At 50.6% G+C, this 84,417-nt stretch carries 81 protein-coding genes and 2 pseudogenes; 29 read left to right on the forward strand and 54 right to left on the reverse strand.

Translation table 11 applies throughout. The features are described 5' to 3' along the window. On the forward strand, positions 1-588 hold a 588-nt coding region (locus tag LBW88_RS24585; RefSeq protein ID WP_224934454.1), incomplete at its 5' end, for an IS3 family transposase. A gap of 465 nt (positions 589-1,053) precedes the next feature. Here the strand turns inward: LBW88_RS24585 and LBW88_RS24590 are convergent. Beyond that, entirely contained in the window at positions 1,054-1,263 is a 210-nt protein-coding gene (locus tag LBW88_RS24590; protein ID WP_224934455.1) for a hypothetical protein, read from the reverse strand. 770 nt (positions 1,264-2,033) lie between these two features. Between LBW88_RS24590 and LBW88_RS24595 the strand changes: the two genes are divergently transcribed. The 3 genes from LBW88_RS24595 (at position 2,034) to LBW88_RS24605 (ending at position 4,959) form a co-directional block, all read left to right on the forward strand. Next, a complete protein-coding gene (locus LBW88_RS24595) occupies positions 2,034-3,065 on the forward strand; it encodes a tyrosine-type recombinase/integrase (RefSeq protein ID WP_224934457.1) in 1,032 nt (343 codons plus the stop codon). Between the two features lie 138 nt (positions 3,066-3,203). Next, positions 3,204-3,977, forward strand: a complete 774-nt coding sequence (locus tag LBW88_RS24600) for a nucleotidyltransferase domain-containing protein (RefSeq protein WP_224934459.1) — start codon at positions 3,204-3,206, stop codon at positions 3,975-3,977. Positions 3,978-4,056: 79 nt separating this feature from the next. After that, positions 4,057-4,959 (forward strand): Rpn family recombination-promoting nuclease/putative transposase, encoded by a 903-nt coding sequence (locus tag LBW88_RS24605; protein ID WP_224934461.1) that lies wholly within the window; start codon positions 4,057-4,059, stop codon positions 4,957-4,959. Positions 4,960-5,114: 155 nt separating this feature from the next. On the opposite strand, the gene LBW88_RS24610 is transcribed toward LBW88_RS24605, so the two are convergent. Next, complete coding sequence (locus LBW88_RS24610) at positions 5,115-5,705, reverse strand: DUF2913 family protein (RefSeq protein ID WP_224934463.1); 591 nt, start codon at positions 5,703-5,705, stop codon at positions 5,115-5,117. 498 nt (positions 5,706-6,203) lie between these two features. On the opposite strand from LBW88_RS24610, the gene LBW88_RS24615 reads away from it, so the two are divergent. Further along, a complete protein-coding gene (locus LBW88_RS24615) occupies positions 6,204-6,374 on the forward strand; it encodes a hypothetical protein (RefSeq protein ID WP_224934465.1) in 171 nt (56 codons plus the stop codon). A 73-nt stretch (positions 6,375-6,447) separates the two neighbouring features. On the opposite strand, the gene LBW88_RS24620 is transcribed toward LBW88_RS24615, so the two are convergent. From LBW88_RS24620 to LBW88_RS24640, 5 genes are all read right to left on the reverse strand, one after another. Then, a complete protein-coding gene (locus tag LBW88_RS24620) occupies positions 6,448-7,728 on the reverse strand; it encodes a histidine-type phosphatase (RefSeq protein WP_224934467.1) in 1,281 nt (426 codons plus the stop codon). A 22-nt stretch (positions 7,729-7,750) separates the two neighbouring features. Next, positions 7,751-9,109, reverse strand: coding sequence for an MFS transporter (locus LBW88_RS24625; RefSeq protein WP_224934701.1), 1,359 nt, complete (start codon positions 9,107-9,109; stop codon positions 7,751-7,753). Between the two features lie 106 nt (positions 9,110-9,215). Further along, the gene (locus LBW88_RS24630) at positions 9,216-10,025 is read right to left on the reverse strand and encodes an inositol monophosphatase family protein (protein WP_224934469.1); all 810 of its coding nucleotides are present in this window, start codon (positions 10,023-10,025) and stop codon (positions 9,216-9,218) included. Positions 10,026-10,151: 126 nt separating this feature from the next. Beyond that, a complete protein-coding gene (locus LBW88_RS24635) occupies positions 10,152-11,132 on the reverse strand; it encodes a LacI family DNA-binding transcriptional regulator (protein WP_224934471.1) in 981 nt (326 codons plus the stop codon). A gap of 96 nt (positions 11,133-11,228) precedes the next feature. Continuing rightward, positions 11,229-11,486: a hypothetical protein gene (locus LBW88_RS24640; protein ID WP_224934473.1), complete on the reverse strand. Its 258-nt coding sequence runs from the start codon at positions 11,484-11,486 to the stop codon at positions 11,229-11,231. 419 nt (positions 11,487-11,905) lie between these two features. Between LBW88_RS24640 and LBW88_RS24645 the strand changes: the two genes are divergently transcribed. Continuing rightward, entirely contained in the window at positions 11,906-13,168 is a 1,263-nt protein-coding gene (locus tag LBW88_RS24645) for a sensor domain-containing diguanylate cyclase (protein WP_224934475.1), read from the forward strand. A 281-nt stretch (positions 13,169-13,449) separates the two neighbouring features. Here LBW88_RS24645 and LBW88_RS24650 read toward each other — a convergent pair whose 3' ends face one another. The 9 genes from LBW88_RS24650 to LBW88_RS24690 all read right to left on the reverse strand — a co-directional run bounded on the left by LBW88_RS24650 (position 13,450) and on the right by LBW88_RS24690 (position 21,502). Continuing rightward, positions 13,450-13,659: a CsbD family protein gene (locus LBW88_RS24650; RefSeq protein WP_017345754.1), complete on the reverse strand. Its 210-nt coding sequence runs from the start codon at positions 13,657-13,659 to the stop codon at positions 13,450-13,452. 270 nt (positions 13,660-13,929) lie between these two features. Continuing rightward, positions 13,930-15,024: an SMP-30/gluconolactonase/LRE family protein gene (locus LBW88_RS24655; RefSeq protein WP_224934477.1), complete on the reverse strand. Its 1,095-nt coding sequence runs from the start codon at positions 15,022-15,024 to the stop codon at positions 13,930-13,932. A gap of 23 nt (positions 15,025-15,047) precedes the next feature. Then, positions 15,048-15,569: a VOC family protein gene (locus tag LBW88_RS24660; protein ID WP_224934479.1), complete on the reverse strand. Its 522-nt coding sequence runs from the start codon at positions 15,567-15,569 to the stop codon at positions 15,048-15,050. 91 nt (positions 15,570-15,660) lie between these two features. Further along, positions 15,661-17,475 carry a glycoside hydrolase family 15 protein gene (locus LBW88_RS24665; protein ID WP_224934481.1) on the reverse strand — a complete coding sequence of 605 codons (1,815 nt, stop codon included), beginning with the start codon at positions 17,473-17,475 and terminating at the stop codon, positions 15,661-15,663. Positions 17,476-17,546: 71 nt separating this feature from the next. Further along, positions 17,547-18,440, reverse strand: coding sequence for an SDR family oxidoreductase (locus LBW88_RS24670; RefSeq protein WP_224934483.1), 894 nt, complete (start codon positions 18,438-18,440; stop codon positions 17,547-17,549). A 404-nt stretch (positions 18,441-18,844) separates the two neighbouring features. Beyond that, complete coding sequence (locus LBW88_RS24675; RefSeq protein ID WP_224934485.1) at positions 18,845-19,207, reverse strand: hypothetical protein; 363 nt, start codon at positions 19,205-19,207, stop codon at positions 18,845-18,847. A gap of 376 nt (positions 19,208-19,583) precedes the next feature. Beyond that, positions 19,584-19,850 (reverse strand): biofilm development regulator YmgB/AriR family protein, encoded by a 267-nt coding sequence (locus LBW88_RS24680; protein WP_224934486.1) that lies wholly within the window; start codon positions 19,848-19,850, stop codon positions 19,584-19,586. A gap of 764 nt (positions 19,851-20,614) precedes the next feature. After that, complete coding sequence (locus LBW88_RS24685) at positions 20,615-21,121, reverse strand: hypothetical protein (RefSeq protein ID WP_224934488.1); 507 nt, start codon at positions 21,119-21,121, stop codon at positions 20,615-20,617. A gap of 138 nt (positions 21,122-21,259) precedes the next feature. Next, positions 21,260-21,502, reverse strand: a complete 243-nt coding sequence (locus LBW88_RS24690) for a hypothetical protein (RefSeq protein WP_224934490.1) — start codon at positions 21,500-21,502, stop codon at positions 21,260-21,262. 382 nt (positions 21,503-21,884) lie between these two features. Here LBW88_RS24690 and LBW88_RS24695 point away from each other — a divergent pair, with 382 nt between their 5' ends. After that, positions 21,885-22,130: a biofilm development regulator YmgB/AriR family protein gene (locus LBW88_RS24695; protein WP_224934492.1), complete on the forward strand. Its 246-nt coding sequence runs from the start codon at positions 21,885-21,887 to the stop codon at positions 22,128-22,130. A 190-nt stretch (positions 22,131-22,320) separates the two neighbouring features. On the opposite strand, the gene LBW88_RS24700 is transcribed toward LBW88_RS24695, so the two are convergent. After that, a complete protein-coding gene (locus LBW88_RS24700; RefSeq protein ID WP_224934494.1) occupies positions 22,321-22,581 on the reverse strand; it encodes a hypothetical protein in 261 nt (86 codons plus the stop codon). Positions 22,582-23,425: 844 nt separating this feature from the next. On the opposite strand from LBW88_RS24700, the gene LBW88_RS24705 reads away from it, so the two are divergent. Next, positions 23,426-24,589: a diguanylate phosphodiesterase gene (locus LBW88_RS24705; protein ID WP_224934496.1), complete on the forward strand. Its 1,164-nt coding sequence runs from the start codon at positions 23,426-23,428 to the stop codon at positions 24,587-24,589. A 101-nt stretch (positions 24,590-24,690) separates the two neighbouring features. Here LBW88_RS24705 and LBW88_RS24710 read toward each other — a convergent pair whose 3' ends face one another. Beyond that, positions 24,691-25,020, reverse strand: coding sequence for a hypothetical protein (locus LBW88_RS24710; RefSeq protein ID WP_224934498.1), 330 nt, complete (start codon positions 25,018-25,020; stop codon positions 24,691-24,693). A gap of 186 nt (positions 25,021-25,206) precedes the next feature. Here LBW88_RS24710 and LBW88_RS24715 point away from each other — a divergent pair, with 186 nt between their 5' ends. The 3 genes from LBW88_RS24715 (at position 25,207) to LBW88_RS24725 (ending at position 26,227) form a co-directional block, all read left to right on the forward strand. Continuing rightward, entirely contained in the window at positions 25,207-25,488 is a 282-nt protein-coding gene (locus LBW88_RS24715; RefSeq protein WP_224934500.1) for a hypothetical protein, read from the forward strand. A 188-nt stretch (positions 25,489-25,676) separates the two neighbouring features. Further along, on the forward strand, positions 25,677-25,943 hold the full coding sequence (locus LBW88_RS24720; RefSeq protein WP_224934502.1) for a hypothetical protein: 267 nt from the start codon (positions 25,677-25,679) through the stop codon (positions 25,941-25,943). An 86-nt stretch (positions 25,944-26,029) separates the two neighbouring features. Next, on the forward strand, positions 26,030-26,227 hold the full coding sequence (locus tag LBW88_RS24725) for a hypothetical protein (RefSeq protein ID WP_058962403.1): 198 nt from the start codon (positions 26,030-26,032) through the stop codon (positions 26,225-26,227). A 139-nt stretch (positions 26,228-26,366) separates the two neighbouring features. Here the strand turns inward: LBW88_RS24725 and LBW88_RS26565 are convergent, their stop codons facing one another. The 10 genes and pseudogenes from LBW88_RS26565 to LBW88_RS24770 form a co-directional block, all read right to left on the reverse strand. Further along, complete coding sequence (locus LBW88_RS26565; protein ID WP_320442545.1) at positions 26,367-26,486, reverse strand: biofilm development regulator YmgB/AriR family protein; 120 nt, start codon at positions 26,484-26,486, stop codon at positions 26,367-26,369. Then, entirely contained in the window at positions 26,487-26,633 is a 147-nt protein-coding gene (locus tag LBW88_RS26570; protein ID WP_320442546.1) for a hypothetical protein, read from the reverse strand. A 170-nt stretch (positions 26,634-26,803) separates the two neighbouring features. Beyond that, complete coding sequence (locus LBW88_RS24735; RefSeq protein ID WP_224934503.1) at positions 26,804-27,007, reverse strand: hypothetical protein; 204 nt, start codon at positions 27,005-27,007, stop codon at positions 26,804-26,806. A gap of 105 nt (positions 27,008-27,112) precedes the next feature. Further along, on the reverse strand, positions 27,113-27,349 hold the full coding sequence (gene ycgZ, locus LBW88_RS24740; RefSeq protein ID WP_224934505.1) for a regulatory protein YcgZ: 237 nt from the start codon (positions 27,347-27,349) through the stop codon (positions 27,113-27,115). A 1,366-nt stretch (positions 27,350-28,715) separates the two neighbouring features. Next, positions 28,716-28,955 carry a DUF2442 domain-containing protein gene (locus LBW88_RS24745; RefSeq protein ID WP_224934507.1) on the reverse strand — a complete coding sequence of 80 codons (240 nt, stop codon included), beginning with the start codon at positions 28,953-28,955 and terminating at the stop codon, positions 28,716-28,718. Between the two features lie 107 nt (positions 28,956-29,062). Next, the gene (locus LBW88_RS26680) at positions 29,063-29,185 is read right to left on the reverse strand and encodes a DUF4160 domain-containing protein (protein ID WP_414004111.1); all 123 of its coding nucleotides are present in this window, start codon (positions 29,183-29,185) and stop codon (positions 29,063-29,065) included. 325 nt (positions 29,186-29,510) lie between these two features. Continuing rightward, positions 29,511-29,753 (reverse strand): single-stranded DNA-binding protein, encoded by a 243-nt coding sequence (locus tag LBW88_RS26685; RefSeq protein WP_414004112.1) that lies wholly within the window; start codon positions 29,751-29,753, stop codon positions 29,511-29,513. 429 nt (positions 29,754-30,182) lie between these two features. Beyond that, complete coding sequence (locus LBW88_RS24760) at positions 30,183-30,626, reverse strand: hypothetical protein (RefSeq protein ID WP_224934509.1); 444 nt, start codon at positions 30,624-30,626, stop codon at positions 30,183-30,185. Positions 30,627-30,930: 304 nt separating this feature from the next. After that, on the reverse strand, positions 30,931-31,251 hold the full coding sequence (locus LBW88_RS24765) for a hypothetical protein (RefSeq protein WP_224934511.1): 321 nt from the start codon (positions 31,249-31,251) through the stop codon (positions 30,931-30,933). A 348-nt stretch (positions 31,252-31,599) separates the two neighbouring features. Next, positions 31,600-32,452: pseudogene (locus LBW88_RS24770) on the reverse strand (integrase domain-containing protein). A gap of 2,179 nt (positions 32,453-34,631) precedes the next feature. Between LBW88_RS24770 and LBW88_RS24780 the strand changes: the two are divergent. Both LBW88_RS24780 and LBW88_RS24785 read left to right on the forward strand, forming a co-directional pair. Further along, the gene (locus tag LBW88_RS24780; protein ID WP_224934514.1) at positions 34,632-35,291 is read left to right on the forward strand and encodes a TetR/AcrR family transcriptional regulator; all 660 of its coding nucleotides are present in this window, start codon (positions 34,632-34,634) and stop codon (positions 35,289-35,291) included. Between the two features lie 125 nt (positions 35,292-35,416). After that, positions 35,417-36,808 carry an efflux transporter outer membrane subunit gene (locus tag LBW88_RS24785; RefSeq protein ID WP_224934516.1) on the forward strand — a complete coding sequence of 464 codons (1,392 nt, stop codon included), beginning with the start codon at positions 35,417-35,419 and terminating at the stop codon, positions 36,806-36,808. Positions 36,809-37,053: 245 nt separating this feature from the next. Here LBW88_RS24785 and LBW88_RS24790 read toward each other — a convergent pair whose 3' ends face one another. Beyond that, positions 37,054-37,650, reverse strand: coding sequence for an XRE family transcriptional regulator (locus LBW88_RS24790; RefSeq protein WP_224934518.1), 597 nt, complete (start codon positions 37,648-37,650; stop codon positions 37,054-37,056). Between the two features lie 43 nt (positions 37,651-37,693). Here LBW88_RS24790 and LBW88_RS24795 point away from each other — a divergent pair, with 43 nt between their 5' ends. Together LBW88_RS24795 and LBW88_RS24800 are read left to right on the forward strand one after the other, a co-directional pair. Further along, positions 37,694-38,383 (forward strand): B3/4 domain-containing protein, encoded by a 690-nt coding sequence (locus tag LBW88_RS24795; RefSeq protein WP_224934520.1) that lies wholly within the window; start codon positions 37,694-37,696, stop codon positions 38,381-38,383. Positions 38,384-38,497: 114 nt separating this feature from the next. Further along, a complete protein-coding gene (locus tag LBW88_RS24800) occupies positions 38,498-39,658 on the forward strand; it encodes an IS30 family transposase (RefSeq protein ID WP_224934523.1) in 1,161 nt (386 codons plus the stop codon). A gap of 713 nt (positions 39,659-40,371) precedes the next feature. Here the strand turns inward: LBW88_RS24800 and LBW88_RS24805 are convergent. From LBW88_RS24805 to LBW88_RS24830, 6 genes are all read right to left on the reverse strand, one after another. After that, the gene (locus LBW88_RS24805) at positions 40,372-41,769 is read right to left on the reverse strand and encodes a purine-cytosine permease family protein (protein ID WP_224934525.1); all 1,398 of its coding nucleotides are present in this window, start codon (positions 41,767-41,769) and stop codon (positions 40,372-40,374) included. 275 nt (positions 41,770-42,044) lie between these two features. Next, positions 42,045-43,511: an aldehyde dehydrogenase gene (locus tag LBW88_RS24810; protein ID WP_224934527.1), complete on the reverse strand. Its 1,467-nt coding sequence runs from the start codon at positions 43,509-43,511 to the stop codon at positions 42,045-42,047. Positions 43,512-43,522: 11 nt separating this feature from the next. Beyond that, positions 43,523-44,560 (reverse strand): LLM class flavin-dependent oxidoreductase, encoded by a 1,038-nt coding sequence (locus LBW88_RS24815; protein WP_224934529.1) that lies wholly within the window; start codon positions 44,558-44,560, stop codon positions 43,523-43,525. Then, positions 44,557-45,498, reverse strand: a complete 942-nt coding sequence (locus LBW88_RS24820) for a flavin reductase family protein (protein WP_224934531.1) — start codon at positions 45,496-45,498, stop codon at positions 44,557-44,559. The genes LBW88_RS24815 and LBW88_RS24820 overlap by 4 nt, the downstream gene beginning before the upstream one ends. A gap of 3 nt (positions 45,499-45,501) precedes the next feature. Beyond that, on the reverse strand, positions 45,502-46,329 hold the full coding sequence (locus LBW88_RS24825) for an alpha/beta fold hydrolase (RefSeq protein ID WP_224934532.1): 828 nt from the start codon (positions 46,327-46,329) through the stop codon (positions 45,502-45,504). After that, a complete protein-coding gene (locus tag LBW88_RS24830; protein ID WP_224934534.1) occupies positions 46,301-46,903 on the reverse strand; it encodes an amino acid synthesis family protein in 603 nt (200 codons plus the stop codon). The genes LBW88_RS24825 and LBW88_RS24830 overlap by 29 nt, the downstream gene beginning before the upstream one ends. 518 nt (positions 46,904-47,421) lie before the next feature. Here LBW88_RS24830 and LBW88_RS24835 point away from each other — a divergent pair. Both LBW88_RS24835 and LBW88_RS24840 read left to right on the forward strand, forming a co-directional pair. Next, complete coding sequence (locus tag LBW88_RS24835; protein ID WP_224934536.1) at positions 47,422-48,102, forward strand: GntR family transcriptional regulator; 681 nt, start codon at positions 47,422-47,424, stop codon at positions 48,100-48,102. After that, positions 48,102-48,389: a DUF1330 domain-containing protein gene (locus LBW88_RS24840; protein ID WP_224934538.1), complete on the forward strand. Its 288-nt coding sequence runs from the start codon at positions 48,102-48,104 to the stop codon at positions 48,387-48,389. The genes LBW88_RS24835 and LBW88_RS24840 overlap by 1 nt, the downstream gene beginning before the upstream one ends. A gap of 92 nt (positions 48,390-48,481) precedes the next feature. On the opposite strand, the gene LBW88_RS24845 is transcribed toward LBW88_RS24840, so the two are convergent. Next, positions 48,482-49,324, reverse strand: coding sequence for a helix-turn-helix domain-containing protein (locus tag LBW88_RS24845; RefSeq protein WP_224934540.1), 843 nt, complete (start codon positions 49,322-49,324; stop codon positions 48,482-48,484). Positions 49,325-49,667: 343 nt separating this feature from the next. On the opposite strand from LBW88_RS24845, the gene LBW88_RS24850 reads away from it, so the two are divergent. The 5 genes from LBW88_RS24850 (at position 49,668) to LBW88_RS24870 (ending at position 57,467) form a co-directional block, all read left to right on the forward strand. Continuing rightward, positions 49,668-51,794 (forward strand): TonB-dependent siderophore receptor, encoded by a 2,127-nt coding sequence (locus tag LBW88_RS24850; RefSeq protein WP_224934542.1) that lies wholly within the window; start codon positions 49,668-49,670, stop codon positions 51,792-51,794. 17 nt (positions 51,795-51,811) lie between these two features. Further along, positions 51,812-52,906, forward strand: a complete 1,095-nt coding sequence (locus tag LBW88_RS24855) for an ABC transporter substrate-binding protein (protein ID WP_224934544.1) — start codon at positions 51,812-51,814, stop codon at positions 52,904-52,906. A gap of 46 nt (positions 52,907-52,952) precedes the next feature. After that, positions 52,953-54,668, forward strand: coding sequence for an ABC transporter ATP-binding protein/permease (locus tag LBW88_RS24860; protein WP_224934546.1), 1,716 nt, complete (start codon positions 52,953-52,955; stop codon positions 54,666-54,668). Positions 54,669-54,769: 101 nt separating this feature from the next. Continuing rightward, positions 54,770-56,410, forward strand: a complete 1,641-nt coding sequence (locus LBW88_RS24865) for an ABC transporter ATP-binding protein (RefSeq protein WP_224934548.1) — start codon at positions 54,770-54,772, stop codon at positions 56,408-56,410. Between the two features lie 211 nt (positions 56,411-56,621). Then, on the forward strand, positions 56,622-57,467 hold the full coding sequence (locus LBW88_RS24870; protein ID WP_224934550.1) for a sugar phosphate isomerase/epimerase family protein: 846 nt from the start codon (positions 56,622-56,624) through the stop codon (positions 57,465-57,467). A gap of 4 nt (positions 57,468-57,471) precedes the next feature. Here the strand turns inward: LBW88_RS24870 and LBW88_RS24875 are convergent, their stop codons facing one another. From LBW88_RS24875 to LBW88_RS24895, 5 genes are all read right to left on the reverse strand, one after another. Continuing rightward, positions 57,472-58,452 (reverse strand): LacI family DNA-binding transcriptional regulator, encoded by a 981-nt coding sequence (locus LBW88_RS24875; RefSeq protein WP_224934551.1) that lies wholly within the window; start codon positions 58,450-58,452, stop codon positions 57,472-57,474. Positions 58,453-58,571: 119 nt separating this feature from the next. Next, positions 58,572-59,723, reverse strand: a complete 1,152-nt coding sequence (locus LBW88_RS24880) for a Gfo/Idh/MocA family protein (protein ID WP_224934553.1) — start codon at positions 59,721-59,723, stop codon at positions 58,572-58,574. Further along, complete coding sequence (locus LBW88_RS24885) at positions 59,724-60,785, reverse strand: sugar phosphate isomerase/epimerase family protein (protein WP_224934555.1); 1,062 nt, start codon at positions 60,783-60,785, stop codon at positions 59,724-59,726. A 26-nt stretch (positions 60,786-60,811) separates the two neighbouring features. Further along, positions 60,812-62,041: an MFS transporter gene (locus tag LBW88_RS24890; protein WP_224934558.1), complete on the reverse strand. Its 1,230-nt coding sequence runs from the start codon at positions 62,039-62,041 to the stop codon at positions 60,812-60,814. A 223-nt stretch (positions 62,042-62,264) separates the two neighbouring features. Next, positions 62,265-62,552 carry a damage-inducible protein J gene (locus tag LBW88_RS24895; RefSeq protein ID WP_224934559.1) on the reverse strand — a complete coding sequence of 96 codons (288 nt, stop codon included), beginning with the start codon at positions 62,550-62,552 and terminating at the stop codon, positions 62,265-62,267. Between the two features lie 804 nt (positions 62,553-63,356). On the opposite strand from LBW88_RS24895, the gene LBW88_RS24900 reads away from it, so the two are divergent. Together LBW88_RS24900 and LBW88_RS24905 are read left to right on the forward strand one after the other, a co-directional pair. Beyond that, positions 63,357-63,755, forward strand: a complete 399-nt coding sequence (locus tag LBW88_RS24900; RefSeq protein WP_224934561.1) for an H-NS family nucleoid-associated regulatory protein — start codon at positions 63,357-63,359, stop codon at positions 63,753-63,755. Between the two features lie 215 nt (positions 63,756-63,970). Then, the gene (locus tag LBW88_RS24905) at positions 63,971-64,756 is read left to right on the forward strand and encodes a TraX family protein (RefSeq protein ID WP_225031566.1); all 786 of its coding nucleotides are present in this window, start codon (positions 63,971-63,973) and stop codon (positions 64,754-64,756) included. An 86-nt stretch (positions 64,757-64,842) separates the two neighbouring features. Here the strand turns inward: LBW88_RS24905 and LBW88_RS24910 are convergent, their stop codons facing one another. Further along, complete coding sequence (locus LBW88_RS24910; protein WP_224934565.1) at positions 64,843-65,919, reverse strand: methyltransferase domain-containing protein; 1,077 nt, start codon at positions 65,917-65,919, stop codon at positions 64,843-64,845. A 474-nt stretch (positions 65,920-66,393) separates the two neighbouring features. Between LBW88_RS24910 and LBW88_RS24915 the strand changes: the two genes are divergently transcribed. Beyond that, the gene (locus tag LBW88_RS24915; RefSeq protein WP_224934567.1) at positions 66,394-66,594 is read left to right on the forward strand and encodes a hypothetical protein; all 201 of its coding nucleotides are present in this window, start codon (positions 66,394-66,396) and stop codon (positions 66,592-66,594) included. A gap of 28 nt (positions 66,595-66,622) precedes the next feature. On the opposite strand, the gene LBW88_RS24920 is transcribed toward LBW88_RS24915, so the two are convergent. From LBW88_RS24920 to LBW88_RS24945, 6 genes are all read right to left on the reverse strand, one after another. Further along, entirely contained in the window at positions 66,623-66,886 is a 264-nt protein-coding gene (locus tag LBW88_RS24920; RefSeq protein ID WP_224934568.1) for a biofilm development regulator YmgB/AriR family protein, read from the reverse strand. Between the two features lie 497 nt (positions 66,887-67,383). Continuing rightward, entirely contained in the window at positions 67,384-67,629 is a 246-nt protein-coding gene (gene ycgZ / locus LBW88_RS24925; RefSeq protein WP_058962457.1) for a regulatory protein YcgZ, read from the reverse strand. A 213-nt stretch (positions 67,630-67,842) separates the two neighbouring features. Beyond that, positions 67,843-68,118 carry a hypothetical protein gene (locus LBW88_RS24930; RefSeq protein ID WP_224934570.1) on the reverse strand — a complete coding sequence of 92 codons (276 nt, stop codon included), beginning with the start codon at positions 68,116-68,118 and terminating at the stop codon, positions 67,843-67,845. 412 nt (positions 68,119-68,530) lie between these two features. Then, positions 68,531-68,929, reverse strand: a complete 399-nt coding sequence (gene fos / locus LBW88_RS24935; protein WP_224934572.1) for a fosfomycin resistance glutathione transferase — start codon at positions 68,927-68,929, stop codon at positions 68,531-68,533. A gap of 76 nt (positions 68,930-69,005) precedes the next feature. Then, complete coding sequence (locus LBW88_RS24940) at positions 69,006-69,215, reverse strand: hypothetical protein (RefSeq protein ID WP_058962480.1); 210 nt, start codon at positions 69,213-69,215, stop codon at positions 69,006-69,008. A 97-nt stretch (positions 69,216-69,312) separates the two neighbouring features. Next, a complete protein-coding gene (locus LBW88_RS24945; RefSeq protein WP_224934703.1) occupies positions 69,313-70,101 on the reverse strand; it encodes a sulfite exporter TauE/SafE family protein in 789 nt (262 codons plus the stop codon). Positions 70,102-70,207: 106 nt separating this feature from the next. Here LBW88_RS24945 and LBW88_RS24950 point away from each other — a divergent pair, with 106 nt between their 5' ends. Beyond that, positions 70,208-70,975 (forward strand): AraC family transcriptional regulator, encoded by a 768-nt coding sequence (locus tag LBW88_RS24950; protein WP_224934574.1) that lies wholly within the window; start codon positions 70,208-70,210, stop codon positions 70,973-70,975. A 138-nt stretch (positions 70,976-71,113) separates the two neighbouring features. On the opposite strand, the gene LBW88_RS24955 is transcribed toward LBW88_RS24950, so the two are convergent. After that, positions 71,114-71,704: a TetR/AcrR family transcriptional regulator gene (locus tag LBW88_RS24955; protein ID WP_224934576.1), complete on the reverse strand. Its 591-nt coding sequence runs from the start codon at positions 71,702-71,704 to the stop codon at positions 71,114-71,116. A gap of 77 nt (positions 71,705-71,781) precedes the next feature. Between LBW88_RS24955 and bdcA the strand changes: the two genes are divergently transcribed. Further along, positions 71,782-72,495: an SDR family oxidoreductase gene (gene bdcA / locus LBW88_RS24960; protein ID WP_224934578.1), complete on the forward strand. Its 714-nt coding sequence runs from the start codon at positions 71,782-71,784 to the stop codon at positions 72,493-72,495. A gap of 62 nt (positions 72,496-72,557) precedes the next feature. Here the strand turns inward: bdcA and LBW88_RS24965 are convergent, their stop codons facing one another. Together LBW88_RS24965 and LBW88_RS24970 are read right to left on the reverse strand one after the other, a co-directional pair. After that, positions 72,558-74,123 carry a sensor domain-containing diguanylate cyclase gene (locus tag LBW88_RS24965; protein WP_224934580.1) on the reverse strand — a complete coding sequence of 522 codons (1,566 nt, stop codon included), beginning with the start codon at positions 74,121-74,123 and terminating at the stop codon, positions 72,558-72,560. A gap of 421 nt (positions 74,124-74,544) precedes the next feature. After that, on the reverse strand, positions 74,545-76,278 hold the full coding sequence (locus LBW88_RS24970) for an ABC transporter ATP-binding protein (protein ID WP_224934582.1): 1,734 nt from the start codon (positions 76,276-76,278) through the stop codon (positions 74,545-74,547). Between the two features lie 233 nt (positions 76,279-76,511). On the opposite strand from LBW88_RS24970, the pseudogene LBW88_RS24975 reads away from it, so the two are divergent. Next, positions 76,512-76,935, forward strand: a pseudogene (locus tag LBW88_RS24975) (NUDIX hydrolase). 72 nt (positions 76,936-77,007) lie between these two features. Continuing rightward, a complete protein-coding gene (locus LBW88_RS24980; RefSeq protein ID WP_224934584.1) occupies positions 77,008-77,433 on the forward strand; it encodes a colicin E1 immunity protein in 426 nt (141 codons plus the stop codon). A gap of 1,173 nt (positions 77,434-78,606) precedes the next feature. Here LBW88_RS24980 and LBW88_RS24985 read toward each other — a convergent pair. The 3 genes from LBW88_RS24985 to LBW88_RS24995 form a co-directional block, all read right to left on the reverse strand. After that, complete coding sequence (locus LBW88_RS24985) at positions 78,607-79,659, reverse strand: RepB family plasmid replication initiator protein (RefSeq protein WP_058962421.1); 1,053 nt, start codon at positions 79,657-79,659, stop codon at positions 78,607-78,609. A 951-nt stretch (positions 79,660-80,610) separates the two neighbouring features. Further along, complete coding sequence (locus tag LBW88_RS24990) at positions 80,611-81,546, reverse strand: ParB/RepB/Spo0J family partition protein (RefSeq protein WP_224934705.1); 936 nt, start codon at positions 81,544-81,546, stop codon at positions 80,611-80,613. 35 nt (positions 81,547-81,581) lie between these two features. Next, positions 81,582-82,784 (reverse strand): AAA family ATPase, encoded by a 1,203-nt coding sequence (locus tag LBW88_RS24995; RefSeq protein WP_200575183.1) that lies wholly within the window; start codon positions 82,782-82,784, stop codon positions 81,582-81,584. Positions 82,785-84,417 lie beyond the last annotated feature (1,633 nt).

Consider the following 84,417-nt stretch of genomic DNA (forward strand, 5'->3'; position numbering starts at 1 on the left):
CTGGGTGTAAAACGCAGGCGACGCCGTAAGGGTCTGGCGACTGAGCGGCTTCCGCTTCTCCGCCCGGATGCGCCGAACCTGACATGGTCGATGGATTTTGTCATGGATGCACTTGCCAGCGGCCGCCGGATTAAGTGCCTGACCTGCGTGGATGATTTCACGAAGGAGTGTCTGACGATCACCGCTGCTTTCGGTATTTCAGGCGTTCAGGTCGCGCGTATTCTGGACGGCATCGCGCTGTTTCGTGGCTATCCGGCAACGATAAGAACCGATCAGGGCCCGGAATTTACCTGCCGTGCGCTCGACCAGTGGGCTTTTGAGCATGGCGTGGAACTGCGACTCATCCAGCCGGGTAAGCCAACACAGAACGGGTTTATTGAGAGTTTTAACGGACGCTTTCGGGATGAATGTCTGAATGAGCACTGGTTCAGCGATATTCTTCATGCCCGGAAAATCATTAGTGACTGGCGGCAGGACTATAATGAGTCCAGACCTCATTCATCACTGAATTACCAGACGCCGTCTGAATTTGCAGCATGCTGGCGAAACGGGAAACATGAAGAAAAACCAACCGACATTACTAACTGAAGGTTGTATCTAATACTGGGGGCAGGTCAATTAATCTCTTAAGAGATTAGCAATGCACACTATTTATACTTTCACGCTAATTAATAATAATAAAATAAGGTAACTGCATAGTTAAAGGGATTTAAAAGCCAATCTGGAATTGCACTACCTTGGCAGGCTTAGTGTAATAATTTACTTCTAAAACTATTGTCATTAATCCTTACAGAAATAAGGTGGAGAATTTAAATATGATACCCATAGCTATTGGATTCAGAGATAGTTACTAAACCAGTTATAACATGAAGGTTTCAAACAATGAGCACAGCGGGCTGGGTCGGATGCGTTATAGTGATTGCATTGTTGGGCGCTGGCATTGTCGCTCTTTTAAGATTGTCTGCTCGGGTATCAAATAATAGTGATGACAAAGAATCTTAGTCATCACTTTCTCTCTCACCTGAAACCCGCGGAAAGCGGGTTAATCATCTTTCATTCAGTCAGGACTCTTATCACCATTTCGTAATATTTATCTTCTTTAATATCATGTCGCTCCCTTCTTTCCTGAGCAAGACGCTCAGATATTGACTTCTGGGTAATAGCAATATTCTCCCGATGCAGATTAAAGACTGCATCGCCAAGAATTGTACATAAGTGACCATAATCTCTGTCAACATTAAATGCATCAAACTTGTCCGTCATATACCCTCCGCTCATGAAACATTACGCTTGGCACGAAAAAGCCGTTGTAATGAAATTTCGACCCTTAAAAGATTTAAAATCGTATTGACTTTACCAGCAGTATTTAAACCAGACACTCTAATAGCAGGCGCCGGACAATATTTAGGAAAGATCCTGGTTTGAAATGAAAGATTTTAAAGAATTTAAAAAGAATTTCATCAACCATCAATTGGATTGCGGATTCAGAAGAATGCATCATCAAAAAACGCGCTCTACTACAGGTAACAAAGTGGCACGTTTTTTAATCGGAGCATCATATCAAATGACTCGCAACTAATTATAATCTTGTGCTCAACAATTTCCAGCATGGCTTCGCCTATTACCCCCGGTGACCGGAGGTAGCTACAACTCATTAACTGTAATAACCTTGTCCGAAATGGATTATTAACTGGATTCTAGCTTCATATAATGGGTATTTTATGAAGTGGGATAGGGGCGCACTCACCTACAGATCTTAAGTTCATCCAAAAATCTAACCTAATATAATTAAGTTTATATAAGGTCAGACAAACGACCAAAACCCCTGTATCATGCGGATCCGGGCCGGATCCTGAGCTTAACGGCCATTTATACAAAACGGCGGGACCTGAACGCTGCCCTGCTAAACGGGGCGGGCGCAGTCGGTTAAAATTCCGGCAGCGCTACGTAAAATCTGACGGGCATCTGCCCTGCTCTTTCTTCAGAATTCACGTAGCGATGCTGTCAGCTAAACGGGCAAATACTGAGCAAATATGAACGACATTTCCGGTTTTACCGGTGTGGCCCTCAGCGGCAGCGCCGATGACGATCTCACCGCGAAACTGGCCGCGTTCGTCCGGCACCGGGAGGCCTTCTCGCCTAACACGTGGCGCCAGCTGCTGAGCGTAATGCGGATCTGCTGGCGCTGGTCGCAGGAAAACCGGCGGTCATTTCTGCCGATGTCGCCCGAGGACATGCAGGACTACCTGTTTCACCTGCAGGCGATTGGCCGATCAACATCGACCATCTCGGTGCACGGTGCTCTTCTGGCAATGTTACACCGTAACGCCGGCCTGGTGCCTCCGACGGTTTCACCGGACGTTATTCGTGCTAAAAAGAAAATTAACCGTACGGCCGTCGTTTCCGGCGAGCGCACCGGGCAGGCGGTGCCCTTCTGCCGGCCGGACCTGAATCGTCTCGATGCGGCATGGAAGCATTCTTCCCGTCTTCAGCACCTGCGGGACCTCGCTTTCATGCACGTGGCTTACGGTACGTTGCTGCGTATGAGTGAGTTGTCCCGCCTGCGGGTATGTGACATTACCCGGTCGGCTGACGGGCGCATTATCCTCGATGTGGGCTGGACCAAGACCATTCTTCAGTCCGGTGGCATCGTCAAGGCGCTCAGTTCACGCTCATCTGAGCGGCTGATGGAATGGATTAACGCCGCCGGCCTGGCGGGTGAACCCGATGCGGTAATCTTCTGCCCCGTACACCGGTCTAACAAAATTACGTCAGTATCTGAAGTGCCCATGAGTGCACCCTGCCTGGAAGATATCTGGCGCCGCGCAAGACATCAGGCGGGTGCGAAAACTCCCCTGAAAACGAACAAGGGACGCTATTCCAGCTGGAGTGGCCACAGCGCGCGCGTCGGTGCCGCGCAGGATATGGCCAGAAAGGGCATCTCGATCGCTCAGATCATGCAGGAAGGTACCTGGACACAGACTCAGACGGTGATGCGGTATATTCGTATGGTCGAAGCTCACCGGGGCGCAATGGTAGCGCTGATGGAAAGCGATGATGATTAGCAGGATGCCTTCAGCTTAGTTTCAGCCTGAACCTATTTGTCGCATGCGCTCTATGAAATCTTTCGATGCGGCTGGTAATATTCTTCTTCCGCTGCTGGCTTCAGCTGAGGATGTCGTTAACAGCACGAAGGAGAAAGAATGGCGGTTGATAAAAATGGATTCATCACCGAACCTGTCTTCAGTGGCTTTCAGCATGCTTTCGCCCCAGTGGTTTCTGACGTGGTGCAGAAGCTGAGTTCAGACGTGCCTGACAAGATCCACAGCATATATGTGTATGGCAGCCTGGCTGAGGGCAAAGGCAGGGAAGCGTTATCCGACCTGGATCTGACGGTGATATTCACGCGGGAACTCAATGACCTTACAGCAGCCAAAATGCAGGTTGTTAAGGCAGAGCTGGAACAGCAATATTCAGTCATCAGTAAAATTGATATCGACCCGGGCGTGCTGGATGAGGTGATCTTGCCTGCCAGTGCGAATCGCTGGGGCTACTGGCTGAAACATCACTGCGTCTGCGTGTATGGTGAAGACCTGCGAGAACGCTTTAAACCTTTCAGACCTTCCAGGGACATTGCCGTCGCCGTTAACGGTGATTTTCTCACCGTGCTGAATGGCTATATTTCTCTTATGAAGCCCTCTCTGGAGCCTTTGCAACGGCATTCGCTGCAGCGTGCGGCAGCACGTAAGGCCATTCGTTCGACGAGCATTCTGAGAGACGAAAATGACCCGGACTGGCCGGCATCGCTTGAAGAGCATTGCGCAAAGTTTAATGACCGGTATCCGGCTCTCTCAGAAGAAATGGACTACCTGCTGAGCATCAGTAAACGGCCCCGTGGCGATATCATGACTTTCGCCAGCAGGCTCTCGACATTTGCCTACTGGCTGAATGCCGAATTCAGCACGCGCATGCGGTAATAACCAAAAGCCGGCAATGCTTTAACACCCACTTAACCTTCGGAAGTGGAAGATCATCTGGCTGACGGATATCAGTGACATGAGTAAAACAACAACACCGACACCCCACGATGCGACATTCAAAGCATTTCTGACGCACCCGGATACCGCGCGCGACTTTATCGAATTACACGTGCCGGCAGAGTTTCGCGCGATCTGTGACCTCAGCACATTAAAACTTGAGTCCGGCAGTTTTGTGGAAGAAAACCTTCGCGCCTATTACAGCGACGTGCTTTACAGCCTTAAAACCACCCGTGGTGACGGCTATATCCACGTGCTGATTGAGCATCAGTCTACGCCCGATCGGCATATGGCGTTTCGTCTTATGCGTTACGCTATAGCGGCAATGCAGCGGCATCTTGATGCGGGGCATAAGCAGCTTCCACTGGTGATCCCTGTCCTGTTTTACACCGGTCGGCGAAGCCCATACCCTTATTCGACAGACTGGCTTCAGGAGTTCAGCGATCCGGATTTGGCTGCCAGGTTATACGGCACGGCATTTCCATTTGTAGACGTCACTGCTATACCCGATGATGATATTATGAATCACCGCAGCATGGCAGCGCTGACGTTGCTTCAGAAGCACATCCATCGCCGGGATCTGGCGGAGCTTCTCGATCGGCTGACGACAACGCTGTTGACCGGACATCTGACGGGACAGCAACTAATATCACTGATAAACTACCTTATACAGGCAGGCGAAACTGAAGACGCTGAAGCCTTTGTACGTAATCTGGCACAAAGAATGCCGCAGCATGAGGAGGCTCTGATGACCATCGCACAGCAGCTGGAACAGAAAGGTATCGAAAAAGGTATGCAACTGGGAGAGCATAAAAGCAGGGTCGATATTGCTGAAAAGCTCCTCAAAAGTGGCATGGCTTTGAAATCCGTGAAAGAAATGACAGGTCTTTCAGAAGAAGAGCTTTCTAAAATACGTCACTAAGGCATTTACTCCCTGCCAGGATGTTCTGGCTTTGGCCAGGGGCATCTTCTGACTGGCCATAATAATACCCTGACATTGGCTGATGTAATTTCAAGCTAGTGTCAGGGCTGTACGCTGATTCTTTATCTCATAACCATCATACAGTTTGGCTGACCTTACTTTACATCAGCAATCAGAAGATGTAGTAAGGGATCCCCCACCTCTGCTTTGCGTTTCCACCCGGCACGTGACAGTAGAGCATCAACCGCAGAGAGTTCGGCGGTGATACGGGCGGCAAGCGGTTTAACCAGACTTCCCTGTTCATCAAATCCCGTTTCCAGATCGCTTTTCCGCAGGAAAACCGCCGGGATTCTAGGGTTCATTTTTACTGCCTGGCGCCCTTCCCAGTCGGACTCCGTGAGAATGCCATAATTAATACCCGTCAGCGTAACAGCGTGCATCACGTGCTGGAGGCGGATTAAATCATTTTGCGCAAGCAAATCACCGCTGCTTGCCCGCCAGAGATATTCCAGCTTGCCCGGCAGATCCGCCCGAAGCCCTTTCTCCCGTCCTTCCCTGAGCAGCCAGCGAATGTCATGGGCCAGTTCACGCCTGAACAGACGCTTCTTCTCTGCCGTCGCCAGCCATCTGCATAAAAAGAGATTTTTCTGCGCAGCGGAACTGACGGTTCCGGCCTGACGCGCCATGTTCAGTGCGATAAGCCCGCACCAGGCAAGATGATCGACGTAGAGGTTTGAGGTATCCATACTTTGATTTATTTTTTCGTTGATATATCGATTTAATTGCCGATCCTAACCTGCGCGGGCTTCAATTTCATCCCTGTTTATCAGAGAGCCTCTCTGCCCCTCAGGTGGCGAGGGGGTGACGGCGTAAACGGAAGCTCGGGTTATAGAAAACTCCTATGACCAGTAACAAAAGGTAAATATAAATTCCACCCTGAGCAGAGTAATATCGTGGTGCACACACAGCTACGCTGTTGCAAACGAGAATTTCTGTACTGATTTATTTAACCCGTGTTCAGACGGGTTTTTTCAGTATTCACGCCGGCATTTTCCGGATGTGAAAAACGCAGACCTTCACGCCTCAGACGGCAGCTGTGTTCGGGCATAAAGGCAAGCTGTATTCAGGACAGCGCATAAGGAAATCTGAGCATAAATACCGTGAGAGGTGTCTTGTGTTGCCTGCCGTACAGCTCATGGACAATCAGCTGCCTGCCACTCTGGATCCTGACTTCCAGGACCGTCGTGACGCTGGCTGCGGCATTGTTTTTAGCTGATGCGAAACGACTGCCTACCAGTCTGGCCAGCTCCGCTTCCGTTAACCTCATGATCATGCCGTTCTTTTCCAAAAAGACTTTCAACATAACCAAGATAGCTGAAATGCGGGCACTGGTGACGTTTGCGCGCTTTTCCTGAAAATGTCAGACCTGACATTCGTAGCGGATAATACGGGCACGCAGATATCTGTGTACCCGTGTACGTTAGTGACTTACTGATAGCTCACCGGCGTGATGGAAGCGGAGTCCAGATTCCGGTTAAGCGCTTTCAGCGCCGTTTTCATCGGACACAACGTGCCCACTTCGGTGATTCGGCAATCTGACTGGCGCCATTCTTCCCGCAGCAACGGATGTTGGTCATCAACCGTCTGCAGGCGTCGCAGGTCATCCAGGCTCTGCCCCTGGAAATAGACGTGCAGGAACCGTTCGCCGCTTTTCGTATCGCGCCAGCGCTCAAACACCAGGCTGCTTCCCGGCGGAATGTTGCCACGCGTGTAGCCTGGCAGTGTCCACGTGAAGTTCATCAGGGTGCGCACCATGGCGATATTGGTATCATGGGCAACCAGCAGCAGCCAGCGGGTGTCCGGCAGCCTGTCAGTCGTCCCTGAAACACCCTGTCCGACGCCCTGCAACATAGTGTTGAGCAGGATCGACCCGCGTTTTTGCGCGGTATACATCACATCGTTGCCCAGATCGTAATTCGCCGTGAGCAGCGGCAGCACCGCCGTGATCTGCACGGATGAGGTGATGTTACCCCACGCCAGCTGGCTCAGCGGCAGGTTTTCATTCCATCCAAGCCGCAGGGTTTCAACCATATTGGCCAGCACGCTCAGGCCGTCGATGGACGCTTTGCCGCTTTTGCCCTGCTTAATTTGCCATGGCTTATCGAAGTACGAGCAGTCAGCATCCGGGCTGCACACCGCATGTTTGAGTGCCTGCACCGCCGGCTGCAACGCCTGCTGACGTGCGGCTAAATCCCCTGCCTTCGCTCTGACTGCCGCCAGCTGTTTTGCCGGGTCAGTATTGGTGGCAGGAAACGCTTCCGTCTGGAACAGCGGATCGTCCTCTCCCTCAACCCGATGGACCTCGACGCCGCAGCCTGGAAACGCCCCATCAACCAGCGCCTGTGCCGTGGCGCGGGTGCGCTGAAGTGGGCTGGCCCGCACGTATACATCCTGCGGTTGCGGGCAGCCCGCGGTCAGCAGGCCAAGCCGGCGGTAATGTTCCCCTTCCCAGCGGCCCTTGTTCTCCACGGCGGCATAGCCGTGACCGGTGAGCTCCCCGTCGCGCGTGGTCCAGGTCGTCCAGGCACGATGCGTGGCCGCTTCAATATCCTTACGGTTGCCCGGCGTGGGCGGGCGAATGCCGTGACGGTTGAGCTCGACGACTTTCTCCAGCTGATACTGTGCTTCTGCCTGCGCCTGAGAGGCGCAAAGCCACAGTGCACCGGCAATGAACAGGCGTGCGGCGGCCTGATGTCTGCGTGGCATCATAATGTCTTCCTTACTGAGCTGATTAAGAGGTAGAAAGGGTGCGGTGTTCGCTGGCGTTACGTTTTGCCACCATTACGGCGGTGACAAAGCACAACAGCGCTGAAACGAGACCGGCTGCCACCCAGAACAGGGACAACGTGTGAAAATCGTAGATTTTTTTGCCATTCTCAATCACCGAGGTTCTGTCGATGATGATGCCGGTGAGAAACTCACCAAACCCGGCGCCGGCGTAGCTGACGATGCCGATGGTACCCAGCGCTGCACCCGCTGCTTTACGGGATGAAATGTCCACGGCGAGCAGGCCGCCAAGGAAGCAGGTCAGCGCACCGATGGTGGCACCAAAAATGACCATGGAGATGATGTCGGTGTAGTAGCTGTGCGGTGACCACAGCATCAGCGCAAAGCCACCGGTGTTAATCAGGCTGATGAAACCGGCCATGATGCTGCGATTTTTCGCAAAGAACCGGTCCGACAGCACGCCCGCCAGGATGGTGCCGACAATGCCCGCGATGGCATTGACGCCGATGATGGCTGAGGCCTCCACGGTGGTGTAACCCTTGCCCTGCTGCAGGAAGAATATGCCCCAGGAGTTCACGCCGTAGCGATCGATGTACATAAAGGCGGAGGCCAGCGCCAGCGTCCACAGTGCCGGGTTGCGCAGCGCAGACAGCTGGTTTTTCAGGATGGAGCTTTTTGCCTCGTGTTCTTCCAGGGGCTCGTTGCTGATTTCATGAATGGACGGGAAACCACTACTCTGCGGCGAGTCACGCATAAACAGCAGCATGATTACCACGCCTGCTGCGCCCAGTGCGGCAGTGGAGATATAGCCCATGTGCCAGCCGTATCCGGCAATCACCGCGGCGATCACCATATAGGTCATGGCCTCACCAATGTTATGCGCGGTCGACCAGATCGAATAGAAGGTGCCGCGCTCTTTCGTGCCGTACCAGCGCGCGAGCGACACCGCACACGGTCCCACGCCCATCGACTGTGCCCAGCCGTTGATGCCCCAGAAGATGGCCAGCAGCATGGCGTTAGTGGTCATGCCCATCATCAGGTTCATGCCTGCGCTGAGCAGCAGGCCCAGGCTCATAAAGCGCACCACGTTCGCGTGGTCGGCAATAAATCCGTTTACCAGCTTGCCGATGGCGTAGCTGAAAAACAGCGCAGAGCCGATCATGCCCAGCTCGGAAGGCGAAATGCCCAGGTCGACCAGGGCGCTTTTGGCCACGGTAAACGACAGCCGGCACACGTAGAACGTCACGTAAGCGAGCGTCATCGCCAGAAACGTCTGCCACCGGACGAAGCGAAAGCGCTGTTCATTAAAGGCGCCGGCGTGTTTCTCCGGGCTGGCGCGGAAATAGCTGAGTAATCCTGACATCATATTGTCTCCGAAAGGCGGAGGCGTTGCTGATTGCTGTGTATCATCCCTGACGGCCGGATCCATTTTATGTAGAGTACAGAATCAGAAGCCCTGCCCGTGCAGGTTAGCGTAAGGGTTGTTTAACCCATTGTTTTAATTGTGGGTAAAGCGTTTCACTTGCCAGAAGTACCGGGTTTCCGCGCGCGATGCCCTCGTCAGCCAGGTAGTCATTGGTGGAGCCGCCAGCCTCGCGCATCAGCACGATGCCCGGCAGGCCGTCCCACGGGTTCATATGCGGTTCGTAATAACCAATCAGTCGCCCGGCGGCAGCCCAGGCGCTCATCAGCGCGCCCGAACCGTTGCGGACGAACATGCCGCCGTGCTGCAGCAGTTCATCCAGAAACGGCAGGAAATCTGCGGAGGACACGCGGTGCGAGGTACCGACGCCCATCACGCCGCCTGCCACGCTGGTTGCCGCATGCGGTGTAATCCTCTGGTCATTGAGCCATGCGCCCTGTCCCTGCAAAGCATGAAAGAGTTCGTGGTGATTCGGGTCGTACACCACGCCAATTAGCGGTTCACCATCTACCACAATCGCCAGCGACAGGCACCAGGTGTGCAGTCCGTTGAGAAAACAGCTGGTGCCGTCAATCGGGTCAACGACCCACAGCACGCGCTGCTGTGTATCCACGGTGCCGCTCTCTTCACCGAGAAATCCATCTTCCGGGAAGGCGTCTGCAATGCGTGATTTGACGTAAGACTCCACCTCGCAGTCGGCGCGGCTGACCACGTCCTGCAGGTCATCCCCCTTGTGTTCGGTGAGCAGGCTGTCGCGCTGCTGATAAAACTCATAGGCCAGCTTTCCCCCGGACTCAGCAAGACTGCAGGCGAAACGGTAACGCGCCAGAAGCGAATCAACTTCATGGGTAGCCATAACTTCTCCTCGATAATGCACACGTGTGCATTTTGTGGCAAAAAATTAGCCCCGCAGGGCAGAAAGGAGTCTGGCTGGATTGCGAAGATTAATCTGTGAGCAAATCCACATAAAACTAATTTTCCATTATGCGCTTTGACGAACGATTAATTTCACCGGCACGGCACGCTGGCGGGACGGAAGGTCAAACTGTTCAATACGGGTGACCAGCAGGTCGACCGCCTGCTGCGCCAGACCGTCCGTATCCTGCTGCACAGTGGTGAGGTGGTAGGGATCCCAGCTTGCCTGCGGAATGTCATCAAAACCGATGACCGCAGGAAGAGGGCCGCTGCTGTTCAGCGCCCGAAGGCCGTCCATCGCGCCCAGTGCCAGCATGTCCGTGGCGCACAGCAGCACCTGACATCCGCTGAGCTCCTGTGCTTCCGCCCGGCCTGCCGCATAGCCGCCGCCGGCAATAAAACGGGCAGTAATGGTGAGGTCTGGCACACAGACCCGCAGGGCCTCGTAGCGTTGTTCCGTACTGAAATTGCTGCTGTGTTCGCCGATAAACCCAATATTCTGCCAGCCCTGCTTTCGGCAGTAGTCGGCCATCAGCTGCATGCCCTGCGCGTTGTCACTGGTCACGCGGTCGCAGCCCGGGAGGTCCGCGTGGCGGTTAATCAGCGTGACCGGTATTTTGCGCGCCAGATACTCTTCGGCGAGCGACAGCGGCGGCGCCCCGGAGGTGATGATGACGCCCGCAACGTGATAGCTGAGCAGCTGTCGCAGCGAAGGCGCCAGCTGTTCCGGGTCGTCGGCATTCATCAACAGCGGCATAAAGCCGTGCAACGCCAGCTGGTGGACCAGAGGGGCGAGAAGCTTGCTGCGGAAAGGGTTATCGAATCCGGCGGTGACGATGCCGATAAAGTTGCTGCTCCCAGTGTTCATGGTGCGGGCAATGATATTGACCTGATAGCCCAGCTGCTCGGCGGCACGCATTACCTTCGCGCGGGTTTTTTCTGCAACGGACGCGCCGGGCGTGAAAGTTCTGGAGACGGCCGAACGGGAAACACCCGCCAGCCGCGCCACGTCTTCAGCTTTTACCCAGCTTTTCCCTTTTTCAGTCATCCGTTGTCCACCCTGCCGATTCGCCTGCACTGATTACACAGGGAAAACTCAGCTCAGGGCTACAACTTTTTTCAGAAATGCTGATGGTGCCCCTGGTCAGGCAGGTTGCATGACCTTTTTCTGACGTATGAGTCTGTTGTGTTTTTCAGTGGCCAGACTGAGTTCGTTCTGCAGCTGAAGGTACTCTCTCCGGGCTTCGCTCATACGCTTCGCGTGCAGCAACGTTTCCCTTGCCGTGGTTTGCTTTTCTTCCAGCGCACGCAGAATAATTTCTGATTCGCGCAGGTAGCACTTCAGCTGTTCGATGTGAGCTTCCTGAGCAATCACTGCTTTTTTTACATTTTTACAAGTCATAACCACCTCAAAATTTCCTTATTCCTAAAGCATAAAGCGTAATAACGAAAACTATAACTCGCTAATGGCTTAGTGAACTTTCGGTTGGTTATGGAGCACAGTGTTAGACAGCCTACATAATAGCGCTACTAAAGCCTATTTCGGGGGGATGTGACACTTAAGTTAGCGGACTGATCAGCCGATAAACATTGATTCGTAATTGCCGATAGTGTCTGACTGATCCCTAACTCCAGAAATAATCCGCAGTTTGATTTCTGCAGGTTTATCTACAACGCTAAGCATGGTTGCCATACCTAAAATGAAACGCTTTTATCTCTTAAATGATGAACTCCAGGAACGGCAGTGACTGATAAAAGGTATCTATCACGATCATTGTTGAGGTTATCCAGCATCGACAGTCTAAAACGGAGTTCAAAATAATGAGCAATGCGATCAAACCTACCCTTTCCGCCGTTTGGTCCACCGACGCCAGTGGCTTCTGTGTTAACAGTCAGGAAAGCCCTGAAGGCCTGATCCCCGCACTTAAAGGCGTTACGCTGAGTGCATGGCTGGAGTTCGCACAGGCTGATGATGATGCAACGATTGCGCAGCAACTTACTGCTGCGCTGGAAATGTTAACCCCTTTCAATATCGAAGTACCGATTAACTGCCTAGACGGGACCAGGCGCCGGGTGATTCTGTCTGGTTTGCCGGAATGTACTACCAGTAACTCTCTCTACCATTTCAATGGATTTATCCTTGATATAACCGTTCAGCGTAAAGCACTTGAGGATGCTTTGCGCACGGCGACCGAATACCGGTTGTTGATTGAAAACAGCACCGACTTAATCGCGCATTGTGACAAGGACGGCAGGTACGTATCGATTTCGCCTTCTTACAGCGAAATGATTGGATGGTCAGTGGACGAGATAGTTGGCCAGCGCGTGGTTGATTTCCTTCACCCTGACGATCGCGTATCCGCCGGGGATGCGTTAATGCATATATTTGAGGGTGGCGTGCTGCCGGACGTTGTAGAGGTCCGCAAAAGGCACCGGGATGGCCACTACATCACGCTCGGTACTAAGGCGTGCGGGGTAGATGATCCCTCTACTGGCGATAATATCGGAGCCGTGCTTGTCTCACGCGATATCACGCGTGACAAGGAAAAAATGAGAAGGCTTGAGAAGCTTGCTACCCGGGACACGTTGACCGGATTGCCTAACCGGGCCTGGGTTTACGATAAAGTCAGAGGGATGCTGTCTGAGGGAGAAGATCTCACTTTCACAACAGTTCTTTTTATCGATCTTAATGGATTCAAACCCGTTAACGATGCCCTGGGGCATGCGGCAGGTGACGTTTTGCTACAGCAGGTGAGTGAGCGATTAAAACACTGCATGTGCCCTGGGGACTCAGTGGCGCGCCTGGGAGGAGATGAGTTCGTCATAGCCGCTAAATGCATTAATCGCGAGGCGGCTTCAGCGATCGCACAGCGTCTTATAGACAGCCTCCGGGAGCCATTCGTTATTCATAAAATGGAAGTGCGTATCGGGGCATCCATAGGTATCAGCCTTGCAGGCTTCGGATCAGTAACCGTCGATCAGTTATTTGATCGCGCTGACAAAGCGATGTATCAGGCGAAAGCTAAAAGAACGGGCTCTTATCAGTTTTATGGTGGCTGTATAAAGGCTACAAAGGAGAGTTGAAAAAAACCGGCACATTGTGTGCCGGTTAAAAATTCAAGTTTCCAAGAGATTGGGTTTCACCCGGCACTAACTATAGATTAATTCAGAAAAAAATCGCTATCTTAAATTTAAAGTGGCTCCGCACAGGGCAGTTTTCAGAATTCCCCTTTGAAGTGAAAATCTTTAGGGTGAAATAGACGTACGGCACGCGGGCAGATTATTGGCCAGCCCTGTATAACGTACTTATGCCATGCAATAAAAAAACCGGCATGGGAGCCGGTTTCAGTATCAAGTCCAGGGGTTTACCACTTATAGTGGTTAGAATCTTCCCAGTCCTTCAGCTCTTTTTCAGCCTGCTCCTTGCCGTAACCGTAACGTTCCTGGATACGGCCGACCAGCTGGTCGCGTTTACCTTCCGCGACATCCATATCGTCGTCGGTAAGTTTGCCCCACTGTTCTTTCACTTTGCCTTTAAACTGCTTCCAGTTACCGCTGATGCGATCTTCGTTCATGTCGGTCTCCTTCGTTAATTCACGGGCTGCCGCCTGGCAGTCCCTATGCAGAACTTCATGCTAATCAATATGGCTCATGCAGGGCATTTTTCCAGTCTTACATCACATTCTCGGAACTTTCCTGACCTGAAGTCACCCTGTCCGGTATCCAGACACTCCCCCTGATGGCTTCTATTCAGGAGCGACTTCCGTTCTATGCCTGCAATTCCTTCTGTCCTGCCCTGTGACTTTGTTATGCATCGCATAGAATTGATTAACACAATCGTTTTCTTAAGTGCTCAAGGAAAAACGGTAAACCGACCAGGGGCCATGCGTTGCATCTTTACCCGGATTGTTATCTGCCAGATACTCAATCTGAGGTACGGGTACATAGATCCAGCCGCCTGAGATAACGAGAGCGTCAGGCGTTATGAGCCTCTCATCCTGTATCAGCGTCTTCAGCGTACCGTCAGGCTGAAGTTTATCGACAGAGCGTATCTCCACGTTGGAAAGATAAATATTTCCTGCCGCATCGATGGCGGACCCACCTATTGACGGAATATCCGCAACTTTCTCAACTTGCCCCGCCAGTGCTTTATCGCTTAACCGCTGATCTTTTAATGAAGCCGTAGGAATACGATAAAGCGGGCCGGTCGGGGGCGCATAGTAAAGCCATTGTCCGTCAGGGCTGACCTCGATAACGTCACTGTGCACGGCGGGGCGTTTTCCGCGGTTATCTTCAAGAATCCGGCCCTGGTAGCCTTTCTGAACGAGCCCCTCAGGTTTACGCAGCAATGCATTTCCGGAGAGCCGCCTTATCGTTTTGCCCGTCTCAAGGTCGTGAATGATGACGCCGCCAAGCCCGGAATCAGTCACATACACGGAGTTACCCTGTATGCGTAGGTCGTTAGGCGCACCACCCGGCGGTAAAGCTTTTTCATCAAACCGGATAACTGAAGCCGCTTCGCCTGTTGCGATGTTGAATGCGACGAGTTTTGCCGCTCCCTTTGAAGGTTGCTCACCCTGAGGAGCACCTTGATCAACCGCCCACAGCAGGCCGTCTCCGAAGTGATGGCAGGCATTAACGTTGACAAGGCTGTTGAGACCTTCATCACCCGGCGTCCATTCATTCCAGTGATTACCCGGGAAGGGGGCCAGGCCAGATTCGGTCACGCGTGCAAGCGCCGGCGACTTCTCATGCCCTTTAAAGCGGGGGAAGTTGAGGAACATGGCGCCACCGGCTGAGACAGCAATGCCGTTGGCAAGCCAGGGGGAAGTGGCGGCAACCTGCAGTTGCGGATTAATCATCGACTCTGCCACAGCGAAGGCTGCCCGCGGCAGGCATAATGTTGCGAGCCCGCCCGCAATAAATTCACGTCTTTGCATCGTCTGGCCTCCGGTTAAAAGATTCAGGCTTCCGGTATCCAGCGCTGCTGAGTGGCTTCAGCGTCATAGCGAATGCCTGAAGGCAGCGTGATGAGCTCGATGAGGACGCCAAAAGGTGTCATGCCGAACCACGTCTGATTGCCTGCCCCCTCCTCCTGAGCAAAGCAGTCGGAAGGGCCTTCAAGCATTTCTGCGCCATGTACCCGCATTCTTTCCGCTGCCTGGTGAATGTCATCCACATACACTGAGAAGTGGTTAATTCCCGGGAGCCCCGGGTGAGCGGAACGATCCTTTGCGGGAGGGTCTGTCTGGAACAGCTCCACATTGCAGCCATTCTTCAGCCGCAGCATGGACAGGCCGGTCAGCTTGAGTTCAGCAGGGAATCCATTGAGAGGAGCCATTTTTTTACCCGGAACAAATTTATCTTCTTCAGCGGGCGGAACGATACGATAGAGCACAGATGCATCCAGCGCACCGGTGAAGAAATGCTCGGCCTGCTTTAAATCAGAAACGGTAATGCCAATGTGTTCAATTCCTCGGATCATTGGTTATATCCTTTTTAAAGTGATGTAAGAGGGCCAGCCGGGCTGTATCTGTAAAGCTGGCACCCTGCCCTCAGAAAAAAATGGTTGAGGTTTAAGCGTGATCGGTCAGCGCCTGCGCCGCACAGATGAGAGCCAGGTGGCTCAACCCCTGTGGCATGTTGCCGCGCCACTCGCCGCTGCGGACATCAAACATTTCATTGAAGGTTTCGACGTTACCGCGCTGGCAAAGCTTATCCATAATCTCTTCCATTGCCTCTTCGGCTACCCGGGTGTCACCCGTGGCCGCCAGCGCTTCGACCATCCAGAAAGAGCAGGCAATAAACGTGCTTTCTTCCTGCTCAACGCCGCTGTAACGGTATAGCATCGCGCTGCCGTGGCCCAAGTCCTCCCGGATGGCACGATAGGTGGCACGCATGCGTTCCGGGTTAACCGTGTTGCCATAGTGGTGTACCAGCGCCAGAGCAGCATCGAGCTTACCGTCAGCGTGGGGATAGAAGAGGTAAGCCTGCTTTTCCTCTGACCAGCAGTACTCCTCAATCCATCCACTGATGCGATCCCGCTCCCGCTCCCAGCGCTGAACCCAGGTGGGTTCGATGTGTTTAGCTTTTGCCAGTGATACTGCGCTGTCGAGCGCCAGCCAGCAGGCCATTTTGGAGTGGGTATAATGCTGTTCGACCGGCAACTCCCAGATCCCGCTGTCTTTCTGACGCCACTGATCGGCACAGTAGTTCGCCAGCTCTCCCAGCATGCGTGAAGTTTCAAGATCCAGGATGTGGCCGGCACGGATGAAGAGTTCTGCCGTGGCCAGCATGTCGCCGTACATGCTGAGCTGAACCTGATCGCGTGCGTTGTTGCCGATACGAACAGGAAGAGAATGCTGATAACCGCGTAAGGAGGGGTAACTTTCTGCAGGCACCACACCGCCTTCCAGCGTGTAACAGGCGCGCAGCCGGGTGCCGTGGCGTATGATGGTTTTCGATAACCAGGAATAAGCGGCTTTACAGTCTTCCAGCGCGCCCAGGAAAACGAACGATTTGATAATCAGGCAGGCGTCGCGCACCCATGCATAGCGATAATCATAATTCTTCTCTCCGCCAATGCCCTCGGGCAGTGAGGTGGTTGCCGCAGCGGCCAGTGCACCGGTTGGCGAATACCAGAGGAATTTGAGAGACAGCGCCGAGCGTCTGACGTGATCTGCATAACGGCCTGCGTAGCTCAGGCTGTGCGTCCAGTCGCGCCACGCCGTATGGCTGGTTTCAATACGGGCATCAATGGCTTTCAAATCAGGCACTGCCAGCGGCTCGCGCTCCGTCACCAGCAGGGCGACCAGCGAGTGGCTTTCAGGCCGGGAGCGAAGCGTTGCGCGTATTATCCCGTCGCCGCGCTCAGCGATCAGCCAGTCTTCAGTCGTGCGCAGCATCGCCATCAGGTCGGCAAGATGATAAACGTCCCCCTGTTCGGTGTTATCCCACCACGGTGAGCGTGTTTCGGCTGCGGTACCGAAGCGTAACGTCAGGCACAGTTCAACTTCGCCTTTAATCCCTTCAATACGTCTTGCCAGTTCGCTCCAGGGAAGACGACCGGCAAGCGTACTGTTAATCGACTCAGTAATGAGTACGCTGCCATCCTGCGTGATAAACCGTGTTTCCAGGACGTTGCTGTCAGGGCGGTAGGCCCGTTCCGTACGATAATCCTCAATGGGTTCAATCTGGAAGAAACCGCCGATCTCGGGGTCCAGCAGGCGGTCAAACAAGGGGGATGAATCAAGGTTTGGCGCACACCACCAGTCAATAGCCCCATCCGGGGCAATAAGTGCCACAGACCGACCTTCACCAATGGCCGCATAGTCCCCAAGACGGGCAAACCCCTCCTCGCGCATCGGCGATCGTAGTATCTGATTATTCATTGCTCTTCCCTGCATGCTGAGACGACAACGTGGCCGCTTTAGGCCACGTTCTTCAATAATCCTGCTGACACTCAGACCGTGCCGGTGCCGCCATCGGAGCACCAGACCTGGCCGGAGGTGAAGCTGTTGGTGGTTTCAGCGAAGGTGATATAGAGAGGCGCAATTTCTGCCGGCTGGCCAGGACGGCCCAGCGGTGCGGTGGCACCAAACTGCTCAACTTTTTCCTGTGGCTGGCCGCCGCAGACCTGCAGAGGCGTCCAGTAAGGTCCGGGTGCGACAGCGTTAACGCGGATTTGCTGTTCGCCCAGCTGCTTCGCGAGGGCTTTGGTGAAAGCGGCTATCGACGCTTTTGTCTGAGCGTAGTCCAGTAAAATGGAGCTCGGTTCGTAGGCCTGTACTGAGGTAGTATTGATGATGGATGAACCGGAAGGCAGGTATTCCAGCGCCGCTTTGGTTATCCAGAACATCGCATAAACGTTGGTCTTAAATGTAGCGTCAAAATCTTCCGTAGAGAGCGTACGGATGGATTCATTAAACTGCTGACGGCCGGCATTATTAACCAGAATATCCAGACCATCTAATTGACTGGCAGCTTCGTTAACCAGTTTCTGACAAAATTCTTCTGAGCGAATATCGCCTGGGATAGCAACGGCTTTTCGTCCTTCGGCTTCGATTAATTTTACGACTTCTGCAGCATCCTGCTCTTCATCCGGCAGGTAATTAATTGCGACATCGGCGCCTTCACGCGCATAAGCGATAGCAACGGCACGACCAATGCCGGAATCGCCACCTGTAATCAGTGCCTTACGGCCGGTAAGCCGTCCTGTTCCCCGGTAGCTGGTTTCACCGTGGTCGGGGCGTGGTTCCATTTTACTCGCCAGGCCAGGAACAGGCTGATGCTGTTTTTTAAACGGCGGCTTCGGATATTCCTGTGTGATGAGCGTTTTATTAGTGAATGAGTTCATCTGTGTCTCCTTTTTGGTGAGTAAATTAAGCCTGGCAAAAATGTGATGTTTGTCACGCTGACAGACATCAAAATTATATTTATTTATGAGCGCAGCGTAATTCCGCTGGGATATTGAGCATCTCTAATGAATAAGGCAGAGCGTATTGAAAACCAGAAGAGAGATGAGAAGATTCTTAATGAGGGTGTCAGACTTATAAATCAGATAATCAGTGTTTAGGAATCTGCCCGTTAATCTGTTCTCTTTAAATGAATGCATTACCATTCAAATTAATGTCTGGTTCTGAATGATTTTTAATCGAAAAATAAACACGCTGTGACTGCAGCCAGGCGCGACGGATGCCCGAATTGTACCGGGCCCCCGAATGGCCCGTAATCATGCGTTTCTCTCAAACAGGGGACTGATTAGAATCGTATAGAAGGTGTTCTGATCAGTTTATCCGTCGGATAATAGTTCTCATCACCATCTTTATCCGGTCGCAGGTATCCGCTTTCCGCCATCCAGCGGATCATGTCGGATAAATCAGAAAACAGCGCTTCTCTGTTGTTATCATTAATAATATATCTGTCCAGTTCAGTGATCACATCATCTGTGCGATGACTGAAGTTAATCCCGGGAGCAGGTGCGTGGAGTAATGAACCGCAGGCTTTGAGATGCCAGTTCAGCGTTAACTGTGGCCGGCATTCTGCGTGTTGCGGAAATTTACTGAGACAGTGTCCCCGAACGATCTTGTAGACCTCATCAAAACTGATTAACTGGTTTTTCACTTACCCTCCGGACAATCCATGACAACGTGCAATTTTAACCGCTGGCTGTCAGCTCATATTTAACTCACTGACAAATTCACATTGATTTAAAAACTTTACGCTGCGTTTACTACTCCTTCGAATATAGCAGAGTATTCAGGCTGCTAAGGAATACCCGTATCGGGAGTTATAACGGGTCATTACTGTCTCATTCCTGCCTTGATAACATTCAGGGTAAACCAACCTGTCTGCTGATATTTTTTTGTGTGGAGATGGCGGTAACGATTAAGGCGGTGGCGTGACTTTTTTGCGCATCCTGCTGACGTATATCAGCGGAAGCGTTCGATCAGGAACAGGAGGTCTGTCAGAACGCTTCCGCTGCTTTCATCAACGGGAATCAGTCATCAGGTGTGTGTCCGACAACGATTTCAAGCGTCCTGCGAAGTGTGTCTGCCTGCCTGTCGCTGCACGCTGACTCAAGTTCCCTGATGAGATGGAGGATGAGGGATTTATTGGTCACGCGACCCTCTGCGGGCAGTACGCTGCATATCACCTCATTCAGCAAAGCGGCTTCGTCTTTGGCCTCAGGTCCAGCGCTGCGCATGAAACTGGCCAATCTGGTGTCAGTCAGTGCTGAAAGGATGTCGTCATTGTTCTGCATCATCTTGTTCCGGTTAAGGTTTAATCCAGAAAAATTATAACCAAGACGGCAGAATATGCGCGGTGCCCTCCTCCTGTGAGGGTCACGTTCAGAGTTTCGCCAGAGTCGCACGGGTGGCACATTAATGGGTACCTGTATTTGTTTTAATGATGGCAGATAAGGAAGCTGTGTCTGACGTCAGTCAGAATGAATCCTCAACTTCGTGTTCCGGTCATTAACCTGTAATACCGACTGTGACTGACCACGTTTCAGGAAGGCCTGCTTCCGGAAGTCAGCCGCTGAGTATAAAACTGCAGATATCGGTATATCTGATTTTATAAGGTGATTAGCACCTGCCTGAGTCGTGACCGGTCCTGCGACGCTTACAGGGCTCTGCCTGCCAGGTTAGCTATCCGCCGAAGTCATGAGGCATGTATATAGGAGATGTTAGGGCACAGTGATTGGCTGATACAACACCTGCGACGCTGTGAAGCGTAGTAATGATCGCTGCCCCGCCAGACAGCGGGTATAAGTCATTTCATATCATCTGTCACGAGGTCAGCCAGGAGCGACTGATCCGGGCCACACAGCATGGCGGGAAGGTCTTCACGACATTTTTGCCTGAAATTCCACTTTATCAGCGGACTGAACCCGCTCCACACCACATCAAATGGTGCTTATGATGTTCTGATGCACTGGCGGGGTAGCCTGTCACGTCAGGGCATATCTCGACCCGGCAACCCTGTCCGGTGAGGCGGATCGCTTCCATCAATATCTCCGTGGCGTCATCAACGCTGACGGCTTCCAGGAAAAACCGGTACGGCATGACGACGGTATGATGCGTTGATCATGGTGTGCGCAAGCTGCACGACTGCATTGTGAAAGCGCGACTGTCGCAACGGAGCGTCCGGTCTGCGGGCACTGCGTAACGTTAAATTTAGCGGTCTGAGATAGCAGTTTACAAAGTCATCGCTGCAGTAGTCGCTCCCTGTCTGTCGGATGCGATCCTGCAGATGCTCACTGGAAGGATTGTCCAACTGAACATGCAGTTCCTTCCGGCGCTGCTCCCAGCCGCTGGCAGGCGCAGGATACCCGTTCAGTCGCAGGCGTACTTCGCTCAGCGCATCGCCGGAGGCTGTCAGATTAAGAATCTGATAAATGTGGGTCAGCTGCGCATCGGAATACCCGTCAGGCAGGGCGGGTGCGCCAACAAGGCCTGCACGCCGCCAGTTGCGAAGTATTCCCGGAAGTAAACCTGTCATTCCGCAGACGGTTTTGGTGGTGGGAGAGTTCACAGATGCCCCTTGTGGGGTGAATGGCCGCGGGCATTACTGCCGGGGGAGAGAACAGTCTGCGATCTTTTATACAAAGTTAAACCCTACACACCTGAAAACCGCGCTATGCCAATATCGGGGATATCAGTAATTAACTTTTCATGGCAATACGCAGTAGGTGGTGCGCATATTTTTTTCACGCACCACCATATCCAGAGCCTGCCTGTCTTCTGCCAGAACATCGATACGTGCGTTAATGAGCGCAGAGAATCGCTCAGCATTAACAGCGTGAGGCGCATTCTGTTCAAGAACGGCCAGGTTAAATTCACCTTCGCCTATAAACCGCTTCAGTAGAGCGATGTGAATATCGAGCTCTGCGTTACAATACCAGACCATTTTCATTCGAACCTCACTTCAGGAGGCTAAACGAGCCCTGTCGACCTGACGTTATTAAACCAGAATGCAGATAATTATTCAGGATGAGTATTTCATTTTTTATAAAAAGTAACGAGCTATTTTAATTTATGAGTTTTTGTCCTTTATATAACGTGCATAATAACTAAGCGAGACGGAAAGGCAACAACACAACCCATTGAAATATAGTGCAAAAAATAGTAATCCCCCTAGAGCTAGGCTTAACAATTTAAACTTAGAAGGCCCATATCTGTCATACGACATATAAGGTATTCTGAAAGCATGTTTTGAAACGAGAATCTTATCTGTACATTATTTATGAGTTAAATTACGTTTCGCACTGTGAAATGACTATTACGCAGGAATGATGATGCGACAGGACGGCTTACCCCCCGGAAAAGATACGGGGCTGCCTGGCTATTTAAACCAAATTACCGATCCGGTTCAGATGGAATTGCTGGGGAATATTACCGTCGAAATTCTCAGGCAGGAAAGGCGCCTGACCCGTAACGCTATCTGCCTTAAGCTTGTAGGGCGAATCGATGAAGCTCACGATCCAGAAGAAGAAAGGCATTTACGCGCGCTTCTGGGCATGTTGTTTAAAAAGGAATGGTGACATGCTCTACTTCTGAAATGGCATCTCAGCATGCAGATGCCTGACCTTGAAGACCGGAGTGATAAGATGCTGATACGATGAAGAAAGTGTCGTCCCTGACAGTTTCTCCGGCCGGTTCACGCGATGGCGCAACCGATGAGGTCATTCACGTTGTCGTTTTCCGGCCAGAGCCGGACTACGTCTCCTGGCGTCAGTTCTTCTCGTCGTTCAGGCCTGCAAGCGTTTGCAGGTATGGCACATGGCGGAAGGCCTGCTCCGGCTCATGAAAACTTCTCAGCCAGCTGGTGGCCTCCGAAATTTCAGTGAGCCTCGCATTGCTGCCGCCTGCTCTGGACATGAAACCCAGTTCCGCAATGAGAGACTCAATGCTAATCTCCCGCTCGCTGAGTGCAAGGCTTAGTGCCGCTTCGCCAATGATGACGTGCCCTTTCCCGTCGTGTTGAATAGACAAATTAATTCCTCCATTAACGTTAATAACAACCTCACCACCAACTGTAGGCAATACAGTAGATTTTGCCGGGATAAAATTCCTAAACAGAATAATTGATTAATTTTCAGAAAATTTGAGTTAAGTCGAGTGGTTAGTCGATCCGCTGCTACACTCCCTGCGCTAGTTGTGAAATCTTTTTGTATGAATTGAGTTATTGACCCCGTGGTGAAAGCCCGGGGGCTCTTTTATCAGGATTATGTGCCCTGGTTTCTGCCCCCTTTCTGGTCCCGCCTCCCTCCGTCTTCACCTTTCAATGACGGCGGCGAATCGTAAACAATCAGCAGTTTTGAGTATCGTTATTCTTTATGTACTGGCTAACTTAAAAAGACTGCTAAATCCTGATTATCCTGTAACTAACTTAAATTAATTGTCGAGACACATTGCGGTGAACTGACGCACTGCAAAAAAGTTGTTAATAAATTCATCTGATCGATACAGTGAGATTTTATTATTTTTTTTTGATTAAGTTAATAACGGCAGCAACGATCTTTTGTCATGGCTTATTATTGGAAATATATGTCCGTAAAGAAAATTTATGAATTCCTAATCGAAAAGCGTTCTTGTTCATCTTCAACAAGGTGTAAGTGTTATTTCTGTCCGATTTTAAGGGAAATTATGGTTGGTTTTCAGGTGTCGTTGTCACGCGTTCCGAAGTGTTTCAATTGTGCATTCTTTTGGAGAACTCAACAGCATTGCTGCATAAATAAATAATTTTTTAGCTTGCGCTCCGCTAATAATAAGGTGTCCGTAAAGCATACAGACTGCTATGGTGTGCGTGGACAATCATAATTAAGCGGAGCAGAGCATGCTGACAACTATAATATACAGAAGCCATATTTTAGACGATGTACCCGTCAAAATTCTGCCGGGTATGGTAAGCCAGGCGAGCGGTTTCAACGCGAGCCGGAACGTCACGGGTATTCTGCTGTTTAATGGCACGCATTTCTTTCAGATCCTTGAAGGGCCTGAAGCAGGTGTACAGGAAGTTTATGCGCGGATCTGCTCAGACAGGCGCCATCATAACGTCGTGGAACTGATGCGGGATTATTCCCCCTCACGCCGGTTCGGTAATGCAGGTATGGAGCTCTTTGATTTGAGAACCCATGCTCAGGAGACCGTGTTGCAGGCGGTACTGGACAGAGGCACCTCCCGCTACCGGCTGACTTATGACGATCGCGGACTCCAGTTCCTGAGAACCTTCGTCGAATCGCGCGAGAAAGAAAACTATTTCGAAGTGCTTCCCCCTGACTACTGGGAGTTTGTTCCGGCGGACAACGATCCCGTTACTTACGGGGATACGGGCATCAGCTTCAGACCGGTAGTGGATCCGCTGGGTCGTGAAGTGACGGCTATTGAAGCTATTCCTGACAGATTACAGGACGGCCTTAATGATGATGAGCGCTATGAATATGACCTTGGTGCAGTATGCCTTGCGCTGAAAAAAGCCGGTAAAGCCTGCCCCGACGGGATCCCACTTTATGTCACCATTCTGCCCATGACGCTGGTAGCGATTCCGGGCGCTGTTGGCCAGATAGTCAGTGCGATTGAATCCGCAGGGCTTGTGCCTGAGCAGGTTATCTTTGGGGTCAGTGAAAGAGAAGTCATATCGCAACTGGACGAATTTACGCGCGCCATCCGCTATCTCAGACAGGCGGGCATAAGCATTTCAATCGATAACTTTGGCGACGGTTCTGCAGGACTTTCTCTGCTGGCAACCGTTCAGCCTGACAGGGTTCGCATTGACGCCGGTATCATCCGCCATATTCACCGCAGCGGTCCTAAGCAGGCGGTTGTCCATGCCGTTATCAGATGCTGTTCAGCGCTTGAAATCAATATCATAGCCGCCGGCATTGAGCATCCGGAAGAGTGGATGTGGCTGGAAGCCGCAGGGATAATCGATTTTCAGGGGAGTCTGTTTTCCCCTGGCGGTGCTGCTGTTGCCTGGCCCGAGTCCAGAGAAGCGATGTAATCGTCATCAGATATCAGGGACTCTTCCGGGTAATTTCCCGGAAGACGTCCGGTTACTGCCTGCTCTCGGCTGCTGGCTTGTCTATATCACACTTAAAAGAGTTAAACGGATCTTGCCGCAGTACTTTGCTGAGGCGTTCTCCCTCTTACCCTTGCAAGCGCTGCAGAGGATTTATCCAGAATGCTGTTGCCCGCTAGCTTCGGCTGAACCTGTGTCCTTTTTCTGTTGAACTTATCAAGCCAGCTCCGAAAATGCCCCGTCATCGCGCTGGCATGTTGCTGATCGGGAGTACGGTAAATCAGTAACCGGCTGACCGTCTGATGGCTCTGATCGAGAAGATAAATTTCATATCCCCCATCCCGATTTTCGCATTCAATTGCTGTGAAATGCATAGCTGGCCAGCGGTTAACCCGCTCCAGAAACTCGCTCATTATCATAATTATTCCTATTCTAATTATTCGCAGGCTTTTACTTTTTTCACTGGTCCGCCCAGATTAGTCGCAGTCAGCGGCTTTGCAAGTTTGAGGGCCATTTAAAATTGTAAAGATGTGGGGGCTGAGGCAGCTCAGGATTTGAAAAGCCTTTTGGGTCTACTGAAAATTTGCAGGAGCAAATGTATGATCAGTAACGAACGTATGCAGAGCATCGCTGAAAATGAAATTGATGATGTCCCCGAAATCAGGGAAATGGCCCGGGAAATTCTGGATTACAGGCGCGCGTTGTCTAAACCTTGGGCCATCATAGAGCCACTGGGTTCAAAATATGTTGAAGATGGTAAAGGCGCTATGGTCTGGGCCGCCCGTTACAGCGGCCGTCATGACATCCCTCTTTACCGGCTGGATGATGATGCACTTCCGGCTGGTGTAAAAAGCAGTAAACCCGCAAAAAAGGTCAGGTAAAACATAAAATTAACGTGGTACTTTTTCAGCTTAACCAGATTGTGAAATCAGAGACGTGCAGAATAAACCTGATGTGGAGATGTAGTTTCTTCGCGGGTATTACACTCCAATAATCTCTGAATCAGGTTGTGTTACGGGAGGTTGGACCTGTGGTAAAATGTTCTGAAGTGACACCTGCCGGAAAATTTATGAAAAATACACCTGAAGATGATATGACGGAAATTCTCATCGGTGAAGCCGTGACCGAGCTTCTGGAAACCCGGGCAGCCATTTCATGGCACGCCCTGCTGCAAAAATTGCAGTCGGCGATGAACAAAGAAACCAGTGAAGTCCGGAGCCAGGCCATTCAGCGTGCGATTGATGAGGTCAGGCAGGAAATGCAGTCAAAATCCGGAGGGAAGGAAACCAGGCCGGGATCCGGGCAGCACGAGCCATCACGTCCCAAACTGCATTAATACACCTTCAGGCCTGGCCGCTACGGTTTCTGTAAGCGGGGTATTTTGATAGACTGTACATCTATCCACATACGGACGGAGGTCATGTGAATAATGACGACGCCGCCGAAGATATCTACGCCGTCATCGGGACGGTAGTAGCACGCCTTCTAAAGCCGGGTGAACACCTCACACTTCACGAAATTACCACGGCTCTTCATGCGATGGGCGAAACAGATGCTGGTCAGGATGTGCGTAATGCCTGTCGGGCTGCTATCAGAATGCTGGCCCGCCAGATGCACTGACGTTAGTTTTCAGTGTGTCGCCAGACCAATACGTCAAGGCTGGCGGGCGCGATACTCTCTTGTTTCATGAACAGAATCTTTGTACCTGCAGCTGTGAATCGCTAATCAATATCCTTTACTTAATTTCACGCCGTTAATGCTACGCCCTTTCACTTTCGGGCGTACGGCCCAGCACAATTTCCAGTGTCTTGCGCAGCACATCGAGATGAACAACGCCAGTTTCATTCTCGATTTCGGCAACGAGGCACAGGATAAGCATTTAAGTTGTTACCTTTCTGCCTTCAATGACTATGGTCCTGATAGCCGCATCCAGCACCTTCGTTTCGGCAGACAAGTCGTCTCCCGCATCGCGGAAGTGATGAATGATCGCTGCTTCGGTGGTCTGGATGTGGGTAGATTGCTGCATTTTAATTCCATATTCCTTTCGGAAGTTAATGAGTTTTTGAGATAACGGTTTACGAGCCGCTTTCTCTGAAGTCCCTGTGGTTTGCAAAATACTGCTTTACAGTTAAGTGTTAATCGTTGTCACCGGCACCGCTGGGGTCAAAACCGGCTAAAAGAGACTGAGCGGCATCTTCATTCTGTGAAAGCTTTGGGGGCTATTTCTTCAAGAGCCAGCTTCAGGGCTGATGTCCGTGTCGGAACCGCCTCATCTGCCATCATCTTTTCCAGGTGCTCTCTGAGCGACTGTGCGCTGATTCTGCTACCCGCGCAAAGCAGCTGGACGCTCGCCTCACCAAGAACAATATCTTTGAGTTTGCTGTTTTCGTAGTTGCTCATTTCCGCCTCTACGGTATTGACCACCCAGGGTAAAAAAATAAGACACCACGGCGGGTGTCTTGTCTGAAGTACAGGTTCAGACCGGTATTACAGGCACGCCCGGCATCAGAAGAGCATGGCAATCAGTGACTGGTAGTGTCGCTCTTCATGCGCGCTCGCCGCATTCTCAAGACGCTTCAGTAAAACTGAGCAGATCGCTTTGCGATTTAGGGTTTTACCGGCCTGAAAAATTTCAACCACGACTTGCCCCATTGTCTCCTGCTGGTTAGCGTGTGCTGAAATGTTATGAAAATGAGCAATGTCGCTGGCAGTATCCGGGTGTGTATTAACGTTCTGACGCATGGGCAACCTCTCAGATGGTTAAAATTTATCGGCTCTGTCTGAGCGTAAAGTTATACAGTTACTTCAAACTTGTACACGGATTGTGTTTTGGTACAGGTGTGTTTTTGTTGCAAAAAGTGCTATTGTTTTATTTTCATAAAGTTGCGTGCCATCACTTTTGTTTTTATTCTGAGTTTATTTCTTGAGCTTAGTTGTACAGAATTAAATGCCCATGTAAGAAAATGTAATTCACCAAGATTTGACAGTTTTACCTCCACCGGCCGTGTTGCCCGCCCTCCTGACGGCCTCAATCTGTCTGCCGACCCAATGATATAAAAAGCTTCTTCCCCTCATGATATGCGCGCCCGTCAGCCATACGGACACTTCCCTGCCCGACCGCCTTTGAAGCAGCGACCTCTCAGGCGCTCTGAAGTCAGACGGTCGGAGACGAAAGAAAGAACCCGCGGCAACACTCATAGCAACGAAGAACCCAGTAGTTACAGCATTCAACTAAAAGCATTAAACGACTTACCGGCCCTGCGGGCCGGGCGGCGGCGGCTGGTCAGTGAGGGCAACCGGGGTGCAGGTACGGCTCGGGTCCTGGCTGAGAGGGGCGCGGGGTTCAGGTTCAGCTCGGTGTGTGGGGTTAACAGGAGTGTTATTGTGTGTTGTAACTACAAGTGTATGTTGTGCCGCCGATCGCAGCTACGCTGCGCATCAGAGTTATAAAGTGTAAAATCGGCGTTTCCTCCACAACCGGCGGATAATGGCCTCCTTATAGTTAGCCGCATTGCCACCGATCATGGTCATAGCGGCCTACAGACGGATCCATAATCCCGGGGTAGCCTAATCGACGACGCAAGACTGCAGCCTGTATCAGCTTTGTTCCACCACTCGGTGCTGGTTGGGTAAATTTCTCTTCCAGAGTGTCCTGTGACCTGGAACAACCGTCAAGCACAGCATGGTGCCTTCGGGGATAGTGGCCATCAGCGCGTTTATTTTCTTTAACCCCGACTGTTTAGACGGTGAGCGTGCCGGCCTCAGGTGGTTTATGAAGGCGCTGCACGGCCTGCTGAACTGTGCTGGCCAGCAGGTAGCGGTCGTAGCGAACCACTTAGGAGGTTCGCTCATAAACATTATCAGCTGATGCCTGAATTTTGAGTGAATGTCTTACCGGGGGAACTGGTGCTGCTGGGGCTGCTGAACGCATTCCACCACCAGCGCAAGCGGCAAAGATGGCGTTAAATTTGATCTGAAAAGTTCCGGTATAGATAAAACAGGCTTCACTGTGCTCAACTCTGCAGCATGCTTGTATCAACATCTCTTTTTGCGTTTTAACAAAACGCCGACCAAAGTCAGCGTTTTGTTATCTGCACCTTCAGGTGACCTAATGCGGCGGGTGCGTTATATCACCGCGTCCCTGTAGCAGGCCATCGATTGAGATATTTTCGTCCAGTGCGTCCCAGTGAATACCATGGGGAGACATTTCGTAATCTTTAAGCTGTTCGGCAGAGGCGTTGCGAAGCCGGGGAAACCATGAAAGTGGTACGCCGATTATCCGCTCGTCTGAGAGTTCGACCCACATCATGTGATTATCGAACCGAACGTTCTTAGTTGAAATAATCATTCCAGGCCTCCAAAAGCATGAGTTGGTGTTGCCTTATAACTTACGTCAGCTCTTTTACAGTTCTGTAATAAAACCCAATAAATTTGCAAGTTTTCAACCGTCGACAGTCAGAATTTTACTTCTGTACCGGCCTTTCTCACATAAATATGAGCAGGTTCGCGTGGATTACCTTCGTTAAAGTAGTAAAAGAAACGAAAACTGTTTAGCCGTAGTGTTGCAGACATCGTCATAACCTATAAAGGATTATGGTGAAAATTACTGAAGCGGTCTAAACGCAGCGAGGGGTCAGAGAGAGGACGATGCATGTTTCGCCATCGAGGTCATCGCATTCTCCTGCAGGCTGCGACTGCGCCGCTGGCTGCTGAGACACGGGCTGAGCGTCCTTGTCTCGTTGCGAGCTACAATTGCCCTTACCGTTATTTCCACTGCATTTTTGTTGCGGAGCGATTTTAGGCTGTAATGGCGTATATTTAGGCTGCCCACGGTTGCCACTGTACTGCTGCTGAACGCTGTTTTGTGCACGGTCACCTAAAATCTGCTCAGTGCCGCCAACGTTCACGAAAATTTCGTCGAGTATTTATCCTGTCCGTTTTGATCCTGCCACTTGCGGGTGCGCAGTTGCCCCTCAATGTAGACTTGAGAACCTTTGCGAATGAATTCGCCAGCGTGGATACTAACCCTTTGACCGCCGGGGCGCTGCTTGAGAGGGTTATCTGTTCGGCCATAGCTGTCTCCTGGTTGGCAAAGGCTTTCGTAAGTTGAGTGACGATCCTCATTCCTTAGAGGACCGTAAACAATTCGAAATCAGATATTTGAAACGTAAAATTTGTTATCTACCTATGGCGCTTAATTTATGACCACTGTTGCACGGTGCAACACTGCTCACTTTTTAACCTCTGTTGCGCGGTGCAACAGCGCTCACTTTTTGAACACACATTGACCGGCTAATCATTTTTTTGAGTTCCAACAGACGCGCGCAGGCTTTGAACGATTTCTTTTACACGCTCTTCACTGCACGTCTGCCGGCTTTCAGTACGGGAAGGCTTAAAGAGCCGCAGTTTAGGGCGTGATGAAGGGCTCATGTGATCAGGTATTTTTCGAACGTTTTTTGCAGGATATAGCCCTCCCTGCCGGGCCTCTTTGAAGCACCGTCAGCAACCAGCCAAGCGGGTTTTGCAGGCTGCCTTCACGCTACGCACGAATTACATTCGACAGCACCAGGGCGGATTACTCAGGTGACAGCGCCTGCAGCTGGCGGTTAACCATGTCACGGTCTTCTGGTTTCAGCAGTGAGCCGAAATCATCTGACAGGCAAACCGAACCGGTTACGTATGTTTTATCTGTATTATTAGTAAAACTACGTACGTAACTGTTCGGATTCCGAACCCGGCTGTTATTCCGGGCACTCTCACTGTGTTCGGAATCCGAACCGGGCTTATGATCATGCATTTTTAAGCTGAGTTCGGAATCCGAACCCGGTGAGCATCCTGTCTGGCCGAGTGCGGCACGACGGTTCAATTCTTCAGGACTTTGAGCTGAGCCCAGACGGGCCTCAATCACCTGGGGATGGCTGCGATGATGAAGCATTGTGGGATCAAGCCGGATTTCACTGATGATTGTTTTTGCCGTGGCGCTGATAGTGCGGTTACTGCTCAGGCAGGCTGCAGCCACTATTTAAGCCAGTGCGGATCGAACGTTTCTGCATCACTAAATGACAATGGCTCATGATGCTACGCGCATATATTTCCTCTAACCCTACTCTTTTCATACATGACGCGTTTACAGAAGTTGAGTCAGCCCGTGATGCATTACATCCGGAGTATCCTGCTGATAATCTCTTTTGATGCTCTGCCTTTTCCCGGCGTTGCCAGCTGCAGCTGCATTTTTCATAGGATGGGAAATGGCACCGTCACTGCTCAAAGCGTACAGGCGAATAATTATCCAGCCTATTTTATCAAGCGGAAATAGGCTCTGCTCAAGAAACAACCGGCGTGGCATGCTGAGTGGCTTTCGCTGGAGCTGTGTGCGTAAAGTACTTACCGTGCACGCTTAAAATGAATTCATCGTCCGGCTGGCCGTTTAGTAATATTCTTGCCTTGAAAATGGCGATGTAACGTTGATCTTCAAACCAGACGAGTGAACGAAATTCATAATGACCGGAAGGTGAAGCAAGCCACGATGTTCCCCTGAGTGCAGCCTTAAGGTCAGGACATTCAGATGCAACGCGGATTGCAACGGAAAGGACCAGATCGAAGGGCGTACGCAACTCATTCAGAAACGAGCGGGTTATGGACATGGTTTCTTCAGAAAACAGAGAAACATTGCTCCTGTCGGGAATGTTTGCCCGAAGGATGTGGGGCGGAGCCGGATGGTTGAATGTATCTTCATCGTCAGGCGGTAGGAGCCGTGATTGACGATATCTGCTTCCAAAGGCGGGCAAATGTACCACACTGATGTGTTCTCCCTTTTCAGGCTACAGGAGTGTTGTTTGCATCTACCCGAAGGCGGTCATCTCAAGCTACAGAACATTGATGGTTGTCCGAAGACAACATAAGAAGCGTTTAAATAATAGCGTTTGCTTAAGGCAAATTACAAGAGCCTTTTATTCATCTTACTCATCTGTCCGGTTATAAATCCGGGCAACTTAAGCACCACGTCCATCACCGTGCCCAAGATCCATTGACACTAAAGCCTCAGCCTCTTTGCGACTCATGCCATTTTCTAAATGATGATTTACGGCATCCTTTGAATAAGCATACCTGAGACTGTGAGGCGCATGGAACCCGGTCATTCCACTTTCACGTAATACGTTATGATAACGGTCAAGCGCCTGATGAAGCGTTGGTTTATCGATTAATTTACCGTTATTTCGTTCTATGTAGCGAATAGGTTCATTTAACAGGTTAACAACCTTCTCTTTATCACAAACGGTGGCATCACGTGGACGCCCTCCTTTAGAGCCAAACACAACTCGAACATTATTATTTCCGGCTTCTAAATTTTTTCGCCAGGTCTTAAGTGATTTTGCCGACTGAACCGTTTCCTCTGCACGTAGCCCAATATATCTGGCGAGCTGAACACCTAACGCAACCCCACTGTCTTTTCTGAAACGGTTAAAATAATTTCTCTGAAACGTTCGTCCGAAATGGCAACTTTAGTGCCTTCCCGACTGGCTCCTGAAATATTCAGTGCCTTATTACTTAATTTCTCATGTGCAGGATTAGCCAGACGTTAAGTCCGCCTTGTGAAAGGATTGAACGTAAAGCGGCCATTTCATTTTGCAGGGTGCGTGACGAGATACTTTCATCCTGACGGCTACGAATATAATTTTCGAGATGCCTGATTTTAATATGGCTAACGTCCCGAATCTGAATATTAAGGGTTGCCAGTCGCTCAGAAAAGCGACTGGCAATCTTTGAACGATCAGAAACCGTTTTAAAACTTCCTCCACCCTGACGTGCGAGCGTGACGAGCTGCTTACCTAATTTAACAGACAATTTTTATCTCCTTCAGAACCTACAGCTGTAAGCCCATCAACCCACAGCTGTATGACTCTGAAACTGTACATCTCTTCCCCGATGACACGGTTGCTTTTGCGCTTCCTGCGTCTCGACTGGTATCTGTGCATCGGGGCGGCGAAATGTTGAGTTCTTGCGAGGCTCCCCAGGTCTCTGACCTGTTTGCGGCTTGCGCCGTGCTGACGTTAGTCAGTCTGCCTCCGTACACCAGTTTCCTGATGTCGCCATCGATACCGAGTCGATCATTCTCCTTCTAATAAAACGCCCTTAACGGGTTGTTCGTTAACGTCGCGTCATGGTTAATAAATAGCCAGCTGAGCATCTGAAAACACGTAATACGTGCACGTCAGAATGTACCGGCATGCTGAAAACCGCACTGTACGTGCGTTTGACCGTTATGCGCTGCGCGCGTCACTTTGTTCTCGTTTCACTCGATCCAAAGTGACGCCGCGCAGCTTCATGCTCCTGATGCGTCTTCCGCAAGCGCCCAAATGTTCCAAATGGGCCTAGGCGTCATAGCAAAAGTCGTATGCAGCTCAGGGCGTATCCCTGACAAATCTCATAACGCAAGTGAAGAAAAGCATCATTGAGGATGCATTGTCTGAGGGCGTAGGCGTATGTAAAAGCCAAGCTTTGGTGTGATTAATGTACCCCCATCGTCGCGTCGTAGGTGCGCATGTTTTGACGATATCTGCTTCCAGGAGCGAGCAGATTTACCACACTGATGTGTTCTCCCTTTCAGGCTACAGGAGTGTTTTCGTAGCTACCCGAAGGCGATCCTCTCAAGCTACCGGACCATTGGTGGTTGCCATAAGGCAACTTGATGCAGATAAACCATAGCAATGCATAAACTATTTTGTCAAAAAAAATCATAAGATTTAAAATCATCATTAGTAAAAAATATAGAATCAATATATACACTGTCAGTAATGCCACTATTGTTCCCGAGGAAGTAACAGTATCCATTCCAGCATTATATTTATATGTATACCACCCATTGAGAAAGGAATTTAATCATTAAAAGAACAACTTCCCATCAGAAGACTTCATTACACCGGGAGATAAAAAATTAAAAAACTTACCCTTTAATTAGGGTTGAATTCAATTCACCATGCAGCCAGAACTCTAGGTAAGTTCGATAAAGCAGTGACCTCATTCGGTGATCTTAAGAAGGGATATCAGGGAAAAATTAAAATCAGCATTCCCAACATAGCTACTCTCTTTAGCTCTTTTATTGCTGAGTTTATTGACTTACATCCTCAAGTCGAACTTGAGGTCCACCTGGACGATGACCATTGCGATATAAATAGAGATGATTTTGACGCCGTAATCCGGTTCGGGGACATTTCCTACTAAAGGTTTTTTCCAAAAAAATTGGTAGCCTTTCAATGGAAGTTTTCCATTCTATAAACTACACACCTACAGAAATCATCTCCGATAATCATTTATTTTTTACCGTTATCCTTCATCGGGAAATATTGAGTTATGGAATAATACGTTGCAATTCGATATTAAGAAAGCCAGCCAACATAAAACGTTCAATTCTATTTCAATGATATGCCATTTATGCAAGGCATGCGCGGGGATAGCTTATTTTCCTGATATAGTCTGTCAGCGTTATTTGACTGAAGGTAAAATGATTCGTATGCAAAATAGTTTAAGCACTCACGGAGTATCAACATTGTCTGGCCCAATAACCGACACGTTGGTATAAAATTACGAGCATTTATCGACCATTTTGCCCAAGCCTTACCCCTGCATCTTAAGTCTCAAGCAAAATCATACTGAACGGCTCGTCTTAAATCCCTTAGAGGTGCTCGGTCCGATGTAAGCTTAAAACTGCTCATTTGGCCATGCTTACAACAACTGAGTGGCAGAGATAGTAATTCGTAAGGATTGCTACAGGTATTCATTTTTCCGTTTCTTCGGTTCATTTAAAGCCATCAACGAGTTGTTCTTAGCACCCTGTGTTTGCACTTTTTACTTGATACACAAAGAATCAGGTTTGTATTCGCCGTGAAAATGGTGATTTAACCAATCATGATGATAGTTGACTGGTGAAACAAAACTCTTTATAAATACTCTCAGTATCTATTCCAAATTCATTCTGTTACTACCCTTGATCATTCAATGGTGAGATGCAAAGGAACTTCATTCCATGACCGCCAAAAGTAAAGTACCTTCTGCTTCCGCAGGAGTTCACAAACAAAAAAGTCGCAGCCGATTATCTATTGGCGCAGTGCGCAGTCCGGAAAGCACGGAGGCAATACTGAAGGCTGCGGCAGACATACTGGAGGAGCATGGATACAAGGATTTTACCCTGGATGCAGTTGTAGCACGAGCTGGGGCAAGCAAACCCACCATTTATCGCTGGTGGGGCAGCAAAGCTGCACTCATCCGGGAAGTTTACGAACTTTCAGGTGAAGCATCGCTGGTTATTCCCAGCACCGGTAGTCTGGAGCTGGATTTGAATATTCATCTTGGTTCACTTTGGAACTGGTGGCGGACAACCCGATCAGGCGAAGCCTTACGGAGTTTCATCACTGAAATCCAGCTTAAACCTGAATCACTGGAAGAGTTTCGCAAAATTTTTCTACCTCGTCGCGAGCGCTCTATGCGGCGAATTTTCGATCAATCACTTGCACGCGGCGAGATTAAGGATACAACAGCTATTGAGGCAGCAGCATCCATGTTGACCGGCTTGTCCTGGTTACACCTGCTCACCGGTAATCTGGAGGAAACACAGCAGATTGAACAAGCGGTAAAAATTGTGGCTCAAGGGCTTATAGAACCCAAAGAGATTGTAATTCTTCAATGAAAGGTCCACTGGGCCTTTATTTTTTACCTATATAGATACTGATGGTTTCTATGACAATATTATCATTCAAAATCGGGAGCGTTTTTGATCACCCTCCCCTCGGTGTCCCACGAATCGCCGTCACTTTGGTTGCAGCACTGATTCTGACGGGATGTGTTCCCGGAGACCTCAAGACGTCTTCTGTAGCCTCTAAGCCTGAGAGTCTTGAAGCCAGTAAAGCGATTGAAGGCATATCTGTATCGAAAGCCAACTGGCCACAGGAGAAATGGTGGCGTGCCTTTGGTGACGGCCAGCTCGACGAGCTCATTGATGAAGCGCTGGCAAATAGCCCGACCTTGGGTGCTGCATCTGCACGTGTTCGCCAGGCTGAGGCCGTTCAGGGGATGATGCAGTCACAGCAGTTACCCAAACTGGATGCAAACATTGCCAGTACCCGTCAACGGTACAGCGAGAATGGCACCACACCGGCGGTCATGGCTGGCACATGGCAGACAGTGAACCAGGACACGCTCAACTTGAGCTATGAACTGGATTTCTGGGGGAAGAACCGCACAGCCGTTGAGGCTTCAGTTGGCCGCACCAGGGCGATGGAAGTTGACCGCTATGCCACACAACTGATGCTGTCCTCTGCCATTGTTCAGACTTATATCGGACTGGAGGAAAGCTATCATCAGCTGGCTATCGAACAGCAGATGCTCATTCAACAGCTGAAGGTCCTGGAACTTACTCAACAGCGTTTTTCCGCGGAGCTGGATTCGCAAATTGACATCAAACAGTCTCAGGCAGCGATCCCTGCTACCCGTGCGCGCATCGCTGCGCTCAAGGAATCTCAGGAACTGAGTCGCAACAAATTGGCTGCACTTCTGGGTAAAGGTCCGGATCGCGGACAGGCGATTACCGCACCGCACATTAAGCCATTCGACACTGTCACTATCCCCAGCGTATTACCGGCCGAGCTTCTGGGACATCGTCCTGATGTTGTCGCCCAGCGCTGGCGGGTAGAAGCGGCCAGCCACGACATAGAAGGCGCCCAGGCTCGCTTCTATCCCAATATTAACCTTACCGCTTATGCCGGATATCAAAGCCTTGGTTTTGATCAGATCAGCTCGGCAAGCAGCCGAATCCTTGGGATAGGACCAGCTATTAGCTTACCTATCTTTGAAGGCGGAAGGCTCCGCGCCAACCTCGCCGCGCAGAATGCCGCCTACGATATTGCCGTCGAGAATTACAACCAGACGCTGGTAGATGCCCTACACGATATCTCTGACCAGCTCTCTTCCATTCGCTGGTTACGCGAGCGTATCGAACTGCAACAGCAGGCAGTTCAGACCGCTGATGATGCCGCGAAGTTAGTCGGGCAGCGCTACGGTGCAGGACTGGCAACCTACATTCAGGTTTTAACAACCGATAACGACGCACTTGCACAGCATCGCCAGCTCGCATTGCTTGAGTCCCGCGGGCTGGCGCTTGAAGCCAACCTGACTTGTTCCCCGTTGATTATCACACGCGAATGTTAGTCCTGCATCCCGGCGGTCATGACAAATGAGAACTTCCGTTCTTCGCTCATAGCGAAGCTCGAGCAGCTGCAGGTCTGCTCCATGCCTGAAGTGGACCTTAATGAAATTGCAGACGAGAGGTAAATGTTGGATGTTTTTGTTGAGATTCGCGTCTCGTTTAATAGCACCATTATTCTCAATTTGAATGGCGGTATCAATTAACCCGGCATTCTTAATAAGCCCATGATTTTACGAGCTTGGGTACGTCAGCGCACCCGCTCGCTTACCGTCATGGTAAACTTAAGTGGGCCGCCCTCATTACAGCTATAACTATGTGGCAGGTCTGTCCGGGCTATCACTGAAGAACCTTCACTTACAATCAGACGCTCCTCCCCTAAAGTCAGTAGAAGAGAGCCCTGCACTACATGTAAAAGTTCGCACGTGCCATCTGAGTGTCCCGGGGAATCGAAAATCTCTCCAGGATGCATTTTCCACTCCCACAACTCGATCATATCCGGTCCGCTTGTGCCAGCCAGCAAGCGCGCGGTGCCGCCATTTCCTCCACTCCACAGGCAGGGTATATCACGTGCTGCAATCAGATGCGCGTTGGGTTTACTGGCAACGTTGACAATGTCTGCTACCGAGACGCCCATCGCTGCGGCCAGCTTGCAGAGGATTGCGATGCTAGGGTTTGCCCTGCATGCTTCAATTTCAACCAGCATACCTTTGCTCACACCAGCCAGACGTGAGAGTTCATCAAGCGACATTTTTTTCTGGCTGCGATACTGCTTCAGGGAAGCGGAAAGCGCCTCATTAATTTTGGAAGCATCAGCGCCGGTCGTTATATTGACTTTTTTGGTCATCGGTCATTATCATAATCTAAAGCGGTCATTTCAGGATTATTAAATGCTCATAGCTCATCCGTCAATCAGTTCCGAGGTTGCCCGTCTGGCTCCCGGCTTCCGCGCTCTCAGCATCAGCGTATCAGCTGCACCGCTGGTTAACGCCAACTTTGGGGAAGAAGCGCTTCGTAAAGCCTGTGAAGAGGTACTCAACGGACAACCTGTGTGGGCTGAAACGCATCTCAATGCATGGTCTGAAACCTTTCGCGCCTTCGGCGCGAAGCCAAGGCGCACGCCCTGTTCAGCAGAAGCTCTTCGCAAACGCGTGTTACGAGACGGGTTTATGACACCGCTTGACCCTGTAGTTGACCTTTATAACGCAGTGAGTCTGCGGTATGCCGTTCCAGTGGGTGGTGAAAATCTGGAAGCCTATCGTGGCGTTCCCCGTCTCATTATTTCAGACGGCAGTGAACCATTTGACACCCTCAAAGATGGTGAACCCTACGTTGAACAGCCCGATGCGGGAGAGGTAGTCTGGTGCGACGACTCAGGCGTTACCTGCCGACGCTGGAACTGGCGGCAGGGAATAAGAACGCGACTGAATTCTTCAGATAAACACATGTGGTTCATTCTGGAGAGTCTGCCACAGATGCCAATTGAAGCTCTGCATGAGGCCGGCAAAATGCTGACAGACGGTTTGGAGGTCATGATGCCGGGAATTCATTATGAAGTTTCATTAATTGAAACGCCCTAAGCTAATAGTAAACCGGCAGATCAGCTGCCGGAACTCCCCCCTCAAATGTCTTCTTTTCGCTGTGAGTTCAACGGGTCGACGCAACGCTATCCTTAAACAAGGGGGGACGTTGCCATGAAACGAAGAACGCGCATTTACTACACGCCAGAACAGAAAGCGATTATCTGGGACAGGTATAAGCAAGGTGATTCCCTGCATGATATCGCCAGAATGTTCGACAGATATCACTCTTCTGTTATGCCCACTATTCACCAGACTGGTGGTTATCGCCCTCCTGTCAGAAAGCGACACCGGCTGGCTCTTTCACTTGATGAAAGAGAGGAAATATCCAGAGGGCTGGTAGCAAAAAGTAGCATCAGGGACATCGCTGACAAATTATCAAGAGCCCCTTCAACTGTTAGCCGCGAGATCAAAAGGCATGGAGGTGCAAAACATTACCGAGCTGCAAAAGCTGATAAGGACGCGTGGGACAGTGCCCTGAGGCCAAAACCTTGCAAGCTAATTGGATGCCCCGCATTGTGTAAAATCATTGCAGAGAAGATGTATCAGGACTGGTCGCCGGAACAAATCGCCGGTTGGCTTAAACGCTGTTATCCGGATAATCAGGAAATGCAGGTGTCACACGAAACGATTTATAAAACGCTTTTTATACAAACCCGGGGAGCTTTAAAAAAAGAGCTGCAGCAGTGCCTAAGAAGCGGAAGAGTAGTACGTAAATCCAGAACGACATCACTTAAAAGAAAGGGATTAGGCTCAATTCCGCATGCAATACCCATCAGCGAAAGGCCATCTGATGTTGCAGACAGAGCCATACCAGGTCACTGGGAGGGAGACCTGATACAGGGCTCTAAAAACTCATATATTGTCACGATGGTAGAACGCCATTCCCGCTTTGTTATGCTTGCCAAAATCAGTGATAACAAGACAGCCACAGTCATATCCGCACTAATCAAACAAGCCCGGCAGCTGCCTGTTGAACTGTATAAAACATTAACTTGGGATCGAGGGGCGGAAATGACTAATCACACCCTTTTTACTGTAGCGACAGAAATTGAGGTCTATTTTTGTGATCCTCAATCTCCCTGGCAACGCGGCTCCAATGAAAATACGAACAGATTGCTTAGGCAGTATTTTCCAAAAGGAACTGACTTGTCGGTTCACAGCCAGCAAAGACTAAACAGTGTTGCCAGGCAGCTCAACGAGAGGCCAAGAAAAACGCTAGACTATGAATCACCCGCAGAGCGTTTTAACCAATGTGTTGCATCCATCGGTTGAATTCACAGCTCATAGCAGCCATTCAAATCCGAACTAATCCTGTAGATTTTCCATTCCACATAAAGTGATCCATGAGTACCCGGGTAATGCCAAGTATGAAAAAATGGCATCGCGATTAAGGTCTATTTAGTAGATGAAAGGGTTCGTGATTGTTCCTCTATGGAATTAGAGCACGTCCGAATGAGAATTTCGCTTAGAATCCGCGCGCATGTAAAGGCCTGCACCAGCATAAGGATGGGGCCAGGCTCTGCACTACTAAACCGCCAGCGATGTTAGAGTTGTGGGCTAAAAGAATATCACTAGTTCAGCGGATTACTGTCGCTGACGCAGTGCAGTTATAAACGCAGTGAATCATTGTTGACACACCAGCCCGCGGGCGAAATTTGTGGATAGTTTTTAAAATGAAAAAAGCCTTCACTCGGTGTGTTAACCGCGTTAAGACACGCAGAACACACCGGACATAATTGAAGCTGCAGCCAAGTTGTGAAATCAATATGGCGCTCGGGATCACAATACACTCAAGCTGGTATCGTGCTGAGCAAACTGCGACTTGGTCACGCCTGGAGCGGATATTTTCCCAACTTTTACAAAGACCGGCATCATTAATGCCGGTCTGAAAAATATATAGCGATCCATTAACCATTTTCGAGTAAGCCGAGGGGGATTCCTCATGTAAATAGCTCGATAACGCACTCACCTTAGGGTATTAGTCTTCACGCCTTACTTTTCCGGGTACTCACCAGACTGGACTCATTTTTCCGATGAAATATCGGATACGCTATACTGGTGACCACAAAACTGATAATCCATGAAATATCCACGCCAGGTATTATATTCGCATAAGGTCCGGAAAAGAACGCATTCTCGACAAAGGGAATTTGCACGATAATCCCTGCGAAATAGACCAGCAATGCCTGAGTATTCAGCAATCCATAGCGTCCGCCATCAGCACGGAATATCGCTTCAACGTCATATTTCTGCTTATTCACATAATAGAAATCCAGCAAATTAATCACAATCCATGGAATGAGCACCGCAATCAATGCCAGAATCAAATTGATGAAGAAGGAAACAAAGTTCTGCGATGCCGCCAGCGCGACCAGCACGCTTCCCACTAATACCAGAGATGACACCACTAAACGCACCGCTGCACCCGGCGTCCAGTGCGGACGGAACGTTTGCACCGCCGTAATCAGCGACAATACCGCACCATAAAGATTCATTGAGTTGTGGCAGATAATATTGACCAGGAACAGCACCATCAAAATCGGTCCGAGCCAGCTGGTCGCATGGCGTACTGACATCATGGCATCACTGGTTGGCGCGATATTGACGGCCATCATCCCGAAAACAAACGCCAGAATCGTGCCGCCGCAGGCGCCCAGATAAGTAGCGATAAACGGACGCGCAATACCGACATTGGCCGGAAGATATCGCGAATAATCAGAAGTATAAGGCGAGAAACTAATCTGCCAGACCGCACCGATACAGAACGTCCCAAACCAGCCTGCGGCACTCATGCTGCCGCGCTGCCAAAAATCAGCGGGAAGCGGTTGTGACACCATCATCGCCAGGCCCAAAATCAGCGCCGCACCCATGATCCATGCACCGACTTTATTGATGCGATGGATAAAATGATAACCGACGATACCAATGGCGGTGGCAAGAATAGCGCCAATGACCGTGGCACTGCTTACCGGCATCGACGGAAAGACGTTGTTGATGACTTTACCGGATAGCGAAATATTCGAGATAAAGAACCCGAGATAAATCACCGTTGTAAAGCTAATCACCAGCAGCGAACCGTAGCGACCAAATTGCGCGCGACTCTGCACCATTTGTGGAATGCCGACTTTGGGCCCTTGCGCAGAGGTTAATGCAAGGAAGATCCCGCCAAACAGATGACCGGCAATAATCGCGGTTAACGCGGAAATAACATTCAGATGAAACATTTCGGTGGCAATCGCGCCGCTGACTACCGCCAACGGTGCAATGTTGGTACAGAACCACAAAGTAAATAAACTGTGCGATTTACCGTGGCGTTCCGATTCCGGGACATAATCCACTGACTTATTTTCTATAATTTGACTCTGACGTAGTTGTGTATTCACCGTACCCTCCAATTCTCAAAATGGGATTATTTTTTAATGTGGGTAAAAACTTCCTCGCGAAAAAAAGCCACAGCCATCCCGACGAATGTATTTTCGTCTTCTTATTAAAGAATTGGCGTTTAGACTCCCGGTGCTATTTAATGCTTAACAACTGTACATGTGACGGTCGTCATAAATAACGACGCTGAAAATTCCAACGTTATTTCTGGTAGAGTGCGCATTGATAAATGCAAACCAGATTCCCGCAGGTGCGCATGTAAGCGCACCTTAACCCCTCAGCGCATAATAAAAGGATCCGCAATCGGCTCATCGCTGGTTCGCAGCCAGACAGTTTTCGTGGTGGTGTATTCCAGCGCCGCATCAATACCCCCTTCACGACCAAAGCCGGACTTACCGTAACCACCAAAAGGCGCCAGCGGCGATACCACACGGTAGGTGTTCAGCCACACCACCCCGCTGCGCAACTTACGCGTCACACGGTGCGCACGCGTCAGATTTTGCGTAAATACGCCGGCGGCCAGACCATATTCCGTGCCATTTGCCAGACGAATCGCGTCGGCTTCATCTTCAAAGGTCAGCACCGACAACACCGGTCCAAATAATTCCTGCACCACGCTTTCTGCATTCGGTACGGCGCTGCAATCGAGAATGGTGGGCGGATAATAGAAACCAGGGCGATCAACCGGCTGATTGCCGATCACCAGACGCGCACCCTGCTCGATGCTGCGATTAACAACCTGCTCAATATTGCTTTTTTGCTTGTCGGTACACAGCGGGCCAAACTGGGTTTCCTGCTGCTGCGGGCAGCCAATCACGATCCCGCGTACCTTGCTGACCAGCTTTTCCAGAAACACGTCTTTGATTTGTTCATCCACCAGCAGACGCGAACCCGCTACACAGCTTTGTCCCGAGGCAGAGAAGATCGCCGCCACCTGCGCATTGGCTGCACTGTCCAAATCGGCATCGGCAAACACGATAAACGGTGATTTCCCGCCTAATTCCAGGGAGGTACTCGCCAGGTTTTCCGCGCTGTTACGAATGATGTGACGTGCCGTATCTGCGCCACCAGTAAAGGCAATGTGATCAACCAGCGGGTGCTGTGTCAGCACCGTGCCACATCCTTCAGCAAATCCGGTGATCACGTTGATGACGCCAGCCGGGAAACCGGCCTCATGCACCAACTCCGCGAAAGCCAGAAGTGGCGTTGGGGCAACTTCTGCCGCTTTCACCACCACCGTACAGCCGGCCGCGATGGCAGGGCCGATTTTTACCGCTGAGAGAAACAGCTGGCTGTTCCAGGGAATAATGGCTGCCACCACGCCCACCGGTTCGCGTTTGATCCAGGTTTCCATATCGGCCTTATCAATGCTCAGCGTGGTGCCGTCCATCTTGTCCGCCAGCCCGGCATAGAAGCGGTAGTATTCAGCCACGTAGGCAATCTGCGCCTGGGTTTCACGGATGATTTTGCCGGTATCGAGCGTTTCCAGGCGTGCCAGCTTCGGCGCGTCACGTTCGATCAAATCCGCCAGCTTCAACAGCAATTTGCCGCGCGCACCGGCGGTTAACCCACGCCACGCGTCAGATTCAAAAGCACGTGCCGCAGCCTGAACTGCGCGGTCGGTTTGCTCGCTGCGCGCTTCGGCAATGCTGGCCCACGGCTCGGCGATGGCCGGATTCAGCGAGGTAAACGTCGCTGCACCCGCGTCAAATTGGCCATCGATGTAGAGTTTGAAGGATTCCATGACGTCTCCGCTTAATGAAATGCTGGGGCAACGTGTTTAATGAAGCGTTCCAGCGACGCTTTCTTACGATCAAAGGTCATACCGCTGTCCAGCCACAAGGCGTACTCATCGTAGCCCATCGCCTCGTAGTTTTTCAGGCGCGCGATCACCTGATCAGGATTACCGATGGCGAGATTTTTGCGCATGCCTTCTACGCTGTAATACGTGTTCGCCGCGATCTCTTCTTCTGTCAGCGGCTTAATCAAGCCTTGTTCAACCGGACGCTCGTTCTTGAACCAGGCACCGAAGTAGTTATAAAAACGATTGAGTTCAACAGCGGCTTGCTGCGCATCTGCCTCATCCTCGGCAATGTATCCATGCTGCAACAGCATGATCTTCAGCGGCTGCTCGGGTGCGTATTCACGGCATGCGTCTTTAAACGTGGTGATCAGACGCGTGATCTCATCCTCTCCCTGATGCAACGGCGTACACTGCACGTTGCAACCGTTCTTCACCGCAAACTCATGACTGTTTGGATCGCGGGCGGCGACCCAGATCGGTGGATGGGGCTGCTGTTTTGGCTGTGGCGATGAAGTTGTGGACGGGAAATTCCAGAACTCTCCCTTGTGTTCGTAATCCCCTTTCCACAACGCTTTCACCGCCGGAACCAGCTCACGCATACGCTGGCCAGCTTCCCAGGCATCCATACCCGGCATCAGGCGCTCGTATTCATACGAGTACGCACCGCGTGCAATTCCGAGATCCAGACGCCCTTTAGTGATCAAGTCCGTCATTGCCGCTTCACCCGCCAGGCGGACCGGATGGGTAAACGGCGCGATGATGGTGCCGGTACCGAGCCGCACATTTTGCGTGCGGCTGGCGATATCCACCAGATTGATAAACGGGTTCGGCGCGATAGTGAAGTTCATGCCGTGGTGTTCGCCGGTCCAGATGGCGTGCAAACCGCCTTTATCCGCGATTTCACACAGCTCCATCATTTCATCGTACAGCTGGTCCTGCGCGTCATCCGCTGACACGCGTTCCATATGCAGGAACAGGGAAAGTTTCATACCACCTCCTGATGAGACGGAGTAAAGAAGTGGCGCACTGAGCCCTCAACTTCATCGCCGTAATAAAGGCCGTAATTACCGACGGCATTTTCGCGGATAAACCGATCGACCAGCGATTTCAACGCGCTGTCCGGCACCGGCAGTTGTGCCAGCGTGTGGACATCCACCCATTCGCCCTGCTGCACCGCTGGCAAGGTGCTGCCGGTCGGTTGTGCACAGAGGAACACGATATGCTGCTGTTTCTTGTGGCGGTCTTCCCAAATGGAGTAGACAAAACCCGGGCTGGCTTCGATGTTGAGTCCATCGAACACCTGCTTCAGAGTTTCACTGACGCTGCGGTTGTTCACCGTTTGCGACGGCAGGCCGTAACCATTCTCTTTTTTCACCACCAGCGCCTGGCCCGCCGATTCAATCAACGCACTGACCACCACGTTAGGGCCGGCAATCAGGGACTCGGCGTTCTGATAAGGCGTGAAGTACGCGCCGCGATAGTAGCCCAGCCCCGGGGTGCCGCAGGAATCGAACTGCTCAACTTTGCCGATCAGGATCGCGTGGTCACCGGCGTCCACCACCTGATGCATCGCACATTCAAACCAGGCGGAGCTGTCATCCAGCAACGGCGTGTTGCACTCCCCTTTACGCCACTTCACCAATGAGAAGCGATCGGCAATCTTCTGCGCGAAGATATTCGACGTCTCTTTCTGCTGTTCCGCCAGGATGTTAATAGCGAAGTGCGGGCACTGGGTGAAGTTGTCGAAATTCGCGGAGCGCTTATCTATGCTCACCAGCAGCAGCGCGGGATCGAGCGATACCGAAGAAAACGAATTGGCGGTGAAGCCAATCGGCTGTCCCTGTGCATCGTTGGTGGTGACCACGGTGACGCCGGTCATGAAGGCGCCAAAGGCGTCGCGTAACTGTCTGCGTTTATCTGCGTCCATAAGTTACTCCTTTACAGGCTCTTTTTGCGTGACGGCGGCAGCAACCGGATTGAGGAACGATAAAATCTCTTCGTTCACGCGGTCGGCATCCGTCAGATTCAACATGTGTTTAGCGTTAGCGACCACCACCGCCTGCCCCTGGCGCGCGGCCTGGGCCATCTGGCGCGTCATGTCTGGATTCGAATTGGCATCCAGTTCACCGGTCATCACCAACACCGGACATTGCATTTCGTTCCAGCGTTCTGAATAAAAGCGATCTCCGGCCGCAAACGCCTGATAGGCGCGGGCATAGCCGTCGAGATTCACCTGCTGCAACCACGTGCCCACTTTTTTACGCAGGGGTTGTTCGTGGTGATCGTCACTGAACCAGCGGTCCAGAGGGGCATCGAGCCGAACATTGCCGCTGGCCAGCTCTTGTGCCCGCTGCAGCACCGCGTTGCGTGCCGTGTCGTTACGTTTAAACACGCCGCTCATCACAATGGCGTGATTCACCAGCTGCGGATAATCGATGGCGATACCGGCGGTGATCAGTGCGCCCATTGAGTGCCCGGCCACGGCAAAGCTGGGCTCAGGCTGTGATTTCAGGAACAGGGCCAGCCACTGCACGTAATCTTTCAACGTGGCGGGATGACGAAAACCGCTGCTTTCGCCATGACCCGGCATATCCACCGCGATCACGCGGAAATAGCGACTCAGCACGTCCATTTGCGGGAACCAGGCGTCAGCGTTCATGCCGACGCCGTGGATCAACACCAGCGGCGCGCCCTGTCCAGCCTCCAGGTAACCCACCTGGAGACCTAACTCAGATAGCTGCTGGGTTTTTCTGGTCATGGCCTAACTCTTTCAGGTCAAGGTAACGGTTGCCGATACGATGATGCGGACGGCCGCCCAGTGCCGCGCCCAGCGCGATCACAATCTCATCGCTGAATGGCGCATCGTTGATGTTGAACTGCATGGTGAGATAGTGCTCACGCGTGCCTTCGTCATCAGTGCCCATCATTGGCACCAGAATGGGCGTATTGGCTGGACCGCGTGTGTTGTTAAAGGCCAGATAGGTTTTACCCTTTACCGCTGAGCGGTAATGGTTGCCGAAATGCAGGGTGTGAATCAGCGCTGACGCGTGTTCCAGTTCGCCGTTCAGACCGACGACGGCGCTTTTGCCATAAGCCACAACCTTGTCGCCGCCGCCCGCTTCTTTCACGATTAACCCGGTCAGTAACTCGCCCAACACGGGTGCCATTTCTCGAATCTTAGGAGCGAGATCTTCCACGAAACCCTCGCCTGCCCACGGATTTTTCACCACGACAGCCGCCGCAATCATCACCAGCGGTGTCGTCGCCGCTTTGCCGCCGTCGGAGTAAATGGTCTCGGTGGTAACGAACGTCTTGCGTATATCTGGATGCATGGTCAGAACCTCATTCAAGTTAACGGTTTGTTAATCTGGTGTGTCGGGAAGTGATATAACACTGAGATTTCTGGCATGTCAAAAGTTGGTATACCATAATACGGTATTAAAATTTGCAGGCGATTTTGCTTTGCTTTAGCGACGCAAAACCCCGCCATGACTGGGAGATGGTGGACAATAGGGCAATGCGTAACAGGCGATTTGATAGGCTAGATGAGTGTGACTGAGGTCATAAAATTCACACTAAGTATCGTAGCAGGCGTTTCATAACGGTATGAATTCACGAGATTTTGATTATTCCTCAAGAATATTTTTATTTCGTGCTCAGACCGCATGATGAAACTGTGAGCTAACACTGATTTCAACGGGCGCGTCGGTGAGGAGTCGATTGAAGGTGGTGGCAAAGAGAGTTAAGGCGGCGTTGCTTTCAGAACGGAAACAGTGCTAATAGTTAAAACGCTTGCAGGACATGACATTGACTTCAGGCTGAATTTTTAAATTTCAACGAAGAGACGATTATGGATGCGAGTCATTCCCTAAAAATTGAAAATACGCCGGTGACGTTACGGGAACTGGCACTGGCCAAAGTTCGTCAGGCCATTATCTCGGGATATTTTAAAGCCGGCGACCGTTTGGTTGAACGCTCACTGTGTGATGAATTAGGTGTAAGCCGCACGGTGGTGCGCGAAGTGATTCGCTATCTGGAAGCGGAAGGTTTAATTGAAAACCTGCCGAAAAAAGGCCCGATTGTGGCGATATTAACCTGGGAAGTGGCCGAGCAGATTTACGATATTCGTATCCTGCTGGAATCTGAAGCGGCGAAGGATTGCGCAAAAATAGCCACCAGCAGTGATAAAAAGAATCTTCACAAGAAACTCCTGCGCATTGCTAAAGCCTCGCACGATCATGATGATATTGAACGCGTTGAAGCGTCTCAGGCCTTTTATGAAGAACTCTTTTCCATTGCAAAACATCATATTGCGTGGGAAATCGTCCAGCGCCTTAATAGTCGTATCAGCCGACTGCGCGCACTGACCCTGCGCAGCCCCGAGCGTCAGGTGGCGGGTTTTGAGCGTATGTCGCGTATTTATGAAGCGATTGAAGAAAACGATGCCGAACAAGCGAAAGAGGCCGTCAAACAGCATCTTTCTGAAGCGGCCACGCTAGCTAAATCTATTCTGACTGCTGAGGAGAAATAATGTCTGCATATTGGATCGCCCACGTCAATATTGATGATGCACAGCAGTACCAAAATTATATTGAGCTGGCACCGCTTGCGTTTAAAAAATATCAGGCGAAGTTTATTGCCCGCGGGGAAAATGCCACCTCACTTGAGGGCGAAGCATTTAAGAAGCATGTGATCATTGAATTTCCCGATTATCAAACAGCGCTGGACTGCTATCACTCGGACGAGTATCAGTTAGCCAAAAAGCAGCGTGAGAACGTGGCAACAGCCATGATCACTATTGTGGATGGGCTGGTGTAGGCTTTTGCCTCACTCCACTGGCTTGATTTGACATGATATTCCTCAGTCCAAATGCGGGTTTAAGCTAAGTAACCAGGACGCTTCCACGCGCTTCAACCCCGCATATCCTTAGGTGCAAAGCCATATTTTTTGCGGAAAGCGACAGAGAAATGAGCGGGCGAATAACCAACCTGATAGGCCACTGAAGAGACGCTGGCTTCCCCTGTCGACAACATACGCCATGCGGTTTCGAGTCGCAGCGTTTGCAAATAGCCGTATATGCTCTGATTAAACAGGCGTCGGAACCCAGCGGTGAGTTTGCGGGTATTCAGGCCAACTTTGGCACTGAGATCACGAATGGAGGGAGGTGAGTCGATGTGCTCCGCGAGCAAATTTTTCACATCATGCAGCCGGGCAATATCGCAGGAGCTTAAACGTAATGTTGATTGCTGCAACGTTATGTCTTCACTGACCAAACTATCCAGCGTGTGAGCGACGATCTCCAGCGCCTTGCCCGTCATATACAGCTGCCGTGCAACGCCTTGCAGTGGGTTGGTAAACAGTTGCGCTCTCAGACCGTTCAGACATTTTGGCGTCGTCTGAATGCGCATGCCAGGATTTGCGGATAAATCGAGCTGCATGCCTGCAGTCAGTGTGTTGATGGAGTCGGCGCAAAGATGCTGACTTAACGAGTGTGTAGAAATATTCACTGCGGTGTAACTCAGATTCGCACCAGGCAGTAAGCACTGACTTGCGTGCGCTAAATCCTGACTCCAGACAGCACAAAGTGCCGGACCTTTGATATGCCGCTCTGCTTGCTGAGGAAAACGGCACAGCAATTCACCGCTCTCAATAATGATAATTTTTAGCCCCACAAACAGCTGCTCATCCTGCCAGATCGCCCGCTGCAGATTAACGCTGCCGCTAGTGAGTGAAATATCACCTCGCAACAACATCTGTACTCCGCCATCACCTCGCTGGCTAAGTTTGCTTTTTCTGGCGGAAAGCTTCTGAGAATCCATCTTTGACCCTACCGTGAAATGAGTGATATTGATTATCATTCTCAATGTAAGCGTTTTGTAAATGCCTGTCCATGGGTATATCGAAACGCAAACCGTCGGTTGGCAGCAGAATCAGCACAGATCCTAAATTGACTTCCCGGCCACGCCGGGAAGTTTCATTTTGCGTGTTTTTCTAAAGAAAGAGTTCGGCAAGCGAAAGTGTTGCTGATTGTCTGTCCACATTCTCACTGACACACTTTTAGCCGACAAAAAAGTCGCTTCTATTGTGGAGAATACCTTGGAAAACAATAATAAAAATTGGGCGCGCTGGACCACGCCCCTTACCTGCCTGGCGCTGTTAATTAATGCCCATTGCGCGCTGGCAGAAGATACCTTGCAAGTCACGGCAGACAGCAAAACGGCACCAGAAAAAGGCTACGTTGCACAGACCAGCACAACGGGGAGCCGCACTAATGAATCCATTCTCGCCACGCCCCAGTCAGTATCGGTGATCACCCGCAGCGAAATGGACGATCGTAACGTGCAGAGCACCACCCAGGCCCTGCAATACACACCGGGAGTGTATGCCTCAACCTCTGCGATCTCGTCCCGCTTTGACTACTTCAACATCCGTGGTTTTGATTCAACACTGAACGGGACCTTGCTGGATGGATTGCGATCCACCACTCAGCAGTCCTACGTACGCTACGAACCTTACGGATTGGAACAAGTGGACGTGCTGCGTGGCCCCAATGGTTTCCTCTACGGCGCGGGATCGCCAGGCGGCATCATCAACGCCATCAGCAAGCGCCCCACCTTGAATGCACAACATGAAGTTGCCATTCAGACCGGCAGTCATGGCCGCATGCAGGGCCAGTTCGACACCTCCGGGCCGCTTAACGATGATAAAACACTGCTCTATCGCGTGATGGGTGTGGGGCGTGACAGTAATACCCAGTTCAACAACGTCCCGGATGACACCCTGTACCTGGCGCCTTCCTTGACCTGGCGTCCCGATGCAGACACCTCATTGACCGTATTGGCCTCGGTTAGCCGCAATAAATTTGGCCCACCACGCCCTTACCTGCCGCTGTATGGCACCTTACTCAGCAACCCTAACGGGCAGGTCAACCGCAACAGTTATCTTGATGGGACCAATCTCGATAACCATATGACCCAGAGCAATCTGGGTTACGAACTGGACCACCATTTTGGCGATCGCTGGACCTTCCATTCTGCCAGCCGCTACACCGAAACCGACCTGATGACGCAAACGCTTTCAGGCGCGTCGCTGGCGGCGGACATGCGCACGCTGAATCGCGTGGCCTATGAGTTCGGTATTAATGGGAAAGTCTTCGCCACTGATAACAACCTCAAGACCGAGTGGGATGCAGGGCCCGTACACGGTTCCAGTGTTGCGGGCGTGTCGTTCCGCCACACCGGGGAGGATTACTATCTGAACTATGGCCGGGCCAGCAGCATTGATATTTACCAGCCGACCGGTAATGGCCGCTTCCCGACGACCTCGCCGTATACCAGCACGCAGCAGAATGCTAACGAAACCGGCGTTTACCTCTCTAACAGCCTCGCGCTGTTCCAGCATCTGAACCTTGACCTCTCTGCGCGTCAGGATTGGGCTTCGGTGAACACCAAAAACCGCCTCAACGACACTTACACTTCGCAGGACGATCAGCGCTTCACCTGGCGGGCGGGCTTAAGCTGGATAACGGATATTGGTGTGGCACCTTATGTCAGTTATGCCACCTCGTTTGCGCCAGTGCTGGGCACCAATTTCTATGGTGAAACCTACAAACCCACCACCGGCAAAGAGTGGGAAGTCGGTGTGAAGTATCAGCCAGAACAGTTCGATGCGCTGTTTACGCTGGCATGGTTCGACCTGACGCAGGACAACGTGCAGACCACCGATCCCAACAATACGTTGAACAAAATTCAGACCGGACAGGTCACCTCGAAAGGGATCGAAGCCTCAGCCACTGCCAACCTCACCGACGACTGGAAGCTGATTGCCAGTTACAGCTGGAACAATCTTGAGACCAGTAAGACCACGGTGGCCGGTGCACAGGGCAAAACGCCCACCGCCATGCCTGAATACATGGCCTCTCTCTGGAGCAATTACACCGTTGCGAGTGGCCCGCTGGCTTCACTGGGCTTAGGCGCAGGTGTGCGCTATGTGGGCTCGACCTGGGCTGACACCAACAACACTATAAAAGTACCGGACTACACCCTGGTTGATGCCGCCATTCATTACGATCTGGGTCAAATCAATCCCCATCTCCATGGACTGAATGTGGCGCTCAACGCCAATAACCTGCTTAACAAGCATTATTGGGTGAGTTGCTCAACCACCACCTGCACCACCGGGTATGACCGCTCGTTAAGCGCCACTTTGTCCTATCGCTGGTAAGTTAAGGAAACATCATTATGAGAAAATCCAACCTGATAATGTTGCTGTGCGCATTCTGCCTGATGTGCAGTGCTTCTTCAGCGTGGGCAGCGATCACGGTCACCGATATGCTGCAGCGTAAGGTGACTCTGCCTGGTTCAGCAAAACGCGTGGTGCTGGGAGAGAGTCGCCACATCATTACGCTGGCGCTGCTGGAGAAAGATCCTTTCCATAATCTGGTGGGCTGGGGAGACGATCTCCAGCGCTACTCACCTTCTACCTGGGAGGCGATAAAAAAACAGTATCCCGCGGCTAGCCACATACCGGTGCTGGGCACCATGAACAGCGGCACCTTTTCTATGGAAGCGACGATCGCGGCTAAACCCGATCTGGTTATCTTCACCTTGTATGGGCCGATTCCACCGGGGCTCGATGCTCTGGATGCGGCCCACATTCCCTATGTGTTTGTTGATTTCTTCCGTAAACCGCTGGTAAACACCGTGCCGAGTCTGAAGATGCTCGGTCAGTTACTCGGCCAGGAAGCACAGGCCGAACAGGTGATCGCGTTCTGGCAACAGCACATGGATGAGGTTGCAAAACGCCTGGCAAATGTCAGCACGCGTCCCTCGGTATTTTTCCATCTCAATCCGGGTAAAGGCGATTGCTGCTTTACCTCTGGACCCAGCAATATGAGCGATTTCATTGCTGCGGCAGGTGGACATAACATTGGCGCCGACATGCTGAGCGCGCCGATCGGCAAACTGAACCCGGAATACATTCTGTCACGCAATCCTGATTTTTATCTGATGGGCGGTGGCTCTGCCGTGAGCCGCGACGGATTACAAATCGGCACCGGAGCCGATGCAAACCAGGTCGCCCAGAGCAGTCAGCATCTCCTGACCGCGTCAGAAATCGCCCATTTACCGGCGGTCAAAGCCGGGCATACGGGTGGCGTCTGGTTATTCTTCTTCGACAGCCCGCTCTATTTCATCGGGATCGAGGCCATGGCGAAAATGTTCCATCCCGCGCTGTTTGCTGATGTGCATCCTGAGGCGACGCTAAACACCGTGACCAGCAAGTGGTTGTCGGTGCCGCTGAAGGGCACATTCTGGACGGCACTGCCTGCGAAATAAGCACTGCAGGGCAGCGCAGTATTGCGCTGCCCTTGGAGAAACCACAATGAAATCACCCTCGAAGCTTCTGACGGCGCAGATCCTGCCCGCGCTGTCGCTTAACCTGCTGTCAGGCATACTGATCACCGCCAGCTATCTGCTGCAGGCACTGCTGTTCACGCAATTGATCATCGGGCTGAACGCATCCACATCTAATACGCTTATGACGCTGATGGTGATGCTGACGGGAAATGCACTGCTCAGGGCCGTGTTGATGGGTTTCAGGGCCATGCAAACCGAGCAGTTAGCCGCAAATGTGCGCACCCGTTTGCGCCAGCAACTGTTTCGCCCTCTGCTGGCACCGGGCTTTGACGTCATGCAACACCATTCAGCGACAAAATTACAGGCCACGCTGGTCGAGGGCGTGGAAGTAATGGAAGGATTTTACAGCCGCTATCTGCCCGCGCTGCTGCTGGCTTTACTTAGCGGTGCCGTCACGGTGATCACCCTGGCCAGTTTTGATTTGTTCTCGGGCGCGATATTGCTGCTGTTTATGGTGGCCTGTCCGGTACTGGATCATCTGTTTATGCGTCAGCAACGTCGGCATATTGTGGGTGTGTTTGCCGCCATGCAGCAGTTTGCAGAGGATTTGATGGATGCGCTACGCGGCATGCTGACACTGAAAGCCTGTAATGCTGTGCCACGCTTTCGCGCCAAAATAGCAGACCACGCGGCATCACTCCGCCGCGAATCCATGACAACCCTGCGAGTGACGATGATGCGTGGCGGTATCACTCGCTTCGTATCGCTACTCGGTACTTCCGGGCTTCTTATCATCAACGCCTGGCGCACCATGCAGGGTACTGTGGATCCCGCCCTGTTGCTAATGACGCTGTTTATCACCTGGGAGGCGTTTCGCCCTATCCTTCAACTGGAAACGGTATTCCATACCTTGTGGGCCGCGCAGGAGATGCGCCCGGCAATGCAGGAATTGGCCGCCTCCACTGCCACCCTCCACGACCCTGACTTTCCCCACCCGATGCCGGCTGGCAACACACTGCATTTAGAGGCGATCACTTATCGCTGGCCAGGTCAGCATCAGCCGCTTTTCAACAACCTGACGCTGACCATTGCAGAGAATCGCCACACCGCCTTTATCGGACCTTCAGGGTCGGGCAAGAGCACGCTGTTTCAGCTGATCACCCGATTTATCGCACCGCAATCAGGCGCGATTTTTTTGGGGGATGAGCCGATCAGTGAGCTTTCGATTGCCGCATTTCGCCGTCGTATCAGCTGGGTGTCGCAGCAGGTTTTCTTGATTGACGGCACCCTGGCTGAAAATTTACGGCTAGGCCGCCCTGACGTCACTGAAGCGGAAATCTGGCAGGCATTGCAGCAGGCGCAACTGGCAGAGTGGGTTCAATCACTGCCTCAGCGCCTGAATACACTGGTGGGGGAAAATGGCGGGCTGTTGTCCGGCGGGCAGCGGCAACGACTGGCTATCGCGCGCGCGTTACTCAAACAGTCCCCCATTCTCATTCTGGATGAAATCACCTCGAATCTTGATGTGGTCAACGAGGCAGCCATCCAACGGGTCATCTCATCACTCAGCGGTCATTGCACACTCATTAGCATTGCACATCGGCTGAACACCATTGCGCAAGCCGATCACATCGTGGTGCTGCAGGACGGTGACATCATCGAACAGGGTTCACCCGCCCGTCTGAGGTTTGAAAACGGCTATTACGCTTCGCTGCTTCAATCGCAGGAGACAATCCTTTGAACACCAACACGCCTCCCGTTGCCCCATCACTTTGGCGAGCGCTGCTTTCGCCCCTCAGGGCACATCAGTCTCGGCTCTTCTCCACACTGGCAGCAGGGATCGTGGCGCAATGCACAACCTTCACCTGCATGATTATCGCGGGCTGGATCTGCACCCTGGTGCTCAGCGGTTCATCGCCCGATACCTTGTGGTTCTTCACCGCTGTTCTGGCCTTCAGCGTGGTACTGACCGCGCTATCCCGCTGGGCTCTGGCGTGGTTATCACATGACCTGGCCTTCGCACTGATTGAAACACTGCAAATGAGTATCTTTGATGGCATCGCACGCGCTTCGCCTGGACGTTCACATCAGCAACGTATGGGAGACATAGCGGCTATAGCCACCAGCGATGCCGAGTTGATGGAGCGTTTTTATGCGCACATGCTGGTGGACTATCTCACCGCGTTTCTGATGCCTGGAATTGCCCTCGTGATATTGCTGTTCGTGAGCCCCTGGCTGTGTGTGATTTTTTTTCCTTGTATGTTGATGATTGTCGTGGCGCCGTTGTTTACTGCGCGATGGGCGAAAAAACAGGGGAAGGCCGTTGCAGAAAGCAAAAGCGTGTTAAACAGCCATATTGCCGAACTCGCACAGGGCTGGAGAGACATTCAGATGTTTGGTGCTGAATGTCGCTACAGCATGACGTTGCAACAGGCCAACGCCAGATTAAACAACGCGCAACGCAAATACGGGGCGCGTAGCGGACTGGAGCAGGGATTACGCGATGGCCTGATGGCGCTTTCACTGATTGCATTGCTAGTGGCCAGTCTTTACACCCATCCCCACACGGGTCTGCCGCTCACCTGGCTGCCGTTTATCCTCAGTATTGGCGCCGCGGCAATGGTTCCTCTGCTGGAAGTTTTGCAGGTCGGCGGGCAATGGGGCGCATTGAGAGCCAGTGCCGAGCGCATCTTCTTACTTCAGCAACTACCTGAACAGGTTCATGACGGCCAGGCTTCAGTTATCCCCAACGGACATCGACTGGAATTTAACAACGTCAGTTTTTGTTACCCGCAAAGCGATACCCCGGTGCTGAATAACCTGAGCTTCACCATTGAACCGGGAGAAAGAGTGGCCATAACGGGGATGTCGGGAAGCGGTAAGACCACCCTCGCCTATTTATTGCTGCGATTCTACGATCCAACATCAGGTACGCTTTCACTCGATGGCACAGATCTGTCGGCATTTAGCCTGAAAACGTTGCGACAGCAGATTGCATGGGTATCGCAGGAGAGTTGGCTGTTTAACGATACCATTGAGAACAACATTCGCCTGGGCCGCCCCGATGCCACCTTTAGCCAGATTGAACAGGCAGCGAAATCCGCCTGTGCGAATGAATTCATCTGCGCGTTGCCACAGAGTTATCAAACCATCTGCACAAAAGGCGGCGAAAATTTGTCGGGAGGCCAGCGGCAGCGTATCGCGTTGGCACGAGCTTTAGTCAGTGACGCACCGGTGATAATACTGGATGAAGTTTCTGCCGGTTTAGATGGGGAAAATGAGCGCCTTATCCTTGCCGCCCTTGAGTCTCTTCCCAAAACCCGCACCCTTATTATGATCGCGCATCGTATCCCGATGCTGAAATCCGCCGAACGCATCCTGCTGTTAGCTAACGGACAAATCGCAGCATCTGGCAGTTTCGATGCGTTAACCGCTCATGGCGCATCTCTTTCATCATTGCTGGAAAATACGCTAGAGAAGTAAGTGCTCGGGATATCACGTGCTGCCAGTTCCTGTAGCACGTGCCCAATTTTTAGGGCCTTGGTGACGCCTCAATATTTAGTGTCACCAAAACCATCGACTTTAACCGCCTCATAATCTGAACACAGATCACAAAATCAGCATGGATAATTTTGTAATCGATTACTTTAAGCTAATTTGTAATCGATTACTTTTTATAAGGAGCTGAATAAAGATGAAAAAATTGATGGTTTTGGCTGGGATGTTGTCCATGTTGAGTGCAATGCCCTCACAGGCGTCAGCAGCAGGCGTTGAAGATGAAATTGGACTGCAGATGTACACCTTACGCAACGTTGGCACCCCGGAAGAACAGTTCGCCATGGCTCATAAAGCGGGCTTCGAGCACGTTGAGCTGGTAGGCACCCATGGTCTGGAAGCCAAAGAGCTGAAATCCTTGCTGGATAAAAATCACCTGACCGTGACCTCTTCTCACGTGCAATTAACGGCACTGGAAAGCGACTACGCGCAGACCGTCACGTTCAATAAAGCGGTAGGCAATCACACCATCGTGGTTCCGTGGATCAAACCGGAAGATCGCCCTGACAGCACCAAAGCATGGATCGACTATGCACAACGCCTGGATAAACTCGGTGCGAAACTGCGTAAAGACGGCATGCAACTCGCTTATCACAACCATAATTTCGAGATGAAAAAGTACGATGGCGTGACCGCACTGGAGATCATCTTCAATCATTCACGGGCAGAAAATCTGAAACTGGAGATGGACGCGGCGTGGGTTTCACGCGGCGGTCAGGATCCGGCGCGCATTTTGAAAGAGTATCCGGGACGGATCTATGCCATTCACGCTAAGGATAATTCGTCGATTGGTATCCGCGACGATGAGATGAATTTTGCGCCGCTGGGCGAAGGCTTGCTGGACTGGAAAACCATTCTGCCTGCCGCCAAAGCCAGCCGCGTGAAGTGGTTTATCATCGAGCACGATAAACCGAAGGATGCCTGGAGCATCATCACCACTTCACATCAGAATCTGCGTGCGGCGCTGGAAAAACTGCCGCATTAAGCGATCAGGCACTGGCGCGCACAATCAGGCGCCAGTCCATCATGACGCGTTCAGTTGGCGATTGCGGGTCGTCTATCTTCTGTAGCAGCAGGCTGAACGCGGTACGCCCGATATCGCGCGATGGCTGCGCGATGGTGGTCAGAGGCGGGGAGATCATTTCAGCCAGTTCCGACCCGTCAAAGCCGGCAACGGCGATATCCTGCGGGACTCGATGCCCGGCGGCCTGAATGGCGGCCATCGCCCCGGCTGCCAGTGTGTCGGAGACGGCAAATATCGCATCAGGCTGCGTATCGGCGCTGAGTAAGGCTTCCATCGCGCGCTTGCCAGCATTAAAGCTCAGCTCACTCGCGTAACTCACCGCCTGCCAGGACAGACCACGTTGTTCCAGCTCCTGCTGATAACCCTGCTGACGCAGTTGGGCGTACTTATAGCTCAAATCATGATTGATCAGAGCAATACGTTTACGTCCGCTGGACACCAAATGCGCCACCAGCTGGCGCGATGCATGGACATCATCAATACCGACACAGGAGATGTCGCCGGCATCGGCGTACTCGGCACACTGCACCCAGGGCATATTGCCAATCAGCTGTGTCAGTTCAGTTAAGGTAGTGAATGCGTCCATGGTGATCACACCATCCACCATTTTGCCTGCCAGCAGCTGCAGACTTGAGCGGGAGCGATTGATGTCCGACCCTGAGTTACACAGCAGAATGCGATAACCGTTCTGCTCGGCCTGCTCTTCGATACCTTTCACGATTTCAGCGCAAAACGGGTTGGAGATATCAGAAACCAGCACCAGCACCATGGAGCTCCGCGCCGTACGCAGCTGACGAGCCAACAGGTTTGGCTGGTAGTTGCTGGCTTTAATGGCCTCCAGCACCTTATCCCGGTTTTTATCCTTAACGGTGTCACTGTTGTTAAGCACGCGTGACACCGTGGCCACGGAAACACCGGCCAGCTTCGCGATTTTCTGAATGGACATGATGACTCAACTTCCTGCGTCAGTTTCTGAATTGCAGGCTACCATAAATCGACGCGTGACAATAAGTTAGGCGGGTTGGCTTATGCGGAAGTTCAGGCGCGCCGAAACGCGCCTGTGTATCAAATGCTGACGTCGACCCAGCGTTGATCGCGATGACTTTGTACAATCGCCTCAACGATGGCCATCACCTGCGCGCCGTCGCTGAAGTCGGCAAAGTGCCGTTCATCTTGCGCCGGCATTTCACCCTTCTCCACCGCCTGATAAAACTGCTGCATCATGGCGCGAAATGCATCTGGCCAGCCTTCGATGTGTCCGCCAGGAAAGCGGGCACGAGCGGCTACATCGCGGTTCATCAATGCTGCATCGTCCGTCAGGGTTTGATTGGCCTGATGACGATGACCGATCCACAACTGCTGTGGCACTTCCTGATCCCACGCCAGCGAGGCCTGACTGCCGCTCACCTCCAGATAGAGACGATTTTTGCGCCCCGCCGCCACCTGTGACACGCTCAAACAGCCTTTACTGCCATCGTCGAAACGTAGCAGCACAAATCCCAGATCTTCCGTATTCACCGGACAATCCTGATACTGAGCCTGCTGTGTCTGCGCACTGAAGGTTGTCTGGCCCGCCAGATTGGCTTTGCGAGTTGGCCAAACGATGGCGAGATCGGCCATCACTGCCACTATCTTGCGGCCTGTGACAAACTGAATGGTGTCGCACCAGTGAGAACCGATATCCGCTACCGCACGCGATGCACCGCCTTTGTCGGCTTCCACGCGCCAGTTATAGTCCGTCTCTTCCAGCATCCAGTCCTGTAAGTAGCTGCCCTGAACGGCAAAGGTGCGGCCCGTTTCGCCGCTGCGCACCATGCTCGCGGCTTGCTGCACCATGGCAAACTGTCGGTACACAAAGCTAACACCGTTGACCACGCCTGCCTGTTCTGCCAGTGCCACTAATTCACGCGCTTCGTGCATCGTCATACAAAGTGGTTTTTCCGAGAACAGGTGTTTGCCGGCGAGCAAAACCAGCTTATTGATGGCGGCATGGAGGTGGTTGGGCGTGCAATTGTGCACCGCATGCAGATCTGGATGCTGCAGAAAGGTGACAACGTCACTATAGGCGTGCGGCACGTGCAATTGCGCCGCCTGTGCTTGTGCTTTCTCCAGCGATGAGTCACATAGCGCTACAACATTGATGTTGCCCAGACGCCGCAATGCCTCAATGTGTGCGGGGCCGATAAATCCACTGCCGATAATCCCGACATTAATCATTTACGACTCCTCCTTAAGTCCGAGCTGCGCACGGATACTGCCGTTGTCATCTTGCGCGGCAAAATCATCGAAGGCGCGGCTGGCGACCGGAATGATGTGACGTTGAATGAACTCAGCTCCTTCCCGTGCGCCGGTTTCCGCATCTTTCAGGCAGCATTCCCACTCCAGCACCGCCCAGCCGTTGAAATCGTACTGCGCCAGTTTGCTGAAGATGCTTTTGAAATCGATCTGTCCGTCGCCTGGCGAACGGAAACGCCCGGCGCGATCGATCCAGTTTTGATAGCCGCCATACACCCCGCTGCGGCCGTTGCGCTGATATTCCGCATCTTTGACGTGGAAGGCTTTGATACGAGAGTGATAGATATCGATAAACTGCAGGTAATCAATGTGCTGAAGATGCAGATGGCTGGGATCAAACAGGATATTGCAACGAGGATGGTGCTTTACCTGTTCAAGAAAACGCTCAAAGGTGGCGCCATCGTGCAGATCCTCGCCCGGGTGTAATTCGTAACACACATCTACGCCATGCTGATCATAAACATCCAGCACCGGCTGCCAGCGGCGAGCAAGTTCTTTAAAAGCCTCATCCAGCAACTGCGGGTTGTGCGGCGGCCACGGGTAGACATAGGGCCAGGCGAGCGAGCCGGAGAACGTGGCATGCGCAGTCAGCCCCAACTTACTGGAGGCGGCTGCGGCATGTTTAACCTGCTCAATCGCCCAGGCCGTGCGTGCTTCTCGCTTGCCGCGCACGTGTGCCGGTGCAAAATTATCGAAAGCGGCATCATGCGCAGGATGCACGGCGATCAACTGCCCCTCCAGATGCGTCGATAATTCGCTGATACTCAATCCATACTGCTTCAGCAATCCCAGCACCTCATCGCAGTAGGTCTGACTGGTGGCCGCGCGTTGCAGATCGAAGATTGCCGGGTGATTGCATGGGATCTGCAATGCCTGAAATCCCAAAGCGGATGCCCATTTCGCCAGTCCTTCCAGTGAATTGAACGGGGCATCAGCGCCGATAAACTGTGAAAGGAAAATGCCCGGACCTTTTAACGTTTTCAAAAACCACCTCCAGTAACAACAAAAACTCAATCGCGATACTTAAATGTGAACATAAACAACACGGCAATTACGGCAGCCGCGATCGCCGGGATCCACCAGAACATGCCCCAACTGGCAGCCGACACCTGACCCGCGACCAGATGGTTATACAGCGCGCCAGAGATTTGCGAGCCCAGCAGCATGCCGATGCCGTAGGTGAACATCACAATCATGCTCTGCGCTTGTCCTTTGACTTTGTCTCCCGCGATGCGGTCGGTATAGATGAAGCCGACGACAAAGAAGAAGTCGTAACAGACGCCGTGCAGCAGAATCCCAAGCCAAATCAGTGCGCGTCCCTCCTCGCCCATACCCATGGCAAACAGGGCGTAACGCACAAACCACGCGCACATACCGACCAGCAGCATGTATTTCACGCCCAGACGGCGGAACAGCAGCGGAATCACCAGCATGAAGAAGATTTCAGACATCTGACCGAAGGACATCAGTGAGCTGACGTTTTCAACCCCGGCGTCGGCCAGCCAGGAAGCGGTGTAGGCGTAGTAAGTGCCCAGCGGAATGGAAATCAGCGTGGCGCAGAGCGAAAAAATGAAGAAGTGACGGATTTTCAGCAGGGCAAACGCATCTGCGCAGAACAGATCGCGCGGTCTGAATGGCAGGCCTTTAGCGGGTGCGGGTGTATGCGGCAGCGTGAGGCTGTAGATTGCCAGTACCACGGAACAAATCGCCGCCACCGTGAAGACGCTAACGCTAGAAGCAATACCGGTAAATCCGATAAAGAGACCGGCGATGATCCAGCCAATGGTGCCGAACACGCGCACTACCGGGAAACTCTTCTCGCTGCTGGCGAGACTGTGGAAGGCAATATTATTGGTCAGTGCCAGCGTGGGCATGTAGCACAGCGTGTAGCCGAACAGTAAGCCGATCAGTAGCGCACCGTTCTCAGCGATCATCGCCTGAGGTACGAACCACAAAATCACTGCACCGGCCAGATGCATCACCGCCAAAACTTTTTGCGAAGGGAAAAATCTGTCCACCAGCATGCCGAGAACAAACGGCGAAAGAATGGAGGCAATCGGGCCCGCCGAGAAAGCATCGCCAATCAGCAATGACATGTTGTGCTGGGTCATCACCAATCCCAGCGTGACCGACCAACTGCCCCAGATAAAGAACTGAAGAAACATCATCAGTGACAGCCGTGGGACCAGCATGCGCTGCATTGCCTGGTCTTGCGCGGTGCCTTGTGTTGCAGCAACCATATCCAACCTCCAGAAAGTAATCGATTACAAAATGCGATAAAATAAAAGTAATCGATTACAAAATGGAAATCATCGTGGTTGATCACAAATTTTTACTTAGGTGGAAAGGGAGGATTAATGGCTGATGAATGGGGGCGAATAGACCATACAAGGATTGAGCCGCCTAACGATGAGTCCGTGTGAGCGTTAGCAGCCGCCGAACTATCCCAGACAATTTCAACGCTCACAATTTCCCATGCTGTGCACGCTCTCTCAATTTATCCATGTGAGAAGTGACCTCCTCATGGCTGATATACTCCCCATGGTCCGAATTATGTCGCTCAAAAGCTTGGGTGATTTGCTGTTCAAGCAAGATATCGTGCTCATGATTTTGATGACAACGTTCTTCATCAGCTAACTCAACAGCTCTTTGACACATAAGCTCAGTCAGGCTGAGATTGACCCGTTCAGCAGCCTGCATAGCCAATCTTTTGGTTTCATCATCAATTCGAAAATGTTTGGTGCTGCTCATTCTGATCTCATGCGTAGTGTGGTTTGTACTGTCATTATGGGGGAGCTATTTTGTGAATGTCATCCCGTTATTCTATTGCTTAACACAGTGTGAAAACGAGTTGTTGGCCGGGCTGGATTGAAGGCTTCGCCTATTTCCCCTAAGCACAATGATGGTCGTTTAAGCAGAATGATAAGACCTATAACGCCCTCAAAGCTTAAAGGTCCATAAAGATCGAGCGAAGATTGTGAAGTGAAACGTGATCAATTTGATCGTTTCATGAACATGTGAATACACATTCAAACGCATCAATCCTGGAATCTTTCCCGCATGAATTAATTCCCTAATTTCACACGGCATCCCTTACCGCGCAAAATTGAGCCCCTATCCATCATAGCTATCTTGCATACCGTTATGATGTTTAGCAGTGACGCATAGTGAAGTTATCTGAACGAGGGAACGCTTTATCCGGTCATTAATTAAGTAGCCATTAACGTTTGCTTCCTCCGCACCGTGGGTCGTGACAATCATTGTGACCGGGTAACATAAGTTTTTCTGCGTAGACATACTTAAAAATATAACCAAACGCTAAAATCACTGATGATTAAATTAGAGTCCGAAGCGCAATTATCGACTTCTCAACGCCTGGCACACCCCGAAATTTTGAGAAATATCTAAAAATTGACACTTTGCGGGCTTTATTATTGATATCTGATGTGTTGTACTTCTGCAACGAGGGTAACATCTATATACTCATCCCTAATTTGTTATCTACTGCACCACTTAATTTATTTCGTTCAGCGACAAAATATTCAGGAGAAGTTCATGAGTGATTCACTTAAAGCGTTAAACAATATCCGTACGCTTCGCGCGCAGGCACGTGAAGTGCAGCTTGCAGATCTGGAAGAAATGCTGGAAAAATTCACTGTTGTCGTGTCAGAGCGCCGTGAAGAAAACAACGCCAGCGAAGCCGCCGTGCGTGAAAAAGAAGAGAAACTGGCTAAATATCGTGAACTGCTGCTGCAGGACGGGATTGACCCGAACGAACTGCTGGGCGCATTAACGCCAACGGGTAAGACTCGCGCTAAACGTGCTCCACGTCCGGCTAAATATAAATACACGGAAGATGGTGTTGAGAAGCACTGGACCGGTCAGGGTCGCACGCCAGCAGTGATTAAAGCCGCTGTTGATGCGGGCAAATCTCTCGATGATTTTCTTATCTAATCGGGCTTTCCCCGTTTAATTTGAGTTATCGAACATTTTTGGTGGGTGTTCCGCCCACCAAAAATTAAACACTGATTGATATCTTCTCCCTCTCCCCTTTCGCTGAATCCCCATATTAAGATAATGACGGGGTTTACTATCAACTATTGTCATTGTAATGTTCAAATCGCTGTCTCTGACTGACTATAACAACGCACAATTGTCGGTGATCATCCATGACTCTTTTTTCTGCCTTACTCAGGTTTAGCTCGCCTTTAAACCAGGTTAAAAGCCTGAGCCCGTTGCAGGCTGATATTATTAAAACCATCGCACTGGTTGCGATGCTGGGTGATCACATCAACACCATATTATTAAGTGGACGAAGTGCATTTTTATATGCATTCGGACATATCGCGTTTCCGCTGTTCACGTTGTTCTGGGCGGCTAACTTACCTGCTGATGCAATACGTTTACGCCAGCGGACAAGAAGATTATGGCTTTGGGCTATCGTGACTCAACCATTATTCTGGCTGGCCTTTATGATGAAGGGCCAATCCTGGCTGGCGCTGAATATTCTCTTCGCTTATGCCGGATGTACTCAGCTAATCAGCTGGGCAGCACGCTGGGGTGTAAACGGCGCAATGGCGGGAGTAGCATTATTACTGCTGATTGCCTGGCCTCTTTCCCCGGCGAGTTACGGCGTATCGGGGCTAGTGTTTTGCCTGCTGTGCATTATCGCCAGATATCATTCAGGAGCAGCAGAGAATGGAATGTTCCTGCTCCTTCTTTTTGCCGCGATGGCATGGCTTAACATGCCGCCTGTTCTCAACGGGTGGTGGGAGGATGCCATCGTTTACGATTTCCTGCCGACTTTGGTGCTGCCACTGCTGGTGATTGGTGTGGTTGCGGCGATGCCAGCCGTTTACTCGCTACGTATCTGGCCACGTCGATTTTTCTATCATGCGTACGCCGCGCATTTGGTATTGCTTGGGTGTCTGGCGCTAATACCCGTTCGGCCTTGATTAAAATCAGAGCGCTTTCACAGGCCTGTTAGAGGCTCAATTTAGGGTTTTGGATGCGATGCCCTAAAGCACGAGCACCCAATCATTCATCCTGACCGCTGCACCATAAACACTTGATGTCCTGCAAACGCCAGTGCCGTTCCCGGCTGGGGCCAATCGCCGACATGATGGAAGCCATTATGCGCAAATGCCTGCAGCCAGGTTTCACGCGAAAGAGATAGCGTATGCGAATCATGTCCTTTTGTTGCCTGCTGCAGCACCGCAGCGGCGGTTATCCACCTCAGCGCCGAATCCTGTGTGGGTTCCACCACAATCAGTACACCTTCAGGTTTCAATGCCTGCCAGATGTCCTGAAGTATGCCATCGAGGCGATGAGTCGTATGCAGCACCTGGGTTGCCAGTACGGCATCGAGCTGAGCCGATGGGCATTTTTGCTCATCCCGCAATGGATGCAGGTCACTATGGCCAGTGTTTGCGTTAATCTCCAGCACCTGCTGGAAATCATTACCCTGCAACGCCGTTTGCAGCAGTGAAGCGGCGATCTGGCCGAGGTAATCCACCAGCATGCTCCTTTGATGCATCGCAGGATCAAGGGGACAACCCTCGTGCAGTGATAATCGGCTCTGTGCCAACTGTGGATAGCGCATCACCTCGCATAGCATGTATTGGTCAGCGAATAATGTGTTAAGAAAGTCATCTCCCTCAAGGTGCCAGTCCAGGCAACGGCGCAGACGAATTTTTCCATCATCAATACGCTGTTCGATGGAGGGCAGACTCGGTGCACAATCCCCAGCAAACCAACGCTGCTCGCGCTGCTCCACAATCCCTTCGTCCTCCAGAATGCCGTGCCATTTTTCCAGCAAAAACTGGAAGCAGTCGTCAATCCCTGCTCGCTGGCGCACATCCGCAATCAGCCAACCATCATCGGAGACAAAAGACAGTTCATGTAGCAGTTGCCAGATCATTAACGGTGCCATTGACTCGCTCTCCGTCTGGAAAGCAGCCAGTGAAGCAATCACCTCAGGCATCGGCAATCGCTGCGCAGCCTGATGCCCTGCCCGTTGCCAATCATCATGTTTTGATGAGACAGCAATAGCGGGCGAAAAATGGCTGTCTGTTTGAGGGTTCGCTACGCACTGATGCGCGCTTTTATCTCCATTCATAACCACTCCAACTTTTAAATGGGGTGTGAACTCATCACATTCTTTGTAGGGTTTTAATTGGCTTTGCTAAAGATGCATGCGATTTCAAGCCTGCAACCTGTAAATGATAATCATTATTATTCATCGCGCAAACGAATTTTCTATCACTTCACCCCATCGTTTTGTTGAAAACATGGTCATGAAGCAATGGGCAAAAGGTGAGTTTGGTGGTAACGGAGGTTTAGATTGATCAAACGTTGGCACCGGTGAATCTTTTAGAGAGTGACTATTTTTGCCAGAAATTCACGAATTAGAGTCGTTGAGGATAAACTTTATAAGCGCAGCGTTAATAATGATTAAACTCTTTATTTACAATAGCGTGTGGGGACAAATTTTTATTTGAAAATAAGGAATGCCGGACATCCAGCTATTTTAGGGTATCGGTAGGGGTTCAGATATGACACACTGTATTTTTATACAGAGTGTGGAGTCGCGGTGAAGCATGATGGCCAGATTACACAAGAGATATTGGCGTTGTTAGGCACCACGGTGTCAGCGTTTATCCGGGAAGGCTTAGCTTTTGAGACGCATGAAATTTCGCTAGCCCTGCAAAAACTCAAAGACAATGAAGCGGATTCAGTTTTGAGAGAAAAATACGAAACGCTTATCCGCTTACTTTCTAAAATGATGCACTGATTTAAGCGAGCTATTAATGAATCAGTCATTAATCATCCGGTGTTACACCCACAACGATTTCAAGAGTCTGGCGCAAAAGCTGGGCTTGAGAATCATCCTGAGTTGATTCAAGTGCACGGATTAAACTGATGATGATAGCTTTATTCGTTATCTGACCTTCCGATGCCAGCACGTTACGGATGATAACATCTAACACCGCCGTCTCATCTTTCAAGCCCGGTCCCGCATTGCGGAAACGTTCTGCCAGTTCCTGATCGGCAAGCGCAGAAAAAATGTCTTCTGATGTGTGCATGATTTGTTTCCGAGCTTAGTGTTGTCAGGGGTTAATCACTGATAGCAGTCAAGGTGATAATCAGTGCTTTCTATTGTTGCCTGAGTGATGCGAGTCCGTGTACAAGTGCTGGACAGAATTTATTCCCTCCGCCCTCTGTTGTTTAACTCGTTCCCCTTCGGCAATGCTCTTCCTTACTTCAACAATTGTCTGGGCGATCAATTGCCGCCTGTCAGTATCATCTGACTGGTCTTCCATAACCTGAAGTTGTTCAATGAGTGCACGGAAAGAAACGGGCCCTGCTCTCTGGAGCAGAACCAGTGTGGCTTCACCGAGAATTTCATCTACTAACTGCTGGCGTTCACTTCTATTCATATACTTCTCTGATAACGGCATCTGCATGGCAATTTTGCTGTAAACAGACTGCAAATTGCAATTTCTGCCACAAGCCAGAATTCATTCTAGTACCCTGCAAATTCAGAACGGTAATGTTGTACAACTTACGCTTGAATACTGAATCACTCATCGCGGTCGAAAAGCAGTCCAATTAGCTGATGATAGTGGTGTTCCTCTTCAGCGTTGGAGGAAATTTCCAGGCGGCGAAGCAACTTGGTGCAAAGTGATTTACGATTCAGGTTTTTGCCTTCTCTCAGGATTTCGACCACGATCTGGCCTAATGTTTCTTGCTGAGAAGGCAATGAGGCTTTATTAAAATATTGTGCAATAGCTTCTGAAGAGTTCGGAGTGTATCCATTCTGACGCATGTGTTAACCCTCTCATGTTGGGTCAGGCAATTGACCTGATAAAGTTGTACAGTTATTTCAAAATCTGTACAAGAATATAGTCAATATCAGATGATCACTTTTTTGCAAAAAGTGCTATTAACTGAGAGGTAGCCTGCCGAAACAGAAAAATCTTAATCATCTGTTCCGACAAGTATTTTGAGCGGAGATCAATATTTGAGTTAAGTACTCTCGCTACTTTTTAGTATTTTCAACTGACAATAGTGTGATGCTGTCTGCGCTTTCACTCAGACGCCGTAACGGTGAACTGCTGCGCTTATCTTCTGACGAGGGTTGCCGATAATCGTTCAACCAGTCAATCGCTGCCAAAATGGCTTGTTTACGGTCCGGCGTTTCAGCCTCATCGACCATGCGATGCAGTTCCTGATTTAATTGTACAACACTGATTTTTTCGCGGCGGGCGAGAATTTGATAAGCAGCCTCGCCTAAAATTTTGTCTGAATTATCCATTCTATTACCTCCTGAGAATCGGGCTTACGCTTAGTCCTCAGGTTTCATTGTAGCTGATGGGATGTTAGCGATAAACCAAGCGGCAAAATTCTCAGGCTTTGGGATGCCAATCTATTTACACCAATACCCGCCAGCGCTGGGATTACGTACATCCAATAGATTTATCTGAATGATAATCTCTGGGTTTACATTATACGAATGACTGCCAGGCTCAGACTACGTATACATTAATTTCTAAGGCGGTTAGTCATGAATAAGTACTCATTCTCTGCGGCGTTGCTATCCATCGTGCTTTGCGGGCTATGTTCTTTCGGCGCGTATGCGGGTGTTTTTGGTTAGCCTTAAACGGCAGGAGTGGCCCAGCATGAGCGACGATGCACAATCGCAATCACCCCAGCTGCGGCCTCTCCTCTCAATAGAACTTCATCTCTTCATACGGCTGTGCCCTGCAGGCTTTTAAGCGACTCTCCAGAGAGCCCACATGGAGTTCCAGTTTGTGACCATCCGGATCAAGGAAATAGAGCGATTTCCCCTCACTTTTGTTGACCTTCCATTCTTTCACGCCTGAAGCTTTCAGCCTCTCGGCAAACGCTTCAAACACTTCATCTTCAATGCTGAAAGCATAGTGCGTGTAATCTTTACCGATGGAAACGGCATCCAGTGAGAGGCACAGCCAAAGCTCACCTATCGAGAGATAAGCGCCGTTCTTCCATTGTGCGCGTGGAGTGAACCCCAGCGTCTCAACATAAAAGGTGAAACTCTCAGAGACATTGCTTACAGCTAAAGTGATGTGATTCAGACCGGTCAGCATGTTGAACTCAATACATGAAGTTGTAGGGCTAATTTATCACAAGCGATGGCATGGAAAGCGGCTGTCACGTGGATAGCTATGCAAACTTCTGCAGAATTCTTATCGCCATTTCCATGCCCTGCTCACGCTCGGCATCATAGTGATGACCATCGTTTTGCGCTTCCTGCAAGACATCAATCAACGACTGAACGGCAAACTCGCTTTTTCTGCCCAGAACTTCCAGCACCGCGCCGCCAATCTCATTGCAAATGGCTTTTCCTTCAGCGTGTTCATTTTGCTCAGACATGACTGACTCCTTCGTGAACCTTAAGGTATTCAACCTCGCCATTAGTAGCATAAAGACCGTGGCGAGCTTCATTTCATTGCATCATAAATCAATTCAATTACAGCACCATTGCCACAAGCACAACACTCAATAACAGCACATAAATTCGCGCATGCCAGACATCCGGCACGGCGGGAATGTATCTTTGTGCAACTAAAATGCCGATAAATCCTGTGACCACCAGCAACATAACAATTTTGAGACTAATAAATCCGAGGAAACCATTTGCCGGAATTATTTGCCAGCCGCCGATGGCATAAGTGATGGTGCCACAAAGCGCCACCGGCAGCGAAAGCGGATTGGCCACGTTGATGCATTCCCGCATCGGATAGCCATGCCGTCGCAATAACGGTACCGTCATGACGCTTCCACCCACGCCCAACATCGCAGCAATTGAACCGATGAGTATGCCTCCGCCTGTCACTGTGGCCCTCGATAGCCGGCGCGGCGTGCTACCACTGAAGAAACCTTTACGCAGCAGGCAATCAGCAATCGTGACCATCATATAAAGGGAAAACAGTGAACGAACCCATTGTTCGTTTAACAAGCCTGCCAGCCATGATCCGACTACCGCACCTATAGCGATAAACCAAATGAGGGGAAAACAGGCCTGTACTGAGATGGTGCCCGCTCGCCAGTTTCGATAGCTCACCCACCCTGCGTTAAATATCATCACCGCCGTCGAGGTGGCGACGGCAATATGCATCGCATTGCCTGCCATTTCAGGCTGCCCACGCAACAACTGATAAACAAAAGGCACGACAACAAAGCCGCCACCAAAACCAAACAGCACTGTAGTAACGCCAGTGGTAAAACCAGCCAGCACAATCATGAGAGTATCGTTCAAGGGCATGTTCCACGTATAAATAAAGCCATAGCCTAACGCTCGCCTGACCCACTTCCCATTTGAGCAACGCTCAATTACCCTTGCCAATCAGTCATAAGGAGTGAACGTGCGCAACACAAGCATTGACGATGTCGATTGGATAGAACGTGATGTGGTCGCGATGGGGAATGACTATGCGCAGGGGTTTGTACTGGCCCCCCACCAGCACCGCCGAGCCCAATTGCTTTATGGCGCAACGGGGCAGATGCATGTATCAACTCAGGACGGAGAATGGGTCGTGCCGCCACAGCATGCGGTGTGGATCCCGCCGGAAACCCTGCATGCGGTGAAATTTGTCGGCGTGACGACGCGAAGCCTGTACATCACTCCTGCGTGCGCAGCTCGGATAAGTGACCGCATTCGCTGCGAGGTTATCAGCGTATCGCCCTTGTTACGTCAGCTGCTGCTGGACGCAGTGGACTTACCGCTGCTTTATGGCAGTGAACGCGAATGCGCGCTGATCAACTTGCTGTTACTCGAGCTGGCAGCGATGCCGGCGCGAGAATTCGATATCCCCCTGCCACGACAACCCGCATTGTTGGCGCTGTGCCAGGCATTCCTGCTTATCCCTTGCATCCACGATCCTGCCGATCGCTGGGCAAAAACGATGTTTATGAGTGCCAGCACTTTTCGCCGCCATTTCCTGCAGCAAACCGGCATGACATTCTCTGCCTGGCGTCAGCGAGCCTGTGTGGTCAGCGCGCTGTCATTGCTCATTAAGGGCAAGTCGGTGAATGAGGTCGCTTTATCGCTGGGTTATGACAATGGTTCGTCTTTTGCCACCATGTTCCGCCGCGTAACCGGCCAGCCGCCTTCCTTTTATCATCCCGTTTAAGATATCAGCCCTTAGTTATCCCTATCAGTAACCACGATTCCTGGATGACGGGCTTTGCAGCGATTACGCCAGTCGTCTTTGAACGCAAAAATGAAAATTTCTTTCGCAACGGCGCCAACAACGACAGCAGTGCCCGCCTTAAACCGGAAGTAACTGCGCCAGCATCTGACCAGCCATGCGCGATGTCTCCTGCAAACGCTCGGCGCTGGCGCCATGCCGTGAACGAGCCGACAGGCCCGACATGATCGTCACCATAAAATCTGTTACCCGCACGGCCTGTTCCGGATAGCGTTCAGAAATATAGGCATGGAACATCTTCTCGGCTGCCGTATGAAAACCACAGGCTACCTCCCGCGCAGAAAGATCATCGCTGTGGATACCTTCCAGCACCAGACATCCGGTCGTTTCCGGATCGGCAGCGTAGCGACTTGCGGCTTCATTCAGAACTGCAGAGAGACACTCCGCCACCGGGCGATCGTGACGCAAAAGCGCTTTGAGACTGATAGCGCCATTTTGGGCATAACGATCCAGCACCACGCGGTAAAGCCCGAGTTTACTGCCGAAGGCGGCATAAAAGCTGGGCGGATTGATACCAAAGGCTCTGGTCAAATCCCCCACACTCACCCTGTCGTAACCACTCGAGTGAAACAAATTCTGTGCAATGCATACCGCCTGTTCCGCATCGAACTTGCGTGGGCGGCCTGGCGTACGGCTAATTTTTGTAGTCATCACTACATATTCCTTTGACAACCTGACTGACTCAATAATATTGTAATGGTCACTACAATACAATTGGGGACACACTAATGGCGGTATTTACAAACAAATCGGTACTGGTGTTGGGCGGAAGTCGGGGCATTGGTGCGGCAATCGTGCGGCGTTTTGCCTCCGATGGTGCTTCGGTAGTATTCAGTTACGCCGGCTCGCGCGAAGTGGCAGTAAAACTGGCGGAAGACACGGGCAGTAAAGCGGTTCAGGCGGATAGCGCCGATCGCGATGCCGTGACTAAGCTGGTACGCGAATCCGGGCCTCTGGATGTGCTGGTGGTGAATGCGGGCGTCGCAATATTTGGGGATGCCTTAGAGCTGGAAAGCGATGCCATTGATCACCTCTTCCGCATCAACATTCACGCACCTTATCATGCAGCTGTGGAAGCCGCCCGCCAGATGCCTGAGGGCGTTCGTATTATCGTCATTGGTTCCGTCAACGGAGACCGGATGCCAATGCCAGGAGGCGCCGCCTATGCCGTCAGCAAATCCGCTCTGCAGGGATTAGCACGCGGTCTGGCACGAGACTTTGGACCACGCAGAATTACGGTGAATGTCGTCCAGCCGGGACCCGTCGATACGGATATGAATCCAGCAGACGGCCCGATGAAGGAGCTTATGCACAGTTTTATGGCCATCCAGCGTCACGGTAAGCCTGAAGAAGTGGCCGGAATGGTTGCCTGGATTGCCGGCCCGGAAGCTTCATTCGTGACAGGTGCCATGCACACGATTGATGGCGGATTTGGCGCGTAAGATGTCATCGATGAATTTGAGCCAGGCTGCCCCAATAAACCTGGCTGCATTTGCTATCAGCTTTAATTATTGAGATATGACTCTTCGCTCTTCACCTGATTTCTGCCCGCCTGCTTAGCAGAATAAAGTGCCATATCAGCCTGCCTGATCAACATCTGAGACGAGCGATTTTCTCTCTCTGTATTCAGCGATGCACATCCCGCGCTCAGCGTCACCCGTTGAGAAGGTAACAGAGACGAGGCATGTGTGATGTCCTGCTCACGTACGGCTTGCACCGCAGCAGCAGCCACCTTCATCGCATGTTCAATATCGGCACCGGGCAGAACGATGGCGAACTCTTCTCCTCCATATCGTGCCACCAAATCGGTACCGCGCAAGGAGATGCCGTTAATCGCCTGCGCCACACGCTTCAGACATTCGTCCCCGGCCACATGGCCATAAGTGTCGTTATAGCGTTTGAAATAATCGATATCGATCATCACCAGCGAAACCGGCTCGTTGTGCTTATCAGCGGCCAGAATGCACTCATTCAGGTAGCGATCAAATGCACGTCTGTTCGCAAGCCCCGTTAACGCATCAGCATGGGCCAGTCTGTTCAGCGCATGGTTGGCTGCGCTTAGCTCATCGCGAAGACTTGTTAGCTCAAGCTGGTAATGCAGGCTGTGCCGTGCCTGACGCAGCACGAAAACACCCATGGCAACGATAGCGGATAACAAGGCAAGACTCAGCAACACATCCTGAACGCGACCTTTCATCCATTTAATGAACAGGCTATGCGTGTCATACCCTGCTGCAACCACTAGCGGGTAACGATCCGATCGTGCAAAACCAAAGATGCGCGGTTTGCCATCAAGGGCTGAGGTCCACTGCCCGCTTCCGCGGTTGGTGCCCTGCAGCATCTGCTGAAACAGGTGACTGGAAGAGAGATCTTTGCCAATAAAACTATCAGGCATCGGCCGTGCGTATAACACCGAACTGTCTGCCAGCATCAGGACCAGTACGTCCTTCGCCCCCATCTCGTAGTAAGCGTAAAAGTGCCGGAAGTAATCGACTTTCACCGTAGCCAGTAAAACGCCCTGAAACCCGCGCAGCGCATCGCTGATGCGAAGAGAAACGGGGATCACCAGATCGCCAGTGCTTCGGCTACGGATCACCGGACCGAGGTGAATGCTGTTGCGCGGATTGTCGCGTTGAAACCTAAAGTACTCACGATCGGAGTTATTGATGTCTGCCGGTATCTGCGATGCAGAGGTGGCAATCCATTTGCCTTGAGCGTCGTAATAGAAAAGGCCGTGCAGCTGTGGCAATCGCCCCTGAAGCTCCCGCATGGTCTGGCTCAGATTGCCACTATTGATACCGGTCACCAGCTGCGATTCAACGTCCCGCTGCATTTCACGCATCGCGAGCTCAGTCTGCAAGAAGGTGTCTTCCGCCTGCCGCGCCTGCGACAGCGCCAGGTTCGTCGCTGTTTCTTCACTCTGCCTGACGGTATCATTCCAGTCCTGATGCAGCGTCCATATGCTGATACCTAACACCGCGGCGATAAGCACAATGCCTGCAAGCGTGATACTTCTGATGAGGGAGTGATAAAGGAGCCCTGCCTGTTCGCGCGTGTCTTTTTTATCCATCCTTATCCCCATCATCTTTATCCAGCATTCAGTTAAGCAGATAAAGAGAAATGCGAAAGCTTGCCTGGCATTACCCGCTAAAAAGGCTGAACTATAGGATATTTCTTGCTGCCTGGTGTTGATAACGCGCAGGAATGATTACCAATTGATATCAGTAAAAATGACGAAGGGAGTTAAACAAGAACGTCTGAATAAAGATATGTATTTCTGTGATGATTTTTAGAATGCCATAATCAAATTTATTTTATAGACGCCATGTTGAAACTGACCTGCCTGACAGGCCAGTTTCTATCGATGACAGGTTTCAAATATTTAATCCAATGCGCCATTATTATTCAAACTTCTGAAGAAAGCCTTTTTATGACGCACCGGATTAACAGCATGAACTGGCTTCTCTTTCAAGGCAGTTCCGACGATTGCATTACGCCGATTCAGCAATGACCGATTTAAATTGAGCGTGCCACATATTATAAAACTTGCCCTGTTTACCCATCAACAGAGCAAAACTCCCGTTTTCGATCACTTTTCCATCCGCCATGACCACGATTCTGTCGAACTCTTTGATGTTTCCCAGACGGTGAGTTACGGCGATAACCGTCGTGTCGAGTGAAAGGATTTCATTAAACAGGTGATGTTCAGTTTCTGGATCGAGCGAGGATGAAAACTCATCAAAAATGAACAGATTAGCTTTTCGGTATAACGCACGCGCGATCGCCAGCCTTTGCCACTGCCCGATTGAAAGCTCATCTCCGCCAAACTGCTTACCCAGGCGGGTCTGCTGCGGATGAGGAAACGCGACTTTACTGAGTAAATCGTCAACCTGAGCGGAGTGTGCTTCTGTGTCATATTGACTCAGTGCGATATTCTCACCGACGGTAAATTCATACTTACCGTAGTCCTGAAACACGGTTGCCACCTGCTGACGGTATCCATCAATCTCCAGACTCTGCAGCGGAACACCGGATACGCTGATATCACCCTGATCATAGGCATACATCCGCAGCAGCATTTTAATCAGCGTGGTCTTGCCACTTCCGTTATCCCCCAGAATCGCCACTTTCTCGCCCGCCCTAATCTCAAGGTCAATGCCGTCTAAGGCCTTCTTGCTCCGGCCTTCATAACCAAAGCTCAGGTGCTTGATACTGAGCGAGAACGGCGTGTTATCTGGGAGTAATTTTTGGCCGTTGGTGACGGGTTCAATCTCCTCGGTCATAAAGGAGTGGTAACTATTAAAAAAGCTGCCCATTGATGTCAGATTGGCACCGTAATTCGCAATTTCATCCAGATGCGATTTCATCATCACAATGGACTGAAACACCATCACTAACGCGCCCACTGCGATATCACTACTGCGCAGATTGCTCAGGAAAAGATAAACCCCGGCAAACAGCATCACCAGGCTAATCAGCATGGCTAGAATGGGCGTAATCAACGCCCTGACACGTTGCTGGTGCATACGTTGATAAGTATTCGATGCTGACCCCGAGAATTTTTTTAGCAGATAACTACCCAGTCCATAGAGTCGGATCTCCTGTAAAAAGCTTTTATCCATGCTAACGCCATATACGTAACGCATTGCGATAGCGTCCTTAGAGTTTTTGAATAACTCGTGTACGTATTTTTTCTGGATATGGATATTGATCATAATCATCGGTAATACGGACAAGGCACAAATGGCCGCCCCAATTCCTGAATACGCAATCAGCACCAATAGCAAGCTTCCAGCCATTACGGCGGCCCTGAATGAGTAAATAATGCAAATGATGAAATTAAGCGGTCGGTAGGCCGCTTCTTTTTTCAAAAATTCCAGCTGTTCGTAACGTTCCTTGTTATCAAAAAGGCTCAGCGTGAAAGATTCATTCATTCTGCGCATAATATTTGCACTGAAATGGCTGGTCGAAATTTCCGTCACATCACCCTGAATGAGATTTACCAGCGGTGTCATTAGTTGAATACCCAGCAGAGACAGACACCAGATAGCAACACTGAACATCAGTGCATGGTCACTGATTTGAGGCGCATGAAGTGTGTTAATTATCTTTCCTGTCATGAAGACATTAAGCGCCGGTATCAGGCCCTGAAGAAGGACGATAGCGATAAGTGCGGTAATACGAAGTGGGCTGGATGCAAAGACGTACCTGATTGCCAATAACACTGACTGCCTCCCTTGTTGCAGTTGGAATGGATCACGCGGGTCGCAAAACAATGATAGTTGAGAATGAAATTCATTTACACTAATCGCTCACATCCACTTCGCTGCGCGTAGTGGTAAAAAGCGAACAGATTTATCAAGCATGTAATTAATAACCATTCTCACTTGCGCTATACTCCTCCCTCCCTTCCACCAACCCGGCACGAAGGCGCAGTAACAAAGACTGGAGGATGAAGATGATCGCAGACAAGGTTATCCGCATTGCGGCGGCAATCATGATCAATACGGAGGGGCGCGTACTTTTAGTCCGCAAGCGCGGTACCCGTTATTTCATGCAGCCCGGAGGGAAAATCGAGTCGACTGAACGGCCTGTAGCTGCATTGATTCGTGAACTCAAAGAGGAACTGCAAATCAATGTCACCGAGCAGGATACCCAATATGTAGGCCAGTTCACTGACACAGCTGCAAATGAGCCTGGGCACACGCTTATCGCCGATAATATTCACTGTTCTTGCACCCACCACAACGATTACGCCAGCGGCTGAGATTGAAGAGATCACCTGGCTCCATCCATCCGATACTTCTTCGTTGCCATTAGCGCCGCTCACCGGCCAACAGATACTCCCACTAATAATGAAGACAGGTCAAAGCGCCCACTGAGTTCACGTTCACCGGCCTTTACCACTCAGGAAAAATTTCCAACGCCGATAGCAAGGAAGCCATTGCCCTATCATGTCACGACGTAAGAAAAGACTGCGCGGTGGAAACCCGGCGCAGCGGATGCAAGTTGATGAAGGTAAACACTATGGCCCTTTTTTAACGTATCTCCGCAGCCTCACCTTCATCAAGAACACCCTGATCGGTTGCTTCTATCCCTTTATCCTGATGCTCAATTTCATTCAGGATCGTTCCCCTTTATGGTTCTATGTCCCGCTGGTTATCTCGGTGATCCTCTTTCCATTCGCCAAAGTTGCGATTGAACGCATTGGTCTCTGGATTGCACCTGCACATTTTTGGCAAAAAATTGATAGTTTGAATTATCGCTTACGAAGCCTGGTCGACATGCTGTATTGGTTGTTGATCACGCTGATGATAGTGCCCTTAACGGTGATCTATATTTTCCAGCTTCACTTCGACAAGCACCGATCACTGTTTTGAGCCCTGTCCGACATTTGGCCAGTGAGTCATGATGAGCGACTGCAAGCGTGAAATGAAGGGGAGCTACACCTGAACAGGATCGCGTCGTGCGAGTTGATCCTGTGGAACAACCACTATAGAGAGTAAACCCCGCTTTTCATATCCAAACTCACATTTGTGATGAGGGGATCCAATCCAGGCACGCCGGCAACGCACACTTTAAGTTAGTAACCACTAACAACAGTATTACCAAGACTTGCGAGGTTAGTAACCACCAGGGGGCTAGATTAAACATAACCACTATAGAGAGTAGCTACTCACTATAGTGGTTGTTTCTACTCTCTATAGTGGATGTTTGATCCTTTGCCCAGCAAATCAACGATCCTGCGATCGTTATTGGATCTTCCGGTTCCTCCGATATGTGCATTTCATTAAAATTTTACTCTCTATAGCGGTTAGCCATAAAGGCAAACATCACAAATAACTCATTAATATCAGATAATTAAATTAATTCAAGGAAAACCAATAACCGCTATGGAGAGCAACCTCACTCTCTATAGCGGTTATTAAAGGATGCGAAAATCCCGCAATCGCGTAGGTGTAAGCAGGATCACAGGTTAAGCCGCTCATCAAACCTACCAGCAATGCTATCCACTATAGTGAGTAACTCCTCTCTATAGTGGATATCTGGAGAAGGAAAAGCAGCTTTACGCCGCGAAAGTGAATAAGCTAATGATAATAAAACAATAAATGTTGAGTTCAACAGGAAACTGAACATAAATCAGACTGTTATCTGAACAAATATCCCTCAATAATCCCCCAAAAACTCAATAAGATAGAAGTGATAACGTCACTTTAGCCGAACAACCACTATAGAGAGTACATACCTACTCTCTATAGTGGTTGTTAAAACCTGGCGACGATCCTGGATCATTCCATGATGGCAGTCCCCTCTTCTATCACACTGAAAGCAGTCACATTGCGGGTTTTGGGCTGGTAATGGTGCGAATTGTGAGCGACTTCCGGATAACCACTATAGAGAGTACAAGCCTACTCTCTATAGTGGTTACTGGGTCACAAATGTCTTGATAGCAGTGAATGTGGGAGGTGAACGACGTGGATTGCAGCAGCAAATAACCGCTATAGAGAGCACTTACTCTCTATAGCGGTTATCAAATGGGGGCTAATAGAAGACTACTTCACTTTACCTTTGCGTATTTCCTCAAGGATCTTCAGCTCCGCTTTTGACAGCATCACCATTTCACCCTGCGGCTCGCTGACTGCAGCAACATCATTGGTCTCGATAGGATCATCCAACTCCAGCTCATCTTCGAGAATGTCCGGCAGCTTGAGTGGCAGCTCTGCAGGTTTGAGCTTAGGCCGGCGATAGTGAATGTGGAATACCACGGAGCTGCCGCGTTTTAGTTCAGTGTAATCAAGGTAACCAATGTCTTTAAGCTGTTCCATCGCCCTGCGTACGGTCGCGTTTTGCGTGATGGGACGAGATGTCAGATTCAGACGCTGTCGCAGTCGCGCCATGGAGATGGGAGCCGGATTCGGAGGCAGGCTTTCGATAAAGGTATAAAGCGCCTGAGCGGACTCCTTACGAGCCAGAGCGTTTATGGCGCGTAGCTGGAGCAATACCTTGCGATCAAACTGATACAGCTCGAACAGCTTGGGATCGGCCTGAAGCTCGACCGTATCCTTTTTGACACTGTATTTAGCGGATTGCACCAGATGCGTGACATAGAGTTCATCTTTGTCAGCAGTACCGAACTGGATGGTATTGGATGCAATGCGGATCAGCGAAGCTTCCAGTCGCTCCCTCAGCTTGGCTGAAGATCGAGAGGAAGGAATGCCACACAACTTGACGAACTCGACGAAGGGTAAAACGACTTTGTCATTGGTGACGTTGTACTTTGCAAACGCGTGAATGATCCCGACCCACGTCTTGAAATCATTGTCCATATCGAGTCGCTGGCCAATGATCCTGATCTTCTCATAACCTTCTGATTTAACGAGCGACAGCAACTTAAGCTCGTTCGTGACATCAGTGACGGCTGTCGTGTCGTTTTTACGGTTATTGGTCGATTTTAACGTAGGAACGAACAGGCCCAATCGCATTAAAGCAACGGGTTGAACAGTGTTATCTCTGTTGGGGGTAAGTACAACCAGTTCGCCAGTTCGTTTATCTGTTTCTGAAAAGGCTTCAACTATCTTGTTGTTTTTTAGCTCATTTTCCGACATTTTCGAGGATCCGGTTTATACACAGGGACATCGCGCGTTTACTCTCTATAGCGGATACTAGCACTCACTTCATCGGTTAGACTACTCTCTATAGAGGATAATTTACTCTCTATAGCGGTTAGTTTACTCTTTATAGCGGTTACCGATATCTCCTCAGGGCTTACGGCACAAGGCTTTAACCGTAGTGGGGATCTGTTAGGAACTTCTATGATCTTATGAGGATCTATTCTTGGATCGGGTCAGTGAATAATGGGGATAACCTTTTCTGGAAAACGGCGGCTGACCTTCAGTCAATCACGCTGCATAAAACATAGTTATGCACAGCAGAACCAGTTACACACAGCTTTCATCCTTGCCTGCTCACTACAGCGGTTATCAGTCACTCTCTTCATCGGTTGTTTCACTCATTTCATCGGTTATTTTCCTCTCCACAGCGGTTAGTTTACTCCTTATAGCGGTTATTGAGGCCCTTTCAGCCCAGTCATATCAAGGCCTGCAGCGATCCGGGATCTTCTTTGATCTCAATGGGATCTCATTATGATCGAATAATTGGATCTACCCTGTGGATAAAGGGGATAAAAAATCAGCGTTAAATGAGACTGTTAAGCAGGTTTCAGCCGGAATACGGTGATTTCGTTCAATTATGAATGTCGATCCCGAGAAAAGATCCCCTTGTATAACTCGCTGGATGAATGAGCCCAGCTTTTGGATAAACACACCATCACCAATCAGATGTTCGTAAATTCTGCCTGTACACGGTTTTTGGCGCGTTAAGGGAATTTGGCTTGCCAGACACGGGAATTGAACTTAAATCGCTTAGAACGTTGCTGAAGCGCTTAGGAGCACAGATTCAAACGGAAGGTGGATTAATGAAATGTGGGAACGTTATTAAAACAAAAGGACGTGAAAACCACGTCCTTTTTGGGATTTGCGTTGTATGAAGGAGCCTGATCAAGACTTAGAGAGGATCGCCTTAATGGCAATATCGATCTCTTCCAGCGTATTGGCAGGCAAACGGTGGAATTCATACTGCACATGGCGTTTTTCTGCATTAGTTTTGCGTTTAGCGTAAGCAGTACGATCAGAGAAATGGCCAAACTTCTCAGTGGTGACACTCTTGTTTTTCACCGGTTTAACCAACTGCTTTTTCGCGGTGGTGAAAAACGACAGGATCCGGGTTTTCTGATCATCGGAAGCCAGTTTATGCAGCGCCTGATCGTCATCCATTCGCTCTTTTACCTGAGCGACAACCTCTTTAACCGCCACACCCTCTGCTTTCGCTTCTTCTGCCACATCCAGCAGCAGTTTGTAGTCTGGAATACTGAGATCCGAAACCACTGGAATTAACTCGATGAATTCAGCAGGAACCCACGCTGCCTGAAATGCACGCGTCACTTTGGCGTTTGAGATCCCTTCTGCTTTCGCGATCTCGGTCTTGTTCATGCCCTGCGCTTCCATCATCAGAAAACGTTGACCCAGTTCACGCAGATTGTGCTCTTTTGCTGTCTGGATATCAGCAGCCAGCTGGCGGGCATCACTGATATCAATTTCATCCTCGGTCACCAGAACTTCGAGGCCCGTCCCGGCAAAAAGACAAGCAGCACGACGACGAGATCCATCCATGATTTCAATGCGGCCATCCACCAGACGGCCAATTGCCGGGAAGAACTGCTGCAACTCAATGGTGCGCGTAATGTCTTTCACTGATTCTTCGGTGAGTGCTGATTGATCTCGCCCATTCACCTGCGCGTCAACAAAAGTTTTGGTTTCCACTTCACCACTAGGGATGAGCTGGCGACTGAATGTCGCCGTGTTACCGGATTTCAGGGTGAATACGCGTGACTGATTGCCGCTGTTGATAAAGCTCGACATCTGGGATTGGCCCATGGTGCGGCCAATTCTTTTGAGTGATTTGGGTTCGGTCACTTGGTACTCCTGATATATTCAATGCGGTCAAATACAGCGCGTGAAAAATTCTCGGCTTCCTGTTTCGCCTTTCTGAGTGCATCGGCACTGCCTGGATACGAAGTCGGATTTGCGCTGATCACCGTGTCAAACGACTCACCACAGCGCTCAAAACCATCTAAACGGGGCAATACCGCATCCAGCATCGATTTTGTGAAAACCTCACGTGCATAGCTGTGAGAGGTAATATGGTCGTGTTTGGTGGTCATCTTCGACATAAAGCCAATGTTCGCCTTCAATCTCGGCTCTATCCCTTCGTTTTCAATGCGCTCAAGCATTTCCGGCAGTCGCGTCAGGTATTTCATCGTTGAGTGAAAATCTACCTGTGCTGGCGGTGTCGGCGTAAGCAGTAAGTCACTGGCAGCAATGGCATTGAGCATAAATGCATCAAGATGCGGGCCGGTGTCGATAAAGATGAAATCGTAATCTTCAGCCAGACGATCAATGACGTTGCGGCGCAGAACTTCAGAGGGTGCGATCCCAGGTAGATTCTCAGCAACCAGTGCATCCCAGTCGCTGGCGACAAAGCCATCATCTATAGAGGCGGGCATCACATCGACGCCTGGCATCACTGTGGGTTTCACAAACTGCTCACGCAGCTGCTCGGTGCTGACATCGTTCAGCATTGCCTGAGCAGCGGTTTCCAGCACGGATCCGACACTGTTGGTATGGCTGAGGAACATGGTGCTGGAGGCCTGCGGATCCAAATCAATCACCAGAATTCTCAGATCGTTATGCAGCAAGCCTGGGTGAGCGCGTAAACCGTGTGCCAGGGTAACGGTCGTGACGGTTTTGGACACGCCACCTTTGAGGTTGACTACAAAAACCACGAAGGGATCTTTATGTTTGTCGCGATATTTGGGCACTTTGCGATGCTTATAGATATCGACAACGTTTTGAATGCTCATAGCATATTGAGAAGTGCTGCCGGTCTGCTTTCTGCCAAAAACGTAACCCGCCTCTTCCATCTCACTGATGGCTGCAGCAACCGCATGTTTACTCAGCAGCGGTAAGTTAGCGACGGCATTGCGAGTAAAGGTATGGTAGTAACCTTGCTGGTTAAATTCCTGACGCTGCTGCTCGATATGGCTGCTGAGTCCGTGCAGCATGCCATTCGCACGGTTGGCGATGTCAAACACGTCACCGTAATCACGCTTCATAAGCACCTCAATAATAATGATTTGTTGTATTGTACTAAAAAAGCTTCCGCATGCCAGTTTTTAGGTAAAAATCAATAAAAGTGGATTTTTTTATTATTTGATGATTTTGTGGCTAGTGAGAATATGTCAATAAAATCAATTGGATAGGTGTATTTTTTTTCACCAAACCGATCAGATCATGAAATCCACGTTTCAGGAAACTCCCCTACCCTATCGTATTTAGCATGATATTTAAACAAAAGGTGTTCATTGGTTTGTTTGAAAAATCGTGGCTTACAATCAAGTTGATAAATGTAATGATTGTCCAAAATGTTGGTGACTATCCTAGACTGCACACGCTTTGATATTAAAGCGGCTTTATTGATTGCAGTGATTTTCAAATTATCACCCCTATGCGATTGCCAGACAAAATACGATTTCCCTTCCCTTCCCTTCCCTTCCCTTCCCTTCTATCTAATTACTTTAAATGGTAACAGTTGACGCTGTTCATAGAATCATGCGCTACAAGTTGTGACCGCACTCTTAAAAAGTAGCTAATGTGATGCGCAGATATTTTCAATATTTTATTTACTCGTTAACCCTGAATGAATTTTATAAAAAATTCTTAATTTCAAAGTGCATCTGCTGCACATTTAGCTCACATCAATGATGTGAGCTTCTTCTCTGCATTAAGTTTTTAAAAACACGCTACTCAGAATAATTCAGTGTATGAACTTGCTAACTCTTGATCTGATTAATTTAAGTGACAATAACAATTCATCTGAATATGACGTTGGTATTGCCACCATTGTGATCACGCACACCACACTCACATCTCATATAAATTGGAATCTATTGATAAAACTCGCGGGCTTTATTATTTCAGGGCACGTCGACTTTTGTGTCTACAAACGAAGGTGTGCTCAAAAATACGTGAGTTCATCGAGCCCTCGAATTTAAGAAACAGAAATTTTTTGGTAGTTCAAAACAGAGATTGCCTTACGGTTAACTTGATTAGGATTTGAATGAAGACTTTTATCAACCCTGACACCTGACACCTGACACCTGACACCTGACACCTGACACCTGACACCTGACACCTGACACCTGACACCTGGCACCTGAGTCTGACTCTGACTCTGACTCTGACTCTGACTCTGACTCTGACTCTGAGAAGCATAATGCACGATATGTGATTGAGAGATAAACTGGAATAGTGAGAATTTATCTAAAAATGTAGATAATTCTGGATATTTAGGTAGTAACAATCAGCTCTCGAAACTTCTGGGCTGCATGTAGCATTCAACACGTGAGAGATATCAACCTTAAATTAGGTTAGAGCAAAGGTGGTAACACATTCTATGCAGAAAAAAATTTGAATTTGGCTAAATGCATGGTGATTTTCAGTCTGAAAAAATAGAATTATTCGTTATTTTTCAGGTTATTAAATTGATTTTTCGGTGGTGTAAAAATCATTTAATTGAAGGGATTTACTTCACATTAAGCTATTAAGGGTAATACTGTATTGTCCAGCGTCCAGCGTCCAGCGTCCAGCGTCCAGCGTCCAGCGTCCAGCGTCCAGCGTCCAGCGTCCAGCGTCCAGCGTCCAGCGTCCAGCGTCCAGCGTCCAGCGTCCAGCGTCCAGCGTCCAGCG

It is taken from the genome of Pantoea sp. alder81, from assembly GCF_020179835.1.
Classification (GTDB): domain Bacteria; phylum Pseudomonadota; class Gammaproteobacteria; order Enterobacterales; family Enterobacteriaceae; genus Pantoea.

Excerpts from the sequence above, each read along its gene's own strand:
- LBW88_RS24590 (WP_224934455.1), bottom strand. The coding sequence starts at position 1,263 with ATGACGGACAAGTTTGATGCATTTAATGTTGACAGAGATTATGGTCAC.
- LBW88_RS24595 (WP_224934457.1), top strand. The coding sequence starts at position 2,034 with ATGAACGACATTTCCGGTTTTACCGGTGTGGCCCTCAGCGGCAGCGCC.
- LBW88_RS24600 (WP_224934459.1), top strand. The coding sequence starts at position 3,204 with ATGGCGGTTGATAAAAATGGATTCATCACCGAACCTGTCTTCAGTGGC.
- LBW88_RS24605 (WP_224934461.1), top strand. The coding sequence starts at position 4,057 with ATGAGTAAAACAACAACACCGACACCCCACGATGCGACATTCAAAGCA.
- LBW88_RS24610 (WP_224934463.1), bottom strand. The coding sequence starts at position 5,705 with ATGGATACCTCAAACCTCTACGTCGATCATCTTGCCTGGTGCGGGCTT.
- LBW88_RS24620 (WP_224934467.1), bottom strand. The coding sequence starts at position 7,728 with ATGATGCCACGCAGACATCAGGCCGCCGCACGCCTGTTCATTGCCGGT.
- LBW88_RS24625 (WP_224934701.1), bottom strand. The coding sequence starts at position 9,109 with ATGTCAGGATTACTCAGCTATTTCCGCGCCAGCCCGGAGAAACACGCC.
- LBW88_RS24630 (WP_224934469.1), bottom strand. The coding sequence starts at position 10,025 with ATGGCTACCCATGAAGTTGATTCGCTTCTGGCGCGTTACCGTTTCGCC.
- LBW88_RS24635 (WP_224934471.1), bottom strand. The coding sequence starts at position 11,132 with ATGACTGAAAAAGGGAAAAGCTGGGTAAAAGCTGAAGACGTGGCGCGG.
- LBW88_RS24640 (WP_224934473.1), bottom strand. The coding sequence starts at position 11,486 with ATGACTTGTAAAAATGTAAAAAAAGCAGTGATTGCTCAGGAAGCTCAC.
- LBW88_RS24645 (WP_224934475.1), top strand. The coding sequence starts at position 11,906 with ATGAGCAATGCGATCAAACCTACCCTTTCCGCCGTTTGGTCCACCGAC.
- LBW88_RS24650 (WP_017345754.1), bottom strand. The coding sequence starts at position 13,659 with ATGAACGAAGATCGCATCAGCGGTAACTGGAAGCAGTTTAAAGGCAAA.
- LBW88_RS24655 (WP_224934477.1), bottom strand. The coding sequence starts at position 15,024 with ATGCAAAGACGTGAATTTATTGCGGGCGGGCTCGCAACATTATGCCTG.
- LBW88_RS24660 (WP_224934479.1), bottom strand. The coding sequence starts at position 15,569 with ATGATCCGAGGAATTGAACACATTGGCATTACCGTTTCTGATTTAAAG.
- LBW88_RS24665 (WP_224934481.1), bottom strand. The coding sequence starts at position 17,475 with ATGAATAATCAGATACTACGATCGCCGATGCGCGAGGAGGGGTTTGCC.
- LBW88_RS24670 (WP_224934483.1), bottom strand. The coding sequence starts at position 18,440 with ATGAACTCATTCACTAATAAAACGCTCATCACACAGGAATATCCGAAG.
- LBW88_RS24680 (WP_224934486.1), bottom strand. The coding sequence starts at position 19,850 with ATGATGCAGAACAATGACGACATCCTTTCAGCACTGACTGACACCAGA.
- LBW88_RS24690 (WP_224934490.1), bottom strand. The coding sequence starts at position 21,502 with ATGAAAATGGTCTGGTATTGTAACGCAGAGCTCGATATTCACATCGCT.
- LBW88_RS24695 (WP_224934492.1), top strand. The coding sequence starts at position 21,885 with ATGCGACAGGACGGCTTACCCCCCGGAAAAGATACGGGGCTGCCTGGC.
- LBW88_RS24705 (WP_224934496.1), top strand. The coding sequence starts at position 23,426 with ATGCTGACAACTATAATATACAGAAGCCATATTTTAGACGATGTACCC.
- LBW88_RS24710 (WP_224934498.1), bottom strand. The coding sequence starts at position 25,020 with ATGAGCGAGTTTCTGGAGCGGGTTAACCGCTGGCCAGCTATGCATTTC.
- LBW88_RS24715 (WP_224934500.1), top strand. The coding sequence starts at position 25,207 with ATGATCAGTAACGAACGTATGCAGAGCATCGCTGAAAATGAAATTGAT.
- LBW88_RS24720 (WP_224934502.1), top strand. The coding sequence starts at position 25,677 with ATGAAAAATACACCTGAAGATGATATGACGGAAATTCTCATCGGTGAA.
- LBW88_RS26565 (WP_320442545.1), bottom strand. The coding sequence starts at position 26,486 with ATGCTTATCCTGTGCCTCGTTGCCGAAATCGAGAATGAAACTGGCGTT.
- LBW88_RS26570 (WP_320442546.1), bottom strand. The coding sequence starts at position 26,633 with ATGCAGCAATCTACCCACATCCAGACCACCGAAGCAGCGATCATTCAT.
- LBW88_RS24735 (WP_224934503.1), bottom strand. The coding sequence starts at position 27,007 with ATGAGCAACTACGAAAACAGCAAACTCAAAGATATTGTTCTTGGTGAG.
- ycgZ (WP_224934505.1), bottom strand. The coding sequence starts at position 27,349 with ATGCGTCAGAACGTTAATACACACCCGGATACTGCCAGCGACATTGCT.
- LBW88_RS24745 (WP_224934507.1), bottom strand. The coding sequence starts at position 28,955 with ATGATTATTTCAACTAAGAACGTTCGGTTCGATAATCACATGATGTGG.
- LBW88_RS26680 (WP_414004111.1), bottom strand. The coding sequence starts at position 29,185 with ATGACGATGTCTGCAACACTACGGCTAAACAGTTTTCGTTTCTTTTAC.
- LBW88_RS24765 (WP_224934511.1), bottom strand. The coding sequence starts at position 31,251 with ATGTCCATAACCCGCTCGTTTCTGAATGAGTTGCGTACGCCCTTCGAT.
- LBW88_RS24780 (WP_224934514.1), top strand. The coding sequence starts at position 34,632 with ATGACCGCCAAAAGTAAAGTACCTTCTGCTTCCGCAGGAGTTCACAAA.
- LBW88_RS24790 (WP_224934518.1), bottom strand. The coding sequence starts at position 37,650 with ATGACCAAAAAAGTCAATATAACGACCGGCGCTGATGCTTCCAAAATT.
- LBW88_RS24795 (WP_224934520.1), top strand. The coding sequence starts at position 37,694 with ATGCTCATAGCTCATCCGTCAATCAGTTCCGAGGTTGCCCGTCTGGCT.
- LBW88_RS24800 (WP_224934523.1), top strand. The coding sequence starts at position 38,498 with ATGAAACGAAGAACGCGCATTTACTACACGCCAGAACAGAAAGCGATT.
- LBW88_RS24810 (WP_224934527.1), bottom strand. The coding sequence starts at position 43,511 with ATGGAATCCTTCAAACTCTACATCGATGGCCAATTTGACGCGGGTGCA.
- LBW88_RS24815 (WP_224934529.1), bottom strand. The coding sequence starts at position 44,560 with ATGAAACTTTCCCTGTTCCTGCATATGGAACGCGTGTCAGCGGATGAC.
- LBW88_RS24820 (WP_224934531.1), bottom strand. The coding sequence starts at position 45,498 with ATGGACGCAGATAAACGCAGACAGTTACGCGACGCCTTTGGCGCCTTC.
- LBW88_RS24825 (WP_224934532.1), bottom strand. The coding sequence starts at position 46,329 with ATGACCAGAAAAACCCAGCAGCTATCTGAGTTAGGTCTCCAGGTGGGT.
- LBW88_RS24830 (WP_224934534.1), bottom strand. The coding sequence starts at position 46,903 with ATGCATCCAGATATACGCAAGACGTTCGTTACCACCGAGACCATTTAC.
- LBW88_RS24835 (WP_224934536.1), top strand. The coding sequence starts at position 47,422 with ATGGATGCGAGTCATTCCCTAAAAATTGAAAATACGCCGGTGACGTTA.
- LBW88_RS24840 (WP_224934538.1), top strand. The coding sequence starts at position 48,102 with ATGTCTGCATATTGGATCGCCCACGTCAATATTGATGATGCACAGCAG.
- LBW88_RS24845 (WP_224934540.1), bottom strand. The coding sequence starts at position 49,324 with ATGTTGTTGCGAGGTGATATTTCACTCACTAGCGGCAGCGTTAATCTG.
- LBW88_RS24855 (WP_224934544.1), top strand. The coding sequence starts at position 51,812 with ATGAGAAAATCCAACCTGATAATGTTGCTGTGCGCATTCTGCCTGATG.
- LBW88_RS24860 (WP_224934546.1), top strand. The coding sequence starts at position 52,953 with ATGAAATCACCCTCGAAGCTTCTGACGGCGCAGATCCTGCCCGCGCTG.
- LBW88_RS24870 (WP_224934550.1), top strand. The coding sequence starts at position 56,622 with ATGAAAAAATTGATGGTTTTGGCTGGGATGTTGTCCATGTTGAGTGCA.
- LBW88_RS24875 (WP_224934551.1), bottom strand. The coding sequence starts at position 58,452 with ATGTCCATTCAGAAAATCGCGAAGCTGGCCGGTGTTTCCGTGGCCACG.
- LBW88_RS24880 (WP_224934553.1), bottom strand. The coding sequence starts at position 59,723 with ATGATTAATGTCGGGATTATCGGCAGTGGATTTATCGGCCCCGCACAC.
- LBW88_RS24890 (WP_224934558.1), bottom strand. The coding sequence starts at position 62,041 with ATGGTTGCTGCAACACAAGGCACCGCGCAAGACCAGGCAATGCAGCGC.
- LBW88_RS24895 (WP_224934559.1), bottom strand. The coding sequence starts at position 62,552 with ATGAGCAGCACCAAACATTTTCGAATTGATGATGAAACCAAAAGATTG.
- LBW88_RS24900 (WP_224934561.1), top strand. The coding sequence starts at position 63,357 with ATGAGTGATTCACTTAAAGCGTTAAACAATATCCGTACGCTTCGCGCG.
- LBW88_RS24905 (WP_225031566.1), top strand. The coding sequence starts at position 63,971 with ATGACTCTTTTTTCTGCCTTACTCAGGTTTAGCTCGCCTTTAAACCAG.
- LBW88_RS24910 (WP_224934565.1), bottom strand. The coding sequence starts at position 65,919 with ATGAATGGAGATAAAAGCGCGCATCAGTGCGTAGCGAACCCTCAAACA.
- LBW88_RS24920 (WP_224934568.1), bottom strand. The coding sequence starts at position 66,886 with ATGCACACATCAGAAGACATTTTTTCTGCGCTTGCCGATCAGGAACTG.
- ycgZ (WP_058962457.1), bottom strand. The coding sequence starts at position 67,629 with ATGCGTCAGAATGGATACACTCCGAACTCTTCAGAAGCTATTGCACAA.
- LBW88_RS24930 (WP_224934570.1), bottom strand. The coding sequence starts at position 68,118 with ATGGATAATTCAGACAAAATTTTAGGCGAGGCTGCTTATCAAATTCTC.
- fos (WP_224934572.1), bottom strand. The coding sequence starts at position 68,929 with ATGCTGACCGGTCTGAATCACATCACTTTAGCTGTAAGCAATGTCTCT.
- LBW88_RS24940 (WP_058962480.1), bottom strand. The coding sequence starts at position 69,215 with ATGTCTGAGCAAAATGAACACGCTGAAGGAAAAGCCATTTGCAATGAG.
- LBW88_RS24955 (WP_224934576.1), bottom strand. The coding sequence starts at position 71,704 with ATGACTACAAAAATTAGCCGTACGCCAGGCCGCCCACGCAAGTTCGAT.
- bdcA (WP_224934578.1), top strand. The coding sequence starts at position 71,782 with ATGGCGGTATTTACAAACAAATCGGTACTGGTGTTGGGCGGAAGTCGG.
- LBW88_RS24965 (WP_224934580.1), bottom strand. The coding sequence starts at position 74,123 with ATGGATAAAAAAGACACGCGCGAACAGGCAGGGCTCCTTTATCACTCC.
- LBW88_RS24980 (WP_224934584.1), top strand. The coding sequence starts at position 77,008 with ATGTCACGACGTAAGAAAAGACTGCGCGGTGGAAACCCGGCGCAGCGG.
- LBW88_RS24985 (WP_058962421.1), bottom strand. The coding sequence starts at position 79,659 with ATGTCGGAAAATGAGCTAAAAAACAACAAGATAGTTGAAGCCTTTTCA.
- LBW88_RS24990 (WP_224934705.1), bottom strand. The coding sequence starts at position 81,546 with ATGGGCCAATCCCAGATGTCGAGCTTTATCAACAGCGGCAATCAGTCA.
- LBW88_RS24995 (WP_200575183.1), bottom strand. The coding sequence starts at position 82,784 with ATGAAGCGTGATTACGGTGACGTGTTTGACATCGCCAACCGTGCGAAT.